Origin of the sequence: Citrobacter sp. Ct235, assembly GCF_030332305.1 — a bacterium.
Taxonomy (GTDB): domain Bacteria; phylum Pseudomonadota; class Gammaproteobacteria; order Enterobacterales; family Enterobacteriaceae; genus Citrobacter_A; species Citrobacter_A telavivensis.
The window spans coordinates 1,312,591-1,427,933 of the sequence record NZ_JAOWIC010000049.1 but is presented as its reverse complement, the minus strand read 5'-3'; the positions used below and the strand labels follow the sequence as shown (position 1 = coordinate 1,427,933).

General features: G+C 46.8%; 110 protein-coding genes, 3 pseudogenes and 1 other annotated feature (1 of these 114 running past the window's edge). Of the genes and pseudogenes, 92 read left to right on the top strand and 21 right to left on the bottom strand.

The annotated features are described in order from the left end of the window. Positions 1 to 602, top strand: partial view of a galactitol-1-phosphate 5-dehydrogenase gene (gene gatD / locus OGY35_RS24040; protein WP_286633672.1) — the 3' portion only. The gene continues 439 nt to the left of window position 1, outside the view; only the last 602 of its 1,041 coding nucleotides appear in the window; its start codon lies off the left edge, out of view; the stop codon is at positions 600 to 602. A gap of 104 nt (positions 603 to 706) precedes the next feature. Beyond that, positions 707 to 1,480: a DeoR/GlpR family DNA-binding transcription regulator gene (locus tag OGY35_RS24035; RefSeq protein WP_286633671.1), complete on the top strand. Its 774-nt coding sequence runs from the start codon at positions 707 to 709 to the stop codon at positions 1,478 to 1,480. 11 nt (positions 1,481 to 1,491) lie between these two features. On the opposite strand, the gene yegS is transcribed toward OGY35_RS24035, so the two are convergent. The 8 genes from yegS to OGY35_RS23995 all read right to left on the bottom strand — a co-directional run bounded on the left by yegS (position 1,492) and on the right by OGY35_RS23995 (position 15,298). Then, the gene (gene yegS / locus OGY35_RS24030) at positions 1,492 to 2,391 is read right to left on the bottom strand and encodes a lipid kinase YegS (protein ID WP_178823627.1); all 900 of its coding nucleotides are present in this window, start codon (positions 2,389 to 2,391) and stop codon (positions 1,492 to 1,494) included. Positions 2,392 to 2,787: 396 nt separating this feature from the next. Next, complete coding sequence (gene trhP / locus OGY35_RS24025; protein ID WP_286633670.1) at positions 2,788 to 4,149, bottom strand: prephenate-dependent tRNA uridine(34) hydroxylase TrhP; 1,362 nt, start codon at positions 4,147 to 4,149, stop codon at positions 2,788 to 2,790. A 167-nt stretch (positions 4,150 to 4,316) separates the two neighbouring features. Continuing rightward, positions 4,317 to 5,039, bottom strand: coding sequence for an envelope stress response regulator BaeR (gene baeR / locus OGY35_RS24020; protein ID WP_152403659.1), 723 nt, complete (start codon positions 5,037 to 5,039; stop codon positions 4,317 to 4,319). Further along, on the bottom strand, positions 5,036 to 6,439 hold the full coding sequence (baeS, locus tag OGY35_RS24015) for an envelope stress sensor histidine kinase BaeS (RefSeq protein WP_286633669.1): 1,404 nt from the start codon (positions 6,437 to 6,439) through the stop codon (positions 5,036 to 5,038). Before baeS ends, baeR begins: the two co-directional genes overlap by 4 nt. Continuing rightward, positions 6,439 to 7,851 carry an MFS transporter gene (locus OGY35_RS24010; protein ID WP_152403663.1) on the bottom strand — a complete coding sequence of 471 codons (1,413 nt, stop codon included), beginning with the start codon at positions 7,849 to 7,851 and terminating at the stop codon, positions 6,439 to 6,441. The genes baeS and OGY35_RS24010 overlap by 1 nt, the downstream gene beginning before the upstream one ends. After that, complete coding sequence (gene mdtC / locus OGY35_RS24005; RefSeq protein WP_286633668.1) at positions 7,848 to 10,928, bottom strand: multidrug efflux RND transporter permease subunit MdtC; 3,081 nt, start codon at positions 10,926 to 10,928, stop codon at positions 7,848 to 7,850. Before mdtC ends, OGY35_RS24010 begins: the two co-directional genes overlap by 4 nt. Further along, positions 10,929 to 14,051: a multidrug efflux RND transporter permease subunit MdtB gene (gene mdtB / locus OGY35_RS24000; RefSeq protein WP_286633667.1), complete on the bottom strand. Its 3,123-nt coding sequence runs from the start codon at positions 14,049 to 14,051 to the stop codon at positions 10,929 to 10,931. Further along, complete coding sequence (locus OGY35_RS23995; RefSeq protein WP_286633666.1) at positions 14,051 to 15,298, bottom strand: MdtA/MuxA family multidrug efflux RND transporter periplasmic adaptor subunit; 1,248 nt, start codon at positions 15,296 to 15,298, stop codon at positions 14,051 to 14,053. Before OGY35_RS23995 ends, mdtB begins: the two co-directional genes overlap by 1 nt. Before the next feature lie 224 nt (positions 15,299 to 15,522). Here OGY35_RS23995 and OGY35_RS24485 point away from each other — a divergent pair, with 224 nt between their 5' ends. Further along, positions 15,523 to 15,636 carry a type I toxin-antitoxin system Ibs family toxin gene (locus OGY35_RS24485; RefSeq protein ID WP_155403992.1) on the top strand — a complete coding sequence of 38 codons (114 nt, stop codon included), beginning with the start codon at positions 15,523 to 15,525 and terminating at the stop codon, positions 15,634 to 15,636. 98 nt (positions 15,637 to 15,734) lie between these two features. Here OGY35_RS24485 and yegD (OGY35_RS23990) read toward each other — a convergent pair. Beyond that, positions 15,735 to 16,424: pseudogene (yegD, locus tag OGY35_RS23990) on the bottom strand (molecular chaperone); the annotation flags it as partial. 67 nt (positions 16,425 to 16,491) lie between these two features. On the opposite strand from yegD (OGY35_RS23990), the gene OGY35_RS23985 reads away from it, so the two are divergent. From OGY35_RS23985 to OGY35_RS23760, 47 genes are all read left to right on the top strand, one after another. Beyond that, on the top strand, positions 16,492 to 17,262 hold the full coding sequence (locus OGY35_RS23985) for a hypothetical protein (protein WP_286633665.1): 771 nt from the start codon (positions 16,492 to 16,494) through the stop codon (positions 17,260 to 17,262). Between the two features lie 480 nt (positions 17,263 to 17,742). After that, positions 17,743 to 18,231: a hypothetical protein gene (locus OGY35_RS23980; protein WP_286633664.1), complete on the top strand. Its 489-nt coding sequence runs from the start codon at positions 17,743 to 17,745 to the stop codon at positions 18,229 to 18,231. Positions 18,232 to 18,233: 2 nt separating this feature from the next. Beyond that, positions 18,234 to 18,422, top strand: a complete 189-nt coding sequence (locus OGY35_RS23975; RefSeq protein ID WP_199997806.1) for a hypothetical protein — start codon at positions 18,234 to 18,236, stop codon at positions 18,420 to 18,422. Further along, positions 18,419 to 18,697 (top strand): hypothetical protein, encoded by a 279-nt coding sequence (locus OGY35_RS23970; protein ID WP_286633663.1) that lies wholly within the window; start codon positions 18,419 to 18,421, stop codon positions 18,695 to 18,697. Before OGY35_RS23975 ends, OGY35_RS23970 begins: the two co-directional genes overlap by 4 nt. A 378-nt stretch (positions 18,698 to 19,075) precedes the next feature. After that, positions 19,076 to 20,653 carry a recombinase family protein gene (locus OGY35_RS23965; RefSeq protein ID WP_286633662.1) on the top strand — a complete coding sequence of 526 codons (1,578 nt, stop codon included), beginning with the start codon at positions 19,076 to 19,078 and terminating at the stop codon, positions 20,651 to 20,653. Positions 20,654 to 21,110: 457 nt separating this feature from the next. Then, on the top strand, positions 21,111 to 21,242 hold the full coding sequence (locus OGY35_RS23960; protein WP_286633661.1) for a hypothetical protein: 132 nt from the start codon (positions 21,111 to 21,113) through the stop codon (positions 21,240 to 21,242). Between the two features lie 74 nt (positions 21,243 to 21,316). Beyond that, positions 21,317 to 21,703 carry an HNH endonuclease family protein gene (locus tag OGY35_RS23955; protein ID WP_199997811.1) on the top strand — a complete coding sequence of 129 codons (387 nt, stop codon included), beginning with the start codon at positions 21,317 to 21,319 and terminating at the stop codon, positions 21,701 to 21,703. A gap of 45 nt (positions 21,704 to 21,748) precedes the next feature. Then, complete coding sequence (locus tag OGY35_RS23950; protein WP_199997812.1) at positions 21,749 to 22,216, top strand: hypothetical protein; 468 nt, start codon at positions 21,749 to 21,751, stop codon at positions 22,214 to 22,216. A 3-nt stretch (positions 22,217 to 22,219) separates the two neighbouring features. Beyond that, positions 22,220 to 22,780 (top strand): hypothetical protein, encoded by a 561-nt coding sequence (locus OGY35_RS23945; RefSeq protein ID WP_199997813.1) that lies wholly within the window; start codon positions 22,220 to 22,222, stop codon positions 22,778 to 22,780. Positions 22,781 to 23,580: 800 nt separating this feature from the next. Next, positions 23,581 to 23,868 (top strand): hypothetical protein, encoded by a 288-nt coding sequence (locus OGY35_RS23940; protein ID WP_199997815.1) that lies wholly within the window; start codon positions 23,581 to 23,583, stop codon positions 23,866 to 23,868. Between the two features lie 620 nt (positions 23,869 to 24,488). Next, positions 24,489 to 24,794 carry a hypothetical protein gene (locus OGY35_RS23935; protein ID WP_199997816.1) on the top strand — a complete coding sequence of 102 codons (306 nt, stop codon included), beginning with the start codon at positions 24,489 to 24,491 and terminating at the stop codon, positions 24,792 to 24,794. A 239-nt stretch (positions 24,795 to 25,033) separates the two neighbouring features. Next, positions 25,034 to 25,384: a class I SAM-dependent methyltransferase gene (locus OGY35_RS24480; protein ID WP_320337778.1), complete on the top strand. Its 351-nt coding sequence runs from the start codon at positions 25,034 to 25,036 to the stop codon at positions 25,382 to 25,384. Then, positions 25,332 to 25,763, top strand: a complete 432-nt coding sequence (locus OGY35_RS24475; protein WP_320337779.1) for a class I SAM-dependent methyltransferase — start codon at positions 25,332 to 25,334, stop codon at positions 25,761 to 25,763. Before OGY35_RS24480 ends, OGY35_RS24475 begins: the two co-directional genes overlap by 53 nt. 120 nt (positions 25,764 to 25,883) lie before the next feature. Then, the gene (locus tag OGY35_RS23925) at positions 25,884 to 26,051 is read left to right on the top strand and encodes a hypothetical protein (protein WP_199997818.1); all 168 of its coding nucleotides are present in this window, start codon (positions 25,884 to 25,886) and stop codon (positions 26,049 to 26,051) included. Between the two features lies 1 nt (position 26,052). Continuing rightward, positions 26,053 to 26,244 (top strand): hypothetical protein, encoded by a 192-nt coding sequence (locus OGY35_RS23920; RefSeq protein WP_286633660.1) that lies wholly within the window; start codon positions 26,053 to 26,055, stop codon positions 26,242 to 26,244. After that, a complete protein-coding gene (locus OGY35_RS23915; protein ID WP_199997821.1) occupies positions 26,241 to 26,585 on the top strand; it encodes a hypothetical protein in 345 nt (114 codons plus the stop codon). The genes OGY35_RS23920 and OGY35_RS23915 overlap by 4 nt, the downstream gene beginning before the upstream one ends. A 91-nt stretch (positions 26,586 to 26,676) precedes the next feature. Beyond that, positions 26,677 to 27,036, top strand: a complete 360-nt coding sequence (locus OGY35_RS23910; RefSeq protein WP_286633659.1) for a hypothetical protein — start codon at positions 26,677 to 26,679, stop codon at positions 27,034 to 27,036. Continuing rightward, positions 27,033 to 27,176, top strand: a complete 144-nt coding sequence (locus OGY35_RS23905) for a hypothetical protein (protein WP_286633658.1) — start codon at positions 27,033 to 27,035, stop codon at positions 27,174 to 27,176. Before OGY35_RS23910 ends, OGY35_RS23905 begins: the two co-directional genes overlap by 4 nt. Next, on the top strand, positions 27,173 to 27,370 hold the full coding sequence (locus OGY35_RS23900; RefSeq protein ID WP_286633656.1) for a hypothetical protein: 198 nt from the start codon (positions 27,173 to 27,175) through the stop codon (positions 27,368 to 27,370). The genes OGY35_RS23905 and OGY35_RS23900 overlap by 4 nt, the downstream gene beginning before the upstream one ends. A gap of 630 nt (positions 27,371 to 28,000) precedes the next feature. Continuing rightward, on the top strand, positions 28,001 to 28,498 hold the full coding sequence (locus tag OGY35_RS23895; protein WP_199997825.1) for a hypothetical protein: 498 nt from the start codon (positions 28,001 to 28,003) through the stop codon (positions 28,496 to 28,498). Positions 28,499 to 28,514: 16 nt separating this feature from the next. Continuing rightward, the gene (locus tag OGY35_RS23890) at positions 28,515 to 28,781 is read left to right on the top strand and encodes a thioredoxin domain-containing protein (protein ID WP_199997826.1); all 267 of its coding nucleotides are present in this window, start codon (positions 28,515 to 28,517) and stop codon (positions 28,779 to 28,781) included. 4 nt (positions 28,782 to 28,785) lie between these two features. Continuing rightward, positions 28,786 to 29,196 carry a hypothetical protein gene (locus OGY35_RS23885; protein ID WP_199997827.1) on the top strand — a complete coding sequence of 137 codons (411 nt, stop codon included), beginning with the start codon at positions 28,786 to 28,788 and terminating at the stop codon, positions 29,194 to 29,196. Next, a complete protein-coding gene (locus tag OGY35_RS23880) occupies positions 29,168 to 30,733 on the top strand; it encodes a terminase large subunit domain-containing protein (protein WP_199997828.1) in 1,566 nt (521 codons plus the stop codon). Before OGY35_RS23885 ends, OGY35_RS23880 begins: the two co-directional genes overlap by 29 nt. A gap of 9 nt (positions 30,734 to 30,742) precedes the next feature. Then, positions 30,743 to 32,941, top strand: coding sequence for a portal protein (locus OGY35_RS23875; RefSeq protein WP_286633655.1), 2,199 nt, complete (start codon positions 30,743 to 30,745; stop codon positions 32,939 to 32,941). 3 nt (positions 32,942 to 32,944) lie between these two features. Next, entirely contained in the window at positions 32,945 to 33,352 is a 408-nt protein-coding gene (locus OGY35_RS23870; RefSeq protein WP_286633654.1) for a hypothetical protein, read from the top strand. Beyond that, on the top strand, positions 33,339 to 34,049 hold the full coding sequence (locus OGY35_RS23865) for a hypothetical protein (RefSeq protein ID WP_286633653.1): 711 nt from the start codon (positions 33,339 to 33,341) through the stop codon (positions 34,047 to 34,049). Before OGY35_RS23870 ends, OGY35_RS23865 begins: the two co-directional genes overlap by 14 nt. 102 nt (positions 34,050 to 34,151) lie before the next feature. Further along, on the top strand, positions 34,152 to 34,379 hold the full coding sequence (locus OGY35_RS23860) for a hypothetical protein (RefSeq protein WP_286633652.1): 228 nt from the start codon (positions 34,152 to 34,154) through the stop codon (positions 34,377 to 34,379). Next, the gene (locus OGY35_RS23855) at positions 34,379 to 34,660 is read left to right on the top strand and encodes a hypothetical protein (RefSeq protein WP_286633651.1); all 282 of its coding nucleotides are present in this window, start codon (positions 34,379 to 34,381) and stop codon (positions 34,658 to 34,660) included. The genes OGY35_RS23860 and OGY35_RS23855 overlap by 1 nt, the downstream gene beginning before the upstream one ends. A gap of 34 nt (positions 34,661 to 34,694) precedes the next feature. Further along, positions 34,695 to 34,931, top strand: coding sequence for a hypothetical protein (locus OGY35_RS23850; RefSeq protein ID WP_286633650.1), 237 nt, complete (start codon positions 34,695 to 34,697; stop codon positions 34,929 to 34,931). A 5-nt stretch (positions 34,932 to 34,936) separates the two neighbouring features. After that, complete coding sequence (locus OGY35_RS23845) at positions 34,937 to 35,968, top strand: hypothetical protein (RefSeq protein WP_286633649.1); 1,032 nt, start codon at positions 34,937 to 34,939, stop codon at positions 35,966 to 35,968. A 115-nt stretch (positions 35,969 to 36,083) separates the two neighbouring features. Then, positions 36,084 to 36,977, top strand: a complete 894-nt coding sequence (locus OGY35_RS23840) for an SU10 major capsid protein (RefSeq protein WP_286633648.1) — start codon at positions 36,084 to 36,086, stop codon at positions 36,975 to 36,977. Between the two features lie 74 nt (positions 36,978 to 37,051). Further along, the gene (locus OGY35_RS23835; protein WP_199997837.1) at positions 37,052 to 37,705 is read left to right on the top strand and encodes a phage adaptor protein; all 654 of its coding nucleotides are present in this window, start codon (positions 37,052 to 37,054) and stop codon (positions 37,703 to 37,705) included. Between the two features lie 12 nt (positions 37,706 to 37,717). Then, entirely contained in the window at positions 37,718 to 40,438 is a 2,721-nt protein-coding gene (locus OGY35_RS23830; protein WP_286633647.1) for a tail fiber domain-containing protein, read from the top strand. Between the two features lie 12 nt (positions 40,439 to 40,450). Continuing rightward, positions 40,451 to 41,257: a phage baseplate protein gene (locus OGY35_RS23825; protein ID WP_286633646.1), complete on the top strand. Its 807-nt coding sequence runs from the start codon at positions 40,451 to 40,453 to the stop codon at positions 41,255 to 41,257. Positions 41,258 to 41,268: 11 nt separating this feature from the next. Then, the gene (locus OGY35_RS23820) at positions 41,269 to 42,819 is read left to right on the top strand and encodes a hypothetical protein (protein WP_286633645.1); all 1,551 of its coding nucleotides are present in this window, start codon (positions 41,269 to 41,271) and stop codon (positions 42,817 to 42,819) included. Positions 42,820 to 42,838: 19 nt separating this feature from the next. Next, positions 42,839 to 43,087 carry a hypothetical protein gene (locus OGY35_RS23815; RefSeq protein ID WP_286633644.1) on the top strand — a complete coding sequence of 83 codons (249 nt, stop codon included), beginning with the start codon at positions 42,839 to 42,841 and terminating at the stop codon, positions 43,085 to 43,087. Positions 43,088 to 43,096: 9 nt separating this feature from the next. After that, on the top strand, positions 43,097 to 43,528 hold the full coding sequence (locus OGY35_RS23810) for a DUF2824 family protein (RefSeq protein WP_286633643.1): 432 nt from the start codon (positions 43,097 to 43,099) through the stop codon (positions 43,526 to 43,528). 3 nt (positions 43,529 to 43,531) lie between these two features. Next, positions 43,532 to 44,704, top strand: coding sequence for a tail fiber domain-containing protein (locus OGY35_RS23805; protein ID WP_199997843.1), 1,173 nt, complete (start codon positions 43,532 to 43,534; stop codon positions 44,702 to 44,704). A 4-nt stretch (positions 44,705 to 44,708) separates the two neighbouring features. Continuing rightward, positions 44,709 to 45,530 (top strand): hypothetical protein, encoded by an 822-nt coding sequence (locus OGY35_RS23800; RefSeq protein ID WP_286633642.1) that lies wholly within the window; start codon positions 44,709 to 44,711, stop codon positions 45,528 to 45,530. 3 nt (positions 45,531 to 45,533) lie between these two features. Beyond that, positions 45,534 to 46,751, top strand: a complete 1,218-nt coding sequence (locus OGY35_RS23795; RefSeq protein WP_286633641.1) for a hypothetical protein — start codon at positions 45,534 to 45,536, stop codon at positions 46,749 to 46,751. 18 nt (positions 46,752 to 46,769) lie between these two features. Then, positions 46,770 to 49,781 (top strand): hypothetical protein, encoded by a 3,012-nt coding sequence (locus OGY35_RS23790; protein ID WP_286633640.1) that lies wholly within the window; start codon positions 46,770 to 46,772, stop codon positions 49,779 to 49,781. Between the two features lie 144 nt (positions 49,782 to 49,925). Further along, the gene (locus tag OGY35_RS23785; RefSeq protein WP_199997847.1) at positions 49,926 to 50,156 is read left to right on the top strand and encodes a hypothetical protein; all 231 of its coding nucleotides are present in this window, start codon (positions 49,926 to 49,928) and stop codon (positions 50,154 to 50,156) included. A gap of 303 nt (positions 50,157 to 50,459) precedes the next feature. Then, complete coding sequence (locus OGY35_RS23780) at positions 50,460 to 51,077, top strand: lysozyme (protein ID WP_199997848.1); 618 nt, start codon at positions 50,460 to 50,462, stop codon at positions 51,075 to 51,077. Continuing rightward, positions 51,074 to 51,553 (top strand): hypothetical protein, encoded by a 480-nt coding sequence (locus OGY35_RS23775; RefSeq protein WP_286633639.1) that lies wholly within the window; start codon positions 51,074 to 51,076, stop codon positions 51,551 to 51,553. Before OGY35_RS23780 ends, OGY35_RS23775 begins: the two co-directional genes overlap by 4 nt. After that, positions 51,537 to 51,824 carry a hypothetical protein gene (locus tag OGY35_RS23770; protein WP_286633638.1) on the top strand — a complete coding sequence of 96 codons (288 nt, stop codon included), beginning with the start codon at positions 51,537 to 51,539 and terminating at the stop codon, positions 51,822 to 51,824. The genes OGY35_RS23775 and OGY35_RS23770 overlap by 17 nt, the downstream gene beginning before the upstream one ends. Beyond that, on the top strand, positions 51,821 to 52,042 hold the full coding sequence (locus OGY35_RS23765) for a hypothetical protein (protein WP_286633637.1): 222 nt from the start codon (positions 51,821 to 51,823) through the stop codon (positions 52,040 to 52,042). Before OGY35_RS23770 ends, OGY35_RS23765 begins: the two co-directional genes overlap by 4 nt. Beyond that, positions 52,039 to 52,458 (top strand): hypothetical protein, encoded by a 420-nt coding sequence (locus OGY35_RS23760; protein WP_199997851.1) that lies wholly within the window; start codon positions 52,039 to 52,041, stop codon positions 52,456 to 52,458. The genes OGY35_RS23765 and OGY35_RS23760 overlap by 4 nt, the downstream gene beginning before the upstream one ends. A gap of 130 nt (positions 52,459 to 52,588) precedes the next feature. Here the strand turns inward: OGY35_RS23760 and yegD (OGY35_RS23755) are convergent. Beyond that, positions 52,589 to 53,260, bottom strand: a pseudogene (yegD, locus tag OGY35_RS23755) (molecular chaperone); the annotation flags it as partial. Between the two features lie 136 nt (positions 53,261 to 53,396). Here yegD (OGY35_RS23755) and alkA point away from each other — a divergent pair. Next, complete coding sequence (alkA, locus tag OGY35_RS23750) at positions 53,397 to 54,266, top strand: DNA-3-methyladenine glycosylase 2 (protein ID WP_286633737.1); 870 nt, start codon at positions 53,397 to 53,399, stop codon at positions 54,264 to 54,266. Here alkA and OGY35_RS23745 read toward each other — a convergent pair. After that, on the bottom strand, positions 54,234 to 57,563 hold the full coding sequence (locus OGY35_RS23745) for a diguanylate cyclase (protein WP_286633636.1): 3,330 nt from the start codon (positions 57,561 to 57,563) through the stop codon (positions 54,234 to 54,236). The two genes, alkA and OGY35_RS23745, sit on opposite strands and share 33 nt — an antisense overlap. Before the next feature lie 326 nt (positions 57,564 to 57,889). On the opposite strand from OGY35_RS23745, the gene udk reads away from it, so the two are divergent. The 3 genes from udk to asmA all read left to right on the top strand — a co-directional run bounded on the left by udk (position 57,890) and on the right by asmA (position 61,079). Then, entirely contained in the window at positions 57,890 to 58,531 is a 642-nt protein-coding gene (gene udk, locus OGY35_RS23740; protein WP_042318055.1) for a uridine kinase, read from the top strand. 91 nt (positions 58,532 to 58,622) lie between these two features. Continuing rightward, the gene (gene dcd, locus OGY35_RS23735; protein WP_043000174.1) at positions 58,623 to 59,204 is read left to right on the top strand and encodes a dCTP deaminase; all 582 of its coding nucleotides are present in this window, start codon (positions 58,623 to 58,625) and stop codon (positions 59,202 to 59,204) included. 21 nt (positions 59,205 to 59,225) lie between these two features. After that, positions 59,226 to 61,079 carry an outer membrane assembly protein AsmA gene (gene asmA / locus OGY35_RS23730; protein ID WP_286633635.1) on the top strand — a complete coding sequence of 618 codons (1,854 nt, stop codon included), beginning with the start codon at positions 59,226 to 59,228 and terminating at the stop codon, positions 61,077 to 61,079. A 111-nt stretch (positions 61,080 to 61,190) separates the two neighbouring features. On the opposite strand, the gene OGY35_RS23725 is transcribed toward asmA, so the two are convergent. Then, positions 61,191 to 62,774 (bottom strand): TerC family protein, encoded by a 1,584-nt coding sequence (locus OGY35_RS23725; protein ID WP_152403680.1) that lies wholly within the window; start codon positions 62,772 to 62,774, stop codon positions 61,191 to 61,193. A 674-nt stretch (positions 62,775 to 63,448) separates the two neighbouring features. Here OGY35_RS23725 and OGY35_RS23720 point away from each other — a divergent pair. The 36 genes and pseudogenes from OGY35_RS23720 to wzzB all read left to right on the top strand — a co-directional run bounded on the left by OGY35_RS23720 (position 63,449) and on the right by wzzB (position 105,933). Then, entirely contained in the window at positions 63,449 to 64,585 is a 1,137-nt protein-coding gene (locus OGY35_RS23720; RefSeq protein WP_152403681.1) for a polysaccharide export protein, read from the top strand. 5 nt (positions 64,586 to 64,590) lie between these two features. Further along, complete coding sequence (gene wzb / locus OGY35_RS23715; protein WP_152403683.1) at positions 64,591 to 65,037, top strand: low molecular weight protein-tyrosine-phosphatase Wzb; 447 nt, start codon at positions 64,591 to 64,593, stop codon at positions 65,035 to 65,037. Next, a complete protein-coding gene (gene wzc, locus OGY35_RS23710; RefSeq protein WP_286633633.1) occupies positions 65,037 to 67,199 on the top strand; it encodes a tyrosine-protein kinase Wzc in 2,163 nt (720 codons plus the stop codon). The genes wzb and wzc overlap by 1 nt, the downstream gene beginning before the upstream one ends. A gap of 308 nt (positions 67,200 to 67,507) precedes the next feature. Further along, positions 67,508 to 68,350: a colanic acid biosynthesis glycosyltransferase WcaA gene (gene wcaA, locus OGY35_RS23705; RefSeq protein WP_152403687.1), complete on the top strand. Its 843-nt coding sequence runs from the start codon at positions 67,508 to 67,510 to the stop codon at positions 68,348 to 68,350. Between the two features lie 2 nt (positions 68,351 to 68,352). Then, complete coding sequence (gene wcaB, locus OGY35_RS23700) at positions 68,353 to 68,841, top strand: colanic acid biosynthesis acetyltransferase WcaB (protein WP_286633632.1); 489 nt, start codon at positions 68,353 to 68,355, stop codon at positions 68,839 to 68,841. Continuing rightward, the gene (gene wcaC, locus OGY35_RS23695; RefSeq protein ID WP_286633631.1) at positions 68,838 to 70,055 is read left to right on the top strand and encodes a colanic acid biosynthesis glycosyltransferase WcaC; all 1,218 of its coding nucleotides are present in this window, start codon (positions 68,838 to 68,840) and stop codon (positions 70,053 to 70,055) included. Before wcaB ends, wcaC begins: the two co-directional genes overlap by 4 nt. Next, on the top strand, positions 70,030 to 71,250 hold the full coding sequence (gene wcaD / locus OGY35_RS23690) for a colanic acid polymerase WcaD (RefSeq protein WP_286633630.1): 1,221 nt from the start codon (positions 70,030 to 70,032) through the stop codon (positions 71,248 to 71,250). The genes wcaC and wcaD overlap by 26 nt, the downstream gene beginning before the upstream one ends. 13 nt (positions 71,251 to 71,263) lie before the next feature. Then, a complete protein-coding gene (gene wcaE, locus OGY35_RS23685; protein WP_152403697.1) occupies positions 71,264 to 72,010 on the top strand; it encodes a colanic acid biosynthesis glycosyltransferase WcaE in 747 nt (248 codons plus the stop codon). Between the two features lie 16 nt (positions 72,011 to 72,026). Next, positions 72,027 to 72,593, top strand: coding sequence for a colanic acid biosynthesis acetyltransferase WcaF (gene wcaF, locus OGY35_RS23680; protein ID WP_152403699.1), 567 nt, complete (start codon positions 72,027 to 72,029; stop codon positions 72,591 to 72,593). 11 nt (positions 72,594 to 72,604) lie between these two features. Next, complete coding sequence (gmd, locus tag OGY35_RS23675) at positions 72,605 to 73,726, top strand: GDP-mannose 4,6-dehydratase (protein ID WP_152403701.1); 1,122 nt, start codon at positions 72,605 to 72,607, stop codon at positions 73,724 to 73,726. Between the two features lie 2 nt (positions 73,727 to 73,728). After that, entirely contained in the window at positions 73,729 to 74,694 is a 966-nt protein-coding gene (fcl, locus tag OGY35_RS23670; RefSeq protein ID WP_152403703.1) for a GDP-L-fucose synthase, read from the top strand. A gap of 2 nt (positions 74,695 to 74,696) precedes the next feature. Beyond that, positions 74,697 to 75,176 carry a GDP-mannose mannosyl hydrolase gene (locus OGY35_RS23665; protein WP_152403705.1) on the top strand — a complete coding sequence of 160 codons (480 nt, stop codon included), beginning with the start codon at positions 74,697 to 74,699 and terminating at the stop codon, positions 75,174 to 75,176. Further along, positions 75,173 to 76,396: a colanic acid biosynthesis fucosyltransferase WcaI gene (wcaI, locus tag OGY35_RS23660; protein WP_286633629.1), complete on the top strand. Its 1,224-nt coding sequence runs from the start codon at positions 75,173 to 75,175 to the stop codon at positions 76,394 to 76,396. Before OGY35_RS23665 ends, wcaI begins: the two co-directional genes overlap by 4 nt. A 3-nt stretch (positions 76,397 to 76,399) precedes the next feature. Continuing rightward, a complete protein-coding gene (gene cpsB, locus OGY35_RS23655; RefSeq protein WP_286633628.1) occupies positions 76,400 to 77,836 on the top strand; it encodes a mannose-1-phosphate guanyltransferase in 1,437 nt (478 codons plus the stop codon). A 208-nt stretch (positions 77,837 to 78,044) separates the two neighbouring features. Then, positions 78,045 to 79,415, top strand: coding sequence for a colanic acid biosynthesis phosphomannomutase CpsG (cpsG, locus tag OGY35_RS23650; RefSeq protein ID WP_286633627.1), 1,371 nt, complete (start codon positions 78,045 to 78,047; stop codon positions 79,413 to 79,415). A gap of 56 nt (positions 79,416 to 79,471) precedes the next feature. After that, positions 79,472 to 80,866 carry an undecaprenyl-phosphate glucose phosphotransferase gene (gene wcaJ / locus OGY35_RS23645; protein WP_152403713.1) on the top strand — a complete coding sequence of 465 codons (1,395 nt, stop codon included), beginning with the start codon at positions 79,472 to 79,474 and terminating at the stop codon, positions 80,864 to 80,866. Between the two features lie 9 nt (positions 80,867 to 80,875). Further along, entirely contained in the window at positions 80,876 to 82,354 is a 1,479-nt protein-coding gene (gene wzxC / locus OGY35_RS23640) for a colanic acid undecaprenyl disphosphate flippase WzxC (protein WP_286633626.1), read from the top strand. A 377-nt stretch (positions 82,355 to 82,731) separates the two neighbouring features. Continuing rightward, the gene (gene wcaK, locus OGY35_RS23635; protein WP_286633625.1) at positions 82,732 to 84,012 is read left to right on the top strand and encodes a colanic acid biosynthesis pyruvyl transferase WcaK; all 1,281 of its coding nucleotides are present in this window, start codon (positions 82,732 to 82,734) and stop codon (positions 84,010 to 84,012) included. Continuing rightward, positions 84,009 to 85,229 (top strand): colanic acid biosynthesis glycosyltransferase WcaL, encoded by a 1,221-nt coding sequence (gene wcaL, locus OGY35_RS23630; RefSeq protein ID WP_286633624.1) that lies wholly within the window; start codon positions 84,009 to 84,011, stop codon positions 85,227 to 85,229. The genes wcaK and wcaL overlap by 4 nt, the downstream gene beginning before the upstream one ends. 11 nt (positions 85,230 to 85,240) lie before the next feature. Continuing rightward, positions 85,241 to 86,644: a colanic acid biosynthesis protein WcaM gene (gene wcaM / locus OGY35_RS23625; RefSeq protein ID WP_286633623.1), complete on the top strand. Its 1,404-nt coding sequence runs from the start codon at positions 85,241 to 85,243 to the stop codon at positions 86,642 to 86,644. Between the two features lie 174 nt (positions 86,645 to 86,818). Beyond that, positions 86,819 to 87,712 carry a UTP--glucose-1-phosphate uridylyltransferase GalF gene (galF, locus tag OGY35_RS23620; protein ID WP_152403723.1) on the top strand — a complete coding sequence of 298 codons (894 nt, stop codon included), beginning with the start codon at positions 86,819 to 86,821 and terminating at the stop codon, positions 87,710 to 87,712. Between the two features lie 328 nt (positions 87,713 to 88,040). Beyond that, a complete protein-coding gene (locus OGY35_RS23615; RefSeq protein WP_286633622.1) occupies positions 88,041 to 89,348 on the top strand; it encodes a flippase in 1,308 nt (435 codons plus the stop codon). Between the two features lie 4 nt (positions 89,349 to 89,352). Beyond that, positions 89,353 to 91,701 carry a polysaccharide pyruvyl transferase family protein gene (locus tag OGY35_RS23610; protein ID WP_286633621.1) on the top strand — a complete coding sequence of 783 codons (2,349 nt, stop codon included), beginning with the start codon at positions 89,353 to 89,355 and terminating at the stop codon, positions 91,699 to 91,701. 3 nt (positions 91,702 to 91,704) lie between these two features. Further along, positions 91,705 to 92,922, top strand: a complete 1,218-nt coding sequence (locus OGY35_RS23605) for a glycosyltransferase (RefSeq protein ID WP_286633620.1) — start codon at positions 91,705 to 91,707, stop codon at positions 92,920 to 92,922. Then, positions 92,915 to 94,105 carry an O-antigen ligase family protein gene (locus OGY35_RS23600; RefSeq protein WP_286633619.1) on the top strand — a complete coding sequence of 397 codons (1,191 nt, stop codon included), beginning with the start codon at positions 92,915 to 92,917 and terminating at the stop codon, positions 94,103 to 94,105. Before OGY35_RS23605 ends, OGY35_RS23600 begins: the two co-directional genes overlap by 8 nt. After that, complete coding sequence (locus OGY35_RS23595; RefSeq protein ID WP_286633618.1) at positions 94,083 to 94,832, top strand: glycosyltransferase family 2 protein; 750 nt, start codon at positions 94,083 to 94,085, stop codon at positions 94,830 to 94,832. Before OGY35_RS23600 ends, OGY35_RS23595 begins: the two co-directional genes overlap by 23 nt. Next, a complete protein-coding gene (locus tag OGY35_RS23590) occupies positions 94,816 to 95,664 on the top strand; it encodes a hypothetical protein (protein ID WP_286633617.1) in 849 nt (282 codons plus the stop codon). Before OGY35_RS23595 ends, OGY35_RS23590 begins: the two co-directional genes overlap by 17 nt. Position 95,665: 1 nt before the next feature. Next, positions 95,666 to 96,784 (top strand): GDP-mannose 4,6-dehydratase, encoded by a 1,119-nt coding sequence (gene gmd, locus OGY35_RS23585; protein WP_286633616.1) that lies wholly within the window; start codon positions 95,666 to 95,668, stop codon positions 96,782 to 96,784. A gap of 4 nt (positions 96,785 to 96,788) precedes the next feature. Then, a complete protein-coding gene (gene fcl, locus OGY35_RS23580; RefSeq protein ID WP_286633615.1) occupies positions 96,789 to 97,754 on the top strand; it encodes a GDP-L-fucose synthase in 966 nt (321 codons plus the stop codon). Between the two features lie 3 nt (positions 97,755 to 97,757). Beyond that, positions 97,758 to 98,219, top strand: coding sequence for a GDP-mannose mannosyl hydrolase (locus OGY35_RS23575; RefSeq protein ID WP_286633614.1), 462 nt, complete (start codon positions 97,758 to 97,760; stop codon positions 98,217 to 98,219). A 5-nt stretch (positions 98,220 to 98,224) separates the two neighbouring features. Continuing rightward, positions 98,225 to 99,631 (top strand): annotated as a pseudogene (locus OGY35_RS23570) (mannose-1-phosphate guanylyltransferase/mannose-6-phosphate isomerase). Further along, positions 99,631 to 100,377 carry a glycosyltransferase family 2 protein gene (locus tag OGY35_RS23565; RefSeq protein ID WP_286633613.1) on the top strand — a complete coding sequence of 249 codons (747 nt, stop codon included), beginning with the start codon at positions 99,631 to 99,633 and terminating at the stop codon, positions 100,375 to 100,377. Before OGY35_RS23570 ends, OGY35_RS23565 begins: the two are co-directional and overlap by 1 nt. A 5-nt stretch (positions 100,378 to 100,382) precedes the next feature. Continuing rightward, positions 100,383 to 101,804: a phosphomannomutase gene (locus OGY35_RS23560; protein WP_286633612.1), complete on the top strand. Its 1,422-nt coding sequence runs from the start codon at positions 100,383 to 100,385 to the stop codon at positions 101,802 to 101,804. 195 nt (positions 101,805 to 101,999) lie between these two features. After that, the gene (gene gnd / locus OGY35_RS23555; RefSeq protein ID WP_286633611.1) at positions 102,000 to 103,406 is read left to right on the top strand and encodes an NADP-dependent phosphogluconate dehydrogenase; all 1,407 of its coding nucleotides are present in this window, start codon (positions 102,000 to 102,002) and stop codon (positions 103,404 to 103,406) included. A 234-nt stretch (positions 103,407 to 103,640) separates the two neighbouring features. Beyond that, positions 103,641 to 104,807 carry a UDP-glucose 6-dehydrogenase gene (ugd, locus tag OGY35_RS23550; RefSeq protein WP_286633610.1) on the top strand — a complete coding sequence of 389 codons (1,167 nt, stop codon included), beginning with the start codon at positions 103,641 to 103,643 and terminating at the stop codon, positions 104,805 to 104,807. 142 nt (positions 104,808 to 104,949) lie between these two features. Next, positions 104,950 to 105,933: an LPS O-antigen chain length determinant protein WzzB gene (gene wzzB / locus OGY35_RS23545; protein ID WP_286633609.1), complete on the top strand. Its 984-nt coding sequence runs from the start codon at positions 104,950 to 104,952 to the stop codon at positions 105,931 to 105,933. 55 nt (positions 105,934 to 105,988) lie between these two features. Here wzzB and hisIE read toward each other — a convergent pair whose 3' ends face one another. From hisIE to hisL, 9 genes are all read right to left on the bottom strand, one after another. Next, entirely contained in the window at positions 105,989 to 106,600 is a 612-nt protein-coding gene (gene hisIE / locus OGY35_RS23540) for a bifunctional phosphoribosyl-AMP cyclohydrolase/phosphoribosyl-ATP diphosphatase HisIE (protein WP_286633608.1), read from the bottom strand. Further along, complete coding sequence (hisF, locus tag OGY35_RS23535; protein ID WP_286633607.1) at positions 106,594 to 107,370, bottom strand: imidazole glycerol phosphate synthase subunit HisF; 777 nt, start codon at positions 107,368 to 107,370, stop codon at positions 106,594 to 106,596. Before hisF ends, hisIE begins: the two co-directional genes overlap by 7 nt. Continuing rightward, a complete protein-coding gene (hisA, locus tag OGY35_RS23530; protein ID WP_286633606.1) occupies positions 107,352 to 108,089 on the bottom strand; it encodes a 1-(5-phosphoribosyl)-5-[(5-phosphoribosylamino)methylideneamino]imidazole-4-carboxamide isomerase in 738 nt (245 codons plus the stop codon). Before hisA ends, hisF begins: the two co-directional genes overlap by 19 nt. Next, entirely contained in the window at positions 108,089 to 108,679 is a 591-nt protein-coding gene (gene hisH, locus OGY35_RS23525) for an imidazole glycerol phosphate synthase subunit HisH (protein ID WP_286633605.1), read from the bottom strand. The genes hisA and hisH overlap by 1 nt, the downstream gene beginning before the upstream one ends. Continuing rightward, positions 108,679 to 109,746: a bifunctional histidinol-phosphatase/imidazoleglycerol-phosphate dehydratase HisB gene (gene hisB, locus OGY35_RS23520; protein ID WP_286633604.1), complete on the bottom strand. Its 1,068-nt coding sequence runs from the start codon at positions 109,744 to 109,746 to the stop codon at positions 108,679 to 108,681. The genes hisH and hisB overlap by 1 nt, the downstream gene beginning before the upstream one ends. Beyond that, positions 109,743 to 110,822, bottom strand: a complete 1,080-nt coding sequence (gene hisC / locus OGY35_RS23515) for a histidinol-phosphate transaminase (protein ID WP_286633603.1) — start codon at positions 110,820 to 110,822, stop codon at positions 109,743 to 109,745. Before hisC ends, hisB begins: the two co-directional genes overlap by 4 nt. Then, positions 110,819 to 112,123 carry a histidinol dehydrogenase gene (hisD, locus tag OGY35_RS23510; protein ID WP_286633602.1) on the bottom strand — a complete coding sequence of 435 codons (1,305 nt, stop codon included), beginning with the start codon at positions 112,121 to 112,123 and terminating at the stop codon, positions 110,819 to 110,821. The genes hisC and hisD overlap by 4 nt, the downstream gene beginning before the upstream one ends. Positions 112,124 to 112,222: 99 nt before the next feature. After that, positions 112,223 to 113,122 (bottom strand): ATP phosphoribosyltransferase, encoded by a 900-nt coding sequence (hisG, locus tag OGY35_RS23505; RefSeq protein ID WP_206164333.1) that lies wholly within the window; start codon positions 113,120 to 113,122, stop codon positions 112,223 to 112,225. 46 nt (positions 113,123 to 113,168) lie between these two features. After that, positions 113,169 to 113,291 (bottom strand) — a sequence feature (His leader region). Continuing rightward, complete coding sequence (gene hisL, locus OGY35_RS23500; protein WP_001364200.1) at positions 113,267 to 113,317, bottom strand: his operon leader peptide; 51 nt, start codon at positions 113,315 to 113,317, stop codon at positions 113,267 to 113,269. (Overlaps the previous feature by 25 nt.) 162 nt (positions 113,318 to 113,479) lie before the next feature. Here hisL and OGY35_RS23495 point away from each other — a divergent pair, with 162 nt between their 5' ends. Then, positions 113,480 to 114,304 carry an SDR family oxidoreductase gene (locus OGY35_RS23495; protein WP_152403768.1) on the top strand — a complete coding sequence of 275 codons (825 nt, stop codon included), beginning with the start codon at positions 113,480 to 113,482 and terminating at the stop codon, positions 114,302 to 114,304. A 46-nt stretch (positions 114,305 to 114,350) separates the two neighbouring features. Then, positions 114,351 to 115,280 (top strand): LysR substrate-binding domain-containing protein, encoded by a 930-nt coding sequence (locus OGY35_RS23490; protein WP_286633601.1) that lies wholly within the window; start codon positions 114,351 to 114,353, stop codon positions 115,278 to 115,280. Positions 115,281 to 115,343: the final 63 nt, after the last annotated feature.

Genomic DNA, 115,343 nt, shown 5'->3' with positions numbered 1-115,343 from the left:
CCGTAGGGCTACATGCATTCCATCTTGCACAGGGGTGTAAAGATAAGAATGTCATTATTGTGGGGGCCGGAACCATCGGCCTGCTGGCGATCCAGTGTGCTGTCGCGTTGGGCGCGCGCAGCGTGACGGCGATTGATATCAATCCCGAAAAGCTGATGCTGGCAAAGTCGCTTGGCGCAACACAGACCTGGAATGCCCAGGAACGGGCGATCAGTGAAATCCAGGCGGCATTGCATGACATTCGTTTCGATCAGTTGATTCTTGAAACAGCAGGCGTGCCGCAAACGGTATCACTGGCTGTTGAACTGGCGGGACCACATGCGCAGCTGGCGCTGGTCGGCACGTTACACCAGGATCTGAATCTCAGTTCGACGACGTTTGGCAAAATTCTGCGTAAAGAGTTAACCATCATCGGGAGCTGGATGAACTATTCCAGACCCTGGCCGGGTGTGGAGTGGGAAACCGCCACTCAACTTCTGGCAGAACGTCGGCTAAGCCTTGAGCCGCTTATTGCTCACCAGGGGGGATTTGAGAGCTTCGTGCAGCAGGTTCAGGAGATCGCACAAAACCCAATGCCAGGCAAAGTATTACTTATCCCGTAAACCGTTGGGCCGGTATTACTCCGGCCCATGAATGCCCAAACAGATCATTCACCATTTGTTCCCCTTCGTTTACACTATGCGCAATTGAATATGGGTAAATCACAATGAATTCATTTGAGCGAAGGAACAAGATTATTCAGCGAGTGAACGAGCAGGGCACGGTGCTGGTTCAGGATCTTTCGAACATTTACTCCGCCTCTGAAGCGACGATCCGCGCCGACTTGCGGTTTCTCGAAAAAAAAGGGGTAGTGACGCGCTTTCACGGCGGGGCCGCGAAATTAACGGTGGGCCATCCTGACACAGAAATGCAGGAGATCGGGTTTAAGGAACGATTTCAGTTAGCCAGCGCGCCTAAAGTCAGAATTGCCCAAGCGGCGATAAAAATGATCAACGAAGGGATGACGATCATTCTCGATAGTGGTAGTACAACGATGCTAATTGCAGAAGCGTTAATGACGGCAAAAAACATCACTGTTATTACCAATAGTCTGCCGGCGGCATTTGCCCTGTCAGAAAATAAAGATATTACCCTGGTTGTTTGTGGCGGTACCGTACGCCATAAAACACGCTCTATGCATGGTGTTATTGCCGAACGCTCTTTGCAGGACATCAATGCCGACATCATGTTTGTGGGAGCGGATGGGATTGATGCTGTTAATGGTATAACCACATTCAACGAGGGATATTCCATCAGCGCCGCCATGGTCTGCGCGGCGAATAAGGTTGTCGCCGTTCTGGATTCAACCAAATTCAATCGTCGCGGATATAATCAGGTTCTGCCAATAGAGAAAATCCATTACGTCATTACGGATGATGCGATTGGCGAGCAGGATAAAACGTCGTTAAAAAATACGCATATCCATTTAATTATCGTCTGAGCCACCGTGAACTAACGCAATAGCGGACAATCCGGCGGCAACCGACACCGCAAGGCGGCGGGCAGGATTTCGATATGAAATTCCTGTCCGCTCAACGGTTCGCCGTCCAGATTAAAGGTGATGTCATGCGGGGCCCGGATAGCAAACCAGGCGGAGGCACCATCGATGATATTGGGATTCTCCTCCTGCGGTTTCAGGGTGGAAAACAGCGCGGGGAGGATCTCTTCACCGGTAAAAATCCGCAGTTGCAGCAGACCGTCGTTGATCAACGCATTCGGGCACAACTGCTGTCCGCCGCCAGCCTGACGTCCATTACCAATTCCAATCACCAGCGCGTCACCCTGCCAGTGGAAGTTTTCGCCACGGATTTCGCAGCGATCTGGCTTAAGCGTATCCATGCGCATCAGGCCGTGAATGATGTATGACACACCGCCCAGCGCGGCTTTCAGTTTTTCCGGTGTCTCAGTGGTGATACGTGTGCCAAAGCCGCCGGTGGCCATATTGATAAAACAGGTTTTATCGTTGACCTGCGCCATATCAATCTCAATGGCGTTGCCGACAATCGCCAGCTTCAGCGCCTTATCCAGCTCAACAGGGATCCCGACGCTGGTGGCAAAATCGTTGGCGGTGCCCAGCGGCAGGATGCCGAGTGCCGGAATATCGGGACCCTCACAGTGAATCAGGGCTGTCGACACCTCGTTAATCGTGCCGTCACCGCCGCCCGCGATCACCGTTTCAACGCCCAGACGACGGGCTTCTTCAACATAACGTTCAGCATCGCCTTTTTCCCAGGTGACGCGAACGTGAATCTCTACTCCTTCGTCGCGGAGCAGCCCAATGGCTTCCCGCAGTACGGGGTTATCTGCACTTTTACCATTCAGAATCAATACGCTGGACGGGAAATGATCCATTCCTTTTTTGCCTGTTTGTTTTTGAAAGACCTGAAGAAAGTGTATAGCAGAAACGAAAGGAGGAGGTCAGAACAGGACTAAAATACGCACACAATATACTATTTTTGCAAACTAAATCGCGGTACAGAAAGGCGGCAAATGAACGAATCCCTGGGAGCATAGAATTACTATGTGACCAGGGTGAGTGAGTGCAGCCAACGCATCAGTACCGCGATTTAAGCCGCAAAAAAATAAGCCTGCGTAAGGGAGATTACGCAGGCTAAGGAGGTGGTTCCTGGTACAGCTAGCATTTATGGGTTATGTTTTTCAGCGAAATGGATAATACCCTTAAAGAACGAAGCGGTATGTGATCGGTTTCTAAGATTCATCCTGGCGTGAAAAAATAACCCTGATTAACTATTTAGCGTGCGGATTACGCGTCGATTCGCCGGAGAAATTGCGCATTAACAGCGCATAATCCAGCATCAGATCCTGCGGAACAGGGATCCATACGGTATAACCGTCACCAGGTGCTACCGGCATCGGCTCGCCCTTGGCGTTTTCCATCTGCGCTAACGTGAAGTTAACGTTGCCCAGCGGGGTCATCAGTTCCAGACTGTCGCCAACGGAGAATTTGTTCTTCACCGCCACGGCGGCGAGGTCGCCTTTCCGCTCACCGGTAAACTCGCCCACGAACTGCTGACGCTCGGAAACCGAGTAACCATATTCGTAGTTTTGATAATCGTCATGGGTGTGGCGACGCAGGAAACCTTCGGTGTAGCCACGATGCGCCAGGCCTTCCAGCGTTTCCAGCAGCTGTGGATCAAACGGTTTGCCGGCAGCGGCGTCGTCAATCGCTTTACGATAAACCTGTGCGGTACGCGCGCAGTAGTAGAAGGATTTGGTACGGCCTTCGATTTTCAGCGAATGCACGCCCATCTGTGTCAGGCGTTCAACGTGGGCGATGGCGCGCAGATCTTTCGAGTTCATGATGTAGGTGCCGTGCTCGTCTTCGAACGCGGTCATGTATTCACCCGGACGCTGGGCCTCTTCAATCATAAACACTTTATCGGTTGGCGCCCCGATACCCAGCGTCGGCTCCACATTTTGTACCGGGATCGGCTCGTATTTGTGAACGATGTTACCGACCACATCTTCTTTGCCTTCCTGCACATTGTATTCCCAACGGCAGGCATTGGTGCAGGTGCCCTGGTTCGGGTCGCGCTTATTGATATAGCCAGAGAGCAGGCAGCGGCCAGAGTAGGCCATGCACAGCGCGCCGTGAACGAAGATCTCAATCTCCATCTCCGGCACCTGATTGCGGATCTCTTCAATCTCTTCCAGCGACAGCTCGCGAGACAGAATCACGCGGGTCAGCCCCATCGAGTGCCAGAATTTTACCGTGGCCCAGTTTACGGCGTTGGCCTGGACGGAGAGGTGAATTGGCATCTCCGGGAAGTTTTCACGCACCAGCATGATAAGCCCCGGGTCAGACATGATCAGGGCATCCGGACCCATTTCCACCACCGGCTTCAAATCGCGGATAAAGGTTTTCAGCTTCGCGTTATGCGGCGCGATATTCACTACCACGTAGAATTTTTTACCCAGCTCATGGGCTTCATTAATGCCGAGCTGCAAATTCTCGTGGTTGAATTCATTATTGCGCACGCGCAGAGAGTAACGCGGCTGACCCGCATAGACGGCATCTGCGCCATAGGCGAAAGCGTAACGCATATTTTTCAGCGTTCCCGCCGGGGAAAGGAGTTCCGGTTTAAACATAATTTTCTCGTTCTGATGACAGGTCAGATCCGCTTCACCTGATGAAGCGGCTAGAGGAGAGTCCTCACTTTAAGGGCGGGCATTGTAGCGCTGCGGGGCAGGGAGGTAAAGGAAAACGCCTGGCCCGATAAGTATTGCGTTATCGGGCCGCAATTTGCGCTACAGCCTCAGGCAATCCGGCATGCGTCCGCTTCCCAGCGATACCCGACGCCATACACCGCGCGGATAAATGACTGCTCTTCGTCGAGCGCTTCCAGCTTGCGACGCAGGTTTTTGATGTGGCTGTCGATGGTGCGATCCGTCACCACGCGGTAATCATCGTAGAGATGATTCAGCAACTGTTCGCGGGAAAACACTTTTCCCGGCTCGTGAGACAGGGTCTTGAGCAAGCGGAATTCCGCAGGCGTCAGGTCAAGCATTTTACCGCGCCAGGAGGCCTGGAAGCGGCTTTCATCGACGACAAGCGGGCTTTCAGCGTCCAGTTGTTGTAGTTCACGCTGTGGCTTGCAGCGGCGCAGAATGGTCTTCACGCGGGCGACCACTTCACGCGGACTGTAAGGCTTGCAGATGTAATCATCCGCGCCGATTTCGAGCCCCAACAGGCGGTCTATCTCCTCAATTTTGGCGGTGACCATCACAATAGGCACTTCGGAGAAGCGGCGGATCTCTCGACACAGGGTCAGGCCGTCGGTACCCGGCAGCATCAGGTCCAGCAGGATCAGATCCGGCGGGGTCTGGCGCACATAGGGCAGAACCCGATCGCCATGGCTAATCAGCGTCGGGGCATAGCTTGCGGCACGCAGATAGTCGATAAGTAACTGTCCCAGCTTGGGTTCATCTTCCACAATCAGGATGCGTGGTGTGTTTTCATCAATGGGTAACTCAGTCATACGTCTCTCTGTAAATCGCGTTCCAGCGGTAACTCTACTGTAATGCTAACCCCGCCAAAAGGCGAATGGGCTGCGTGGATGTGACCATTATGTGCGTCGACGATGTTGACGCAAATTGCCAGCCCCAGACCGGAGCCTCCGCTGGCGCGGTTGCGTGAACCTTCGGTGCGGTAGAATCGCTCAAACAGTCTCTGAAGCTGATCGTCACTGACCCCCGGCGCGGAGTCGGCAAAGGTGATCAGGACGCGTTTGTCTCGCTGTTCTGCGCTGATGCGCAATCCGCCGCCGCTGTCTGTGTAACGAAGGCTGTTTTCCAGCAGGTTGTTGAATAACTGCATCAGGCGATCGCGATCGCCGAACACGGTCACGCTATCGGGCAGGGAAAATTCTAACGTCAGCCCACGACTGACAAAACGTTCACGGAATGCGCCACCTGCCACTTCCAGTAGCGGGATTAAATCGACGGAGGTTTTTTGATAGGCCAGCGCGCCTTCGTCAGACATCGAAAGCTGGTGCAAATCGTCGACCAGTTTGGTCAGCGTACCCACTTCCGCCTGTAACGAGGCTACCGATTCCGGCGTGAATTTTCGCACCCCATCCTGAATCGCCTCCAGTTCACCGCGCAGGACCGCCAGCGGTGTGCGCAGCTCGTGCGAGATATCGGCCATAAAGTCACGACGCATCTGCTGATTCTTTTCCAGCGTACTGGCGAGCTGGTTGAAGTCCTGCGCCAGTTTGCCCAGTTCATCGGCACTGGTGGCGGTAACACGGGTGGTGAAATCCCCCGCAGCCAGTTTGTGCGTGCCTTCAACCAGACGTTTGACCGGGGCCAGCAGTCCGCGCGCAAGTGGAAAGGTCGCCAGCGCCGCCAGCAACGTCGAGAGCGCGACGATAAGCCAACTGGTACGCCGCTGCTGTTTATCGAAATTGATGTCGGTGTTACGCGTCAGGCGTTCGACGGGGGAGGCGATCACCGCGCCGACCTCAAGGCCGTTCACCAGAATGGGACGCCGCGTGCCGTCTTTGGGAACCGGGCCGCGCGGGCCGACCATCACATGGGCATCCTGGTCCACCACCCAGAACTGCGTGCGCCACCCGTGCGGCGGCATACCGGGCCCCTGTTTGTCATCGTCGTTGTCATGTTCAAATGAGCGGAGGATCTGGAACACAAAGCGTTCATTATTGCGCAGAAAGCGCCAGTTGCCGTGCAACTGGTACTGTTCGCCTAACGCGTCGCTGAGCATGGTCAGGCGCTGTTCGTTGCCGTTCTTAATGTAATCAATGAACCCTCGCTCGAAGCTGATGCGCACCGCCCAATGCATACTGATCAACAGTACGATGCAGGTGGCGAAAATCGCCAGAAACAGTTTGCCGGTAATACCGGGTCGCCAGAGCTTCATCAGGTTCTCCTTTTACGTCGCGCAATGACGACATTTTTGTGGGTATCATTCGGGACGCGAGCAAAGATCACGGCGGGCAAGGCGATGATAAAAGCCATACACAGCCAGGTGTACATAAAGACGGTATGGGATGTTCCGCTATCGACCGTCATGTGCTGCTGCCCGAACATCCCCAGCAGCAACCCGGCGACGGTAACGCCGATACTCATCGAGAGCTGCATAATCATCGACAACAGGCTGTTCCCGCTGCTGGCTAACTCATCCGGCAGATCTTTCAGGGTCAGGGTGTTCATGGAGGAGAAACGCGTCGAGTTAACCATGCCCTGAACAAACAGCACCAGCGGCAGCAGGTAATACCAGCCAAGCAGGGCGGTGGACATAAACAGCAAGGTCACCACCGATAGCCCAAGCGTGGTGGTCACCAGCACCCGCCGATAGCCAAAGCGGTTAACCACCTGCACGACAATACGTTTCATGCCCATACTGCCGAGCACCATGGGGATCATCATCAACCCGGCGTGAAACGGGGAGAAGCCAAGACCTATTTGCAAAAAGACCGGCGTCATAAAGGGCAACATGCCGCTGCCGACGCGCCCGGCGAAACTGCCGAACAGCCCCAGCGAGAAGGTCGGCGTGCGAAACAGGTGGAGGCTGAACAGCGCCCGCGGATTACCTTTGGCATGTACCAAATAGAATAAAATGGCCGCCACACCGCACGCCACCAGCGCGCCGAGGGCGAGTGGCGAAATCCCCATTCCCTTGCTGCCGTCCAGCGCGATGGTCAGGACCGCCATCCCTGCCGCCAGCAGCAGAAAACCCGAGAGGTCAAAGCGCCGGGTTTGCATGGTGTAGTTGGGCATCAGCATCAGCGTGGCGATAGCACCAATGATTCCAACCGGGAGATTGATCAGGAAAATCCAGTGCCAGGAGGCGTATTCCACGAGGATCCCGCCCAGTGCCGGGCCGAGCAGCGGACCAATCTGGCCCGGCAGTGTGACAAACGTCATCGCCGCCATGTACTGCTCGCGCGGGACAATTTTCATCACCGTCAGCCTACCGACCGGCACCATCATGGCTCCGCCGATGCCTTGCAACACCCGAGCCATGACCAGTTCATTCAGCGTGCTGGAGCCCGCGCAGAACAGCGAGCCCAGGGTAAACAGCACAATGGCGGTGAAGAAAATGTTCCGCACGCCGATTTTGTCCGCCAGCCAACCGCTGGCAGGCAGCATGACCGCCACGGTCAGCACATACGAAACCACGACCATATGCATATGCAAAGGGCTTTCCCCGAGGCTTTTTGCCATCGAGGGAAGCGCGGTATTGACGATGGTGGTATCCAGCGACTGCATAAAAAAGCCGAATGCCACAATCCACAGTTGCCAGCGGGTGCTGTTGGGAAGTTCTGTCATGTCTCTGTTATCGGTTTACGGTGTTTACGCGAAAAACGCAGCCGCAGACGGTCGAAAAAGAGGTACACCACTGGAGTGGTGTAAAGCGTTAACAACTGGCTCATCACCAGACCGCCGACGATGGTAATCCCCAGCGGCTGGCGTAGTTCAGAACCGTCGCCGCCGGAAAGCACCAGCGGCAGCGCGCCAAACAGCGCGGCCAGCGTGGTCATCATTATCGGACGAAAGCGCAGCAGACAGGCCTGGAAAATCGCCTGCTCCGGGGTGAGGTTGCCATGCCTTTGCGCTTCCAGCGCAAAATCGACCATCATGATGGCGTTTTTCTTCACGATGCCAATTAATAGCATGATCCCTATCAGGGCGATTAGGCTGAACGGGGCATCGAAAATCTCCAGCGCCAGCAGCGCGCCCACCCCAGCCGAGGGAAGGGTGGAGAGGATGGTCAGCGGATGAACGTAACTTTCATACAACATGCCGAGCACAATATAGACCGTGGCGATCGCGGCAATGATCAGGATAACCTGGGAATTCATCGTTTCCTGGAAAACCTGCGCGGTACCGGCAAAACTGCCGCGCACGGTGGATGGTACGCCAAGCTGGGTCATCGCCCGATGAATGGCGTCACTGGCTTCTGACAGCGAGGAGCCCGTTGGCAGGTTGAAGGAGACGGTGGACGCCGCCGACAGGCCCTGATGATTCACCGACAGCGGCGCGTTCGCCGGTTGCCATTTGGCAAACCAGGAGAGCGGAATCGCTTTGCCGTCGCTGTTAATGACGTACATTTTCTCCAGCGCGCTGATGTCCTGGGTGTAGCGCGGATCGACTTCCATCACCACTTTATACTGGTTCATCGGCTGATAGATGGTGGAGATTTGCCGCTGACCAAAGGCGTTGTTCAACAGGCTGTTAGCCGCTTGCACGTCAATGCCCAGTCGCGACATGGTTTCACGATCGTAGATGAGATTCATCTCCGCCCCATTGTCCTGTTGATCGGAATTGACGTCTGCCAGTTGGGGGAGAGCGGCTAAGGCTTTACGAATCTTCGGTTCCCATTCGCGCAGCGCGGCCAGATCGTCTGACAGCAGCGTGTACTGGTAGCTGGCATTGGACTGGCGTCCGCCGACGCGAATATCCTGTACCGCCATCAGGAACAGATTGGCGCCTGGCTCTTTTGCCAGTTTCACCCGCAGGCGGTCAATCACCTGTTGCGCGGTCTCCCGACGTTCGTCGCGGGACTTAAGGGTGATGAACATCATCCCGCTGTTGACCCGTGAGCCGCCGGTAAACCCGGTGACATTATCCACCGCCGGGTCGTCGCGAATGATCTTCATAAAGTCCTGGAGCTTGCCGCGCATCGCCTGGAACGAGATGCTCTGATCGGCCTGAATCCCGCCCATCAGTACGCCGGTGTCTTGCTCCGGGAAGAAAGTTTTCGGGATCGAAATGTAGAGCCAGATATTCAGCGCAATGGTGCTGAGCAGCACCACGCCGACCAGTCGCGTATGGTTGAGCACCCATTTCAACGATTTACCGTAGCCCTGTTGCAGCGCGACCAGCATGCGGCCAAATCCGCGCAGCCGCTTCTGCTCCCGCGGCTGGCTGGATTTCAGCATCCAGCCGCACATCATCGGGGTGAGCGTGAGCGAAACCAGCAGTGAAATACCAATTGCCACCGACAGCGTGACGGCAAATTCACGCAGTAATCGCCCCGGCAGCCCGCCCATCAGCAGTAACGGCAAGAACACGGCGACCAGCGACAGACTCATGGACAGCACGGTAAAGCCGACTTCGCGCGTCCCCTGAAGCGCGGCCTGCAAGGGTTTCATTCCGGCTTCCAGATGGCGCGAGATATTTTCCAGCACCACGATGGCATCATCGACCACAAATCCGGTGGCGATGGTTAGCGCCATCAGCGACAGGTTATTGAGGCTGAACCCACACAGATACATCGCGGCAAAGGTGCCAATTAACGAAACCGGAACCGCCACGGCAGGGATCAGCGTGGCGCGTCCGGAGCGCAGGAATAAAAAGACCACCAGAATGACCAGCGCCACAGAAATGATCAGCGTTTGTTCGACCTCTTCCAGTGAAGCGCGAATGGTTGGCGAGCGGTCCTGGGCGATTTGCATATCAATCGAGGCCGGGATGGTGGACTGCAATTCCGGGAGTCTGGCCCGGATGCTGTCGACCGTCTGGATAATGTTGGCTTCCGGCAGCTTGCGGATCATCAGCAAAATCGCCGGTTTGGCGTTGGTCATCCCGGCGTTGCGTACATCCTGCACCGAATCCGTCACCGTGGCGACATCGCCCAGCCGTACGGCACCGCCATTGTTATAGTGAATAATCAGAGGCTGATATTCCGCCGCCGTTTTGAGTTCATCATTAGTCTGGATCTGCCAGCGATGCGTGCTATCTTCCAGCGCCCCTTGCGGTTTACGCACGTTGGCGTTGCTGATGGCCGTGCGCACGTCATCCAGCGAGACGCCCTGGTTAAACAGCGCCTGCGGATTCAACCCAACGCGCACGGCGGGCAGCGAACTCCCCCCCACATCGACATCGCCGACGCCATCGATTTGCGCGATGGTCTGCGCCAGTTGGGTTGAGGCGAAGTCGTACAGCTCACCCTGTGAATACGTTTCTGATGTCAGCGTCAGAATCATAATCGGCGCGTCGGACGGGTTCGCCTTGCGGTAGGTGGGACGGCTTGGCATCCCGCTTGGCAGCAGACTTTGCGCAGCGTTAATCGCCGCTTGTACATCCCGCGCTGCGCCGTTGATATCGCGATCGAAGTTAAACTGCAGAATGATGCGCGTGCTGCCCAGCGAACTACTTGAGGTCATCTCACTGACCCCGGCAATGCGGCCCAGCGAGCGCTCCAGCGGCGTGGCTACGGATGACGCCATCGTCTCTGGCGAGGCACCCGGCAGCGACGCGCTGACCATTATCACCGGAAAATCGACCTGCGGCAGCGGGGCGACGGGCAACAGTCTAAAGCCCAGCACGCCGCACAGGGTGATGGCGAGGGAGATTAAAATCGTCGCCACCGGACGGTAAATGAAGAGGGCGAAAAACCTCATTTACGCCTCCTCTTTCCGGTGAGAGAAGCGGTTTTTCATATACAGCGACAGGCGGTCAAACAGCAGATAGATAACCGGGGTGGTGAAAAGCGTCAGAACCTGGCTGACCAGTAAGCCGCCTACCATGCCGATCCCCAGCGGACGGCGCAGTTCCGCCCCCACACCCGTACTCAGCATCAGCGGCAGGGCGCCCAGCAGCGCCGCCAGTGTGGTCATCAGGATCGGACGAAAGCGCAGCAGACAGGCCTGGAAAATCGCCTCGCGCGGCGCCATCCCCTGTTCGCGCTCAGCGGCAAGGGCAAAGTCGATCATCATGATGGCGTTCTTCTTCACGATGCCGATCAGCAAAATAATGCCGATGATGGCGATAACGCCCAGTTCGCTACCGGCAATCATCAGCGCCAGCAGCGCCCCGACTCCCGCCGTGGGCAGCGTTGAGAGAATGGTGATCGGATGAATAAAGCTTTCATACAGCACGCCGAGCACGATATACATCGCCACCACCGCCGCAACAATCAGCCAGATAGTGCTGCTTAGCGCTGCCTGGAAGGCGAGGGTGCTGCCCTGGAACTGAGTGGTGATATCTACCGGCAGATTCAGCGTTTTTTCGGCGTCCAGAATCGACTGGACCGCATCACCCAGCGAATAACCGTCCGGAACGTTAAACGAGATGGTGGTGACCGGGAACTGATCCAGATGATTGACTGAGAGCGGCGCAAAGCGCTGCTCCACTTTAGCGATGGCGCTGAGCGGTACCATGCCGCCGTCGCTGCTGGTCAGACGGACTGAATCCAGCGCCGCCAGCCCAGGCGTGTTTTCGGTATCGTGTTCCAGCACCACGCGATACTGATTCGCCTGGGTGTAGATAGTGGAAATCAGGCGCTGACCGAAGGCGTTATACAGCGCGTTATCGACATCCGCCATGCTGATCCCCAGCCGACTGGCGCTGTCGCGATCGACATTCACATACGCCACCAGGCCCTGGTCCTGCCAGTCGCTGCTGACGTCCGAAAGCTGCGGTAACGCCTGCAGTTTTTCCATCAACTGCGGCACCCACGTGCTGAGGGCATCCAGCGAGGTGGCCTGTAGAGTGAACTGATACTGCGTGCGACTCACCTGGGTATCAATCGTCAGATCCTGCGTCGGTTGCAGATACAGAACGACGCCCGGCACTCTTGCCACCGCGTCCTGCAAACGGGCGATCACTTTCTGGACGCGGTCGTCACGCTCGTCGAGCGGCTTCAGGTTGATTTGCAGACGCGCGCTGTTCAGCGACGGGTTGGTACCATCGACGCCGACAAAGGAGGTCAGGCTCTCAACCGCCGGATCTTTCAGAATCACATCCGACACCTGGCGCTGGCGCTGGGCCATACTGGTAAAGGAACTGGACTGCGGTGCCTGTAGCGTGCCCTGAATGATGCCGTTATCCTGGACAGGGAAGAAGCCTTTCGGAATAAACACCCACAGCATGATGCTTAACAGAAGAGTGCCCAGCGCCACGCTCAGCGTCAGCCACGGATGGTTCAGCACTTTCGCCAGCCAGTGTCCGTAGCCCGCAATCACGCGTTCAAACATTTTTTCCGACGCGCGGGAGAAGCGGTTTTGCTTACGCAATGACTCCTGGCTCAGCATTCTGGCGCACATCATCGGCGTCAGGGTTAACGACACCACGGCGGAGATTAAAATCGCCACCGCCAGCGTCACGGCAAATTCGCGGAACAGGCGCCCCACAATATCGCCCATGAACAATAGCGGGATCAGGACCGCAATCAGCGAGAAGGTTAACGAAATAATGGTAAAGCCGATTTCGCCAGCCCCCTTCAGCGCGGCCGTCAGCGGTTTTTCCCCTTTTTCGATGTAACGCGAAATGTTTTCGATAACCACGATCGCATCATCCACCACAAAGCCAGTGGCAATGGTCAGCGCCATTAGCGTCAGATTGTTGATAGAGAAATCGAGAAACACCATCACCGCAAAGGTCCCGATCAGCGACAGCGGGACGGCGACGCCAGGAATAATGGTGGCGGGAATATTGCGCAGGAACAGATAGATGATCATCACGACCAGCGCGATGGCCAGCATTAACTCGAACTGGGTGTCGCTCACCGAGGCGCGGATATTGGTGGTGCGATCGGACAGTACCGTTACGTTCACCGACTTCGGCAGGCTCTCTTTGAGCTGTGGCAGCATCTGATGAATGCTGTCTGCCGTTGAGATGATGTTAGCGCCAGGCTGGCGCTGGACGTTCATCACAATGGCCTGTTCTTTGTTTGCCCATGCGCCAAGCCAGCTGTTTTCCGCCCCTTGTTCAACGGTGGCGACGTCACCAAGACGAACCGGCGCACCGTTTTGATAAGCAATGATAAGCTGGCGGTATTCGTCGGCGGACTGCATCTGATCGTTTGCCGAGAGCGTGACCGCCCGGGTGGGGCCATCGAGGCTGCCTTTGGCGGAGTTGACGTTCGCCCCGGTAATCGCCGTACGGACGGTTTCGCTGGTCAGGCCCAGCGCGGCAATGGCCTGCGCATTGAGCTTCACGCGGACCGCCGGGCGTTGACCGCCGGAGAGCGTCACTAACCCGACGCCGGAGACCTGAGAGATCTTCTGCGCTACGCGGGTTTCTACCATGTCTTCCACCTGAGTCATTGGCATGGCGGTGGACGTCACCGCCAGCGTCATGATCGGCGGATCGGCAGGGTTGACTTTACTGTAGACCGGCGGGTTTGGCAGGTCGCTCGGCAGCAGATTGGTGGCGGCGTTAATGGCCGCCTGAACTTCCTGCTCGGCCACATCCAGCGGCAGAGTCAACTGGAACTGGAGGGTCACCACCGATGCGCCGCCGGAGCTTTGCGACGACATCTGCTTCAGACCAGACATCTGACCAAACTGCCGTTCCAGCGGTGCGGTAACCGCAGAGGTCATCACGTCCGGGCTGGCGCCAGGATACAGCGTTACCACCTGAATGGTGGGGTAGTCCACCTCTGGCAGCGCAGAGACGGGCAGGAAACGATAGCCAATGATCCCGGCGAGAAGAATTGCCACCATCAGCAGCGTGGTGGCGACAGGACGCATAATAAACAGGCGCGACGGGCCGCCTGTGCTGCTCGGAGGTAACACCTGCATCAGGAGCGTGCTCCTTTCTTACCGTAGTCGCGGCTGGTGGCTTTTGCATCGGTTGTGGTGGCGGTCTGTGCTTCCACCACTTCCACTTTCGCCCCTTCCGTCAGGCGGTCAATCCCATCGGTAACGACGCGGTCGCCTGCCGAAATCCCGGCGCTGATCACCACCCTCTGGCTGTCCTGAATGCCCGTTTTAACCAGATGCTTACTGACCTTATTTTCATCGTTCAGCACCCAGACGAAGTGACCCTCGTTGCCCATTTGCAGGGCGGCGGTCGGGATCACCACGGCGTTTTGTTCAGTGTCGACCAGCATCCGGGCATTGACAAACTGGTTCGGGAACAGCGCGTCATCCTGATTATCAAAGCGAGCCTTCACTTTAATCGTTCCTGTGGTGGCATCGATTTGGTTATCCAGACTCAGCAGCACACCCGCGCTGAGCTTTTTCGAGTTGGTCCGATCCCAGGCTTCAACCACCAGCGGCTGTCCGCTTTTTTGTGCCTGTACCACGGTGGCGATATCGCTTTCTGGCAGGGTGAACACCAGATCGATGGGATGCGTCTGGGTGATCACCACAATGCCGGTGGTATCACCGCTGGAAATCTGATTGCCGACATCGACCTGTTTCAGACCGACACGACCATCGACCGGCGCGGTGATGCGACTCCAGTCGAGTTGCAGTTGCGCGCTGGCGACGCTGGCCTCATCGGCCTTAATCGTGCCCTCGGATTCGCTCACCAGCGCCTGCTGGGCATCCAGCTCCTGGCGGGAGACTAAATTGCTTTTGACCAGTTGCTGGTAACGGGCCAGATCGCGCCGCGCGTTGGCGAGGGTGGCTTTGTCTTTCGCCAGGACGCCCTGCGCCTGTGCCAGCGCCACTTTAAACTGGCTGGGATCGATCTCCGCCAGCAGGTCACCGGCTTTAACCTGTTGTCCTTCCTGAAAATGAAGCGCCAGCAGTTGTCCATCCACGCGGCTACGCACGGTGACGGTGTTGGCAGCGGTAATCGTGCCCAGTCCGGTGAGATAGCGTGGAACAGCCTGCTCCGTGGCGGTCGCGGCCTGAACCGGCGCGAGTGGGCCCGAGCGCATGCCGCGACGACCTGCGCCAGCCGTTGGCTTCGCTTGCCCGGTTGCGCCGGGCGCTGTGCTCTGCGGTTCACTACGGTTCTGCCAGAACCAGAATGCGGCGATGGCGGCGATGACCACCACGATGGCGATCGTCCAGCGGGATTTGTTACTGCCTTTCATCGTTATGAGTTTCTCATCCTGAAACGTTTCACGGAATGATACTAGTTTAGTCAGCCATCAAGGGAGAAAAATGGAGGAATTATGAAACCCGGTACGGATTCATCCGAATGGCGGCGCGCTTTGCGAGGCGCTACGCAGCAATCATCGTCGAATAAAACGTATGTAAAATTGTGCGCTACAGTGGCGGCACGGCAAAAAGGAGGTAAGCCACGGATTTCAGCAGGATGCTGGAACGGGAAAGCCCCTCCCGAGGAAGGGGCCAAAATAAGGAAAGGGTTATGATGAGGCTAGTCATCATACTGGTGATACTCTTAGTCATTAGCTTACCGGCTTACTAAGACACCAGGGGGAGGGGTAACCCTCCCTTGCCCTCACTCCTGACGTTAAGCCACACAAACAGGAATGTCAATCCATCCGCATTCAGCATGCGAGGCGTTTAGCGGAATACCACCTCAGCCCAGCGGGCCAGACCGGCGGTGACGGAACCGAAGTCATCGCCTCCGGCAACGGGAATGCCCGGCAGTTTGGCGGTCAGCGCTTTTTTGATCAGCGGCGAGCGGGCGCTACCGCCGGTCAGATAGATGACCTCCGGTTTTTCCTGGGCGTTATCCAGCGCCAGTTGCACCTGTTCCAGAATTCGGGTGAGCGGCTGTTCCAGCGCGCTCTCCAGTCCCTGCTGACTAATAACGGTCGCCAGATCGTCACGGATAAACGGGAGCGTTGCGTTTATCTCGGGCTGGGCGGACAGTGCAATTTTGCCTTCTTCAGCGCGGCGGACCAGACGATAGCCGAGACGCTGACGCCAGACCTTCAGCAGCAGTGCCACCAGTTCCGGTTCGCGGGCATCGCGCACCAGGTCATTCAGCAGGCGGCCCGTGGCACTGCTGTAGAAATCACTTTGCGCCGGGACATCGTTGATTGCCACCGCATTCCACCAGGGCAGTACTGGCAGGGCGATCCCTTTTTCCGTTTCACCTCCCATACCGAGCAGCGGCATCAGGTGTTTAAACGCCAGTGCGATATCCAGATCGTTCCCGCCAACACGACAGCCGCTGTGCCCGAGCAGGCTGGACTCGCGGTCGGCGCGGTGATGCCACTGCGGCCCCATCAGCAATAGCGAACAATCACGATACTATGTTCACCGTAGTATCAAGAACGACACCAAACAACCTAACCAACTGAAAGGAAAGAAAATGGAAATCTTAATCAACACTCTGAAAGCTGATATCACCCGCATCAAAAACGGCACTCTGAACATGACCATGAAACGCTATTGTGAAGAGATTGCCATCTACTATCAGCAGTCAAATGTAACCATCGCCGCCCCAGTTGCCTTTACCCGTTGGAACCAGGTGATCGCCTATCTGGAACGCATCTGTAACGTTCTGGAGAAGTCAGAAGAACTGGAAGTGATTCTGAACAATTCCATCCAGGGTGAAACCACTGGAACAGATTTAACTGAGTCTGTGAACTATACCCGAACCGATGGAACCAAATTCAAGTACTACACCAATTCCGGCAACGTTCAGTGTTCAACAGGTGGTTTGTATAAATTCATCGGTACGATTGTTTCAAAATTGTTTACTCCATCTACTCCAGTAAAAAGCGACTGTGATAAAATCACCAAATCCGGTTTTAATCAGGTCGCCGCTGTTGTCCTTTGTGAAGGTGATAACATTTTAATCAAGGGCAAGCGTGAAGTTGTCCAGGCCGTGGAGAAGTTTCAGAATCTGGTACGGATTCACTTATCCAAGAATAAGAGCATTGAAGCACATCCATCTGAACTGTTTCATGTATGGCTTGAACCAACATTAGATACCTTCAAGATACGTTATGCAGTTGGTAATGATCGTATTCGTGAAAAGTTAGTACAGGCAATCAATGTTGATAGTGCTCATTACACCTTTATCAATACACATGGTCATAACTGTAATGTAATGAACATTGAAAAGGTGAAGTTATGATCCGTTATGAAGTGGAAGGTGTTCAATACATTTATATCATTCGTTCTGGTCGTATCTTTGTATTTCATAGTTTAATGCGGGGTGAATGTATTAAATGAAGTTGGATATGGGACTATCTGTATCAGTTAAAGGTGATGTTGTAGAAGTATTACGTGATGGAGTTCGTATTGGTGCAGTTGCTCTATCACGTAAACCAGAATATAAACATAAGCCCTATTCATGTTCTAAACATTTCCACAAAGATATGGATAGTGCTATCCAATGTATTGTGAAGAGGTCAAAGATAAAGATAAATGACCGATACTAATAAAGACTTGGAAGAATTCATCTGCTAAACCGACTGTATATTGAACATCTGATATACATGCAAATGTTACCAAAACTTAGTGAGAGTCAAATATACACATTATGCACCACAAACCAATTAATAATGCGGTTTGATGGTCAATTACTGGATAGATTTAAACCGGAGAAATAGAAATGAAAGAACTGATTAAACTTGTAGATGTATTAAAGGGACATTCTGAAAGCGAACTGTATGAAGCCGTGAATACAATACAGGATCTGGAAAGTGCTCATGTTGTTTTCAAATCATTAGTAGCAACTTCTGGTATCCTCATTGGTGAACGCCGCGAAGCTGATGAAAAGGCATTGTTTGAACAACGTGTATCATTACTGGTTGGTACAGGTATGACGGATGAAGAAGCCCGTATTATACTAACTCCAAAGATTAGTACAATAACACGTCCCAAGAAGGAAATGAATGCACGTTATAAATCCTATGTATTCAATATTCATGAATCAGGGAAGAAACGCTTTAGTAATGATGCCAACTTTGCCTATGAACAATGGTTATCTGACTATGGAATCAAGAATCACAATCTGAAAGAAGTAAGGGATAAACATAAGCATGATTTCATCAAAGAAGTTCTAAATAACTATAAGGAACAATTTATTGAGGAAAACTAATTATGTTTTTGAGTGTTACTGAACTTATTTCAATTGCTTTACTTCTTCTTTTATTTGTTGGTGGAAAAATCTATCGCCAATCACAATGGATCAATTCACTTGAGCGTCAATCTAAACGTGATAATTTGAAGTATGAAGAAAGAATTAAAAAATTAGTAAATGAACTAAACAAATTAAAGGAAAACAAATGAAAATGATCATCGCCGTATTGGTATTGTCAACAGTATTTTTATCCCAGGCAAAGGCAACAACATTGATCGAAATGGAAGATCAATTTGTATCGGAAAATGGTAGTCACTTTGACATGGGATGTAACTATACAGTTTATCGTAATGGAAAATTCTCAAGCACTGAGTATGCAACGTATTCCTGTAGTAAGGCAATGCAGGTAATCAAAGGACTATATGTACAATACATCAAGGATGAAGAACTTTTATTCAATATCAATGGAAAGGTAATTGAATGAAGAAACTGATAGCTAACATCGTAATCTGTATCATTGTACTAATCGCAATCATCTATAATGTTTATAACTATGGAGTAAATTAAATGAAAAAATTATTCATCGCATTATGCATCACAATGTCAATGGCATCAGTTGTAAAAGCTGGTGTAATGTGTACTCAAGTTGGCAATAGTACTTTCTGTAATGGTACAGATTCCAATGGTGGAACGGTATCCAGCACAACACAACAGATTGGTAACAGCACTTATACCAATACCAATACTTCCAGTGGTTCGCAGACTTGCACCACAACTTATGTTGGTAACACTGCTTACACTAACTGCTATTAATGTTTTACAATGGGGATCATGCGATCCCCTTTTCTATTGGATGTAGATTATGAAAGTACCAGTTTTTTCATATGCCCGTATTAGTACCATTAAACAGGTTGATGGTTTTGGTATTCAACGCCAGCTTAACACCATTGAACAGTTCATTAGTTATCTTACTCTTGATCATCGTCTACAGTTTGAACTGGATGTTGATAACATTACACAAATGGTTGCAGAAGGTAATTCTGCATTCAGGGGAAAGAACTGGAATATAAAAACTAAGTTGGGACAATACCGAAAGAAAGTAATGGATGGTGTTTATCCTGATTCAGTATTGATTGTGGAAAACATAGACCGCCTAACACGCCTGGATCCATTTCAGGCCGTTGAAATAATTTCTGGAATGATTAACAGAGGGACAACAATACTTGAAATTGAAACTGGAATGACCTATTCAAGATTCATTCCAGAAAGTATTACTGTATTAACAATGCAGATTAACAGGGCAAACGGTGAATCCAAGCGTAAATCAATAATGATGCAGAAAAGCCATGCCAATCGATATGGGAAGGTTTCACGTGTTCGTCCAAGATGGTTCGATGTTGTAGAAATTGATCATGTTCTTTCATACAGACCAAATGACACTGCCAAGGCGATTCAGCGTATGTATAACGATTATGTCAATGGTATCAATCCAGCAACGATAGTTAGAAACTATGGCAAAACGGACAATGGTAAACAATGGACGCTTGTAAGCGTTCTCAGAGCGTTATCAGACAAGAGAACTGCCGATGATGCCCGCTATCCTCCAATCATTGATAAAGCTCTCTATGAGCGTGTACAGGCTCTTAAAGCAGTGAATGGTACAAAGGGAAAGACGCATCAGAAGAACATGTTGAATATCTTTGCGGGTATGTCCCGTTGCCCTTTATGTGGACAGGCCATTTTAACGAAGCGTAACAGTCATGGGGGACTTTATACAGTCTGCCTTGGGAAGCGTAATGATAAAGCCTGTAGTGCTCCTGGAATTGCTTACAATGCGTTAGAAAGGCCATTACTTGCAGCAATAAAGAGATTGGATTTTTCAGATATATATAACAAGGTTGATAACAATGTAGAGGTATTACGCAGCCAATGGATCCAGAATGAGAAAGACATTGGAATGTTCAGGGAAAGATTGAGCAAGGCAAGCAGACATGAAAAGTTTGCTATCCTGGATGAACTTGAAGTAATCACAAAGGAACAGGAAGAACTAACAATAAGATTAAAATCCGTTGATGTTCCCAAGGATGTACAGTTTACCTATAACGATGATAAACTAGATTTTGATGTGGATTATCGGATTGAACTGAATAACAGAATGAAGAAGTTAATCAGGGAAATTGAGACAGTTCGCGTAGATACTTCTAAAAGTACATACATAATTTACTGTAGTATCCACTACTGGACTGAAGTAACACGGCATCTTGTACTTATTGATGTTAAACGTGTAAGAACTGGTACAGGTGGAACTAATGAACTTACAACTGAACTAAGATCTGTAAGTAACATGAACTTGGATGGAACTATTTCCGGTAATCCAGATATGGAAGCAATGAACTATTGGAAAAAAGTATCTGAGAAAGTATTCAAAGATATTATCTAAAAAGTATTGACTGATAAAAAATATGTGAAAGCCCATTGAAGAAATAAAAAAATGGGCATATCATAGAGTCCCAAACATAATAAACAAGGGGATTAAGACAATGACTAAAGCACAAGAAGCATATAAAGCACCACCAAATATTATTCGATAGCAAAAAAATTCATATATAATCCGTTTTATATCAAAAAATAATATAACAAAATGGGGGCTTTTGCCCCCTGTTTGCATTTCAAAATGATAAATAAATATGAATAAAACAAAAATCATGTGATATATAGTATACATGAGCGTTTCATTTCAATGTCATTTTCCAAAACTTTAATAAATAATAGTAGTTAGTCATATAAAATCTCCAATAGTAGTTAAGATTAGCGGTAAGCTCCTCCTTCTTACCGCGTCTTTTTTTACTTTGAAGATAAATGTAAGACATATTGATAAATATAATAGAGGAAAAAGAATGAAAAAAGTATCTAAATCAGAAACAATAACTGTACGCATTACTGAACAACAAAAGAAATTTTTAGAAAGTAAGGGTACATATAGTAAAGTTATTCAACAGCTAATTAAAGAAGCAATGGATAAGAAGTAAGAAGTAAACGTTGGTAGATCGTAAAACTACAATTCAAGCCCAGGAAGGGCATATTACTAAATGGAGTATTACAAATGAAAAGAGTAACAGAAATCAACATGCCAAAACTAAACAAAGTAATTCCGGTAACTTACTTTGAATATGATAACTATGTGAGTATTGGGAACTATACCTTAAGTAAGTTCGATGGAACTATTACCAATGATAAAACTGGTAAAGTACTTAAGAAGTATATCAATCCTAAAAATAGTTCAGGGGATGGAAAAGGCTATCAACAATATACACTTCGTTTCAATGGTCAGAAAGTTACTAAACCAATTCATAAATGGATTGCCTTGTTTAAGTTTGGAAAAATGGCAAATGGTTGTGATGCAGACCATAGCGACAATGAGAAGTATAATAACTCATGGGACAATATTGAACTTGATTCACTATCCCAGCGTGGAAAGCATAAGAAGTAATAATAATGGGTAGTATGATTAAGTACTACCCCAACTTTGGAGATAATGGAAATGGAATTAAAAATAGAATATGAAGTAACTGCATTCACTGGAAGTTTTGATTATTGGTATATATATAAAGCAGTTAAAGAAATTAAAGCACTTGGATATCAAGAAGATTATAGTTATTTTGATATGAACAGAAAACGTATTGTAACTACTAAAAAACTTGATCCAAAATATGATAAACATTTAGTTCGTGTTGAATCTGCCAATATATCAATGACAGTAGATTATAACTCTAAAAATTTATATAAGTTTGAATTAACTAATTTTGGAATGGAAGAAGAACTTCCAAATCTATATGAAATGCCAGAAGATGAAAAGTTTCAATTATCATTAGTATGGAACAATACAGAATATGGAGAGGATTATCAATATTTTGATTTTTATGAACTTGAAGAAATTCAAACAAGAATGGTATGGAAGTTCAATGGTATTAAAACAACATCATATTTAAATATAAAGGATTAAGAAATGACAAAACGATTAGATAACAAAGCAGTAAAACAATATATGCAGGATAAAAACATCAATGACTTTCATGATAACGCTGAAATCAAAGATATCATCATGAAACATAAGTACACAGGCTTATCATCTTCATCAAAAGGATTAAACGCCTTATATATGTTTATAGTACTAAAAGAAGCTGATGAACTTACAAACAAAGAAGTACAAAGAATCATTGATAATTTCAAGTCTGAACAATGTTGTGAGAAGTTAATGGAAAAGTACAAAGGTAGAGAGAATAGATTAGTAAGAAAGGTAATCAATACTAATAAAATTACTGATGGTGATTATAATTTAGAGTACCTTCAACTATTCGATAATACATTAGAACCACATGATATACGCTCATATGAACGTTATGGTCATGCTATCAGAGCTGCTTCAGAAGAAATTAATAGTTTGATTAGTGCCGTACCAGTGCAGCAGGTAACAGGTAAAAAGACACATAAACAAGCACTTCAACGCATGAAGGAATTCGGCATTACAGAAGAAGAACTTTTGAGAATGTGGAAGTCATTGAAATAAATGTGTGTCGCTTTTGGCACGTTTTTTACAAAACGAAGATCACTACATTTAGTGGTATATCACAGCAGATACACACTATATAATGTGTTTTCGTGTAAATCGCAAATAAAAAGCGACACTTATATTATAATTAAAGGGGATCTAACAACACATCCAAATCTGTTCACTTCGTTCAAATGTCTGCCGCACAAGGCGACAGCCATTAAAAAGAAATAAACAAATTAAACTGACATCTTGCGATTTCTCGCGGTGAACCGCTCCAAACCGCCCGAAGTGATTTCTTTTTGTTAGTAGTTTCCATTACTACAAAACCAATACTGATTTGGGCGATCCCCTCTTGAAGTAGAACCCCAAAGCCGAAAGGCATTACTGATTGGGGATCTAATTCGTGAGTTATGCCACGCCACGCAGCCCCCGCCCGATGTACCCGTTTAAACGCAACCAGACGCATTCTAAGCCGTTTTCCGTTTGAGTGAGTACAAAGGCATTAGGAACTAAATAAACGTACTACAGGAGATTACAGAATGGATATTGAATTAATAGAAATAGATAATGAACTTAGATGTATACATATACAAAATTACACTATTCATTTGGTTTATGATACGTGTGATTTTAAATTAAAACAGCTTAACAAAAACGAAATATATCAATCATGGATAGAACATTCCAATCCTTGATTACTCCGAAGAAAACATGTTCCAACAATCCACACTAAGGGATCACGTTGAAGAATATGCAGCAATGGAAAGAGTACTATTGAAACTTAAACGATATTATGAAATTGGGATTATAAAATAATGGAAGAATATGTACTTTATAGATATGAAGATATATCAGTAAATGCCATCTTATATATTGATGGATTACATAAGTTTGGAATGAAATACTATTTGAATGATAATAAATGGTTGGTAATAAAATCTCAAGAAAGAGGTCATGCACAACTGGAATTTGAACATACTCCAATGCATATAGATGGAATTGAAGAGGCAATATTTCAAAGAATGCTTGTATGTGATGATTTCACAGAGGAAGAATTAGAATACATAGTAAAATTAGAAAGTATGATACAGGAGGTTTTATAATGAAAGAGGAATTCTATGTAAAATATCGTGCAATGTTTCATTACTGCACAACGGAAAAAATCACCAATGAAAAAAGTATATTCGTAATTTATCCCGATGGATTATATACACTACCTGATGGTTATTAACTTAGAAATCCCCCGGTTGAAGATATTGATGATATTGAACTTGTAAGTTATCAACCCGTAAAAGATAAAGTATCTATTGTATATAAAAATGGAGAATAAACAATGAATGGTTAAAGGGGAAGATGAAGAAATGATATACGAAAACACCTATCAGATACTGATTGATATCCTGAGTGAAATCTATGGAAGTCACAATGGAATCTATAATAAAGTACTACGTAATATAAGAGATGAATTTGGTAACTGACAGTTTTACCGCAGAATTAATAAATAACTATACAGAAACAAGCTACATTGGAGAATAAGCTTATGAACTACACAACACTACATATAATACTAATAATGGCAATTTCACTAATCTATAAAGAACAGGGAGAATAAAAAAATGATCTACACCCTGTTCACATCGGCTCTAATCGCACTCTTTGCCTTTAACAGCATTCCCGTATTCATTGGACTAAGCATTGCTACCCTTGTAATTGGGGGTGTGGTGTGAAGATATTCAGGAAATGGATAGACCATCCAACCCATAATGAATACATCTTTTGGGGATGGGAAGATGGAGAAGAACTTCATCACAATAAGGATGAATGGACATATAGAATATTATTAAATGAAAATGATATAAAACAACTACCTGGTTTTCAAATATGGAATTATTCATATAGAAATATCCCAATCCCACACTTACCATCACTGACAGAAGAAGAATACTTTCAACTTAGCCTAATTGCCGATTATGATATTGATAAGATTCGACAGGTGCAATTACAAATATGGAATGGAGAAGTGGAATGATTGAATATATACATATATCAAAAGTAAAATTGAATAATATTATAAGACTATATCAATTTAAAATTATAAAAGAAGATGAACATGTTGAAACTTTTGGTTATAGTCCAGAATTAAATATGATACAACGTGTTGACCTATATTTGGCACATTCTTCATACAAACTAACCGATATCCCCAAGATGAACCTAAACGATGAAGAGTATTATCAGGTACTCAAGATGATTTGTATGGAGTAACTAATGGCAAGAATAACTAAGGCACAATCAAAATTACATCAACAGGTAATGGATTTAGTTCATTCAGATAAGGCACTAACCTTTGATGAACAACTATTCATACTAGAAAATTATAAGGGTGATGGCATTGGGGCAACGGGGGCATTCTTCACACCCCCAATGTTAGCAAGGGACTTTACCATTGACATTGGAAGGCATAAAACATCAATAGAATTATGTGCAGGTATTGGTACTTTATCCTTCTATAATTGGCACTGGAATGATCCCGAGCACATTACCTGTATTGAACTGAATCCTGAATATGTCAAAATACGGAAAGAGAGTATTACCTCAGGCAGAATGGATCACAACTGATGCCCTTCAATACGTCCCCAATCAATTCTATGACATTAGCTATGGTAATCCCCCATTTGGTAAGATAAACACCTCAGAAGCCCGTACAGGCGATTATACAGGCTCTGAATTTGAATATAAGATAATAACTCATGCAAAGTCATTTGCATCAATGGGCGTTTACATTGTTCCCCAAGGATCAGCAGGTTTCAAATATTCGGGTAACAGGTACTATGACAACTCCATGCCATCTGCCAAATATCACAAGTTCAATATTCAAACGGGCTTAACACTTCATCCAGGTTGTGGCATTGATACATCCATCTATAAGGATGAATGGAATGGGACAAAGATAATTACGGAAAGTGTATGTGTTGATTATGACGGTACTAATTTGTGATAAATAGATATGTAACAACGCATCATCTAAAGGTTAGCCTGATGGATTCCTACCAATAAGTGTGGGGTTCGATTTCCCCAATGATGCTTCACTAAATTAAACTATATGGAGAATAAAGAAATGAAAGAAACAACAAATAATTATTACACAATTACCAACGATGGACTAACAACATTGAAGAAAGTTACATATGAAGATGGAACATCAATTGCCATTGTAGATTACCATACATATAAAAACGCCGAACTAACCAATGAAGAATTCAGTAAATTAGTTAATGGAAACTAATATGAAAACAACTAAATATTACATCCGACATCATGTTCACTTCATTGAAGCCGAAATTAAAGAATGGGATGATAGAGTACTAATGACCATTGACCCAATGAATAAAATCCCCCTGAGTGATTATGATGGTGTTACCCATACATATAAACAAGTGCAACAAATACGCAATGAACTATTGGAGAAAAACAAATGAATATCAAACAATATAACCACCCAAAAAAGAATGCAATTATCTATCGTGGATGGACAGATGAAGATGAATTTATCATCCATTACACGGATACAAATAAGAAAGTTTACTTTAAAGATTTCTATACAAGACCAATGACCGAAAGACAATATGATAGTATGTATACAATAATGTGCTTAACTTATGAACAATTGTTTGGTGAAGCCGCTAAACGTAATAAAGTTGAAGAAATTCCAGATCTAAAATCAATGTCTGAAGAAGAACTATATGAACTAAATTCAACGGCAAAATATGATGTATATAAAATTGTAGAAATTATGAATCAAATAGAACAAGTAAAATAATCCCCAAGAACCCATTACAACTACAGCACTTAGTTCTAATAGGTTTTTCCATATAAATACTCCTATAGATACAACCACACAGGAGTATCCCATGAAATGCTTCCTTCACTTCACCCAAGGCACAACAATCATTACCAATGAAGAAACATCCGGTTATGAATCCTCAAGAAAAGATAAACTTCTTGCCGCAGAAATAATCCTTCCCAATGGCAATAATAATATAAATATATTCATTGATGAACATAATGTAGTACTTAGGTATAAATACATCACACTATCACCAACAATGGGAACACTTCAAATTGGTAAGAAAACAAAGATTAATCTAATTAACTACCAATCAGAACGCAAACATATAAAGTACCTGAATGAACTCTATAAGGAACTGATAGATGGTGCAATGGATTTACCCTACAGAGTACAAGAACTATTAAGGAAGATTGAAGAATGAAACTAAAAGAATATCACTATACAAAACAGAACAAAGAAGCAATGGATAAACATAAGCGTGAAGAAATGAAAAGAGATAATGCACTTGAGAAAGGATATAAATACTATATCAACGAAGATGGTAATAAGGTATATGTATGAAAATAATTAGTACTAAAGATTTAGAATTAGATTCACTATCAGATTATGAATGTCTGAAGTTATTTAAATCACTAACAATACAAAATCTTTTCATTATTGATTTTGCTAAACATGAACGATACAAAGCATGGAAAGAATTACAAACTAATATTATGAATGATGATGATAAAAGGATTGAGTTTCATAAAGATTAATAAATGTATTATAAATGGTGTGCATCCTTGAGAGAGGATGGAAATGTTATGTGTTATATCTTTGAACTATCGTTAGATATATATGATGAATGGTGTGCATCCTTGAGGAAGGATTGAAATGTTAGTAATGAAATATTGTTTCAATTTTTTGTAGTCCTGTACTTGCACCCCGTTACGAGATATAAATTCATCATACAAATCGGGGGCATTAGTACTAAATACTTTTTTCCAACGATAGGGTAGGGGAGAGTACATTTATCATACACATCCACACCATTTAACATAATCTTTGTTATGCGAACCATTGCATTCACCATGATTGATACGCTGATTGAAATGATTTAGTACTAATAGAAATATTTTATTACATCCAATATGGAATTCAGGATTGAGTACTAACCATACCCCCACTCCGCAGATTTGCCAGGTTGCTATATATCTATAGTACATAGCCCCATTTTTATTTTTATTTTTATATACAACATTTCCATCCTCTCTCAAGGATGAAAACCACTCACAATACATTTCCATCTTGCTCGCTTACTCGCGAAAGATGAATCTAACGATAGAACCACCATACAACATTTAAATCTTTTCACACATCAACCATTCACCAGGATAAACATCACCATGAAATCAACAAAAACAAATGAATATTATTTGTCAAAATTGATTAGAGATGGATTAGATCCCAAATATGAACCCTACATTAGGGATGGAACAATAAACCTACATAAAGCACATAAATTCTTCTACTCAAATAAATGTGCCCATAGATACGCCCTTGATTATATCAATAACAGGGGAGTTATTTGTTTGATGGACATAATCATACTTGCCAATGCCATTGCCAATATCTACTTGAAAGAAGAATTCAACAATGATCCCTATGCAATGAAGGAATCCAGGACATGGAACAGAAGAATACGAATTACGGGTAATGATGTTTATTGTGTTCTCTTCTATCCAAATCTACATCAAATAGTTCAGGATGAAGTACAACTTCAGATAGATTATACAAAGCCAGGATTTCGAACATACAAATTAAAACATCCATCTCCATTGGGAATGTACATAAACACCCTTCACGAAATTCCCGATAGTTACAGATGGAATCTCTACTTATAACTCACAAGGAACTTATATGGTACGCAAAACAAAACTCGCAAAATCACTCACAGAAACAATTGAGAAGACTGTAGTCGAAATTGAATCCCAATTAATTCATGAACCTGTTGCCGATACTCCATCATACATTGTATTCAAAGATGGAAAGGAAGTAGCAGTTGTGGAGAAGGTGAAAATCGTTAAGTACTTTCAGCAACATGCAGGTATTTCATCCCATGATTTAAATCGAATAATTGATCGTCCTTGTCATATCAATGGCTGGACTGTACGAACTAAGGAATAACATAATGGCAAGTAATAAAAAAAATATACTAACATCCGAACATCGCGAAAAACAACGTTCAGACCGTGTAAAAGCATCCAAACGAATTATCTCACCTGAAGCTGATATTATTCAGAATGAACTATGTCGTGAAGGTTTTCTATCCGTAGTTGAAATACTATTTCGTGCAACTAATGACGTCTATGAAGATTATCTTAAAGTTGCAGAGAAATTTGGTGTTAATTCGCCTGAATATGAAAGGGCAGTAAAACATCTAAATGATTTGGCACGAACTACTTCACCATTCTTTGTAAAAGAGAAGGATCGCAAAGTTGAACTTGATCTGAACGTTGAAGAAGAAATTAAGGCCGTATTAGCAAAACGAGCATTGGCTAAGAAGAAAGGGGATGATCCAGATGAATCTAAACCTGCTTGATGATATTGAAGATATTGATTCCTTTCTTGCTGAACTTGATGATGAAGAAAAGAAATCACTTCTGAAATATCTACAGGTAAGGGATCAATACATTGAAGAAAACAAGATTTTATTCTTTGTACCGGATAAATGGCAAGCCAGAGCAATTACTTTAGGCAAGACTGAACCATATAGAATGGTATGTGCGGCAAACCGTCTTGGAAAGAGTTACTTTGCATCCTATGAAGCATCTGTACATGCAACGGGAAGATATCCCCATGATTGGGCTGGAATGCGTTATGACAAGCCCATTCACGTAATGGTACTTGGATATGACTGGAGTCAGTTAGCTCGTCCTGAAGCGATACAGGAACTTGTATGTGGTTCAGCAGATAGACGTGGTACAGGTTGGATCCCCAAGAAGGATATTGTAACTTCAGTATTGAAATCTGGTATGCGTAATACTTTGGAATACATGACAGTAAGGCATTATGATTCCACTGGTAAATATGATGGAGATTCCAAGATATCATTTGCCGCATATTCAGGTGATGATAAAACCATCATGGGTACTACCATTGATTTTGCCTTACTTGATGAACAATGTCCCGAAAATATATTCCAGCAGATTGTAACACGTGGTTGGACTTCCAAAGATAGAAATGGAAATAACACGGCACGTGTTTTATATGTGGCAACGCCCGAAATGGGAATGGATCCAACTATTTCCCAATTCTGGAATGAAACAGAATATGATGAAGATGGGAATATTACTGCTGGTCGTTATCATTCTGGATTAATCCATGTAACCCTATGGGATTCGGGACAATTCACAGAAGAAGAAAAGAAAAGAATGGTTTCCAGTATTGATCCGTGGCAAGCAAAATTCCGTATTGAGGGAATTCCAAGTGCTGGTGCAGGAATGGTATTTGCTGGAATACTTAAAGAATCCATCATTGAAGTTACTCCAGAAATTAAAATGAACTGGAAACGCCTGATTGGTGTTGACTTAGGTTATAGAGATTCAACTACATTTCTTTTCATGGCAAAGGATCCAGAAACTGGAATCTACTATCTTTATCATGAAGAAGGTTTTGAAGAAACTGAAGCCATTATTTGTGCATCCAAGATCCGTCCATTACAGAAGAAATTCATTCCCGCAATACTACCCAAAGATGGTAAAGCTGATCGCGGTTTGGGTGTTACCTATCGTTCCATATATGAAGGTGCTGGTATGAAGGTATTAAAAGAAGATGCCGCAAACTGGTACTTTGATAAGGAAGGGAAGAACAGAACAATTAAAGCGGGAATAACATATATGCGTGAACTTATGTTATCTGGACGCTTTAAAGTTCATCCTAACTGTTTAGGATTCCTTCGTGAATTTGATCAATATGCCTATGATGAAAAGAATAAATTCACAGGTTCAGATCACTATATTGATGCTGCTCGTTATGCATTAATGGCAATTGATAAATTTGGTGAAACGGAAAGAGACAAAGAAAGATACAACCAGAATATTTGGAATGACTTTGATACAAGGAAGTCAAATTATTAAGGATAATAAATGAAAAAGAATAAAGATGATATTGAACAGGCGTTACTACATCAGGTTCAGTATGAAGTCTCACAATGTGAATCATTTCTTGATGCTTCCGTTCGTCCACGTGTTGCGGAAAATTGGGAATACTACCATCGCAATATGCCAGCTCCAAGGGATAATGAACCATCATTTGTTGATAATACATGTCAGGCAACCACAGACGCATATGTTGCCTCATGTATGGATGCATTTACTGCCAATGATACACTTGAAATTATTCCACATGGTGTAAGTAATCCATTGGTGTTGAAATGTATTAACCAGGTAATGAACTCCATATTTGATAAAGATAATAATCGTCATGATATCTATCGTGATTTCTTCATGGATGTTTTTGTATCGGGTAATAGTATTCTACGTCCACGTATTCAGGAAGTTGTGGAACTGAATAAACACTATTTCAAAGATGCCGATCCAATGTCAATTACTCTAATGGAAGAACAGTTACATGCAGAAGCTGAACGCCTGAATAAAAAGATTCGTACTGAAATTGAAATCACTGATAAGAAGAAAATCATCAATGGTGGTGTTGTACTCAATCCTGAACTTGATGATGTAGAAATTATGGCTGAACAGGTTGAATTATACAGTGGTTATATTGAAGAGAAAGTACTACGCAAGACCATTAAGATTGATAATGTTAAACCAGATAACTTCATCATTAATAAAGACGCTCGCAGCATTGAAGAATCCCGTATTGTTGGACATAAATCAATGTTAACTTTCTCTGAACTTCTGGAAATGGGATTGGATCCAGAAAAGGTACAGGAAGTATATGATCAACAGGATGGTAGTTATGATCCCCTGATTAACATTGCATCCCTAACACGTGTTGATGAATTCATGAACTCTACATTTGATACAACTGGTGTTGATAATTCACAGCGTCTTGTTGAAGTGTATGAACTTTATATGAGAAGTTCAGTTGAAACTACATCTGAAGGAACTGAATTTGAATCAGATAGTATTGGTATTTCCAAGCTATACCGTATCTTCTATTCCAGTATGATTATCATGGATGTTGAAGAAGTTGATTACATCCCCTACATTGGTACATCAGCATATACAACACCTTATATCTTTTGGGGTGATGGAATGGTTGACCGAACCAAAGATATTCAACGTGCCAAAACTGGCTTATTCCGTCAAAGTTTCATCTATAACCAAATGGCAAGCTCTCCAGCATTTATCTATGTGCGTGATGCCATTGATAATGAACGTGACGTACTTCAATTCCGTCCAGGTCGTGGTATTGCCGCAGAAAGTACAGAGGCCATTAAGCCAATTCAAATGGCGGCAAATACGGGTAATACACCTGAAATGCTAAACTTCCTTGAAACTATGCGTGAAAATGGAACGGGCATGAGCTACACAGGGCAAGGTGTATTGGCAGATGCCTTAAGTGCTGGTGCAAGTACTATTTCCGCTGGAATGATAATGAGTAAGGAACAACAGGTACAAAAAGATATAATTACCAATCTATTACAATCAGCAATTATTCCATTAATTCGTAAAGTCTATACAATGCTACGTCTTGAAATTGATTCATGGCATTTGTATGATGATAAAGTACCCGATCCAATTTTTATTAATCCGACAACCTGGCCTAGAGAACTTGATATTAAGATTAAAACACCACTAGGTAGAAATGCTAAAATTGAAGAGGCCAATCAATATCTAAGTTTGTTTAATATTCTTGCCAATGCTCAACCGGGAAGTGAAGTTTCCAAACTTGCCAAGGCTGATAAAATGGCAGGACTTCTAACAACTGCCTATGAACTAATGGACATTGTTGATATCCCAGCTTATCTACCCGATCCACAGCAAATTGCGATACAGGATCAAATGATGCAACAGATGCAAGCAATGAATGCTCAAATGCAGCAGATGACCGCCCAACTTCAGCAATTAACAACGGAAAACAAATCTCTACAGGTTATTGCCAGTCAGATCCAAGTTCAGGACATTCAGAATAAGACTGCTAAAACACAATCTGATGTTGAATATCAAAATGCGAAAATGGCACAAATGGCAGATGAACAACTTCGTAAAGAAGAAGAGACAATCGCCAAAATGCAAAATATGGCACATGAACAAATGCGTAAAGATACACAGACTGAATACGAAATCTCAACAGGACAAAACCTGTTTAATGGAGTCTAATAAATGAAATATGAAATTCAGCCACAATCAAATACTTCAATAGCCGTTCCAGCAAAGTCTATTGTTCAGACGGCAAGTGAATATATCTATCTGAATGATACGGGAAGTATGGAAGGATTCAAGTTAACTGAATTTCAGACTTCAGATGATATGACCATTCAGTTCTTTAACAATGATTATAAATCGGTATATATAACAGTTGAACCATTTGCACACATTGAAGATGGTTCACCTGTACCACCTGCACATATTAACGTTCAATCATTTACTGTTGATACATATGAACCATATCGTAATCTAGGAACTATATTCAACTGGAAACCATTCACCGTTAATGTTTCTCCAGCCAATGCTGAATATGCCAAGCTTGAATATTTTGCCGTTAATGAGTCGGGTTATGCTCCAATATAGATATAGTGGTTGGATGTGTATAGATTCTTATAATTCCCGTGCAACTGGCGATGATGAAGATGGTAATTATGTTGGTTTGAATAATCAAAATTATGAACTGCCAGATGGACATATCCGTATTGTTATCACTAATTGGGATGGTTCCACAGTTGAAAAAAAAGTTGGTGATTATATTGGTACAGTATGTTTTGTTCAGGATTCTGTACTAGATTATTCCGTTCATGTTGGGGATCCTGTACAAGTTACTTCCGGTTTAGTTGTATTGCCCCAAGGTCATAAACCTAAACAAGCAATCTATAATAAACAACTACTAACACTTACTCCACGTGATGATAGTATTGTTCAATTCGATTCAATGTCTAAAGGAACTGGTATTGAAAATGGTGTAGCAACTGGTGAAGGTAAAACTACATTCCACACCATTAATCAGGGTGGTTTTCCAAATGCGGTTTATAGCTATCTAGATCCAGATAATCCAAGACCATCAACCAAAAACAATTTTTGGAAATCTGCAACTAATAGTTCTCCTAATTCAGATGATTATACTATTACCGTTGAACATGTTTATTCTGCTCCAAATATCACTACAACAAACTATTATGATACCACAGATCAAAGTACCATTCATATTACACAGACATATACACCTGATGGAATTGTTGATCAAAGCGATTATGCATATAACAATTCATCCTGAATCATTAGGTGGAACTATCACATATAGAATAGTTCCCCAAGATACAGATAAGAGTGAAGGAATATTTACACAAGTACTACTTACAATTGAGGATAAATAATTATGCCATACAAAAAAATTACATCTGGTAAAAATACCGGTAAATATAAAGTTGAATCAAGTGCTTGGAAGGGTAAGGTAATCCCCAAAGCCCAAATGCAAGCAATTGAAATTTCCAAACATGCTGGACAACCTGGGACAACTAAACCCAAAGCAAAAGCAACTCCTAAAAAGACAATGCCAGCAAAAACAATGAAAACTGGAATGAAGAAATCTGGAAGGGGTAAATAATGTTAACAATTGATTCAGCAATTGAAGTTCAGAATGATATTGTTTTGAATTCTCAAGAGGAACAACAAATTATTGTCCCAGCAGGAATTAAGACAATCTATCTTCAGAATAAATCAAATGCAGATGTATTTTTCCGATCTGAATCAAGTACTACCAATGATGGTATTAAACTAAATCAATGGGAATATAATACATTTGATATAAATAATAATACTATGTTCATTAAAAATGGTGCATATAATCAGGTAAAAATTGCCTTTGGTTATGATAATACACCATAAATAAATGATAAATAAATAATATAAAGGGCATGATATGTTTGATATTGATCAAGACAAAATACGAAAGTTTAAGCAGTTAGAAGTAAATATAAATATATTAAATGATCTATTCGATGAAATAGAGAAAGACATTAGTAAAGCATCCTTTAAATCTGAAGAACAAGCTATACAATCCTATCATGATTATCATGCCCTTCAACGAATTAAAGCTAAAGTAAAAGCTTTAGTATCAGAAAATGAAAAACGAAAAATTAATGAAGAAAAGGAATAACCTAAATGGACTCCATGAACGACGAACAAAAAGATTATCAATCGGCTGATCAAGCCGTAGCAGATATTACAGCTATCCTTAGTGGTAATGATGTACAAAAAAGCACTCCTAACAAGGAAAAAGCAAAAGTAGCTCAAACCGAGGAAGCACCAGAGGAATCTGATGAAGTGGAAGATACTGAATCTGAACATGACGATGTTGAAGAAGAAGTAGAAGAAACTGAAGAAGAGGAATCAACCGCAGATGATGAAGAAACTGATGATGAACCTGAAGTTCAAGACGTTGAAGATGATGATGAATCTGAAGTATCAGTAATTATCGACGGTGAGAAAACCAAAGTTAAATTAGGCGATCTCAAAAGTGGCTTTATGCGTCAACAAGATTATACCCGTAAGACTCAGGAACTATCCAAAACACGTAAAGAACTGGAATCTGAACTTCGTACATCTATTGAACGTAGTGAAGCAGTTCAATTTAATGCCATTAACAAGATGCAGCAATTCCAAGATGTTGTAGAACAATTTGGTGGTTGGAATAACCTAAAGGCAAATGTATCTCCAGCAGAAGCTGAACAATTCGAAGCTCAATATAAAGCAGTTCAGCAAGAATATCATATGGCTAATAGTATTATTGAACAATCTCGTGAAGCATTCCGTAAAAACTCAATTGAAGCAATTAATGGAATCTTTAAAGAATTAGGTAATACACGCAGTGATTTTAAAGGTGATAGTACTATTCAAGAAATGGATTCATATCTAAAGTCTAAAGGTTTTACCCAAGATATGGTAATGTCCATGACTGATATCGGTGCTTGGGAAATTATTATGGATGCAGTGGCTTATAATAAAGTTAAAACTAAAGCTAAAACTGCTGAAACTACAATTACCAAGAAAGCTAAATCCCTTCCTAAAAATCAGAAAGTTTCATCTGAATCCAAGAAAGATAAAGATTACAAAACTAATCTGAAACGTATGCAATCTGAAAATCCCGATGAAGCTCGTGCTGCTGGTGCTGCCTTAATTCGTAATCTACTTTAATTTTCATAAATAATATAAACTCTCCATCCCCTACATTTCTAAAAGTACTCATTCAAACAAGGTAATTCTACCTAAGTACTTTATAGGGGATATATCTCACTAAGGATTATTCGCAATGAATAAATATTCTCTACAAACTGGTCAATATAAAGACCTATCTGACGTTGTTTCTAACATCTCTCCAAAGAAAACTCCATTCCTAACAATGATTGGTTCCCGCAAGGTTAATAACCCTCACTTCTTCTGGACTGAAGAACAATTAGATCCAGTTGATATCAATAACGCCGCTGCTGAAGGTGCCGACTTTGTTGATGGAATTTCCAACTACCTTACCGAAAGAGACGGGTACACCCAAATATTAACCAAAAATGTAAGTCTAAGTGGTACTTCTCAGTTTGATTATCTTGCTGGTCATACTGAACGCATGGCACATCAAGTATATCTAAAAGCTGAATCCATGAAGCGTGATTTGGAATCCATTCTACTTGGCGGTCAAGCAACAAGCCGTGTTGGTGATACTGGTAAATTAGGTTCTCTACAATCTCAAATTGATGCAAGTCTTGTAATGGATAAAGCATCTGCTTCTATTGTTAAAGCAGACCTTGATCAACTATCCCTTCAACTATTGGAAGCTGGTGCACAACCAACTGTTGTACTATGCCATCCAGCACTTGCGAAAGTGATTAGTAATCTATATCAAGCTGAACGTGTATATCGTGATATTGGTAACGGTACTAAAGTTGAAGATTACGTTGAAGTATTCCACAACGGTTATTTCACCTTGAAAATCGTTCAGGATCTATTCATGAAATATGATCCAACTACTCAAGTTGGTGATATCGCAATTATTGATCCTTCAATGTGGCAACTTGCACAATATCGCCCTTGGCAGACCATTGAAATTGCAAAAACTGGTGATGCTGATCGTCGTGAAATTCTTGTTGAATGTGGTCTTGTTAACAAGAACTTCTTTGGTAGTGGCATTATCACTAATGTGAAAGTTGGTTAATAACAATTAATAAAATATCAATCCACATGGGGGAAGGGGGTTTACCCTTTCCCCTTTTTCATAAGGTATAAACAATGGCTTTTTCAACTGTAAATGATTTATATACATCCATTAAGGATTATATGAACCGCGATGAAGAGACATTAAATAGAAATATTCCATATTGGGTTAGTAATGCTGAAGATGAACTTGATAAATTACTACGCCATCCGGCAGCATTGGTAGTTGAAAACTACGTGGTAAAGGCAGGATTAAACCGTATTCCAGCACCATTAGAAATGACTGAGATTTACAGCATCAGAAACTTGGCATTGGGTGTAATGCTCTACCGCAAACCATATGAAATTCTCTATGAGTCTTATAATAATACAAACTATCCACAATATTTTGGGGCATTGGGTCCAGATTTTTATCTTGATAAATCAGTTCCAGAAGATACCAACTTTGAATTTGTTTTCTATTCTTCTCCACCAAAGTTAGGTAGTACAGATAAAGATGGAAATATAGTTAACAATAACTTCTATCTACAAGTAATGAGTGATTATCTATTATGTTCTTCACTCGCAAAATCATTCCTATTCGATGGTCAACCTGATAAATCCGCTGCATGGTCACAAAACGCATCAACTATTTTAGCAAATCTAAATGAACAGATTAAGCGTGAAGAATTCCAGGGAAGTACAACAATAGCAATGTGTGATGTTCCAAGATTACAACATTATTTTTAAAAGGAAATTTAAATGCCAGGATTATTCAATGATCGCGTAAATGATGATGCCACTAATATTATTAGTTCTTCTGAAAGTGCTGATCGTGCTGAAGCTGCTGCTAAACGTTCTGAAAAAGCCGCTGATGATTCCATCTATGCGGCAAGTGAAGCACAAGATGCCGCTGCATTAGCCCAACAATCAGAAGCACATGTAGTACTATTAGAAGGTCAGGCCGCACAAGAAGCTGCTGATGCTGCTGTAAGTGCTCAAACTGCCATTAATTACGCAAATGATGCCAATGATTATATGGTTGCCGCTTCTGCTGCTGCTGATCGTGCTGAAGCTGCTGATCATGATATGCAGGTTCAAATAGATGAAGCACATGGTTATGCTGCGGCAGCAGCAATATCAGCAAGTGATGCTAAGACATTCCGTGATGCTGCTGGTACATACGCAACTAATAGTGCTAATAGTTCAACATTGGCTCAACAATGGGCTATTAGTCCAACGCTGGTTGCCAGTCAGGATCAATCAAGTAAAACATATGCTGGTCAATCCAAGACTTCAGCAACTAATGCCGCTACAAGTGCTTCTAATGCTCAAAAGTCTGAAAGTAACGCATCTATATATGCTGCTAATGCTTCCACTAGTGCTACAAAGGCTGGACAATCAGAAGCCAATGCTGCTTTAAATGCTACCAATGCCAAAACATCAGAAACTAATTCTAAAACAAATAGTGATGCTGCTGCTCAATCACAATTTCTTGCTAAACAATCAGAAACTAATTCCAAAGCAAGTGAACTAAAGGCTAAAGATTGGGCTGAAAAGATGGATGGTGCAGTAGAGACAGGATTATACAGTTCTCACCATTGGGCTAAAGTTGCTCAAGATGCTGCTGTTCAAAAAGATGTTCTTTTAAAGTCTGAAAACTTAGCAGATTTACCAGATGTTACGATAGCAAAGACTAATTTAGGTATTGAAAATGTTATCAACGCACCAGCATTGTCTATTGATAATAATTTAAGTGATGTAGCAGATATTAATGTAGCAAGAACTAATATTGGTGCTGCTGAAAGTGGTATTAACAGTTCTATTACTAACTTAACTGGTTTATCTGGTGGTGCTCTACGTTTGGGTTCTGATGGTGTTGGTGATTTTGATGCTGTAACTATGCGTCAATGGAAAGCAGGTGGTGGTGGTGGTTCTAACATGACTGGTGTTGCTAACTTTGCTATTGGTTCACTACAACAATATCTAAGTCGTGCTTACCTACCTAGTGATCAAGTATTTGCTGATGGTCAATTACTAAAACGTGATGAATGGCCTGATTTGTGGACTTATGCTCAAGCAACAACTCCAATTGCTGATTCTGAATGGATAGCAAGTACCAATAAACGTGCGATGTACTCAACTGGTGATGGTTCAACTACATTCCGTGTACCAGATATGAACGGTGTTCAAAAGAATGGTGTTGATGGATTTACTGGACCAAGTTCTATTGTTGGATTGTTCTTCCGTGGTGATGGTGGTGGTTACTACGTACCTGGATACACATTCCTAAACGGTGCTCCAAACATTACTGGTAAATCTGGTGCGGTTGATGCTAATGGTAGAGCCGTATTTTCTAGTGGGGTAGGTTCACTGTTTATTAACAGTAGTGAAATAATGAATGGATTTGTTACATCGAGTGCTACAAGTACCGCTAACCGATACTCATATATTAATTTCGATGCTTCTCGTTCTCATCCTGCTTATGGTCGTTCTGCTGATGAAGTACGTCCTAATAACGCTGCTGGTGTATGGGCTATTCGTGCTAGTGGTAACTTTACTGCTGCTAAGACTGAATTTAGTGTTATTAACACTGATGATGTAGTTCCACCTGTAGGAACTTCTACTTATGGTGGTTCACTTAAGTCTGTATACAATATCGGTACTGAAAAGTATGCTGAAGCAAGTTTTAGTGCTCGTAATTTTACTTCTACATCAAATGTTCAATATGCTCATGCTCGTGTAGCAGCAAGTAACAAAGAAGGTGAATCTAGTGAATGGTTATTTGGTAATGATGGTGTATTAACTCTACCAAGTACCGATGGATACAAAATACGAACTAATGATAGTTTGTTAACCACTGATTCTAATTTTTATTCTAAATCACTATCAGCACAAAATGGTGGTATAGTTCAATCAATGGGTCCAGAACAAAACGCTGCTCTAATTCAAGCAATGCCAAGTGGACAAAGTTCTGGTAGTTACGTTAACGTTGTACAAGGTAACTGGTACGGTGGTGCGTGGATATTAGGTGGTGTTCGTAGTGCTAACCAATCTCTAGCACGTGCTCAATTAAACGTTCGTAGTACAACTGGTGCTACTATGGGAAGTTTCTTGTTTAACCCTGATAGTACAGCATCATGTAAAACATGGATTAACTCATCTGATATTCGCATCAAAGATAACATTGAACCAATTCAAAATGCCTTAACACTAATGAAAGCATTTGATGGTGTTACATGGGATTATAAAGTTGATGGTTCTAAAGGTTATGGCTTTGTTGCTCAAGATGTTCAAACCATCTTCCCTGAAGCAGTATCTGAAAGTAACTACAACCAAGATTTACCAGATGGAACAACAGTAGAGAACGTATTAAACGTAAATACTATTGGTGTTTCTGCTGCTCTACATCATCAAGCAATTAAAGAACTAATGGCTGTAGTTGAAGATCTACAACAACAAATAAATGAATTAAAAAAATAAGGAAAATAAAATATGGCATCAGTGGATAATGGTAACTATATTTCAGATATGGTTGTTACTATCCCTGATGGAACAGACTTTGTAAGCACATTGGATGATTCTATCAGGGAAGTAAAAAAAGAAGTTAAACAAACTTTTCCAAACTTAAACAAACAAACACTAATCAGTAGTGATGAATTAAACAATCTTAAAGATAAATGGGCATATTCTACAAACCAATGGAGTGCTGTAAACTGTTCAATTGTGAACGTATCATCAGTTGATAATGCTTCTGCTGTTCAACCACGTTCTTATAATGATACTCGTTATGCGATGTTATCAAAAAACCTTTCTGATATTCCTGATAAAAGTGCCGCTGTTAATAATTTATTTGGTGCTCTAACTCCAGGTAGTGCTGGTGCCAATGCCATTGTTAACTTAGTTGGTGGTATTTTATATCCAAGAGGGACTTTATATAGTAATGGTTCAGTTAGTACTAATCCGCGTACTTTATTTGGATTTGGAACATGGGCTGTATATGCTCCAGGACGTGTTGTAGTAAGTGCTGGTACAGGTACAGATACAAGAGGTGAATCACGTGCTTTTGCGGGTGGTGCAACTGGTGGTGAATATAATCATGCTCTAACAATTGCTGAACTTGCACCACATAGCCATCCATCAGGATCCATTGTTACTACAACTGCTGGTGTAGGTCGTTCAGTAAACCCTGGACCGAGTGGGGAATATGGACCATATGCAACAGGTACAGCAGGTTCAGGTGTAGCACATAATAATATTCAACCATATCAAGTTGCCTGGATCTGGATCCGCACTGCATAAGAGGTATAACTATGATCGTAACAGTAAAAAATTTAAATCAATTTGGTATGATCTCTGATATTCCATCTTTTGAAACTCCAATTAATGCATGGACTACAATTAAAAACTGTAGTCTACGCCGTGGTTCCATTGGAAAATCGGGTAATATCATTGAAGTAATGGTTCCATCACAAGATACAGTTAATAAGATGTATCCCAAGAATGGTTTAATATATTTTGGTACTAAGGATAAATTATATGTAGATGATGGATTCAGTAATCGCGATGTAAGCCGTACAACTGCTTATACAACAACCAATGAATGGTTTTTTACTGAACTATCAGATATTTTAATTGCCGTGAATAATACCAATACACCCCAAATGTTAAAAGGTAATGCTTCAAACTTTGAAGATCTAACAAAATGGGGTTATGAATTGGGTGCTCAACACGATTGGAAAGCTAATAAGATGATTGGCTTTAAAAACTTCCTTATTGCGTGGGGAATGGTTGAAGATGGTGTTGAATTTAAACAACGTGTTCGATGGTCAAATATTGCATTACCAAATGAAGTACCTAATTCATGGGATGCATCAGATCAAAGTACTTCAGCAGGTTTTAACGATTTATCAGAAATGAAGGGTGAAAGTCAGATTATTGATATGGTTCCATATAATGATTTCCTGATTATCTATACTACTCGTGAAGCCTATCTAATGACATATACAGGTGGTGATTCCATTTTCAGTTTCAGAAAGATATTTGATAACATTTCATTGATTTCTCCTGAATGTGCAGTTGCCACTCCAAAAGGTCATATCGTAGTAACTAACGATGATATCATTCTTCATAATACCCAAGAGATTACATCTTTAATTGAAAACAAGATTAAATTGGAACTTTTCAATGTAATTAATCAGGGAAATACCAAAGATGTACTTATGCAATATTATCCAGCGAAAAATGAAGTATGGGTATTATATCCAAGTACTATCAATCAACCATTGAACAGGGCAGTAATATTAAGTCTTGATAGTCTCTCATGGGTATATCGTGATGTGAATGGTGTAACATCCATTACATATGGTGTAATTCCATCGGAAAAGAATAAAGTAATTAATGCTCAAGATTATGTAATCAATACTGATCCACGTTCTCAAGTTCCAATTAATGGTATTGGTCAGGACTTCATTAAACAATCATTGGTAGTTAGTTCAGCAAATCTAAGTTTCTATGCAGTTGATGAAGGTCTTGTAACTGCTAATACACTTCCAGCAATGGCAGAAAAGCGTTATATGGACTTTGATGATTATGGTTTTGAATCAACTTCTCATAAACAGATTAAATCCATTTATCCTCATGTAAGAGGGGAAGGAATCATTAATATTACAATTGGTGTTTCTGAATCACCTTATATTGAACCAACATGGACTAAGACCAAACAATTCAATATCAAAACTGATCGTAAAATTGATTTCCGTGTAACTGGTCGTTATATAAGTATTCGTTTTGAATCCTTTGATGGTCTTGATTGGGATATGCCTTCCTTTGAAATTGAACTTGAACCAAATGGAATTCGATAAATAATAAAGGAATATACTTATGAAAAAAAGAACATATGTACCAATTCAAGCCGCCAATATTACCGATGTTAATAATGAACTTCAAAGAATAAGTAATGCCTTGGATGAACTTTCAAGGCATGTACCATCTGAAATTACATTCAATGAACCAAATAAACTAACTAACTTTGATGTTTATTATGCCGATGGTATTAAATGGAATCCAGGTAAAGGTGCTGGATTATATATTCTTATTAATGAGGTATGGATGAAAATAACACTAACTTAAGGAAGAAATATGGAAATAACAACATTTGATCCAAATATGCTTGATAGTGTATTTGCTGGAACAGGAACATTTGATAATTTAAATGAAGGTGAAGAATTCTGGTTGGATCATCTATTCTATACAAAATACTTGTTTCAAATAGGTCACAATGGGGAATTTATTGGAGTATTTGAAGTAAGAGACATATATGAATGTGATAATGGATTACTACCCGAAATTCACTGTTATTTCCTTCCTTCAATGCGAAAGTATAGTATTCATGCACTCAAGGCAATTAAAGAATTTATAACGGAAGAAACTACATTTTGTGGAATTCTAACAATGGTATTACCCAATACTGAATATGTTATTAGAGTACTAAAAATGATTGGTTTCTTTGAAATGGAATCAGACAACGAACAAGGGCTTCATCTAATGGCCTTAACAATTAAAAGGAATTAAGAAATGGGTGGAATTTTCGGTGGTTCAAAAACACAAAAATCTACATCTTCAAGTACAACTTCACCTTGGGGTCCATCACAAGATTATCTCAAGCAAATAATGGAAGATGCCACAAAGTACTACAATCAACAAAAAGAAGCAGGATATATATCTCCAACTGGTGATTTAGGTTCAATCTATCAACAGTATCAGAATCAGCTTAATAAGCTATCTCCAAATATCGCCAATCAAACAAACAATCTATTGGATCAGGGTACATCTGGTTTAACTAATGTCATGAATCAATATGGTAATGTTGCCAATGGTGGAATGAATATTTCAACTGGTGATATTGCCAATGCTGCCAAAGATATCTATAACAGTGATTTAGTCAATCAACAAATCAAGCAAGCCAATCAGGGTGTATTGGATACCCTTAATAATGTAACTCTAACTGGTATTGATAGAGGTGCACTAACATCGGGTAATATGGGTTCTTCACGTGCTGGTATTGCACAGGCAAACGCCCTTAATTCTGCCAATTCCCAAATGGCAAATAATGCAACTAACATCATGGGTAATGCCTATAATCAAGCATTGGGTATTGCTGGTAATACACTCCAAAATAATGTTGCAAATCAAATGGCAGGTATTGGTGGAATGGGTAACACTGCAAACAGTCTATTCCAACAAGGTGCTAACTATGGTAATGCGGCAATGGGTGGATTAGGTGGTTATCTACAGGGTGCAAATATTAATCAGATGATAACTGGTGCTAATCAGGCCGATCTAATTGGTCAACGTGATTACCTTGCCAATCTCATTAACCAATCTTATCTACCAACTATTGGTGCAATTGGTGGAATGGGTGGGCAATCAACTGGAACACAGAAAACACCTGGTTCAAGTGGTTTAGGTCAAATGGGTCAAATGGTTGGTATTGGTCAAGGTATTGGTGGAATGATGAACCAATTCAGTGATAAACGATTGAAGCACAATATCAAACTTGTATGTAATAAAAATGGTATTAATTACTATACATGGGAATGGAAAGATTCAGCACCTGAAGAAGCCAAACTCCAAAATACATATGGTGTAATTGCTCAAGAAGTAATGTTAACACATCCAGACGCCGTACATATTGATCCTGTAACTGGTTATTATAAGGTTAATTACCTAAAGTTTAATAAGGAATAATATTATGGGATTCTTTAAGGAATTAGGTCATGGAGTATGGGAAACCGTAGAACATCCTTTTCGAGTTGGTAAAAGACTTGGAAAGGGTGATCTAAGTGGTGCATGGAATGAGGCCAAAGGTCAATTTGGCGAAAACCAACGAAATCTTCAGGATGAAGCACAAAAATTAGGTATTGGTGGTTGGGTTGGTAAACATCCTCAAGAATCAATTGGTGCTCTTATTGCTTCAATATTTGGTGGTATATATGCCGCTGGTGCATATGGGGCGGGGGCTGCTGCCGGATCCGGTGCAGCCGCCGGAGGTTCAGCAGGGGCTGGTGCAGGTGGTTTAAGTGCTGGAACTGGATTAGGTAGTGGATTAACTTCAATGGGTGCTGGTACAGGTTATGGGGCTGGATCATTGGGTTCAGGTCTTGGAATGACATATACCGCCCCAACCGCCCTTACAGCAGGTTCAGGTGGTGCTGGTGCTTCAGCAATGTCTTATGCTCCATTATCAAGTTCAGTATTGAGTGGAACAGGGGTAACTGGTATTGGACAGGGGGCATCTCTATCAGCAATGGGATATAACCCAACACAGAGTACTTTGTTAGGTGGTCAGGGAAGCGGTTTAGCACCTGATTATAGTGCCGGATTAAATATACAAAATGCACCAAGTACTTTTGATACAAGTAACTTCAAACAATTGAGTACAGAAGATGAACGTAAAGCACAGCCAGCAGAAGTAAATTATTACCGCTCAAACTTTAATTACACTCCACCAAAATCAACTGAGTATTCAAGAGCACTTGAAAACTTAGATAAACTTATGAAAAGGAAATATTAAGAAATGGCAAATCTATTTGATTATTGGAAGCAAAATCCAGATAAAATCCCATTAGAAGTAATGGGTGATATATATCAGCAGGCATCAAATGAAGTTCAACAACAAGAAGCACCAGTTGATACTACTCCAGTTATTCCCCAACAAGTAACACAACAACCACAAGAAGTTACTCCAGCACAAGAAGAACCAGGTTTCTTATCTAAACTTGGGGATATGTTTTCCAATCCAGATAAATCCCCTGCTACATGGGCAAGTCTAATGCAAATTGCAAGTGCCATTGATAATAATGCTCCTGCATTCTATCAAGCCACAAATGCCTATTCCGATATTATGAATAAACGCAAGGCAGAAGCGGCAATGAAGGATAAAATGGCCTATGAAGCACAACAGGCAGAATTAGCACGTGCTGATGCTCTTGCCAAAGAACAACGTGGTTATCAACATGCATTGGATCTTGCTAATATCAAAGCACAACAAGCACAATATTTAAATCCACTTCAACAGGCACAACTACAGAAAACACAAGCTGAAACATCTAAACTTAATCAAGCTAATATTGATCAACAACTTGCCTCTTTAAGCGGTGAACCACAAATTGAAAAGAATAAAAGTAATGTTGATATTGTTGCTGGTTATGATGCCAATGGTAATACACTTTATCAGTCAACTGATCCTAAATACTATATTGATCAAAATGGTACTCCAATTCTAAAAAATGATGTAGCAGGTAATGTATATAAGAATCAGAAAGAAGTTCAAGCAAATACCGATGCTATTAATGCGGCAAAAGCTGGTATATCTAACATTGATTCATCTTTGAGTATAGCTAATGATATTTTGGATAAAGAAAATGTTGATGCATTTAAATCCGTCAGTGGTAATTATAATGCAAGAACACCAACTATTCTTCAAAGTAGTAAAGATATGGAAAATAAGATTAATATTCTAAAAGATCAATTATCTCTTAATGCCCGTGAAAAATTAGCAGGTCAAGGTGCAATATCTAACTTTGAAGGTGAAATGTTGGCAAAAGCAGAAGCAACATTTGCCGATCCAACTTCATCTTATGAAATGCGTCGTCAAGCATTAGAAAATTCAGTTAAAATATTAAAAGACTCAAAAGAAAGATTACAGTCTAAATTGGGTATTAAACAACCATCACAAAGTACTAATACACAATCAAGTTCAAATCGTGATTATGGTAATGAGTACGGATTTTAATAATAAGGAATAATAATAATGGCTAAATCATGGCTTGATGTTCAATCATCAGAAAAGTTTAAAAATGCACCGCTTGAGGAACAGCAAGCGGTTGCTGATGCTTATTTCAATAAAGTAATCGTTCCCCAAGTTGAAGCTAAAGGTGATGATGTTAATGCGGTTCGTCAGGCATTCATGGACAAAGTTCAATATAATAATCCAAAACCACAACAGACTGTATTAACACCTGAACAAAAAGCTGCCATTGCCAATGGAACATATACTGAACCATTACCCGCCGCCGCTGGTTACATGCCTGAAGTACCACAGAATGAAAAAAGAGGTACTCAACAAACATTATCCCCTTCTGAAATGACACCTGAAGAAAAAGCCGCTCGTGCTAATGGTGTTCCATTTACACCTGATCTTGAAACTCCAGAATTTAAACAACAACGCGAAAGAGCTAACAGGGCAGTTAATGTAACTGAAGCTGATGTAGCTAAAGAATCTGCTGCACGTAAAGAAAATCCAGAAGCCTATAAAGATGTTCCAGAAGGTAAGATTGCCTTTGATACTGCCAAACGTCGCAAGATTGGACAAGAAGCCGAAATGATGGGAACTGCCTTTACCGCTCCATTGAATCCATATGGTGCTGTTGGTGGTGGTTTGGGTCTTGCTGGTCGTTTAGGTGCTCAAGGTGCTATTGCCGCTGGTAATAATGCAATTGGTCAGTTAATTGGAACTGGTACAATTAATCCTTCTGAAGCTGGAACAAACTTTGCTTTAGGTTCATTAGGTCAAGGTGTTGGTGAAGCATTGGTTCCAGCAATTAGAGGAACAGCACAGGCAGTTCCAAAGGGATTGGATCTATTGGCTAATATGGCTGGTGTTTCCAATATGAAAAAAGCAGTCGGTGAAGGTATTTCCAATGTTGCAAATAAAGTTGCTGATACTGTTTTACCTGAAGAAGTTAGAACTGCTCAAAAGGTAAAATCATTAGCCAAAACTGCCAATAAAGATACTCTTGAAACTATTGTTGGTGCTGGTGATAAAGCACGTCAGGATGTTGTACAGAAGCTTATTCGTGATGAAGAAGGTAATTCCCTTCTAACACCAATGCAGATGTATAAAAATACTGGTAAAGGTAAAGATATCATTCAGGCCGAAAAAACTAATTATGGTCAAGGTGGATCACAGGATTATCAAAACATTTATGAAACACAACAAAGTGGTAGTTTATTTGATAATTTAATTGGTAATACTAATACTGCACGTGCTGGTGTTAAGAATCCATTGGATGAAGCACTTGCTGCTGATAAAGCAGGGGCTGCCATTAAATATGATGAAGTAATGAATAAACTTAATGATCAATTTAGTAAGTTCAATAACATCAAAGTTAAAACACCTGAAACTAATAAAGTAATTGATAATATCATTGATGAAGAAACACGTCTAAGTAGTGGTGTAAGTGCAAGTACTAAACGATTCCTTGATAAACAAGTTAAACAATTCAATCCAACTTCACCTGAAGAAATCAACCAACTTAAAACAACAATCAATCAGCGTATTGGTGATAACATGGTTGATGGTAAACCAAATGCCAATGCAAAAGCACTCATGAAAGTTCGTGATGCTTATAAAACTGATACCGATAATTTCATGCAAGGTATCGGAAACGGTAACTTGTGGCGTGAAGCAGATCAATATTATAAGGCAATGATGGGTGATTACTCAGGTAAAGGTAATCCAATTGCAAGAGCACTAAAACAAGATGCTGAACAAGGTACATTTGGTAACAGTTTCTTAAGTGGTCAGAATGCCGCATATAATACAGCTAAGGCAGTTCAGGCACTTCAAGGAACAGCAGGAAGAACTTCACATGATTTATCCAAAGAACTTAGTTCAGGATTAGGTGAACTATCAAGAGCTAATGCACTTGAAAAAGCCGCTTTAAATCAGGATTTTAATTTATCTAAATTATCTGGTGAATTAAACAAGCAAAGTAAAGCTGTTAAAGCTGCTGATACATTGGCAGGTACTAATGAACTATCTAAGAATCAGGCCATAAGTGATGTTGCCAATATATACAAGAAATATAAAACAAGTGGTGAATATAATCCAAATGTTGGAAGTGCAAGAGCAAACTTGGAAGGGTTAGCACGTGGGACTGCTGGTTTTGCAGGTGCTGGTCCAATGGGTATATTAGCCGCTGGGGTTGGTGCTGTAGATCGTCTATTGGGTGAAAATGCCTTATTCAATGCCAAAGTTTATGGAAATCGTATTACCCGTGATAGAGAATTCCTAATGAATCCTGATAATGCACAGCGTGTATTGAATATCATCAATGGTGAAATTACCCCAAGTAAACTAAAGAAAGCAATTGATGCTGTTCAGTCATTCAATACAACAGTTACACCACGTGTAATAAGAGCAGGTACATTAGGTGAAGAACCACAACCAATTCCAAACACTCCAAGTACTCCACAACCAACAGAAGAACATAAAGTTCCTGATGTATACAATGTTCCCAATCCAAACATAAATGTATCAGCTAAAACTGAAGAAGTTCCTGAAACCAATTTCAGTAAACGTACTCAGATATTAGCCGATGCAATAATGGATGCTGAAACTGGTAATGAAAGGGATCCTTGGATTAGAACTAAAGTACTTGGATCTGGTTCATCTGCTGCTGGTCCACTTCAAATTACAGGAACATTGATGGAGGATATGTTAGAGCGTCATCCTGATTTATTCACCAAAGAAGAAAAGGATTACGCAGAAAAATACGTTAAACAATCCAAGTTAATGTTACAGAATCCAGACCATCCTGTAGTTGGTTATGGTGGTAAGGGTGTTCTATTCAATACTGATAAACAGAAAAAGTTATATATGAATATAGGTAAAAAATTACTTGAGCAAACATATAAAGATAGTGGCAATAATTTGAATAACTTTATTACACGCTGGCGTGGTGTCAATGCTTCACAGGATCCACGTTATCACAATTTAGTTAATAATAATGTAATAGCTGGAATTAATAGATATTCATAATTCAAGCCCCTATAACTCAATTACTAAGGGGTTGATAATGATTATCGGTTTTATTGCGGTAGTAACACCTTATCTAACTTATATTGGAATTGGTTGTACTATCGCACTCTACATACTTCAATACATTAAAAAGAGAAGATCAAAATGAAAGAAATAGCAAAGCAAACAATTGTCTATGGTGCAGCCTTAACAGATGTTAAAACAGGTGGCATTGTTGCACTCACATCAAAGGATATAGCAAGTTATGTATTTTTAGATATTACATTAGGTGGATGGGTAACAATTGCACTGTTCACATCTGCCTTTATTGTAATGGGAATGAATATATACAAGCTTATCAAATTCATTAAGGATGAAAGACGTGAAAGAGCTTAAATGGTTTATCATAACTGGAATAGTAATTGGTCTAATTTGTACATATATAATTTTTGGAACATTAAAGATTGGAATACTATCATTGGCTTTTTATGTCTGGTTATGGGTAATGCCATTTATTTTCATTCCAGTAATAATTAAAGAACTCATATCAATACTAAAGGATAAATGAATATGGATTTAAGAATACCCCAAGAATTAATTAAGTACCTTGATTCAGTAAGAGATTCACAATCAAGACAAGCATATATTATTGGAATGATTGCAAAGGAAGCAAGTAAAACTAAAAAGTAAGGAATACTAATGAAAAGGGATTTACTGAAAACAATATGCTTAATATTCGGTATATCAGTTTCAATAAATGAGGGTCTACCATTGGCAGATGCTAATGGTAACTTTCCCCCATATCTGGATCCAGTTGGAATTGTCACAATATGCTATGGCGTAGTTCCTGAACCAACGGATCATATTAAGGCATCATATACAAAGAAAGATTGTGATGAATTACTTGATAAAACTGTTATGGAATATAGTGTAGTAGTAAAGGATTTACCACCATTAGTACTATCATCATATATTGGATTACTGGATTTTGGTTACAATGCTGGTATCTATGCAGCAAATAATTCCAATGTTAAGAAGTGTCTCATGAAGTCAGATTATAATTGTGCTTCCAAGGCAATATTACAATGGAAATATGTATCCAAGAAAAAGATAACGGATAAAGATAGAAGATATGGTAAATGGTCATTCAATGGAACCAAATATAATTTTGATTGCTCTCAATATGTAAATGGTAAACCAAACAAACTTTGTTATGGAATATGGAAACGCCGTTTATATGAATCTGATTTACTCAAAGGAACAATGAATGATAAAGAAGCAATTATAAAATATATGGAATTAAGGAAATGGGAATGATCGCACTAACATATGATAGCAATACTAAGATACTTGATCTAATAACTGATCATTACTCAGTTCTTGCCAATACTGAAACTTATGATATTAGTATCAAGATTGATGAACAAATTATACCAATTGATCAAACATCAATTACTGAAACTATATTTCAAATCTCAACATTGGTTGATACTGAACTACTTGATTATCACATTGATCTTATCAAGGCTTATCGTAATAAATTTAAGTACGATATGATTTTTGTCAATCAACACGATTTGGAATCCAAACTATGTATGAGACGTGGAAGGAACAGTATTGAACGTGTCTATATTGAAGATGGTAAACTTCTAAAGTACATTCATTTCAATGTTGGAACAATGCAATACTTTGTTGATGATTCATTTAGTACATATCTAACAGATAATATTGATGATAATGATTTAATTGATGTATGTATGTTGGCAAGGATTAAATATGCTCTCTATTCTTAATATTAAAAGTTTGATTGTTTCCCTTGTCATTGGTTTTGTCTTGGGTGTAATTGCAGGTGCAAAAGTATTTGCTGATGATCCAAAATCAGAAATCAAACAAGAAGCACAACAGGCAAGAGAAACAATTAAAGAACTGGATGAATCAGAAACTAAGACAAAAGTAATTATCAAAGAAGTTCCAAAGATAGTTGAAAGACCAATATATACCAATATATGCATTGATGAAGATGGTCTTGATGTACTACGCAAACTAAAGGAATCACATAAATGATTAGAGTACTAATATTGATTCTTTTACTTTGTGGATGTGCTGACAAACCGATAATTGTTCAGGAAACATTACTTCAAGAATGTACTAAGAATACGCCATTACCAGAAGATGGATCAGGTAAATCTTCCCTAAATACTCTTATAGAGTGGGATAAGTTATATGAACGTTGTCGTATCCTGCATCACAATCTTATTGAGGCTGTTAGAAACAAACAATGAAGGAATGGTTAAACACGGATGTTATAAAACCTGAAGATACATATATAGTTTATCTTATGATGTTCCAGGATGGTTCATACTATGTAGGTCAGAAATCACTGTTTAAAGGCCGTGTAAAGAATCCTAAGAAGAGTAAAGAAAGCGACTGGCGAACATATCAAAGTTCATCAACAACCGTTCATAACCTGATTGATAAAGGATATGAATGTGAACGCATTGTACTATGTGGAACTAACAAGAAATCATATGTGAATCTCATAGAAACGTTACTCATATTACAACATGGTTTAGATACAAGATGCCTAAACTTAGCTTTCCAAAGTAGAGGTAAGTTACCATCTGAAGCCAATAAACATATGTGTAAGGAACTTCTAAACATTGCACAAACAACATTACAAACATACGTCAAATCGTGAACTACATCACAAATTCTACCAAAAGCTGAAGAATTTTCTTTAGCTTTTTTTATTCCTAAAAATCAGTAAGTTAGATGATGTTTATGGTGCTGTATATCTCTATACTTGGGTGAACATACCTTTACTACTGAGAACAGTCGGTGGTACCACCGCCGATGTCTACCACCAGGACGCGTTTTTCCTCCTGCAATGTCGCTTCGTAGTCCAGCCCCGCCGCGACGGGCTCATACTGGAAAACGACATCCTGGAATCCGGCTCGTTTTGCCGCACGCTCCAGAATGCCCTGCGCCTGGCGGTTTGCTTCATCGCCGCCTAATCCCTGGAAGTTAATAGGACGTCCAATGACCGCCTGGGTGATGGTTTCAGGGAGCTGGTTTTGCGCCTGTTGACGGATATGCAGCATCATTGCGCAGACTAAATCTTCAAACAACGCGACCTGCTGCGGCTTCAGCCCGCTGGCGCCGAGGAAGGATTTCGGCGATTTAACAAAGTACACCTCTTCCGGGTCGTCAATATAGTGCCCAAGCGATGACAGGCCAAACTGTACGCTGCTGGCGTGAACGTCAATGTCCTCGTCGCGATTAAAACGAATGGCCCGGCGCAGCAGCGCCTGCGTTTCATTGTCCGGTGTCGGCACATCATGATGGCGGTAGAGCCATTCGCTCACCGATTCACGCGTCGGCGCGCAAAGCATGGAGGGCAGCAGCGTGCTGCCGTTTTCCATTTTCAGCAGTTGCGGCTTGCCGTCGCGCATGACGGCGACAGAGCAGTTAGCGGTACCGTAATCAAATCCAATAAACACCTTAGAAATCCCCATGCCAGTGAAGAAGGGGCGTGACTTTAGCGAAATGTCGTCGTCGCGACAACTGGAATATGAAAGCAAAGCACAACGCCTGAATAGCGTTTATGCTGAAGGTTTGCAGAAAAAGGAGAAGATGATGTTTACCCTGAGCTGGCAGCCGCCGTATGACTGGTCATGGATTTTAGGTTTTCTTGCCGCTCGTGCGGTCAGCGGTGTGGAAACGGTAGAGGCGTTACGCTACACGCGGAGTCTGGCAATAGGTCAGCACACGGGAATCATCACCGTCGTCCCCGACACGGTAACTCACACGCTTCAGGTCACGCTCAGCGAAGGGCTGCTGCCGGTCGCGGATATCTGTCTTGAAAAAATGGAACGACTCTTCGACCTGCGCTGTAAACCGCAGCAGATAGGCCATGTTTTAGGTGAACTGGGCGCGGCGCGTCCGGGGCTGCGCCTGCCGGGTTCGGTGGACGCCTTTGAGCAGGGTGTTCGTGCGATTCTGGGCCAACTGGTGAGTGTGACGATGGCGGCAAAGCTGACGTCGAAAGTCGCACGTTTATATGGCGACGTGTTAGCGGACGCACCGCAGTACGTCTGCTTTCCGACCCCTGAACGGTTAGCCGCAGCCGATCCGCTGGAGTTGAAAACGTTGGGTATGCCGCTGATGCGCGCCAACGCGCTCATCCATCTGGCGCAGGTCGCGCGGGATGGAACACTGATAACCCAGCCGCCGGAAGATATCGAACAGGGGATTAAAACGCTACAGGAATTTCCGGGAATAGGCCGCTGGACAGCAAGCTATTTTGCCCTGCGCGGCTGGCAGGCGAAGGATGTGTTTTTGCCTGACGACTATCTGATCAAGCAGCGTTTTCCGGGGATGACCCCCGCGCAAATCCGTCGCTATGCGGAGCGCTGGAAACCCTGGCGCTCCTACGCGTTATTACATATCTGGTATACCGAGGGATGGCAGCCGTCAGTTGATCGCGAAATAACTGGTATTGAGTAGCAGATCCAGCGGCTGCGCTTCGGCGATGATGTCGCCATAAATCTGATCGACACCAATGCCCGATAGCGTATCCATGACGATCGGCGTTTGCACCGGCCCGGCGATGGTTTTAATGCCCAGACGCTGGGCGTGACCCTGAATAATCGACACCAGCATTTCATCCATCATATTGCCGTGAATGCTGGTGCTCAGCTCACTGTCGAGCAGCAGGTAATCCGCCATGCTTTTGGTCATCAGATTGAAGATCTGCAGATCGCGGCCAATCTGACTCACAATAATGTGACAACCTGCCTGACGTAATTTCTGGAGTGCCGAGGCGCTCTCCTGCGGATGCAGCAACAGCGCTTCTGCAGGCACCATCAGATGCAGCAGGCGTCCCGGCAGGGTGCTCTGCTCCAGTTGATCCAGGATCTCATCGATAAGCGTTGCGCTGGTCAACCCGGCAGCGGAAAGGGGCAGGGCGACGCTGAATCCTTTACTGGCAACCGCCGGAGCCGCATGATGAAAAAACTCATGGAGTACGCGGCGATCTAACGCATGGTTGAGCGCCGGATCGGCTAAGCTGGCCCGGAAGGCCTGTTCTTCCATGACTTCCCCTTCGCTGGTCCACAGGCGCAGCGAGATCAGCCAGAAATTGCTCGCTTCGGGAATGCGCGGGGACGCCACGCCGCGGGCGACCATCAGCAAATGGTTATCTTTAATCATCCGCCACTGCTCATCCAGCGACATCATCGCGCGCTCGTGATGCGCCAGTTCCTGCTGTGGTTCATACACGGTCACCTGACCACGTCCGCCATTTTTAGAGGCATAACAGGCGATATCCGCCTGTGACATCACCTCAACCGCCTGACAGTTGTTTTCGTCGATAAGCGTAATCCCGGCGCTGGCGCCAATGCGGTGCAGGCGGCCCTCCCACATAAAGTGGTAATCGTTGACGGCGTTAATGATCCGCGTGGCGATAAAGCGCGCGCTTTCAATATTACACTCCGGCAGCAGCAGTCCGAACTCATCGCCACCCAACCGCGCCAGCACGTCGCTGGAGCGCAACATGCTAAGCATCAGTTGCGCCAGTTCGCGCAGCAGCGCATCGCCCGCCGCGTGACCTGCGCTGTCGTTCACCGCTTTAAAGCGATCAAGATCGATAAAGACCAGCGCGTGACGCTGATGCGAATTGCGCTCGGTTTGCAGCAGTTGCTTCAGTTTGTTTTCAAAACTGGCCCGGTTGGTCAGGTGGGTGAGGGCGTCGTGGGTGGCGCTGTAGCTCAGTTGGCGCAGCATTTTGCGCGACTCGGTGACGTCCTGAATCACCAGCACCGAACCGATATTGCCGCCGTCCAGCGTGCTGAGTGGGGTAATGCTGTAGTGAATATCGTAACTGCCGCCGTTGCGACAATGGAGAACCACATCCTGTTCGATGGCGGAACGGGACATATCGGCGCTGTAGATGTTCTCCATCAACGGGCCGTTATCACCAAAGGTGATCCGCAACACCGTCAACAGCGGGATGCCAATGGCATTCTCCTGCTGCCAGCCGCTCATCTTCTCAGCGACCGGGTTCATAAAGGTGACCTTCATGTCGACATCAATACACACCACCGCTTCCCCGATGGAGTCCAGCGTGATGTGCAGACGCTCTTTTTCCTGAAACAGCGCTTCATTCAACTGCTTCACTTCCGTCATGTCCATATTGATGCCGAGTAGTCGTTCGACTTCGCCATCTTTATTTAACACCCGATTCGCCAGCGAGCGGATATGGCGGATGCCATCGTTGACCGCAATCCGGAATTCCAGCTTGAAGGGCTGGCGCGCGGCTAATGAGTCGCGAATCACCTTTTCCGTATACTCGCGATCTTCCGGGAGCACACAATCGTACCAGAGCGACCAGGTAGGCTTAACGTGGGCGGGGACATCGTACAGTTCGAACATGCGCTTATCCCAACTGATGACGTCGGGTTGCAGTTCCCACTCCCAGATCCCGATGCCGCCGGCTTCATTGGCCAGCGTGATGCGTTCCATCAGCCGTTTGTTGACCCATTCGGTATGTTTGAGATCGTTGATATCTTCGATTTGGGCAATAAAGTAAAGCGGCGTGCCATCAGGATGGCGGACCAGCGAAACGGCCAGCAGCGCCCAGACGACCTCGCCTGCGCGGGTGTAATAGCGTTTCTCCATTGAATAGCTATTAATGTCGCCGCACACCAGCATCGTGAGTTGTTCCAGATCGTTATCCAGATCTTCCGGCCAGGTGAGTTGCTGAAAGGTCAGTGAGCGTAATTCATCCTGGCTATAGCCAAGAAACTGACATAACGCTTTGTTGGCCTGCAGCCATTGCCCTTCCGTACCAACCAGCGCCATGCCGATCGCCGAGTACTCCATCGCGTTGCGAAAACGCTCTTCGCTTTCCGTAATGTGCTTACGTTCGGCGCGAAAAGCATACATCACCATGGTCATGATGTTCGCCGGTAAGAGAATCATTAAGAACGGCAGCCACGGCAGGTTGTTCATCACATGCACTTTGGGGGTGGTCAGCAGCGACGGATCGGATGCCATCATCATTGACACCATCATGACGGTGGCGAGAAAAATGAGAAAGGCCTCCATCCGCGGTAAGCGCACGGCGCTCCACATCAGTAATACGATCACTAATGTGAAGGGCCATGGAACATACTTCATGGCGAACCAGCTCAGGACTAAGGTCACCGTCAGCGTCAGCAGCGTCTCAAGGAGCAGGCGCGGATCGCGGTGGCGCAGCAGGTAGTGCGGTTTGAACAATAAGCCCAACGGCACCAGCGCCAGGGCACCAATGGATTCCGACAGGACCCAAATCAGAAACGCTTTCAGCGGCGTTTCGTGCGCAGACAACATCCAGACCAGAATTCCGCCCAACAACGGCGGGATAACCGCACTGCCGAAGGCGAGACGCAGCCAGTCATTGAGATTCTGTAATGGGTTGTACCAGGGGAGCAGCTTACGCAATAGCATTGCGCCGACGGCGGCTTCAATGATGTTGATCGCCGTGTAGGTAAAATTCAGCGCGCTGGGGGGAAACAGGACCAGCGATGCGCCAATACTCCCCAGCGAGCAGGCAAGCGCAATGCCCGGCCACATGCGCCCGGCATGACGGTAAAAGGCCACCATCATGATAGACGTCGGGAACCAGAGCGGGGCGAGTTGGGTACCAAACTGTGATAATTCCAGCGAGAAAAGGGTAAAAATAAAAGCCGTCAGCCCTAAACTGACGACGCGCAGCAGAGGATGCGGCAAGGTAACTAAAACATGTTGGAATTGTTTACTCATTACCCTGTATCCGAGTGTCCGGAACGTCGCGGAACGCCCGGACGCATCGTAGTAATCTCTGTTTATGCTAGTACAAACAATTTACAATTTATATCCCGGTTGCTCATAATTTGACATTATATGGCGATTAATTACTGCGAAATCGGGTTAATTCCGCGAGTTGCTCCAAATCTGAACAAATAAATTTGCGACAGGGAATCATTGGGGGCTAAATACACTCCCTGCTATCTCGACTGGTATCGTCCGGCTGAAATCCCTATAATTGCCGCGTTTGACGCCCGTGCGGCGTCGTCCTTCCTAACCAGGTTATTCAGGTCGCTAAATTTATGACTGATCAGTCTCATCAGTGCGTCATTATCGGTATCGCTGGCGCATCGGCTTCCGGCAAGAGTCTTATTGCCAGTACCCTTTATCGCGAGTTGCGTGAACAAGTCGGTGACGAACATATCGGCGTTATTCCCGAAGACAGCTATTACAAAGATCAAAGCCATCTGTCGATGGAAGAACGCGTCAAAACCAACTACGACCATCCGAACGCGATGGATCACAGTCTGCTGTTTCAGCACCTGCAGGCCCTTAAACGGGGTTCGGCGATCGAGTTGCCGGTTTACAGCTATGTTGAACATACCCGCATGAAAGAGACGGTTCGCGTTGAACCCAAGAAAGTCATCATTCTTGAAGGGATTTTGCTACTGACCGACGCGCGCCTGCGCGAAGAGATGAACTTCTCCATTTTTGTCGATACCCCGCTGGATATCTGTCTGATGCGCCGTATCAAACGTGATGTTAATGAACGCGGTCGTTCGATGGATTCCGTGATGGCGCAGTATCAGAAGACCGTGCGTCCGATGTTCCTGCAATTTATTGAACCGTCTAAACAGTACGCTGATATTATCGTGCCGCGTGGTGGGAAAAATCGCATCGCTATCGATATTCTGAAAGCGAAAATCAGTCAGTTCTTTGAATAAGCCCGGCGAATTGTGTACCGTTCAGTGATAACCTGGTTTGCCCTTAATGCACAATGCGTTAAGTGCCCGATGCACGAAAGGAGAAAGTGCCATGCGTCTGTGTGACCGAGATATTGAAGCCTGGCTTGATGAAGGCCGTTTGTCGATCAACCCGCGTCCGCCCGTTGAGCGCATTAATGGTGCGACGGTGGATGTGCGCCTGGGCAATAAATTTCGTACATTTAGTGGACATACCGCTGCTTTTATCGATCTCAGCGGGCCAAAAGCGGAAGTGAGCGCCGCGCTGGATCGCGTGATGAGCGACGAGATCGTACTGGCCGAAGGTGACGCATTTTACCTGCATCCGGGTGAACTGGCGCTGGCGGTGACCTATGAGTCGGTGACTTTGCCGGCGGATCTGGTGGGTTGGCTGGATGGCCGCTCTTCACTGGCGCGCCTCGGTTTGATGGTCCATGTGACCGCGCACCGTATCGATCCGGGCTGGTCCGGCTGTATTGTGCTGGAATTCTATAATTCCGGTAAATTACCGTTGGCGCTGCGCCCGGGAATGCTGATCGGCGCGTTGAGCTTCGAGCCGCTTTCTGGGCCTGCGCTTCGACCGTACAACCGTCGTGAAGATGCGAAGTATCGCGATCAGCAGGGTGCTGTCGCCAGCCGGATTGATAAAGACTGAGTCTAATCCATTGAGGATAGCATGAGACGATTTCTGACGACGCTGATGATTTTGCTGGTCGTGCTGGTGGCCGGCTTCTCTGCGTTAGTATTGCTAGTCAATCCGAATGATTTTCGTGCCTATATGGTGCAACAGGTGGCCGCGCGCAGCGGTTATCAACTGCAACTGGACGGCCCACTGCGCTGGCACGTCTGGCCGCAGCTCAGCATCCTCTCTGGGCGCATGGTATTAACGGCGCAAGGGGCCAGTGAGCCTCTGATTCGCGCGGATAACATGCGTCTGGACGTCGCACTGTGGCCGCTGCTGAGCCATCAGCTCAGTGTCAAACAGGTGATGCTCAAAGGCGCAGTGATTCAGCTGACGCCGCAAACGGAAGCGGTACGCCGCGCAAACGCGCCGGTGGCACCGAGAGACAACACCTTGCCCGACGTCGCCGAAGATCGCGGCTGGTCGTTTGATGTTGCCAGTCTGCGCGTGGCGGACAGCGTGCTGGTCTTTCAGCATGAAAATGATGAGCAGGTCACCGTTCGCGATATTCGTCTGGAGATGGAGCAGGACGCGCAGCATCGCGGTTCTTTCGAATTTTCCGGACGTGTGAATCGCGACCAGCGCGACCTTACCCTTGCCCTCAACGGAACCGTTGACGCCTCCGATTATCCACATAATTTAACCGCCGGTATTCAGCAGTTAAGCTGGCAATTGCAGGGCGCCGATCTGCCGAAGCAGGGCATCCAGGGGCAGGGACAACTGCAGGCGCAGTGGCAGGAAGAGAAAAAAACGCTCACCTTCAGCCAGCTCAATGTGACGGCGAACGACAGCGCGCTAACCGGAAACGTGCAGGTGACGCTGAGTGAACAACCGGCGTGGCTCGTCAATCTGCAATTTGCCCGATTGAATCTGGATAACCTGTTAGCCCCACCTGAGAACGCCAGCAGTACTAACGGTTCGGCGGAGCAAGGGGGCAGTCAGCCGCCGCTGGCGCGTCCGGTGATTTCAAGTCGTGTGGATGAACCTGCTTATCAGGGGCTGAAAGGCTTTAGTGCGGATATCGCGCTGAAAGCGGATACCGTTATCTGGCGTGGGATGAATTTTACCGACGTCAGTAGCCGCATGACAAATCAGTCTGACGTGCTGACGATTGCCGAACTGCAAGGCAAGCTCGACGGCGGAACGATATCGCTGCCGGGGACGCTGGATACGCGTGCGCAAACCCCGCAAGTGGTGTTCCAGCCGCGTCTGGACGAGGTCGAAATCGGCACGATCCTTAAGGCATTCAATTACCCGATAGCCCTGACCGGCAAGATGTCGCTGGCGGGTGATTTCTCTGGTGCGGATATCGATGCGCAGTCATTCCGCCATAGCTGGCAGGGGAAAGCCCATGTTGACATGCGCGACACGCGGATGGACGGCATGAACTTCCAGCAGTTGATTCAGCAGGCCGTAGAACGCAGCGGCGGCGATGTACAGTCGATGCAAAACTTCGATAACGCAACTCGTCTGGCGCGCTTTGTCACGGACCTGACGCTGGATAGCGGTAAGCTGATGCTGGATAACATGGAAGGGGAATCCACGATGCTGAGCCTGACGGGCCAGGGGACGCTCGACCTGGTCGGACAAACCTGTGATACGCAGTTTAACGTGCGGGTTCTGGACGGCTGGAAGGGCGAGGGCAAGCTGATCGATTTCCTGAAGGCAACCCCGGTTCCGCTGCGGGTCTACGGTAACTGGCAGGCGCTGAATTACAATCTGCAGGTTGATCAGCTACTGCGTAAGCATATGCAGGATGAAGCGAAGCGTCGCCTGAACGACTGGGCGGATCGCAATAAAGATTCCCGCAACGGCAAAGACGTGAAGAAGCTGCTGGATAAACTCTGATTCGGCAGGGCGTGTGTGCCGGATGGCGTCGCTGTGCGTCTTATCCGGCCTACAAACTGATTCGGCGGGAAATGCCGGATAGGGCTAACGCTCATCCGGCATCCTTTAACGTTAAACCTCGTAATCCATCTCATCATTGTTGCGCAATGGAATTAACTGCACTTTCTGCACGCGATGGCTTTCTACCTGTAGCGTCTTGAGCAGATAATCGCCCACCTGAACCTCTTCCCCCGGCTTCGGCACGCGCTGCAATTCTTCCATCAGCAGGCCCGCAATAGTGTGGTATTCCCGTTTGTCATCGAGCGGCAGCGGGACATATTGCACCAGGTCCTCCAGCGGCATATGGCCGTTTGCGGTCCACGAGCCGTCCGGGTTTTTCTGGATATCATGGCGGGCATCGATCTCTTGTGCCTCGTTCGGCAGATTACCGGCGATGGTTTCCGTGACGTCACTCAGCGTTACGATCCCTTCTACCGAACCAAATTCATCCACAACAAAGGCAAAGTGCGTCCGCGCGTTGCGGAACTGCTCCAGCGCCGGAAGCAGCGGCAGCGTCTCCGGGAACACCAGCGGCTGGCGAATCAATACCCGCAGGTTGAGCGGCTCACCGCGCAGCGACTGTTGCAGCAGATCAATAACGTGCACCACGCCGAGCAGATCTTCTTCATCATGACCGCCGGTCACCACCAGACGCGTGTGCTGGTTTTTTTCCAGCAGGGCGCGAATCTCCTCTTCCGGTGCGGTGAGGTCGATATGCTCGATGTCGTGACGCGAGGTCATAATACTGCTGACGGTACGCTGATTGAGGTTGAGTACGCGCTCAATCATCCGACGTTCCTGCGGGTTGAAAATCTGGCTGTCGTCATGGTCAACCAGCATCGAGGCGGTTTCCGCATCCAGTTCGGCTTCTTCTTTCTGCCCACTCAGCAGGCGCATTACCGCCTCGGTCGTACGCTGGCGCAGCGTGTGATTGGCCGACAGGAAACGACGGCGGTTGAAGATAGCCAACTGGTTAAGCGCTTCGATCATCACCGAGAAGCCAATTGCGGCGTACAGATACCCTTTCGGGATCCGGAAGCCGAAGCCTTCCGCTACCAGGCTGAAGCCGATCATCAGCAGGAAACTGAGACAGAGGATGACAATGGTCGGGTGGCTGTTCACAAAGCGGGTGAGTGACTTACTTGCCAGCAGCATCAGGCTGATGGCAATAATCACCGCCGCCATCATCACCGCCAGGTGATCCACCATACCGACAGCCGTGATCACTGAGTCGAGCGAGAAGATGGCGTCCAGCACCACAATTTGCGCCACCACGCCCCAGAATTTCGCCCCTTTGCGCTGGGTGGGGTTGTCGCTGTCCTTCCCTTCGAGTCGTTCGTTCAGCTCCATCGTGGCTTTAAACAGCAAAAAGAAGCCACCAAACAGCATAATCAAATCGCGGGCGCTGAAGCTCAACCCCTGCACGCTAAACAGCGGTTTTGTCAGCGTGACCAGCCACGAGATCGATGCCAGCAGCAACAGGCGCATCAGCATTGCCAGGATAAGCCCGGTGACGCGCGCACGGTCACGCTGCGCAGGTGGCAGTTTTTCTGCGAGGATGGCAATAAAGACTAAGTTATCAATGCCGAGGACTAATTCGATCACGACCAGCGTGACCAGTCCCGCCCAGATTGACGGATCGGCGATCCATTCCATAGTAAACGTAAAACCTTTCGTTATATGACAATTGTCACAATTCGATCATGGATAAAGCGGACGGAAAATGCAATGGCGAGAAGGGATTTCTCGCGTATTCATCTTACTGACTGTACTGAAAATAACCCTAAAGTTTCTGTCGGGAATAATTAAAAAAGCTAAGAACTATTTAGGAAATATCGCAGGGTTAATTGAGAAAATAGATTCTGTCAACCTCAAGTAATTCCTAAAAACAGGTCAATATATCGCTTAATATTAATCTTAAAAACAAAGAATAGCAGGCTTGTTACCTTGCCTGCAATTACGTTAGCTGTAACAATTCTTCCAGCGTTAATGATGGAAGAGTAAATATATTAAGTTGGATCCCGTTTCATTAATGGCTGACATTCAGAATGCCTTACGTATTTCTCTGTTGCGGCAAATCACGAAATGACGAGGCTTGAAAAACATAACCTAATCAGTGTATTGGTAGCTAAAAAGCCAGGGGCGGTAGCGTGCCTGAACGCCTGATGACGAGTCTGCATTATTCTGTCAATAGCTTACGGATGAATTCAATTTTTTTAGGACTGATGCCAGTTAAATTTCTTTTCAATTAACTGCAATGTAAATGTGTACGGCGAAGTCGCTATTTAAATTGCACAGGATAATTACTCTGCCAAAGTGATAAATAATCAATGATGAAATCCAAAATGAAATTGATGCCATTATTGGTGTCGGTAACCTTGATAAGCGGTTGCACAGTACTTCCGGGCAGCAATATGTCTACGATGGGTAAAGACGTGATTAAACAGCAAGACGCTGATTTTGATCTCGATCGGATGGTGAACGTGTATCCACTCACTCCGCGACTGGTTGAACAATTACGTCCTCGCCCTAACGTCGCCCAACCGAATATGTCGCTGGACCAGGAACTCGCCAGCTATCAGTACCGCGTTGGCGCGGGGGATGTGCTGAGTGTGACCGTCTGGGATCACCCGGAACTCACCACGCCTGCTGGGCAATACCGTAGCTCCAGCGATACTGGCAACTGGGTTCAGCCCGATGGCACCATGTTTTATCCCTACATCGGCAAGGTTAGCGTGGTCGGAAAAACGTTGGCAGAAATCCGCAGTGATATTACCGGGCGCTTAGCGAAGTACATTGCTGACCCGCAGGTGGACGTTAATATCGCCGCTTTCCGTTCGCAAAAAGCTTACATCTCCGGGCAAGTGAACAAATCCGGACAGCAGGCGATCACCAACGTGCCGCTGACCGTGCTGGACGCGATTAACGCCGCCGGTGGCCTGACGGAAGTGGCCGACTGGCGCAACGTGGTGCTAACGCACGAGGGTAAAGAACAACGCATTTCACTGCAGGCGCTGATGCAAAACGGCGATCTCAGCCAGAACCGTCTGCTCTATCCGGGGGACATCCTCTATGTGCCGCGTAATGACGATCTGAAAGTGTTCGTGATGGGTGAAGTGAAAAAACAGAGCACTCTCAAGATGGACTTCAGCGGCATGACGCTGACCGAAGCACTGGGTAATGCCGAAGGTATCGATATGACCACCTCCAACGCCAGCGGCATCTTCGTGATCCGTCCGCTGAAAGGCAAAGGCCCGGGCGGCAAGATTGCCAACATTTATCAGCTCGATATGTCTGATGCGACCTCTCTGGTCATGGCGACGGAATTCCGTCTACAACCGTATGACGTGGTGTATGTCACGACCGCACCGGTTGCGCGCTGGAACCGTCTGATCAATCAGTTGCTGCCGACCATCAGCGGTGTCCGTTACATGACGGATACGGCCAGCGACCTTCATAACTGGTAATCGTCATGTTTAACAAAATATTAGTGGTTTGCGTGGGGAACATTTGCCGTTCCCCAACGGCAGAGCGCCTGCTCAGACAGTATCACCCGCAGATTACAGTGGAATCCGCCGGTCTGGGGGCGCTGGTGGGAAAAGGCGCTGATGCCTCGGCGGTGAACGTCGCAGCCAGCCATGCACTTTCTCTCGAAGGGCACTGCGCGCGGCAGGTTACCGGACGACTGTGCCGGGACTATGACCTGATCCTGGCGATGGAAAAAAGGCATATCGCCTCTCTGCACGAAATGGCGCCCGAGATGCGTGGCAAGGTCATGCTTTTCGGTCACTGGGATAACGAGCGCGACATTCCCGACCCCTATCGCAAAAGCCGCGAGGCGTTTGAAGCGGTGTACGCATTACTTGAACGGTCTGCTCGCCAGTGGGCGCAGGCATTGAACGCAGAGCAGGTAAAATAATGACAGAAACAGTAAAACAGTCTGCCGCTCCGGTAACGGGCAACGATGAGATTGATATCGGTCGCCTGGTGGGAACCGTCATTGAAGCACGCTGGTGGGTGCTGGGCATTACGGCGGTCTTTGCGCTATGCGCGGTGATTTACACGCTTTTCGCTACGCCTATCTACAGTGCAGATGCGCTGGTACAGATTGAACAAAACACCGGCAACTCACTGGTGCAAGATATTGGCTCTGCGTTATCCAATAAACCGCCGGCCTCCGAAGCGGAAATTCAATTGATCCAGTCGCGTCTGGTATTAGGCAAAACGGTAGACGATCTGGATCTGGATATTTCGGTTACTAAGAACACTTTCCCGCTGTTTGGTGCGGGCTGGGAACGGCTGATGGGGCGCCAGAATGAATCGGCGAAAGTCACCACCTTTACCCTGCCGAAAGGGATGAACGAACAGACCTTCACCCTGAAAGTACTGAACGATAAACGTTATGAGCTGTACAGCGACGGTGGTTTCAGCGCGCACGGACAGACTGGTCAGACGCTTAGTAAAGACGGAGTCACGATGGTGGTCAGTGAAATTCACGCCCGCCCGGATACCGAATTTACCGTCACCAAATTCTCCACTCTGGGGATGATCAATAATCTGCAAAATAACCTGACGGTGACGGAAAACGGCAAGGATACTGGGGTGCTTAGCCTGAGCTTTACCGGTGAGGATCGCGAACAGATCCGTGACATCCTCAACAGCATTACTCGCAACTATCTGGAACAGAACGTTGAGCGCAAATCGGAAGAGGCGGCGAAAAGCCTGGCCTTCCTGGCGAAACAGTTGCCGGAGGTGCGAAACCATCTGGACGTGGCGGAAAATAAACTCAATGCCTTCCGTCAGGATAAAGACTCCGTCGACTTACCGCTGGAGGCCAAAGCGGTGCTGGACTCGATGGTTAACATCGACGCGCAGCTCAACGAACTGACCTTTAAAGAGGCGGAAATTTCCAAGCTCTTCACCAAAGCACACCCGGCGTACCGCACGCTGCTGGAAAAACGTCAGGCGCTGGAAGATGAAAAAGCCAAACTGAACGGACGTGTGACGGCGATGCCGAAAACGCAGCAGGAGATTGTGCGTCTGACGCGTGATGTAGAGTCCGGCCAGCAGGTTTACATGCAGTTGCTGAACAAACAGCAGGAGCTGAAGATAACCGAGGCCAGCACCGTGGGGGACGTGCGGATCGTTGACCCGGCCATTGCTCAGCCCGGCGTGTTGAAACCAAAGAAAGCGCTGATCGTTCTCGGTAGCATCATCCTGGGCCTGATGCTTTCCATTGTGGGCGTGCTGTTGCGTTCACTGCTCAACCGCGGTATCGAAAGCCCGCAGGTGCTGGAAGAGAATGGCATCAGCGTGTACGCCAGCATTCCGCTGTCGGAATGGCAGAAAGCGCGGGATAACGTCAAGACCGTGAAGGGCGTCAAGCGTTACAAACAGAGTCAACTGCTGGCGGTGGGTAATCCGACCGATCTGGCGATCGAAGCGGTGCGCAGCCTGCGTACCAGCCTCCATTTCGCCATGATGCAGGCGCAAAACAATGTGCTGATGCTCACCGGGGTGAGTCCGTCCATCGGGAAAACCTTTGTCTGCGCCAACCTGGCGGCGGTGATCAGCCAGACCAACAAGCGTGTGCTGCTGATCGACTGCGATATGCGCAAGGGCTATACCCACGAACTGCTCGGTACCAACAACGTCAACGGCCTGTCTGAGATTCTGGTCGGCAAAGGGGATATTGCCTCCTGTGCGAAACCCACGTCCATTGCCAACTTTGACCTCGTACCGCGTGGTCAGGTGCCGCCAAATCCGTCTGAACTGCTCATGAGCGATCGCTTAGGCGAGCTGTTGCGCTGGGCGAGCAGCCACTACGATCTGGTGCTTATAGATACCCCGCCCATCCTGGCCGTCACCGACGCCGCGATTGTCGGACGCCATGCCGGTACGACGCTGATGGTCGCCCGCTATGCCGTCAACACCCTGAAAGAGGTGGAAACCAGTCTGGGCCGCTTTGAGCAAAACGGCATTCAGGTGAAAGGGGTGATCCTCAACTCTATCTTCCGTCGCGCCACCGGGTACCAGGACTACGGGTACTACGAGTACGAATATAAATCAGACACAAAATAATAAATCGTGAGTGGCCTGCTCATTGAGTAGGCCTGATAAGCAAAGCGTCATCAGCATCGCTGCCGGATGACGGCGTAAACGCCTTATCCGGCCTACACGCTGCGTCATCAGGCATCGCTGCCGGATGACGGCGTAAACGCCTTATCCGGCCTACACGCTGCGCCGTCAGGCATCGCTGCCGGATGACGGCGTAAACGCCTTATCCGGCCTACACGTTGTGTCATCGGGCATCGCTGCCGGATGGCGGTGTAAACGCCTTATCCGGCCTACACGTTCGGCCCTCCGGCAATATTTCCTGGGAAATGAAGATGAAAACAGACAAGCCATTGATTTCCATTTATATGCCAACCTGGAACCGGCAACAGCTTGCCATTCGGGCGATTAAATCGGTACTGCGCCAGGATTATCCCCACTGGGAGATGATCATTGTTGATGATTGCTCCTCCTCCTATGAGCAGCTACAACAGTTTGTTGAGGGATTAAACGACCCCCGCGTGCGTTACACCCATAATGAGATCAACTCTGGCGCCTGCGCGGTGCGTAATCAGGCCATCGTCCAGGCGCAGGGGCATTACATCACCGGAATTGATGATGATGACGAGTGGACGCCAAACCGCCTGAGCGTGTTCCTTGCGCACAAGCATCAGCTGGTGACCCACGCATTTTTATACGCCAACGATTATGTCTGCGAAGGCGAGGTTTATTCTCAGCCGGCGAGCCTACCGCTGTATCCGAAATCCCCTTACTCGCGTCACTTGTTCTACAAGCGCAACATCATTGGTAATCAGGTCTTTACGTGGGCGTGGCGTTTCAAAGAGTGCCTGTTCGATACCGAACTGAAGGCCGCGCAGGATTACGACATTTTTCTGCGAATGGTGGTGGAGTACGGCGAGCCGTGGAAGGTGGAGGAGGCGACGCAAATCCTGCACATCAATCATGGCGAAATGCAGATCACTTCGTCGCCGAAGAAGTTCTCCGGCTACTTCCATTTTTACCGCAAGCACAAAGACAAATTCGACCGCGCCAGCAAGAAATATCAGCTGTTTACGCTCTACCAGATCCGCAACAAGCGCATGACCTGGCGCACGCTGCTGACGCTGTTCTCACTGCGCAACGGCAAGCGTCTGGCGGACGGACTGCGAGGACGATAAACATGCTGGAGGATATCCGCGCGAACAGCTGGAGTCTGCGTCCGTGCTGCATGGTGCTGGCCTACCGGGTGGCCCATTTCTGCTCCGTCTGGCGCAAAAAAAACGGGCTGAACAATCTGTGGGCAGCGCCGGTGCTGGTGCTGTATCGGCTGATGACCGAATGCCTGTTCGGTTATGAAATTCAGGCGGCGGCCACCATCGGACGGCGCTTCACCATTCATCACGGTTACGCCGTGGTGATCAACAAAAACGTGGTGGCCGGTGATGATTTCACGGTTCGTCATGGCGTCACTATCGGCAATCGTGGAGCAGACAGCCTGGCCTGTCCGGTGATTGGCAACGGCGTGGAGCTGGGGGCCAACGTTATCCTGCTGGGTGACATTCGCATCGGTAATAACGTGACCATTGGCGCAGGCAGCGTGGTGCTCGACAGCATCCCGGACAATGCGCTGGTGGTGGGTGAGAAGGCCCGGGTTAAGGTAATTAAATGAACATTCTGCAATTTAATGTGCGACTGGCGGAAGGCGGTGCGGCTGGAGTGGCATTAGATCTGCATCAGCGTGCGCTGCAAAAAGGGTTGGCTTCGCAATTTATCTACGGCTACGGCAAGGGTGGGAAGAAGAGCGTCAGCCATAGTCACTATTCCCATGTCATCAAACAGACGCCACGTTTAACGTCGGTAGCCAATATCGCCCTGTTTCGTCTGTTCAATCGCGATCTGTTTGGCAATCTGAACAATCTCTACCGTACCGTGACCCGCACACCGGGTCCGCTGGTGCTGCACTTTCACGTTCTGCACAGCTACTGGCTGAATCTGGCTGACGTGGTGGCGTTCTGCGAAAAGGTGAAAAACCACAAGCCGGACGTGACGCTGGTCTGGACGCTGCACGACCACTGGAGTGTGACCGGGCGTTGCGCCTTTACCGACGGCTGCGAGGGGTGGAAATCCGGCTGTCAGAAATGCCCGACGCTGAATAATTACCCGCCGGTGAAGGTTGACCGTGCTCATGCGCTGGTCGACGGAAAACGTCAATTGTTCCGCCAGATGCTGGCGCTGGGCTGTCAGTTTATCTCTCCGAGCCAACACGTTGCCGACGCGTTTAACGGTCTGTACGGCGCGGGGCGTTGCCGCATTATTAATAACGGTATCGATGTGGCGACCGAAGCGATTCTGGCGGAGTTGTCCCCGGTCAATGAGACCCGGGGAAAACCGAAAATTGCGATTGTTGCTCATGACCTGCGCTACGACGGTAAAACCAATCAGCGTCTGGTGCGCGACATGATGGCACTGGGCGATAAGGTTGAGCTGCATACCTTTGGCAAATTCTCGCCGTTTGACGGGGCGAACGTGGTGAATCATGGCTTCGAAACCGACAAGCGCAAGCTGATGAGCGCGCTCAATCAGATGGACGCGCTGGTGTTCAGTTCCCGCGTGGACAATTACCCGCTGATTTTATGCGAGGCGTTGTCGATAGGCGTGCCGGTGGTCGCTACCCACAGCGACGCGGCGCAAGAAGTGCTGCATAAGTCGGGCGGAAAAACGTTTGCGGCTGAAGAGGTGCTACAACTGGTGCAGATGGATAAGGCCGGGATCGCGCAGACCGTTTTTGGCACCACGCTCAGCGCATTTCGCGAGCGCAGTCGTGCTGCATACAGTGGTCAACAGATGCTGGAGGAATATGTCTCGTTCTATCAGAATCTGTAGCTATCTGCTGCTGCCGCTGATCTACCTGCTGGTCAACGTCAAAATTGCCCAACTGGGCGAAAGCTTCCCCATCACCATTGTCACTTTTTTACCCGTTTTATTGCTGCTGTTCGTTGAGCGCATCAGCATTAAAAAGCTGATGATTGCGTTAGGGATTGGGGCAGGGCTTACGGCGTTTAACTATCTGTTCGGTCAGTCGCTGGACGCCAGCAAGTACGTCACGTCGACGATGCTGTTTGTCTATATCGTGATCATTATCGGCATGGTCTGGAGCATTCGTTTCAAAACCATTTCCCCGCATAACTACCGTAAGATCCTGCGTTTTTTCTATCTGGTGGTGGCGCTGGTGGTGATGTTGGCCGCGGCGGAAATGGCGCAAATTATCCTGACCGGCGGCAGCAGCCTGATGGAAGGCATTTCGAAGTATCTAATTTACAGTAATAGCTATGTACTGAATTTTATTAAATTTGGCGGCAAGCGAACCACCGCGCTCTATTTCGAACCGGCATTTTTTGCTCTGGCGTTAATCTCAATTTGGCTCAGTATCAAACAGTTTGGTATCAAAACGCCTAAAACCGATGCTATGATTCTGGCAGGGATAATATTATCAGGATCGTTTTCAGGGGTAATGACATTTATCCTGTTTTACCTGCTGGAATGGGCGTTTCAGTATCTGAATAAGGATGCGATAAAGAAAAAATTACCGCTGGCGATAATCTCATTAACCGTATTTTTGGTAGGGGTGATATTTGCATTCCCTTATATCTCTACGCGTCTGGGAGATTTAGGCACGGAAGGGTCGTCCTCTTATTATCGCATTGTGGGCCCGTTAGTCATGGTCGGTTATTCTTTAACCCATATTGATGGCGTAGTCAGATTTGGCTCACTTTATGAATATGTCGCATCATTCGGAATCTTTAACGGTGCAGATGTTGGGAAAACAATAGACAATGGTTTGTATCTGCTGATTATTTATTTTTCCTGGTTCGCGGTGTTAATGACGCTGTGGTACATGTGGAAAATCTTTAAAATGACGTTAAACGCATTTGGCGATAATCAGAATTTTCGGGTGCAACTTTATCTTTTTACGCCGGTGTCGCTGTTTTTTACCGGTTCAATATTTAGCCCGGAATATGCATTTTTAATTGTTTGTCCGTTTATTTTGCGCAAAGCGCTGAATATTACAAAAGTATGATGAGGTTAATCCTATGCTGCTCAGTGTTATCACCGTCGCGTTTCGCAATCTGGACGGCATCGCCAAAACCCATGCGTCTCTGGCGCATCTGGCGAAGGCGAGTGACATCAGCTTTGAGTGGATCGTGGTGGATGGCGGCTCAAATGATGGTACAGAGGAATTTCTGCAAAACCTCTGTGGTCACTATCACTTACGCTTTGTCAGCGAACCGGATAACGGCATCTATGATGCGATGAACAAGGGCATTGAAATGGCGCGTGGAAAGTTCGCGCTGTTCCTCAACTCCGGCGATATTTTCCATCCGGATGTTACCCACGTTGTCCGTCAGCTCAAGACACAAAAAGATGACGTGATGATTACCGGCGACGCGCTGCTTGATTTTGGCGATGGTCATAAAACGAAACGTAGCGCGAAACCCGGTTGGTATATTTATCACAGCCTGCCGGCAAGTCATCAGGCCATCTTTTTTCCGCTGGCAGGACTGAAAGTCTGGCGCTATGACCTGCAATATAAAGTGTCATCCGATTATGCGTTGGCCGCCAGATTGTATAAAGAAGGCTATGACTTTAAAAAACTGGACGGGCTGGTGTCCGAATTTTCAATGGGCGGCGTGTCAACGACGAATAATCTGGAATTATGCGAAGACGCGAAAAAAGTTCAGCGTCAGATATTACGCGTGCCGGGTTTTTGGGCTGAATTATCGAAACTATTACGTTTACGTACAACGGGTAAAACGAAAGCCTTATATAACAAAGTGTAAAATATAAGGATGCAATATGCAGGATCTGAGTGGTTTCACCGTACCCAAAGGATTCCGGGGCGGTAATGCAATCAAAGTCCAGTTGTGGTGGGCGGTACAGGCGACATTATTTGCCTGGTCGCCACAAGTGTTGTATCGCTGGCGCGCTTTTTTGCTCCGACTGTTTGGCGCAAAAATAGGAAAAAACGTAGTCATTCGACCGTCAGTGAAAATTACCTATCCGTGGAAATTAACCATTGGTGATTATGCCTGGGTGGGGGATGACGTTAATTTATATACGCTTGGCGATATTACAATTGGCGCCCATGCGGTGGTTTCGCAGAAAAGTTATTTGTGTACCGGCAGTCACGATCACGCAAGTGCGCATTTTGATATTAATGCCACCCCGATTGTGATTGGCGAGAAATGCTGGCTGGCAACGGATGTGTTCGTGGCACCAGGCGTCACGATAGGCGATGGCACCGTCGTCGGTGCGCGCAGCAGTGTTTTTAAATCGCTACCGGCAAATACGATTTGCCGTGGCAATCCCGCAGTGGCAACGCGTGAACGCGTTACAACGTTACACCCTAATGGGATCAATTAAGAGGTAATAAAATGTCAAAAGTCGCTCTCATCACCGGTGTAACCGGGCAGGACGGTTCTTACCTGGCAGAACTTCTGCTGGAAAAAGGTTATGAGGTTCACGGTATTAAGCGTCGGGCTTCTTCATTTAACACCGAGCGCGTCGATCACATCTATCAGGATCCGCATGCGGGCAACCCGAAATTCCATCTGCACTACGGTGACCTGACGGATTCCTCTAACCTGACGCGCATCTTGCAAGAAGTGCAGCCGGATGAGGTCTACAACCTGGGGGCCATGAGCCACGTGGCGGTCTCCTTCGAATCACCGGAATACACGGCCGATGTCGATGCGATGGGCACGCTGCGCCTGCTGGAAGCCATCCGCTTCCTCGGCCTTGAGAAGAAAACCCGTTTCTATCAGGCATCGACCTCCGAACTGTACGGCCTGGTGCAGGAAATCCCGCAGAAAGAGACCACGCCGTTCTATCCGCGCTCGCCGTACGCGGTTGCCAAACTTTACGCCTACTGGATAACCGTCAACTACCGTGAATCCTATGGTATCTACGCCTGTAACGGCATTCTGTTTAACCACGAATCGCCGCGTCGTGGCGAAACCTTCGTCACCCGTAAAATCACTCGCGCGATTGCCAACATCGCTCAGGGTCTGGAGTCCTGCCTGTACCTCGGCAACATGGATTCCCTGCGTGACTGGGGCCATGCGAAAGACTACGTCAAAATGCAATGGATGATGCTGCAACAGGAACAGCCGGAAGATTTCGTGATCGCCACCGGCGTGCAGTACTCCGTACGTCAGTTCGTCGAAATGGCGGCGGCTCAACTGGGGATCAAACTGCGCTTTGAAGGTGAAGGCGTGGAAGAGAAAGGGATTGTGGTTTCGGTCACCGGTCATGACGCGCCGGGCGTGAAACCGGGTGACATCATGGTCGCCGTCGATCCGCGCTATTTCCGTCCGGCGGAAGTGGAAACCCTGCTGGGCGACCCAACCAAAGCGCACGAGAAGCTGGGCTGGAAACCGGAAATTACGTTGCAGGAGATGGTTTCCGAAATGGTCGCCAACGATCTGGAAGCGGCGAAGAAACACTCCCTTCTGAAGTCTCACGGCTACGAGGTTGCCATCGCGCTGGAGTCCTGAGAATGAGCAAACAACGTATCTTTATTGCCGGTCATCGCGGAATGGTGGGTTCCGCGATTGCCCGCCAGCTTGAACAACGCGGCGATGTGGAGCTGGTGCTGCGCACGCGTGATGAGCTGAACCTGCTGGACAGCCGCGCGGTGCAGGACTTCTTTGCCACTGAGCGGATCGATCAGGTTTATCTGGCGGCGGCGAAGGTAGGCGGCATTGTTGCTAATAACACGTATCCGGCCGATTTCATCTTTGAGAACATGATGATGGAAAGCAACATTATTCACGCCGCGCATCTGCACAACGTGAATAAGCTGCTGTTCCTCGGTTCATCCTGTATCTATCCCAAACTGGCGAAACAGCCGATGGCGGAAAGTGAACTGTTACAGGGCACGCTGGAACCGACCAATGAGCCCTATGCCATTGCCAAGATTGCCGGTATCAAGCTGTGCGAATCTTATAACCGCCAGTACGGGCGCGACTATCGTTCCGTGATGCCGACCAACCTGTACGGCCCGCATGACAATTTCCATCCGAGCAACTCGCATGTGATCCCGGCGCTGCTGCGTCGTTTCCATGAAGCGACCGTGCAGAGTGCGCCGGACGTGGTGGTGTGGGGAAGCGGGACGCCGATGCGTGAGTTCCTGCACGTCGATGATATGGCTGCTGCCAGCATCCACGTGATGGAGCTGGACAGCGAAGTCTGGCAGGAGAACACCCAGCCGATGCTGTCGCACATTAACGTCGGCACGGGCGTGGACTGCACCATTCGCGAACTGGCGCAGACCATCGCGCAGGTAGTGGGCTACAAAGGCCGCGTGGTGTTTGACGCCACGAAGCCGGACGGTACGCCGCGAAAACTGCTGGATGTGACGCGTCTGCATCAACTGGGCTGGTATCACGAGATCTCACTGGAAGCCGGCCTTGCCAGCACGTATCAGTGGTTTCTTGAGAATCAGCATCGGTTCCGGGGGTAAACATGTTTTTACGTCAGGAAGATTTTGCCACCGTCGTGCGTTCCACGCCGCTTATCTCCATCGATTTGATCGTGGAAAACGCGCAGGGGGAATTTCTGCTGGGTAAACGGCTGAACCGACCGGCGCAGGGCTACTGGTTTGTGCCCGGTGGGCGGGTGCAAAAAGATGAGCCGCTGAGTGCGGCCTTCGAACGCCTGACCGAAGCCGAACTGGGGCAACGTTTACCGCTGTCCGCCGGGGAATTTTATGGCGTCTGGCAGCATTTCTATGACGATAACTTTTCCGGCGAAGACTTCTCGACGCATTACATCGTGCTCGGTTTCCGTCTGCGGCTGCAGGAGCGTGATTTGCCTCTGCCTGACGCGCAGCACAACGCTTACCGCTGGCTGACGCCTGCGGCGCTGCTGGCGAGCGACAATGTCCATGACAACAGCCGGGCGTATTTTTTGCCGGAATGTCAGGCTAAGGCGCTGGGATTATGAGAATCCTCGTTTATGGCATCAACTACTCACCAGAACTGACCGGCATCGGCAAATACACCGGTGAAATGGTGGAGTGGATGGCGCGTGAAGGCCATGAAGTACGGGTTATTACCGCGCCGCCGTACTACCCACAATGGAAAGTGGGTGCGCGTTACTCTGCCTGGCGCTATCGCCGGGAAGAGGGCGACGCCACCGTCTGGCGCTGCCCGTTGTATGTGCCAAAGCAGCCGTCAACACTGAAACGATTACTGCATCTGGGCAGCTTTGCCCTCAGCAGCTTTTTCCCGCTGATGGCGCAGCGTCGCTGGAAGCCGGATCGCATTATTGGCGTAGTGCCCACACTGTTTTGTACGCCGGGGATGCGTCTGCTGGCAAAACTCTCCGGTGCCCGCACCGTGCTGCACATTCAGGATTACGAAGTCGATGCGATGCTGGGCCTCGGTCTGGCGGGCAAGGGTAAAAGCGGCAAAGTGGCGCAACTGGCGACCGCTTTCGAACGTAGCGGCCTGCATAACGTCGACAATGTCTCCACCATCTCCCGCTCAATGATGAATAAAGCCCAGGAGAAAGGGGTGGCGGCAGAGAAGGTGATCTTCTTCCCTAACTGGTCAGAAGTCGCTCGTTTTCAAAACGTTAGTGATGACGAGGTCATTGCCTTCCGCCAACGGCTTGGCCTGCCGGATGACAAAAAAATCATTCTTTACTCCGGCAACATCGGCGAGAAGCAGGGGCTGGAAAACGTGATTATGGCGGCGGAACAACTGCGTGAGCAGCCGCTCATTTTCGCCATCGTCGGTCAGGGGGGCGGCAAAGCGCGGCTGGAAAAAATGGCTCGCGATCGCGGTCTGCACAACGTGCTTTTTTTCCCGTTGCAGCCGTACGAGGCACTGCCTGCGCTATTGAAGATGGGCGATTGCCATCTGGTCGTGCAAAAACGCGGGGCGGCGGATGCCGTTCTCCCCTCCAAACTGACCAATATTCTGGCGGTGGGCGGCAATGCGGTGATTACCGCAGAACCGGAGACGGAACTCGGCCAGCTTTGCGACAACGTTACAGGCATCGCGGTGTGCGTTGAGCCGGAATCGGTCGACGCACTGGTGACTGGGATTGCTCAGGCGCTCGCTATGCCAAAAAACAACACGGTGGCACGTGAATATGCCGAACGCACGCTCGATAAAGAGAACGTGTTACGTCAATTTATTACTGATATTCGGGATTAAATTATGGGTCAGACAACACTCTATCCGGTCGTGATGGCCGGTGGCTCCGGTAGCCGCTTATGGCCGCTTTCCCGCGTACTTTATCCCAAGCAGTTCCTGTGCCTGAAAGGCGATCTCACCATGCTGCAAACGACCATTTGTCGTCTGAACGGCGTGGAGTGCGAAAGCCCGGTCGTGATCTGCAACGAGCAGCACCGTTTTATCGTCGCTGAGCAGTTGCGCCAGCTCAACAAACTGACTGAGAACATTATTCTCGAACCGGCAGGCCGCAATACCGCGCCGGCCATTGCCTTAGCGGCGCTGGCGACAAGACGCCACAGTCCGGACAGCGACCCGCTGATGCTGGTGCTGGCGGCAGATCACGTGATTGCCAATGAAGACGCTTTCCGTGATGCGGTGCGAAACGCAATGCCGTACGCCGAAGCCGGAAAGCTGGTCACATTTGGTATCGTTCCGGATCTGCCGGAAACCGGCTACGGCTATATCCGTCGCGGCAATGTTACGCCTGGTGAGGAAGATGCCGTGGCGTTTGACGTTGCGCAGTTTGTAGAAAAACCGAATCTGGAAACGGCTCAGGCTTATGTTGCCAGCGGCGATTACTACTGGAACAGTGGGATGTTTCTGTTCCGCGCCGGGCGCTATCTGGAAGAGCTGAAAAAATACCGTCCCGATATTCTGGAAGCCTGCGAAAACGCGATGAGCGCAGCCGATCCGGATCTCGATTTCATCCGCGTGGATGAAGCCGCATTCCTCGCCTGCCCGGAAGAATCCGTCGATTACGCGGTGATGGAACGTACGGCGGATGCGGTGGTGATGCCCATGGACGCGGGCTGGAGCGATGTTGGCTCGTGGTCTTCGCTGTGGGAAATCAGCGCCCATACCGCCGAGGGAAACGTCCACCACGGCGACGTTATCAGCCATAAAACCCAGAACAGTTACGTCTATGCCGAATCGGGTCTGGTGACCACCGTCGGCGTTAAAGATCTGGTGGTGGTGCAGACCAAAGATGCGGTACTGATCGCCGACCGTAATGCGGTACAGGACGTGAAAAAAGTGGTTGAACAAATCAAAGCCGATGGCCGCCATGAGCACCATATTCACCGCGAAGTGTACCGCCCGTGGGGGAAATACGACTCCATCGACGCCGGTGATCGCTATCAGGTCAAACGCATTACCGTGAAACCGGGGGAGGGGCTGTCGGTGCAGATGCACCATCACCGCGCTGAACACTGGGTGGTAGTGGCCGGTACTGCCAAAGTCACCATTGACGGTGATATCAAACTGCTCGGTGAAAACGAGTCTGTCTACATTCCGCTGGGAGCCACCCACTGTCTGGAAAACCCAGGGAAAATTCCGCTCGATCTGATTGAAGTGCGCTCGGGTTCTTACCTCGAAGAGGATGACGTGGTGCGGTTTCAGGATCGCTACGGCCGGGTGTAACGCCTTTATTGCGCCCGGTGGCGCTGCGATTCTGTAGCGTGTAGGCCTGATAAGACGCGAAGCGTCGCCATCAGGCAATGACCGCTGGATGGCGCGTTGCTTATCCGGCCTACGACGCGCGCCGGGCCACTACCCGGCAAAAACAACAAAACACTTTTTTGGCCAACTACGGGTCAGGGCTAACTGTTGCCTGAATAAGGGTAAAAACATGACGAATTTAACCTGTTTCAAAGCCTACGATATTCGCGGCAGGCTCGGCGAAGAACTGAATGAAGAGATTGCGTGGCGGATTGGTCGCGCGTACGGCGAGTTTCTCAAGCCGAAAACCATTGTGCTGGGCGGCGACGTGCGCCTGACCAGCGAGGCGCTGAAGCTGGCGCTGGCGAAAGGGTTACAGGACGCGGGCGTTGACGTGCTGGACATCGGCCTGTCGGGGACCGAAGAGATCTATTTCGCCACCTTCCACCTCGGCGTGGATGGCGGGATTGAAGTGACCGCCAGCCATAACCCGATGGACTACAACGGGATGAAACTGGTGCGCGAAGGCGCACGTCCCATCAGCGGCGATACCGGTCTGCGCGACGTGCAGCGCCTGGCGGAAGCCAACGACTTTCCGCCGGTGAACGATGCGACGCGCGGAAGCTATAAGCAAATCACGCTGCGTGACGCCTATATCGACCACCTGTTTGGCTACATCAACGTCAAAAACCTCACGCCGCTGAAGCTGGTCATTAACTCCGGTAACGGCGCGGCAGGCCCGGTGGTGGATGCCATCGAAGCGCGCTTTAAGGCGCAGGGCGTGCCGGTGGAATTGATCAAAGTGCACAACATTCCTGACGGCAATTTCCCGAACGGTATTCCTAACCCGTTGCTGCCGGAGTGTCGCGCCGACACCCGTAATGCGGTGGTTGAACATGGTGCCGATATGGGCATCGCGTTTGACGGCGATTTCGACCGCTGCTTCCTGTTCGACGAGAAAGGGCAGTTTATCGAGGGCTACTACATTGTCGGCCTGCTGGCGGAAGCGTTCCTCGAAAAACAGCCGGGCGCCAGAATTATCCACGACCCGCGTCTGTCCTGGAACACGGTGGATGTGGTAACGGCAGCGGGCGGCACGCCGGTGATGTCGAAAACCGGCCATGCCTTCATCAAGGAACGGATGCGCCGCGAAGACGCCATCTACGGTGGAGAAATGAGCGCCCACCACTATTTCCGTGATTTTGCCTACTGCGACAGCGGGATGATCCCGTGGCTGCTGGTGGCGGAACTGGTGTGTCTGAAGGGGCAGTCGCTGGGTGAACTGGTACGAGACCGGATGGCGGCGTTCCCGGCGAGTGGTGAAATCAACAGCACGCTGGATGAACCGGCGGCAGCGATTTCGCGGGTGGAACAGCACTTCGCCGGTGAGGCGCTGGCGGTGGACAGAACGGACGGCATCAGCATGTCGTTCGTCGACTGGCGCTTCAACCTGCGCTCCTCCAACACCGAACCGGTGGTGCGCCTGAACGTGGAGTCTCGCGGGGATATCCCGCTGATGGAAGCGCGAACGCGCACTCTGCTTACGTTACTGAATCAGTAAGGTCAGATCTCCCCTTACTCGTTAACGGGTAAGGGGGGCTAATAACAGGAACAACGATGACAAATCTAAAAAAGCGCGAACGGGCCAAAACCAATGCATCGTTAATCTCTATGGTGCAACGCTTTTCAGATATCACCATCATGTTTGGCGGGCTGTGGGTCGTCTGCAAAGTCAGTGGATTGCCTTTCCTGTATATGCACCTGTTGGTGGCGCTGATCACGTTGGTTGTTTTTCAGATGCTGGGCGGCATAACCGATTTCTACCGCTCATGGCGCGGCGTCAAAATTTTCACAGAACTAACCCTTCTGCTGCAAAACTGGACGCTTAGCCTTGTCTTTACTGCCGGTCTGGTCGCGTTTAACGCCGATTTCGATAACCGTCTCGCCATCTGGCTGGCGTGGTATCTGCTGACCAGCGTCGGGCTGGTCTTCTGTCGGTCGTTTATCCGCTACGGTGCGGGCTGGCTGCGTCATCGTGGCTATAACACGCGCCGGGTGGCGGTCGCGGGCGATCTGCCTGCCGGACAGTCGCTGCTCGACAGCTTTCGCAATGAACCGTGGCTGGGCTTTGAAGTGGTCGGCGTCTATCACGACCCGAAACCGGGTGGCGTAACGTCCGACTGGGCAGGGAACCTGGAACAGCTGGTTGAAGATGCCAAAGCGTCGCGGATTCATAACGTCTATATCGCCATGTCGATGTGCGACGGCGCGCGGGTGAAAAAACTGGTGCGCGAGCTGGCGGATACCACCTGTTCGGTGATCCTCATTCCGGACGTGTTTACCTTTAACATTCTGCATTCCCGTATCGAAGAGGTGAGCGGCGTGCCGGTGGTGCCACTGTATGACACGCCGCTGTCGGGTATTAACCGTCTGCTTAAGCGTGCGGAAGATATTGTGCTGGCATCGCTGATTCTGTTGCTGATCTCCCCGGTGCTGTGCTGCATTGCGCTGGCGGTGAAGCTGAGTTCGCCGGGGCCGATTATCTTTCGTCAGACCCGCTATGGCATGGACGGTAAACCAATCAAGGTGTGGAAGTTTCGCTCGATGAAGGTGATGGAAAACGACAAGGTCGTTACGCAGGCGACGCAGAACGATCCGCGCGTCACCCGCGTGGGGAACTTCCTGCGTCGTACCTCGCTGGATGAACTGCCGCAGTTTATCAATGTGCTGACCGGCGGGATGTCCATCGTCGGGCCGCGCCCGCACGCGGTGGCGCATAACGAACAGTATCGTCAGCTGATTGAAGGCTACATGCTGCGCCATAAGGTCAAGCCGGGGATCACCGGCTGGGCGCAAATCAACGGCTGGCGCGGTGAGACCGACACGCTGGAGAAAATGGAAAAACGCGTGGAGTACGATCTGGAGTACATCCGCGAGTGGAGCGTGTGGTTCGACATCAAGATCGTTTTTCTGACGGTGTTCAAGGGTTTTGTCAACAAAGCGGCGTACTGAGGAACGGTTATGAGCTTACGTGAAAAAACCATCAGCGGTGCGAAGTGGTCGGCTATCGCCACGGTGATTATCATCAGCCTGGGGCTTATCCAGATGACGGTGCTGGCGCGGATCGTCGATAACCACCAGTTCGGCCTGCTGACCGTATCGCTGGTGATCATTGCGCTGGCCGATACGCTGTCTGACTTCGGTATTGCCAACTCCATTATTCAGCGCAAGGAGATAAGCCATCTTGAACTGACCACGCTGTACTGGCTGAACGTTGGGCTGGGGATTGTTGTCTGTGTGGCGGTCTTCCTGCTTAGTGATGTGATTGGCAATGTGCTGCATAACCCGGATCTGGCGCCGTTGATTAAAACGTTGTCGCTGGCGTTCGTGGCGATCCCGCACGGACAGCAGTTTCGTGCACTGATGCAGAAGGAACTGGAGTTCAACAAGATTGGGATGATTGAAACCAGCTCCGTGCTGGCGGGCTTTACGTTTACCGTCATCAGCGCCCATTTCTGGCCGCTGGCGATGACCGCCATTCTTGGCTACCTGGTCAACAGCGCGGTACGCACGCTGCTGTTTGGCTACTTTGGTCGCAAGATCTACCGTCCGGGCCTGCACTTTTCGCTGGCGTCCGTTTCGTCGAATTTGCGCTTTGGCGCGTGGCTGACGGCGGACAGCATTATCAACTACGTCAATACCAACCTTTCCACGCTGGTACTGGCGCGCATTCTCGGGGCCGGTGTCGCGGGGGGCTATAACCTGGCGTACAACGTAGCGGTGGTGCCGCCGATGAAGCTCAACCCGATCATCACCCGCGTGCTGTTTCCTGCATTTGCCAAAATTCAGGACGACACACAGAAGCTGCGCGTGAACTTTTACAAGCTGCTTTCCGTGGTGGGGATCATTAACTTCCCGGCGCTGCTCGGCCTGATGGTGGTTGCCAATAACGTCGTGCCGCTGGTCTTTGGTGAAAAGTGGAACAGCATCATTCCCGTGCTGCAACTGCTGTGCGTGGTGGGGCTGCTGCGCTCGATCGGCAATCCGATTGGTTCGCTGTTGATGGCGAAAGCGCGTGTGGACATCAGCTTTAAATTCAATGTTTTTAAAACGTTCCTGTTCATCCCGGCGATTATTGTTGGCGGGCATATGGCGGGCGCCATCGGCGTGACGCTGGGCTTCCTGCTGGTGCAAATCATCAACACCATTCTGAGCTACTTCGTGATGATCAAACCGGTGCTGGGTTCCAGCTATCGTCAGTACATCCTGAGCCTGTGGCTGCCGTTGTATCTCTCACTGCCAACGCTGGCGGTGAGTTATGGGCTGGGCATTGCGCTACAGGGGCATCTGTCACTGGGCGTGCTGTTGGCGACACAGATTACCGCCGGTGTCCTGGCGTTCGCGGTGATGATCGTGCTCTCGCGCCACCCGCTGGTGGTGGAGATGAAGCGCCAGTTTTGCCGCAGCGAAAAAATGAAAGCCCTGCTTCGCGCAGGTTGAACCTTACCGCCGCCATCCGGCAAAACCATGCCTGATGACGCTGCGCTTATCAGGCCTACAGGCGCATGGCGCTTCGGTTATCGGACCGGCAAATAACGTTGTAGGCCGGATAAGGCGATAGCCGCCATCCGGCAAACCATGCCTGATGACGCTGCGCTTATCAGGCCTACGGGACGCATGGCGCTTCGGTTCTCGGACCGGCAAATAACGCTGTAGGCCGGATAAGGCGATAGCCGCCATCCGGCAAACCATGCCTGATGACGCTGCGCTTATCAGGCCTACGGGGCGCATGGCGCTTCGGTTATCGGACCGGGAAATAACGCTGTAGGCCGGATAAGGCGATAGCCGCCATCCGGCAACGATTTTACGAGGGTGAAATGAAATTACTGATTCTGGGCAACCATACCTGCGGCAACCGTGGCGATAGCGCGATTCTGCGCGGCCTGCTGGACGCCATTAACCGCCTCGAACCTGACGCGGAAGTGGACGTCATGAGCCGCTACCCGGTGAGTTCGTCCTGGCTTTTGAATCGTCCGGTGATGGGCGATCCGCTTTTTTTACAGATGAAACAGCACAACAGCGCGGCTGGCGTGGTGGGGCGGGTGAAAAAAGTCCTCCGCCGTCGCTACCAGCACCAGGTGCTGCTTTCCCGCGTTACCGATACCGGCAAGCTGCGAAATATCGCGATTGCTCAGGGCTTTACCGACTTCGTGCGTCTGCTCTCGGGCTATGATGCCATCATTCAGGTGGGCGGTTCGTTCTTCGTCGATCTGTACGGCGTCCCACAGTTTGAACACGCGCTGTGTACCTTTATGGCGAAAAAACCGCTGTACATGGTAGGCCACAGCGTGGGGCCGTTCCAGGATCCTCAGTTCAACCAGTTGGCTAACTACGTTTTCGGTCACTGTGACGCGCTGATCCTGCGCGAATCCGTCAGTCTGGAACTGATGAAACGCAGTGAAATCACCACGGACAACGTTGAACACGGCGTGGATACCGCGTGGCTGGTGGATCATCACGAGGCGGACTTTGAACCGGGGTATGCCGTTCAGCACTGGCTGACGGTGGCAGCGCAGCAGAAGACGGTGGCGATCACCCTGCGTGAACTGGCTCCGTTTGATAAACGTCTGGGCACCACTCAGCAGGCTTATGAGAAGGCCTTCGCCGGTGTGGTAAACCGCATTCTGGACGAGGGGTATCAGGTTATCGCGCTGTCCACCTGTACCGGCATCGACAGCTATAACAAAGACGATCGCATGGTGGCGTTGAATCTGCGCCAGCACGTCAGCGATCCGGCGCGCTACCACGTGGTGATGGATGAACTGAACGACCTTGAGATGGGCAAGATCCTTGGCGCATGCGACCTGACGGTCGGTACGCGCCTGCACTCCGCGATTATCTCGATGAACTTCGCAACGCCTGCGATTGCCATTAACTACGAACACAAATCGGCAGGCATCATGCAGCAGTTGGGGATGCCGGAGATGGCGATAGATATTCGTCACCTGCTGGATGGCAGTCTGCAAGCGATGGTGGCGGATACGCTGGGACAATTACCGCAGATCAATGAGCGTCTTGCACAGGCGGTGCGTCGCGAACGCGAGCAGGGATACCGCATGGTGGAATCGGTGTTAACACGCATCGGGGAGGGGAAATGAAGGTCAGCTTCTTTTTACTGAAATTTCCGCTGTCGTCGGAAACCTTCGTCCTCAATCAAATTACCGCGTTTATCGATATGGGCTTTGACGTTGAGATTGTCGCCCTACAGAAAGGCGATACGCAAAATACGCATGCCGCCTGGGAAAAATATGGTCTGGCGGCCAGAACACGCTGGTTGCAGGATGAACCGCAGGGACGCCTGGCAAAACTGCGCTCTCGGGCAATAAAAACGCTGCCGGGGTTGCACCGGGCGGCAACGTGGAAATCACTTAACTTCACCCGCTATGGTGATGAGTCGCGTAATCTGATCCTCTCGTCGATCTGTGCGCAGGTGAGTAAACCGCTGCGTGCGGATGTCTTTATCGCTCACTTCGGTCCGGCAGGCGTGACGGCGGCGAAGCTGCGCGAGCTGGGGGTCATTCAGGGCAAGATTGCAACGATTTTCCACGGCATCGATATTTCCAGTCGGGACGTCCTTAATCATTACACACCGGAATACCAGCAACTGTTCCGCCGTGGCGACCTGATGCTGCCGATTAGCGATCTCTGGGCTGGACGGCTGAGAAGCATGGGCTGTCCTCCCGAGAAGATCGCCGTTTCGCGAATGGGCGTGGATATGACGCGCTTTACGCACCGGCCGGTGAAAGCACCCGGCACGCCGCTGGAGATTATCTCTGTTGCACGACTGACCGAGAAAAAAGGGCTGCATGTGGCGATAGAGGCCTGTCGCCAGTTGAAGGAGCAGGGCGTGGCGTTTCGCTATCGCATTCTGGGCATGGGCCCCTGGGAGCGACGGTTGCGTACGCTGATTGAGCAGTATCAGCTTGACGATGTGATTGATATGCCGGGCTTTAAGCCCAGCCATGAAGTGAAAACGATGCTGGATAACGCGGATGTCTTTCTTCTGCCGTCGATCACCGGTGCGGATGGCGACATGGAAGGGATCCCGGTGGCGCTGATGGAAGCGATGGCGGTGGGGATCCCGGTGGTCTCTACCGTTCACAGCGGGATCCCGGAACTGGTGGATGCCGGAAAGTCCGGTTGGCTGGTGCCGGAAAACGATGCCCGGGCGCTGGCGCAACAGCTCGCCTCGTTCAGCCAATTTGACCGCCGTACGCTGGAACCCATTATTCAGCGCGCGCGTGAAAAAGTTGAACATGATTTTAATCAGCAGGTGATCAATCGTCAGTTGGCCTGCCTGCTGCAAACGATGTAAACCGAGGTTGTATGCCAGAGAAAACACTCTCCCGACGTACCTTCCTGACGGCAAGCTCCGCGCTTGCCGTACTTCCTGTCCTCCATTCTCCCTTTGCCCGCGCTATTGCGTCCCGTAAAACCGTCAACATTCAGGATTACGATGCGAAAGACTGGATTGCCTCGTTTAAACAGGCCTTTAACGACGCCGGGACCGTCGTGGTGCCGGCGGGACTGGTGTGTGAGAACATCAATACCGGTATTTTTATCCCGCCGGGTAAAACGCTGCATGTGCTGGGCCGTCTGAGCGGCAACGGGCGCGGTCGCTTTGTGCTCCAGGATGCCTGCCAGGTGACTGGAGAGAAGGGCGGCAGCCTGCACAATATCACGCTGGATGTCCGCGGTTCCGACTGCGCAATTACCGGTCTTACGATGAGCGGTTTCGGGCCGGTGACACAAATTTATATCGGCGGGAAAAAGCCGCGCGTGATGCGCAATCTGGTCATTGATAATCTCACTGTGACCCAGGCCAATTACGCGATACTGCGCCAGGGGTTCCACAATCAGGTTGACGGTGCGCGTATTACTCACTGTCGCTTCAGTGATTTGCAGGGGGACGCCATCGAATGGAACGTCGCGATTAACGACAGCAATATCCTGATTTCCGACCACGTGATTGAACGGATCAACTGTACCAACGGTAAGATTAACTGGGGGATAGGCATTGGGCTCGCGGGGAGCACTTATGACAACACCTATCCCGAACAGCAGACGGTCAAAAACTTTGTGGTTGCCAACATTACCGGATCAGATTGTCGGCAACTGGTGCATGTCGAAAACGGCAAACATTTTGTTATTCGCAATGTTAAGGCGAAGAACATCACCCCGGATTTCAGCAAGAAGGCGGGCATCGACAATGCGACAGTTGCCATTTACGGCTGCGATAATTTTGTGATTGATAATATCGACATGGTCAACAGTGCCGGGATGCTCATTGGCTATGGCGTGGTCAAAGGGAAATATCTCTCCATCCCACAAAATTTCAAACTCAATAATATCTCCCTCGATAACACGCAGCTTGAATACACATTGCGCGGCATTCAAATTTCGTCGGGTAATGCGACCTCTTTCGTTGCACTGACCAACATCGAGATGAAGCGGGCGACGCTGGAGTTGCACAATCAGCCCCAGCATCTCTTTCTGCGCAATATCAAGGTGATGCAGGAATCAGCAACCGGTCCGGCGCTGAAAATGCACTTTGACCTGCGTAAAGACGTACGCGGCAAGTTCATGGCAAAAGACGACACGTTGCTGTCGCTGGCGAACGTGCACGCGGTGAATGAGAAAGGGCAAAGCTCAGTGGATATCGACCGGATAAACCATCATGTAGTGAATGTTGATGCGATCAACTTCCGGCTACCGGAGGGGAGGGGGTGATTTGCGACCATTCCTGGCAAAACCGGTCCATACTTAAGATTATGGCTACTGCAATTTAACACCGAGCGGCGTAGCATCAGTCACAAAGCAGCAATGATTTCCTCAACTAATTCATGCTGGCTAAAACGAGTCAAAAGGCTATAATTCAGCAACCATTTACAGGTGGATGAAATAATGAGTAATTTGAAAGCAGTTATACCGGTAGCGGGTCTGGGTATGCACATGTTGCCAGCCACCAAGGCAATTCCCAAAGAGATGCTGCCGATCGTCGACAAGCCAATGATTCAATACATTGTTGACGAAATTGTGGCTGCAGGGATCAAAGAAATCCTCCTGGTGACCCACGCGTCTAAAAACGCCGTTGAGAACCATTTCGACACCTCTTATGAACTAGAGTCACTCCTTGAGCAGCGCGTGAAGCGCCAACTGCTGGCGGAAGTGCAATCCATTTGTCCTCCGGGCGTCACCATTATGAACGTGCGCCAGGCGCAGCCGTTGGGGTTGGGTCACTCTATTCTTTGCGCGCGCCCGGCAATTGGTGATAACCCTTTTGTAGTCGTACTGCCTGATATCGTCATTGATAGCGCCAGTGCCGACCCACTGCGTTATAACCTTGCTGCGATGGTTGCGCGCTTTGAAGAAACAGGGCGTAGCCAGGTGCTGGCGAAACGTATGGCGGGCGATCTTTCAGAGTACTCTGTTATCCAGACGAAAGAGCCGCTGGATAATGAAGGCAAGGTGAGCCGCATCGTCGAGTTTATCGAGAAACCGGATCAGCCGCAGACGCTGGATTCCGATCTCATGGCGGTAGGGCGTTATGTCCTCTCTGCGGATATCTGGGCCGAACTGGAAAGAACCGAGCCAGGAGCCTGGGGCCGTATCCAGTTGACTGATGCGATTGCAGAACTGGCGAAAAAACAGTCTGTTGACGCCATGCTGATGACCGGCGACAGCTACGACTGCGGCAAGAAATTGGGCTACATGCAGGCGTTTGTGAAATACGGACTGCGTAACCTGAAAGAAGGGCCGAAGTTCCGCAAAGGTATTGAGAAGTTGCTTAGCGAGTAATTATTCAGTCCTGCTAAGCGTGCGGATCCCCAGTAGCGGCAACAGATCATCCCGAGTGAAATGAAATTCATCAGGGATGAGAGTTGCCGTTTTTGCTTTTAAAAAGCATCCAAATTACAATGAGTTATATGTTGTGCTTTTGGACAGGCTGAGAAGGATTTCTGCTTGTTTCTGAGGACGATTAAGACGACAATTAACGATGCTTCATATGTTTTGAAATCACATCGTTTGTTTAAAATCTAACCACGCAGGCATTCACAATTTGATGCGCTCAGTGCACAGGTAGCTGTTAAGCCTGGGGCGGTAGCATTCCAAACAGTAAGATACTATGGTCCTTAAAAATATAGTGTGGCAGTTATTTGAGAAGATCGTGAGGTTGACGTTGACGGTCTTTGTTAGTGCTCTTTTAGCCAGATACCTTGGACCAAATGGCTTTGGCCAATATAATTTTTTAAATGCTCTTATTTCAATTGCGTTAGTTGTAACATCTCTTGGTTTTAACCGTATTCTGGTTAGAGAATCTACAGGATGCAAAGAGGAAAATGAACATATTGAATTAATTTCAACAGCATTTTACTTGAGATTATTGGCTTCATTGGTCGTTTTCGTTGTAATGTCATGGTTCTTTATTAATACCGATGGCCAAAATGCCTTTATATATTCAGTAGCGTTGACATCCATTATTTTTGTTTCCTTTGATGTAATAGATTATCACTTACAAGGGCAATCGATATTTAAAATTGCTACCAGTTGCAGGATTATCAGCTTTCTTATAGCTTCGTTATTAAGATTGTATCTGGTAGTAATTGAAAGTAACATAGCTTATTTCTATGCGACAATCTTACTTGAATATGCAATTGCAGGCATACTGCTGTATTTTATTGCCAGGTTCAGGTATTCGGATATCGCAAAGATCAGTATTAGAAAGATAAGCTTGGTCAAAGCTAAAACTTTATTAAATGAGTCCTGGCCTGAAATATTTGCCGGCTTCGGCGCGATAGTGTTTATGAAAATGGACCAAATAATGCTTCAGTATATGCTGGGTCCAGCAAGTGTAGGTATTTACTCAGCAGCTACAAGAATTAGTGAAGCATGGTACTTCTTACCAACGGCAATCGTCGCAGCAACCTTTCCTGTTTTCATGAAAAAATATAATGAAAGAGAACATGATCAAATTGTCCTTATACATGATCTTGGCTATGTAATGTCTCTGTTGGTATGGCTGTCAATTTTTGCAGGCATTGGTATTTCACTTTTGGGTGATCGTGTAATTGATCTACTATTTGGCCATGAATACAGTCAAAGTGGAGATATTCTTAAGCTACATGTATGGGGCGGGATATTCTTATGCATGGGGATAACGTCAGGTTCATGGTTAGTTGCTCAGAAGAGATTGAAACTTAATCTCTATCGGAATCTTTCAGGCCTGGTGCTAAATTTCTTTCTAAATATAATTCTTATACCTGTTTATGGTGTGACCGGAGCTGCAATCGCAACAGTTTCTGGTCTTGCTCTGGCTTTCCTCTTTTTTGATTTGCTAAATAAAGAACTACGAAAAATGTTCATTATAAAAATACAAGCTTTTTCTCCATTTCAGTTAATTAAATCTATTAAATTCTTTTTAAATATGAAGTGATGCCATGAAAATTACAAATATTATCGAGCGAATTAAACCTCTATTTATTGATGGGACAAAAGATCTCGTCAAACCCGTCGTAATACAATTCCCTGTAATTGATATTTGCAATTCTCGTTGCCAAATGTGCCGTATCTGGGAGAATAAAAAAAGCAATGATATCACAGTAGAACAATTAAAGCAGGGATTGAAAAATGAACTATTTAGCGAAGTAGCTTCGATAGGATTTAACGGTGGCGAACCTACACTGCGAGACGATCTCAGTGAAATAGTAGAAACTTGTATCGAATCACTTCCAAAATTAAAACAAATTTCTTTGATTACAAATGGATATAAATATCTCCAAGTCATTGAGCAGATAAAAAAAATTGGAGCTTTAATAGCATCAAAAGAAATCTATTTTGATGTCATGGTTTCACTTGATGGATTTGAATCGGTTCATGACAGAGTGAGAGGAAGGACAGGTAACTTCAAAAACTCCCAACATGTATTAGAATTCTTAAAAACAGCCGACTATGTGAGCAATATAAGAATTGGTTGTACCGTAATCAAGGAAAATGCATTTCATTTGCATGATCTTTTTGAATACTGTGTCAAAAATGATTTATATATTAAATATAGGCAAGGTGTTCCGCACAAACGTCTATATACTGAAAATCTCATCGAACCCTATGCATTAACTTTTGAAGAAAAATACGAATTTGTCGAGTTCCTTGAAGGATTAATTGAGCATTACGAAACTAGTTTGATGCAAAAATACTTCTATCGCTCGCTGATTGGACAGATAATTTATAACAAACCAAGAACTGCAGGATGTGACTGGCGACATCGTGGTGCTACTATCACTGCAAAAGGTGAGTTGGCATTTTGTGCTGTTGAAAGTAAAACACTGATGGAAGATATCTCTCAGGGGGATGCTAATAAAATTTATTTCCAGCATGAGCCACATTTAAAAGATATTATTGCTAATAAATGTGACAATTGTCATCATGACTATGTAGGGATGCCAAAGCCGGAAGAATATCGAAAGATATTTATGGAAAATATTAATGAAAGATTCAAAATAAAAACGACTCTTAAACGATTGCCTGGTTTTTCTGCTGTAAATAATTTTAGGAATATGCGTAATTATTCCAAAATGTTAGATAACTACCGCAACACGAAAGCAGTCGCTAATATTAAGCTTAAAGGCAATAACAAAGTATTAATCTGTGGTTGGTATGGAACCGAAACACTAGGAGACAAAGGCATTATTGCGGGTGTGATTAACTCGATGAGAAAAATCTATAATAATGACGTCACTTTCTATGTTGCTTCGTTATTCCCGTATGTCACCGAGATGACTCGGCGCCAAATGGTAGAGTTCAAAAATTGTCATATATTAACAATAGAACAATCTATTGCCGTTGCACCAGATATGGATTGCGTGGTATTCGGCGGCGGACCGCTTATGGCAATAGATGCAATCGGCCCTATGCAGGTAATATTTGAAAGAGCAAAACAAGCTGGTGTGAGAACTGGCGTTACTGGCTGTGGCGTAGGTCCACTAGGCGACAAAAGATATAACGACAGTATCAAGCATATTTTGGACCTTTCTGATTTTAGAATTTATCGTGATGAAAAATCCAAGTTAAATGCGATATCACTTGGTGTCGATGCACATGAGGATCTGGTTGCGGAAGATCCTGCATTCACCTGGTTGAAGTCTTTCCATGACAACTATATTTCAGTGCAGGATGAGCAGATCAATCAAGACAGTTCTGAAAATAAAACATTGCTTTTAGGGTTACGCGATTTTCCATGGAAAGAATACGCGAAACATCTCTCAGAGGATGAATGTATAACTATCAAGGATAATTACGAGAGAGCAGTGGTAGCTGCACTTCAAATGCTAATATCTAATAATAAAAATATTATTATTAAACCTTTACCGATGTGTACTAACCACTTTGGATCTGATGACAGATGGTTCTATCGTAAATTATTTAGACATACGACCATTCCAGCAGAGAATATAGATTTCTCTCTATGTGGCAGAGAGATGGCACCTGTCGAATATTGCAATGAGTTTATGAAAGCTGATGGTCTGCTCGCAATGCGTTTCCATTCTCTGGTCTTTGGACTTTCGTTAGGTACCCCTTCACTGGCACTTGATTATACTCTTGGCAAAGGAAAGGTTAAGTCGCTGGCAGAACGGTATGGGGTTGATGTAGTCTCTTTATCGGATATTACCGCAGATAAAATTGTTGCTGGAATTAATGAAATTTTCAACAAGCCCCGTCAACAAAACAATAAGCAAATTCTTGATAATCTTACTTTCTTTAAATCATTGAACTCAGTTATAGGGAAGTAAAAATTGAAAGTTTTACACGTATGCTACAGTGACTTTGACGGTGGAGCTGCTAAGGCAGCGAATCGGTTGCATCAGGCCCAATTGAAGGAAGGTATTAATAGCTCTATGCTAGTTGTTAACAAAGTTACTGCAGATAAAACAGTAATATCAGTTAACAAAATGAGTATGATTAGAGTTAAAGTAATTTCTTTAGTCTCAAGGTTTTTACTTTCAAAATTTAAAGATAGCAATCCGGTAAAGCATTCATTAAATATTATCCCAACCGGTGTTGGAAAAATAATCAATAATCTGAATCCAGATGTTGTGAACTTGCATTGGATCGGTGATGGTATGATTTCAATCGGTGAAGTGGCAAAAATAAAAGCCCCGATTGTTTGGACAATGCATGACATGTGGGCCTTCTCAGGTTGCGAGCACTATGATAGCTATCCAGAATTATTACGCTACCAAGACAATTACACATCCAGAAAAAGTGTCAAGGGTTTCGATTTAAACCGCTATGTTTATCGGTTAAAACTAAGAAAATGGAAAAGCAAAAAAATTCAATTTGTTTCTCCAAGTAAATGGCTTGGAGACTGCGCGGCTAAAACTGAAATAGCAAAAGGGAAAAAAATTCATATCATTCAGAATACAATAGATCATTCTGTCTATATGCCCGTTAAAAAAGAGATAGCCAGAGAGCTTCTTGAACTTCCTGCGGATAAGAAAATAATTCTCTTTGGTGCTATGGCAAGCACTACAGATACCCGGAAAGGTTTCTCACTATTAGATGGGGCTATAAAGTTTCTTAGTGAAAATTATAGTTCAGATTATGCGCTCGTTGTTTTTGGCGCTGATAAGCAACCACCGGCACATAAGTATGGATTCGATATATACAATCTTGGTGTGTTTAGAGATGAGCTATCGTTGCGGTTATTATATTCAGCAACAGATGTATATGTTGCTCCATCATTACAGGATAATTTGCCCAATACAATTGTCGAGTCCTTGGCAGTTGGTACGCCGTGTATAGCCTTCAATATAGGTGGAATGCCTGATTTATTGAATGATGCAAAAATGGGGGAGTTAGTTGAAGAGATTAATTCTGAAAGTTTAGGGGAAGCGATAAATAGGGTCTTAGAGGCTGAGGCCGAACATGAATATATCAGGAATAAATCATTAGATATGCGGGCAGAGGAATATATTGTCAGTCAATATAAGATGGTGTATTCCAATGTCTGATAGAACACTGTTATTTTTATTGATACTGTCACCTTTGATCTATCTGACAGGAGGTGTGGAGCATGTCACACCTTTGTCGATAGCAAATTTTTTGAATCTTCCATCACTTTCAGCAATTAATTATCTTTCCTATTTGCTTATTATTTTTTGTTTAATTGTAGTTGCCGCAAAAGATCCTGGTAAAATAATACCACTGCTCATGCTATTTGTTATTATGGTTTCAATCCTTTTTCGTGAAAGTTCGGTCAAGGATGCAATGGTTTCATTCGTCTCTCAGTTGTTAATTATTTCACCATTGTTGCTTATGATTGGTTGTTCATTGAAAATTAAACATGAATCTCTGATTAAAATAATTAATATTTACGTACTATACGTCGCCCTGTGTATTATCTTGCATTATGTTTTCGTCTCTTATTATCTTTTAGTCGGAGTATCATTACCGAATGAAAGAGCCGTCGGAATATTTAAGAATCCCAATCATCTGGCAGTGTTTGCAATCGCTACATTGATTATCTTTTATCAGTTGGCACTGCAAGGGGTCTATACAAAGAAGAAAGTCATATCTGTAGAGTTGTTAGTCGCATTTGTTATCTATATTTCAGGTAGCCGTTCTGCGCAACTGTTTTTTGTCATGTTAATAATGTTCCATTCCTTCTTTTTTAATCGTCGACTCTTTATGTTATATGTCATGCTGTCTATATTTGGAATGATACTAATCATTTCATCAGATGTAGGAGTTGAAAAGATTGAGACTCTATTAACGAAACGTGAAGTTCATGATATTGCCGAGGCTGGCAACATGCGTATGACCATCCTCTATGAAATGCTGCATAATTTTTCTCTATCTGAAATGATTTTTGGCAAAGGAAGTGGTGAAGGTAGTGCGTTATTTATTAGCAACCAAGTTTCAAATAATGAGAAGGTTGTTTGGCTGGACAGTAATATTAATACATTAACATATACGTTTGGACCACTATTCACAAGCTTGGTAGTCGTAATATTGAGTTGCCAGATAATGTACAAAGCAGGTTTCAATATCATAAATATGTATCGCTATCTTTTTGTTGCTTATTTCATGTGGTTTATCAACATTGGCGAGTTTTTCCCAATAATATTTATGCTTTTACTGAGCACATACAAGTCACAGAGAATAAAAAATTATGATTTCAATAGTCACTGTTAATTATAACTCTAAGTCAGAACTGGAAAAAACTTTAAATACTATTGGTAATCAAAATGGCAATAATGTTATAGAAGTTATTGTTGTAGATGGTGGCTCTTCTGATGGATCACAACTTGTTGTGAAAGAACAGTTTAGCGATCTTGTTGATGTTCTAATTTCAGAGAGAGATGCTGGTATTTATGATGCAATGAATAAGGGGATAAAATGTGCAAAATTTGATTGGATTTACTTTTTGAATGCTGGAGATTGTTTTGCCTCCGATGATGTACTCTCTAAAGTAATCGAGCTTATAAAAAATAATGTTGAATACAACTTTATCTATGCACCTTATATTAGTGATGGTAAAATTGATGATTCGCAACAGTTGACTATAGATTATCTCACATCGCACATGATTAATCATCAAAGCATCTTATTCAATAAAGAACTTTTTGATGAGTATCTCTACGATACTAGTTATCGCTACTGTGCAGATTATGCTCATCTATTGAAGGCCTTTAAGCGTTTAAAAAGCTTAAAGGCCGATTTCGTAATAGCAAACTATGATTCTAATGGAATTAGTTCGTCAGAAGAAAATAAATCGAAAATGTGGAAGGAAAGATTAAGAGCAATAATTGAATCACAACTTCCGGTTGTGGAAAAATTATTACTTTCCAGGAGGGGGGTCATAGCATACCCATATCATCTAATGAAAGGATTTATTTCTCCCAATGAAAGAAAAAAATAACAAAGAGAGCATTGCTATCGCATTTTGCTCCTTATATAAAGATTGGGTGTTGCATAAAGAAAATATTATCAAATCATTTCATAACCTGAATGACGCTTTCCGTGGGAAATGTTTTTTTATTCTTTGTATTCAAGACTTCGGCGATAACACTATCGACTTAAACCTCGGATTGCAGAATTACAATGTAATTTATTTGGCTGAAGTCGGTATTTCTCTTGCAAGGAATAGATGTGTTGATGAAGCTCAGTCAATAAATTGCAAATGGATAATGTTTCATGATGCCTCTATCTATTGGACAGCTAATGCTGCAAAATTTATTTATGAACAAAGATTTTCAGAAATACCTCCGAAATTGAAATTAAGATTCGGTGAGATAAGTGACTGTGAAATTGGTAATTACGAATTTTCTATTAAAAATATCAATCCTATCTATGATACTTATGTAGGTTCAATGCTTTTAAATTTAAATGTCATCGATTCTTTACGTTTCAATGAACTACATGGACCAGGTGATAAAACGATTTATAAAAGTGGTGAGGATGTATTGTTTTCTTTTGATTACTTTTTCCAAAAAGGCAATTTTAAAGTTTGTGAAGCAAATGAATTAGAAATCTATCACCCTCCCAGATCAAGTGATTTTGAAAAACATAAGGTTTATGCCAGAGGCCAAGGGCGTGTGTTTAGGGTTTTGCTCGCCAAATATTTTTCTCTTCAGCTGGTTTTCGATAGTATTCTTTTTTTTGGGAATGCTGTTTTCAGGTGTGTTTTATTTAAAAAGAACTCTTTTACTATTCTACGTGAAAGGATAGTTGGATTTTTTGATGAGGTATAGAATGAAAAAGGCTTTAATTACTGGTGTTACTGGTCAAGATGGTTCCTATTTGGCTGAGTTTCTTCTTGAGAAAGGCTATGAGGTTCATGGTATTAAACGTCGTGCTTCATCTTTTAATACTGAGCGTGTAGACCATATCTATCAAGATCGACATAATGAAAAACCGAACTTTTTCCTACATTATGGCGACTTGACTGATACATCGAATCTTATCCGTTTGATTAAAGAGATTCAGCCGGATGAAGTTTATAACCTGGGTGCACAATCTCATGTAGCCGTATCTTTTGAATCACCGGAATATACTGCAGATGTAGATGCTATGGGTACTCTGCGTTTGCTTGAAGCTATCCGAATTTGCGGCTTAGAAAAGAAAACTCGTTTCTACCAGGCGTCAACTTCAGAGCTGTATGGTCTGGTACAAGAAATACCACAGAAAGAAACAACGCCATTCTATCCTCGCTCCCCATACGCTGTTGCAAAACTCTACGCCTACTGGATTACAGTCAATTACCGTGAGTCTTATGGCATGTATGCCTGTAATGGTGTTCTTTTTAACCATGAATCACCACGCCGCGGTGAAACATTTGTCACTCGCAAAATTACTCGTGCGATAGCCAATATTTCTCAAGGAATCGAAAAGTGCCTGTATCTTGGCAATATGGATTCCCTGCGCGACTGGGGCCATGCGAAAGATTATGTCCGCATGCAATGGATGATGCTCCAACAAGATCAGCCTGAAGATTTTGTCATCGCTACAGGCAAACAAATTTCTGTTCGTGAATTTGTTCGCATGTCTGCTAAAGAAGTTGGGCTTGAACTTGAATTTAGGGGCGAAGGTGTAGATGAAATTGCAACTGTTATCAGCAAAACTTCAGATTGCGCCATTGGTGTGAATATTGGCGATATTATTGTCCGCGTTGATCCTCGTTACTTCCGCCCTGCAGAAGTTGAAACTTTGCTTGGTGACCCAACGAAGGCTAAAAATGTACTGGGTTGGGTGCCTGAAATTACCGTGGAAGAAATGTGTGCAGAGATGGTTGCTAACGATTTAGCGAAAGCCAAGCAGCATGCATTGCTAAAAAGCCATGGTTATGATGTCGCAGTTTCACTGGAGCGCTAATCTGATGTCTAACAAACGTGTTTACGTTGCTGGCCATCGAGGCATGGTGGGTTCGGCAATTTGTCGTGAGCTTGGCTCTCGCAGTGATATCGAACTGGTGCTGAGAACGCACGAAGAATTAGATTTAACTTCACAACCAGACGTTCAGGAATTTTTTGCTACTACAAAAATTGATGAAGTGTATCTTGCAGCAGCAAAAGTCGGGGGGATTCATGCTAATAATACCTATCCTGCTGAATTCATTTATGAGAATCTAATGATCGAAAGTAATATCATTCACTCCGCGCATTTAGCGGGTGTGCAAAAATTACTCTTCTTAGGTTCAAGCTGTATTTATCCTAAACTCGCAAAACAGCCTATGCAAGAATCGGCACTGTTGACAGGGATTCTTGAAGCAACAAATGAACCTTATGCTATTGCTAAAATAGCCGGCATTAAATTGTGTGAATCCTATAATCGACAATATGGTCGTGATTACCGTAGCGTAATGCCGACGAACCTTTATGGGATGAATGATAACTTCCACCCGCAAAATTCTCATGTTATTCCAGCTCTGATGCGTCGCTTCCATGAAGCCAAAGAGCAAAATGCCCCAGAAGTGGTTGTTTGGGGGACGGGTACACCTATGAGAGAGTTTCTGTACGTTGATGATATGGCCGCTGCGTCAATCTATGTGATGGAACTCGATGAATCAGTGTACCAGGAGCATACCGATCCGATGCTATCGCACATCAACGTTGGTACGGGTGTTGATTGTACTATTCGCGAAATGGCGGAAACAATAGCAACGGTTGTTGGCTACAACGGCAATATTGTTTTTGACGCTTCAAAACCTGATGGTACACCACGTAAGCTAATGGATGTTTCGCGTCTGGAAAAATTGGGTTGGAAATTCCACTATAATTTAAAAGATGGCCTGGAGTTAACTTACAAGTGGTATTTGGCAAACCTCTACTCATTCCGGGGATAGTGCATGAGCAAGAGATTGGATCAAAATTTATTCTCAACTATCGTTGAGAATACGCCGCTAATCTCGATAGATCTCATCGTAGTGAATAATGAAGGAAACGCGCTGCTTGGGCAGCGCCAAAACCGACCAGCACAAAATTATTGGTTTGTGCCTGGTGGGCGAATCTTCAAGGATGAATCTTTCGAAACGGCATTTAAACGAATCACGAAGGAAGAGCTTGGGAAAGAAGTATGCCTGAATGAGTCGACATTCCTGGGGGTATATGAGCACTTTTACAGTGATAATTTTACCGGGGCTGATTTTACAACCCACTATGTCGTCCATGGCTACAGATTAGAACTTGAACTTTTGGCTCCTGAGTTGCCGCGTACTCAACACACCGCGTATCAGTGGTTTGATATCCAGACTCTTCTCAGTAGTAATATAGTGCATCAGTACACCAAAAATTATTTCTTATCAAGGTAATAGATATGCTTCTTCCTGTCATAATGGCCGGTGGCTCGGGGACCAGACTTTGGCCTCTTTCTCGCACACTTTATCCAAAACAGTTTCTCTCGCTTAATACTCGTTTCACAATGCTACAGGAGACCTTACGTCGCCTTGAGAACGTTGAGCATAGCCCGGCGCTGGTCATTTGTAATGAGTCTCATCGCTTTATTGTGGCAGAACAGTTGCGTAAAGAAGGGCTCAAGCATAGCGGGATCTTACTTGAACCTGCCGGACGTAACACCGCGCCAGCGGTTGCATTAGCCGCTTTGCAGGCCGTTTCATTGGGTGAAGATCCTATTTTGCTGGTGCTTGCCGCCGATCATGAAATCCAGGATGAAGATAGTTTCAGACAGGCTGTGTCGCATGCCAAGAAATTTGCAGAAGAAGGTAAATTGGTGACATTTGGAATTGTCCCTACTGCGCCGGAAACGGGATACGGCTATATCAAAACCGGAGAAAAGCTCGATGGTGAAGGGTATAGAGTCGCTGCATTTGTTGAGAAACCTGAGCTTGAACTGGCGAATCAATACGTTAACCATGGAGGGTATTTGTGGAATAGCGGTATGTTTATGTTTAAAGCCTCGGCTTTTATCAATGAACTCCGCCAGTTCCGCCCCGATATCCTTCAGGCGTGTGAGATGTCTTTGACGTCATCCAGCCAGGATCTCGATTTTATTAGAGTGGACAAAGAAGCTTTTGATTGCTGTCCTGAAGAGTCAATTGACTACGCGGTGATGGAGAAAACAACGGATGCTGTTGTGGTGCCTTTGGATGCGCGATGGAGCGATGTAGGTTCCTGGTCTGCGTTGTGGGAAATTAGCCAAAAAGACACTAACGGGAATGCAATACGAGGGGACGTACTTTTAGAGGATGCTTCTGATAGCTACCTTTATTCACAACATCGTCTAATAGGTGTTGTTGGTGTGAAAGATCTGGTCGTCGTGGAGACGAAAGATGCGGTTCTTGTCGCGCATTAAGATAAGGTTCAGCAAGTTAAAGGTATTGTCGCTCAACTCAAGAAGCTGAATCGTTCTGAATACTTACAGCATCGTGAAATTTTCCGCCCTTGGGGAAGTCATGACACTATTGCTGAAGGACAACGCTATCAGGTAAAACATGTTATTGTTCTTCCTGGTCAGATTACGGCAAAACAAATTCATTTTCATCGTACAGAGCATTGGGTTGTCGTGTCTGGAACAGCGAAAGTTCATCTTGAAGACAAAACATATCTGGTCTCTGAAAATGAATCGACCTATATTCCTGTCGGTGTACCTCATGCAATTGAAAACCCTGGCAAGATACCTCTTGAAATTATTGAGGTCAGATCGGGTGTATATCTTGAAGAGGATGATGTGGTCAGAGTGTCATCTTCTGGAGTGGGTTATTAATGCGGATTTCCATAATTACAGCAACGTATAATAGCGAAAAAACGCTGATCGATACTCTTCGTTCTCTGGAGAATCAGACTTATACCGATATTGAGTACATTATCGTTGACGGAGCTTCGAAAGATAATACTATTCAGCTAATCAAAGATAACTGTACGAAAGTCTCTAAAATAATTTGTGAGTCTGACCAGGGAATATATGATGCACTTAATAAAGGTATCAATGCTGCCACGGGTGATGTTATTGGATTTTTGCATTCGGATGACCTGCTAGCCTATAACGAGGCATTGGCTGATATAGCCAATACCTTCGAAACAACAGGTAGTGATGCTGTATATGGCGATCTGGAGTATGTTTCGCAGGAGGATACGGGTAAACGCATCAGAATGTGGAAAAGCGGTCCTTTCAGCCGCACCAAAATGCGGTTAGGCTGGATGCCACCACATCCCTCTTTTTACATGAAACGTTCATGCTACATTGAATATGGTGGTTTTAGCCTCGACTACCGTATTTCAGCTGATTACGACTCTCTTTTGCGATATATATTGAAAAGTGGCATTGGAATGGCTTATCTCCCTAAAGTTCTCGTGAAAATGAGGGTCGGGGGGATTAGTAATCGCTCATTATCTTCAATGATGAGTAAGTCGATGGAAGATGTCAGGGTTATGAAGAAAAATGGGATTATATGGCCGCTGGCGTTGGCCTATAAAAATCTTTCCAAAATTCCTCAATTCATAAAGAAATAACAAATATGTTAACTGCTAGTAAAGTAATTAATGAAAGTGGAATCGCTTTCGGTACCAGTGGCGCTCGTGGTCTGGTAGTTGATTTCACGCATAATGTTTGTGCCGCTTTCGCGCATGCTTTTCTTCAGGTTACCAGTGACAAATTTGAGTTCAAAACAGTCGCTCTGGCAATTGATAATCGACCAAGCAGCTATGAAATAGCTCAAGCCTGCGCAGCTGCAATTAAACAGCATGGGTTTCAGATTGAATATCATGGTGTTATTCCGACCCCTGCATTAGCGTATTATGCCATGCAGAATGATATGCCCTGCATCATGGTGACAGGGAGTCACATTCCGTTCGACCGTAATGGCCTGAAATTTTATCGTCCAGATGGAGAAATTTCCAAAGAAGATGAGCTGGCTATTATCGGCAGCACTTTCGAGTTTTCCCCAGTGGAACAACTTCCTGAATTGCAAATCAGCTCTCTGGGAGCTGAAGCTTATGTTTCCCGGTACACATCACTCTATGCTGATAAGATTTTAGCCGGAAAGCGCATTGGCATTTACGAACATTCAAGTGCTGGCAGGGATCTTTACGCGCCATTATTCCAGGAACTTGGCGCTGAAGTGATTTCTTTAGGAAGAAGCGATGAGTTTGTTCCTATCGATACTGAAGCAGTCAGTGAAGAAGATCGGTTGCTTGCAAAAGGTTGGGCGGAACAGTTTAAACTTGACGCGATTTTTTCAACAGATGGTGATGGTGACAGACCTTTAGTCTCTGATGAAACCGGTAATTGGCTGCGTGGCGATATACTGGGTTTGCTGACGGCAAACGCGCTGGGCATTGAGGCTCTTGCCATCCCAGTTAGTTGTAACACAGCGATCGAATTATCTAATAAATTCAAAACGGTGACGCGTACAAAAATTGGTTCCCCGTACGTTATCGCTGCGTTTAATTCTCTGGTAAATCGTTATTCAAACGTTGCGGGATTCGAAGCTAATGGTGGTTTCCTGCTGGCATCGGACTTAACAATCAACGGTAAACGTCTTAGGTCTTTACCTACGCGAGATGCGGTATTGCCTGCGTTGATGTTATTGGCTGCTTCCAGGAACAAGAAAATTTCACAACTTGTCGACCAACTGCCTCAACGATTCACCTGGTCCGACAGAGTGAAAGATTTCCCTTCAGAAAAAAGCCAACAAATTATTACTGAAGCACTGATTTCGCCAGAGCAACTCTTAACTAAGCTCGGATTAGCTTCTGTTAAATGTGTCAGCATTGATCAAACTGATGGTGTGAGAATAACGCTTGATTGCTCGGATATTTTCCATCTCCGTCCATCAGGTAATGCCCCTGAATTGCGCTGTTATGCAGAAGCGAGTACAGAGATAAAAGCTAAAGAGTATGTGGAACAAATTCTGCACAAAGTTATTACGCTGAACTAAGATTTCTTTTTCTGATAAGAACATATAAATCCACGTAAATGCTTCATTCCTGTGTGACATACACTGATAAGAGGCGATTATCATAAGATAAGGGCATCTTACACTACACAGTCTCCTGCAACCTGAGTTAACATCTAAGCCACATTTCAAGCCGCGCATGAGTCGCGCGGTGACCACACCTGACAGGAGTATGTAATGTCTAAGCAACAGATCGGCGTCGTCGGCATGGCAGTGATGGGGCGCAACCTGGCGCTCAACATCGAAAGCCGTGGTTATACCGTCTCCGTGTTTAACCGCTCCCGTGAAAAGACCGAAGAAGTGATTGCCGAGAACCCGGGCAAGAAACTGGTGCCTTACTACACGGTGAAAGAGTTTGTTGAATCCCTCGAAACGCCTCGTCGTATCCTGTTAATGGTGAAAGCGGGTGCGGGTACCGATGCTGCCATTGATTCTCTGAAACCGTATCTGGATAAAGGCGACATCATCATTGATGGTGGCAATACTTTCTTCCAGGACACCATTCGTCGTAACCGCGAACTTTCTGCTGAAGGTTTCAACTTTATCGGTACGGGTGTTTCCGGTGGTGAAGAGGGCGCGCTGAAAGGGCCGTCTATCATGCCTGGCGGCCAGAAAGAAGCGTACGAACTGGTAGCACCGATTCTGACTAAGATCGCGGCTGTCGCTGAAGATGGCGAGCCTTGCGTGACTTACATCGGTGCAGATGGCGCAGGCCATTATGTGAAAATGGTTCACAACGGTATCGAATATGGCGACATGCAACTTATTGCTGAGGCCTATTCCTTGTTGAAAGGTGGTCTGAATCTCCCTAATGAAGAGCTGGCCAGCACCTTTACTGAGTGGAACAATGGTGAGCTGAGCAGCTACCTCATTGACATCACTAAAGACATCTTCACCAAAAAAGATGAAGAGGGTAAATACCTCGTTGATGTCATTCTGGACGAAGCGGCTAACAAAGGGACCGGTAAATGGACCAGCCAGAGCTCTCTGGATCTCGGTGAACCGCTGTCTTTGATTACCGAATCGGTCTTTGCGCGATACATCTCCTCACTGAAAGATCAGCGCGTTGCGGCCTCTAAGGTCCTGACAGGTCCGAAAGCGCAACCTGCGGGGGATAAAGTTGAGTTTATTGAGAAAGTGCGCCGTGCGCTGTACCTCGGTAAAATCGTTTCCTATGCGCAGGGCTTCTCTCAGCTGCGTGCAGCGTCTGATGAGTACAACTGGGATCTGAACTATGGAGAAATCGCGAAGATTTTCCGTGCAGGCTGCATCATTCGTGCGCAGTTCCTGCAGAAGATCACGGATGCCTACGCGAAAAATGCAGGTATTGCCAATCTGCTGCTGGATCCGTACTTCAAGAATATTGCTGATGAGTATCAGCAGGCGCTGCGTGATGTCGTCGCCTACGCCGTACAGAATGGCATTCCGGTACCCACTTTCTCCGCCGCCGTGGCCTACTACGACAGCTACCGTGCAGAGGTATTGCCGGCCAACCTGATCCAGGCGCAACGTGACTACTTTGGTGCGCATACCTATAAGCGTACTGATAAAGAAGGTGTTTTCCATACCGAATGGATGGATTAATCACTTTGTTTGTCAAAAAGCCCGGTTTTGACCGGGCTTTTTTTTATCCTGATTCTTATTGCATAATCTCATTGCTTAATATTAACTTAATATTATCCATTTAGGATGATAAAGAAAATCCTAATTGTATTAGGCTTCGTTGACACATTATTCGCTCAGACGCTAAAACAATAATAACGTGTCAGGATGCGAATACATCATGATGTCTAATTAAGTTAATTCTGAGAGTATGCAATGAAAATTACCATCTCCGGTACCGGGTATGTTGGCCTATCCAATGGTCTGTTAATCGCACAGCATCATGATGTTGTTGCGCTAGACATCATCCCTTCTCGTGTCGAAATGTTGAATGATCGGATATCTCCGATTGTCGATAAAGAAATTCAACAGTTCTTAAAGTCGGAGAAAATTAGGTTTAAGGCTACATTAGATAAACAGGATGCCTATCGAAACGCGGATTACGTTATTATTGCAACACCGACCGATTATGATCCGAAGACCAATTATTTCAATACTTCAAGCGTAGAGTCAGTCATTCAGGATGTAATCGAGATTAATCCAGATGCCGTGATGATTATTAAATCCACCGTTCCGGTTGGATTTACCGCAGCGATGGGGGAGAAGTTTAAAACGAAGAATATTATTTTTTCCCCCGAGTTTCTGCGTGAAGGTAAGGCACTTTATGACAACCTGCATCCGTCTCGTATTGTCATCGGCGAGCGCTCTGAAAGAGCTGAGCGTTTTGCTGCATTGCTTCAGGAAGGGGCGGTGAAGCGGGATATCCCAACGTTGTTTACGGATTCTACCGAAGCGGAAGCGATCAAGCTTTTTGCCAACACCTATCTGGCGATGCGTGTTGCCTATTTTAACGAACTCGATAGCTATGCTGAAAGTTTAGGTTTAAATACCCGTCAGATCATCGAAGGCGTTTGTCTGGATCCACGTATTGGCAACCACTATAACAATCCCTCATTTGGTTACGGCGGTTATTGCCTGCCAAAAGACACCAAACAGCTTCTGGCTAATTATCACTCAGTACCGAACAATATTATTTCCGCTATCGTTGATGCCAACCGCACCCGCAAAGACTTTATCGCCGATGCCGTTCTTGCCAGAAAGCCAAAAGTCGTGGGGATTTATCGTCTGATTATGAAGAGTGGCTCGGATAACTTCCGCGCATCTTCCATTCAGGGGATCATGAAACGTATTAAAGCTAAAGGTGTTGAAGTGGTGATTTATGAGCCGGTGATGCAGGAAGAGGCGTTTTTTAACTCTCGTATCGAGCGTGATTTAACGCAGTTTAAGCAACAGGCGGACGTAATCATCTCGAACCGTATGGCAGAGGAACTCAAAGATGTGTCCGAAAAAGTCTATACCCGGGACCTCTTTGGGAGTGATTGACCTGTAAGCCAGAGGGAACGGATTCCCTGACAATGGGGTAAAACCTACCAGAATTTTCACTATCATATAAAATTTCCTATAGCATAAATTACGTTTCCCGATAAACTGTGGCGGGATTAGAGCTTTCTTATTTAGGGCAGTGATGACAGTGGAAAATAACAACATGTCCGGACGTAGCAACGAACCGGAACAGATTGATTTGATTGATTTAGTTGTGCAATTGTGGCGAGGCAAAGTGACAATAATCATCTGTATTATTGTAGCTATTGTTCTGGCTGCGGGTTACCTGGTGGTAGCGAAAGAGAAATGGACTTCGACGGCGATAATCACTCAGCCTGATGCGGGTCAGTTAGCGACCTATACCAATGCCATGAGTATCCTTTACGGTCAGGATGCGCCGAAAGTGAATGATGTTCAGTCCGGTGTTATTGGGCGTTTTAACTCGGCATTTGCCGCGCTTTCTGAAACGCTTGATAATCAACAACAACCAGAGAACCTGACTATTGCCGCGTCTGTTAAAGGTCAGTCTCTACCACTAAAGATCACCTACCAGGCAACAACTGCTGAATCCGCACAAAAAACGTTGGCCCAGTATATTCAACAGGTCGATGAAGCGGTCTCTAAAGAAATCAATACTGACCTCGCGATGAGTATTAAAACGCGTACTTCTGATTTAGAGCATTCACTTGAAGCGCAGGAAAAGGTCGCAAGGGAACAAAAAGCACTCAATATTGCGCAGATCAACCAGGCACTGTCCGTTGCAAAGCAGGCAAATATTAAACTTCCTAAGATTCAACTGACCGATCAAGTTTCCCCTGACACCATGTTTATGTTGGGTAGCGATGCGCTTTCATCGATGGTAAATAATGAAGCGACTCGGCCATTAACGTTCTCTGATGACTATTACCTGACCCGTCAGAACCTGTTGTCGGTTAAGGCGCTGAAGGTCGATACGGACAGCATTCATGCCTATCGTTACGTGATGAAACCAACGTTACCGATTCGTCGCGACAGTCCGAAAAGGGCAATTACTCTGGTACTGGCGGTACTGCTCGGTGGAATGGTTGGCGCCGGTGTCGTACTGGGACGCAATGCACTGCGTAACTACAAGCCAAAAGCGCAGTAATCTGATTTATATAATAAAAAAACCGGGCCTCGCCCGGTTTTTTTACGCCTTAAGATCATTGATGCCGCTTGCGCAGATTCTCAATGACCGTTGTCAGGTCGAGATCCTGATCCTGCAGCAGAACCAGCAGGTGATACATCAAATCCGACGCTTCATTGGTCAGTTCAAATCGGTCATGCACCGTGGCGGCCAGTGCGGTTTCGACACCTTCTTCACCCACTTTTTGGGCGATACGCTTGGTGCCGCTGGCATAGAGTTTCGCGGTATAGGAACTCGCCGGGTCGGCCGTTTTTCGCTCGGCTAACAGTTGTTCAAGCTGATACAGGAACAGCCACTGATGACTGGTCTCGCCGAAGCAGCTGCTGGTGCCTTTATGGCAGGTGGGTCCGATCGGATTCACCAGCGCCAGCAGGGTATCGTTATCACAATCTGGCGCAATGCTGACGACGTTCAGAAAGTTTCCTGACGTCTCGCCTTTGGTCCACAGGCGCTGTTTGGTGCGTGAGAAGAAGGTGACTTTGCCGGTTGCAAGGGTTTTATCCAGCGCGTCTGGGTTCATATATCCCAGCATCAACACTTCACCGGACACCGCGTGCTGCACGACGACAGGCATCAGTCCGTCGGTTTTTTCCCAGTCCAGTTGGCTGCGTTGTTGCTCTGTTAACATATCCTGATCTCCACGCCCTGTGTTGCCAGGTACGTTTTTAATTCACCAATATTAATGATTTGCTTGTGGAAGACGGAGGCGGCAAGCGCACCGTCGACATCGGCATCGCGGAAGGCCTCAAGGAAATGTTCCATGGTGCCTGCGCCACCGGAGGCGATCAGCGGCACGCGGCATACTGCGCGCACTTTTTTCAACTGCTCCAGGTCGTAGCCGTTACGCACGCCGTCCTGGTTCATCATGTTAAGGACGATTTCGCCGGCACCGCGCTTTTGCACTTCCTGCACCCAGTCGAGGGTTTCCCAGGTGGTGACGCGGGTGCGGCTTTCATCGCCGGTATACTGGTTGACATGGTACTTGCCGGTTTGCGCGTCAAACCAGGTATCAATACCGACCACGATACACTGCACGCCAAAACGATCCGCCAGACGGCTAATCAGCGTCGGGTCAGCCAGCGCTGGCGAGTTGATGGAGATTTTATCTGCGCCAAACGAGAGAATTTTGGCCGCATCGTCGACCGACTTAATCCCACCCGCCACGCAGAAAGGGATGTCGATCACTTCCGCGACGCGCGAAACCCAGCTTTTATCGACCACACGGCCGTCGCTGGACGCGGTGATATCGTAGAACACCAACTCATCGGCACCTTCATCGGCATAGCGTTTTGCCAGCGGGACGATGTCTCCGATGATTTCGTGATTGCGGAACTGCACGCCTTTCACGACCTGACCGTCGCGAACGTCGAGGCATGGGATTATACGTTTTGCCAGCATTGGATCGCCTCCTTAACGGTGAATTTACCCTCCAGCAGCGCACGTCCGACGATCACGCCGCGCACGCCAGTTCCGCGCAATGCGGCGACGTCGTTGATATCACCGATCCCGCCAGAAGACTGAAAGGCCACATGTGGATATTTTTTGCACACCTCTTCATACAAAGAGACGTTTGAGCCCGCCAGCGTGCCGTCGCGAGAAATATCCGTACAGAGCACATGTTTCAGGCCCACCGGTAGATAGGTTTCTACCAGTTCTTCGAGCGAAACGCCGGAGTTCTCCTGCCAGCCACTTACGGCGACCTGCTTGTTTCCCTGCTCATCAATACGGACATCCAGTGCGAGGACCAGCGCATCGGCACCAAAACGCTCGAACCAGCCTTTCACCATTTCCGGCGATTTTACCGCCGTGGAGCCGACCACCACGCGAGCGACACCCGCTGCCAGCAGCGCGGCGACGTCGTCTTCGGTGCGTACGCCACCGCCCACCTGAACCGGTACGTTCACGCCCGTGATCAGGGTTTTAATCAGTGGGATCTGCCGTTTCGCCGGATCTTTCGCACCCGTTAAATCAACCAGATGTAACACTTCGGCACCCTGTGCTGCGTAATCCTGCAAACGCGGTAGCGGGTCACTGCCGTAATCACGCTGTTGCGCATAATCGCCCTGATGGAGACGCACGACGGTACCGTCGATCAAATCTAAAGCCGGAATAATCATCACATCTCCAGAAAGTTTTTCAGCAACTGCGCGCCAGCGGCACCGGAGCGCTCCGGGTGGAACTGCACGCCGAAGAAGTTATCTTTTTGCACGGCAGCAGTGAACGGTTCGCCGTAGTGGCACTGGGCGATGGTCCACGGATTGACCGGCATGGCGTAGCTGTGCACAAAGTAGAAATACGCCCCATCCTCGATGCCCTGAAAAAGACGATTCCCGGCCTGCGGATAAACGCGGTTCCAGCCCATATGCGGCAATGGCAGACCAAAGTCGGTCATCTTAGGTACATCCTGCTCGATGATGCCGAGCATATCGACGCCCCGTGTCTCTTCACTACGCCGTCCGAGGATCTGCATGCCGAGACAGATGCCCAGCACCGGCTGGGTACAGGCTTTAATCAGATCGATCAGTTCGCGCTCGCGTAACTGATCCATTGCCGCCTGCGCCGTGCCGACGCCGGGCAGAAACAGTTTATCTGCGCGCAAAACCACATCCGGGTCGCGGCTGACCACCGGAGCATAACCATGGCGCGCGACGGCGGATTTCACCGAGTTCAGGTTGGCGCAGCCGGTGTCGAGGATCACCACGTTCATCACAGCACTCCTTTGGAGGAGGGAAGGGTATCACCTTCAACACGGATGGCCTGGCGCAGAGTACGACCGAAGGCTTTGAACAGGCTTTCCACACGGTGATGGTCGTTTTTGCCTTTGGTCTTCAGATGCAGCGTCACACCCATGGTGTAGGAGAGAGAGCGGAAGAAGTGTTCAATCATCTCGGTACTCAGATCGCCGACGCGCTGATAGGCGAACTCGGCACGGTATTCGAGGTGCGGACGTCCGGAGATATCCAGCGCGCAGCGCGCCAGGCATTCGTCCATTGGCAGCACAAAGCCAAAACGGTTGATGCCACGCTTATCGCCGAGCGCCAGTTTTAACGCTTCACCCAGCGCCAGACCGGTGTCTTCCACGGTGTGGTGATCGTCGATATAGAGATCGCCTTTGACGGTAATCTCCATGCGGAACCCGCCGTGTGTCGCAATTTGATCGAGCATATGGTCAAAGAAGCCGACGCCGGTGTTAATTTTACTGCCGCCTTCACGGTCCAGCCACACTTTGACATCAATCTGCGTCTCTTTGGTTACGCGCTCAACGTGGGCGTAGCGGTCGCGTTTCGTCAGTTGCTCGCCAATTGCCGTCCAGTTCAGCGTCTCGCGATGGTAACGGAGCCCGCTAATACCCATGTTTTCAGCCAGTTGGATATCGGTAGCGCGATCGCCAATGACGTAGCTGTTGGCGCTGTCCATCGCCTGCTCAGCGAGGTAACGTTCGACCAGCTTCACTTTTGGCTTACGGCAGTTGCACTCGTCTGCGGGCAGATGCGGGCAGATCAGCACTTCATCAAACAGCACGCCCTGAGAGGTCAGGATTTGCATCATCAGATTGTGCGGGCCGTCGAAATCCGCCTGTGGAAAACTCGGCGTTCCCAGACCGTCCTGATTGGTGATCATCACCAGCTTAAAGCCCGCTTTTTGCAGCTTCAGCAGCACCGGCACAACGTCTGGCTCGAAGGCGAGCTTGTCAAAGCGATCCACCTGGAAATCGCTCGGCGGTTCGGAAATCAGGGTTCCATCACGATCGATAAAGAGATACTTCTGGCTCATACTTGCTCCGCACGTAAAGCGTCAATGACGCGCTGGCTTTCTTCACGGGTACCAACAGTAATACGCAGACAGCCGCTTAAAGAAGGTTGTTTGTTCTGGTCTCGTAAGATAATGCCCTGATCCCACAAAGATTTAAATACGCTGCTGGAGGCGGTGAAGCGCGCCAGAATGTAGTTGGTCTCGGAGTCGAAAACCTGTTCAACGCAGGCAATCTCTTTAAGCGCATTCACCAGGCACTGGCGCTCAAGCAGGATCTGCGCCACGCGTTCGCGCATGGCGTTGATGCCCTGTGGGCTGAGCGCCTGTTCGGCGATGTCAGCAACGGGCGTGGAAAGCGGGTAAGGGGCGATCACCTTCAGCAGCAGGTTAATCACCTCTTCGTTGGCCAGCGTAAAGCCACAGCGAAGACCGGCGAGGGCAAACGCTTTGGACAACGTGCGCAGAATGACCAGGTTAGGGTACTCGGAAAGCCAACCCGCCAGCGTTGCCTGCGGGCAGAACTCGATATAGGCCTCGTCGGCGACCACAATGGCTTTGCCGCGCGTCAGTTCCAGCAGCGTGCGCAGATCCTGCGGATGAATCAGCTGTCCGGTGGGGTTATTGGGGCTGCACACATAAACAACCTTCACGCCATCCAGATTGTCAGAAATGCCCTGCATATCCAACTGCCAGTCGGCGAGCGTGGGGACGGTGCGGCACTCGACGCTGATAGTTTCGGCGCTGACGCTATACATCCCATAGGTGGGCGGACAGAAGAGAATGGCGTCTTTCCCCGGTTCGCAGAAAGCGCGGATAAGCAGCTCAATACCTTCATCTGCGCCACGACTGACCAACACCTGCTCCGGTTTGACCCCGGCGTACTGCGCATAATTTTCAATCACCGCTTTCGGCTGGCATTCCGGGTAACGGTTCAGCGTTTGCCGAGTGAGTTGATAGTCAACCGCCGTCGGGAATTCGTTGGCATTGAGCCAGACGTCGCCGTTGCCGCCCAGACGACGAGCAGATTGATACGGCGTCAGATTGCGGACGTTTTCACGGGCTAAGTCGGTGACGCTGAACGTGTTTTCAGTGCTCATGCTTGCTCCTTCAGGGCGTTGACGCGCAGGGTGACGGCGTTTTTGTGAGCGGTCAGGCGCTCAGCCGCCGCCAGTGTCTCAATGGTTGAAGCCAGCGCGGAGAATCCCGCTTTAGACAGTTCCTGAACCGTCATGCGCTTCTGGAAATCCGCCAGTCCGAGGCTGGAACAGGTGGACGTATAGCCGTAGGTCGGCAGCACGTGGTTCGTTCCGGAGGCATAATCGCCCGCCGATTCCGGCGACCAGTCGCCAAGGAACACTGAACCGGCGCTGGTAACCTCATCAACCAGTTCGCGGGCATTGCGGGTCTGGATAATTAAGTGCTCAGGGCCATACAAATTAGAGATGGCAATACATTGCGCCAAATCTTTCGTCACTATCAGTCGACTGGCGCTGAGCGCCTGACGCGCCGTTTCTGCACGCGGGAGTTCAGCCAGTTGACGTTCAACGGCTTCGGCAACGCGACGGGCGATATCGGCATCCGGGGTCAGCAGAATCACCTGTGAGTCCGGGCCGTGCTCTGCCTGTGAAAGCAGATCGGAGGCGACGAAATCTGGCGTTGCACCACTGTCAGCAATCACCAGCACTTCGGAAGGACCGGCTGGCATATCAATCGCTGCACCGTCGAGACGCTGGCTGACCTGGCGCTTCGCTTCGGTCACAAACGCGTTTCCTGGGCCAAAAATTTTGTCCACCTTCGGCACGGATTCGCTGCCAAATGCCAGAGCGGCAATGGCCTGCGCGCCGCCGACGTTAAAGACGTCCTGCACGCCGCACAGTTGTGCCGCGTAGAGAATTTCATCGGCAATCGGCGGAGGGGAACACAACACCACCTTTTTACAGCCCGCAATGCGTGCCGGTGTGGCAAGCATCAGTACGGTAGAAAAGAGCGGGGCGGAGCCTCCTGGAATATATAAACCGACGGACGCCACCGGGCGCGTCACCTGCTGGCAGCGTACTCCTGGCAGGGTTTCCACATCGACGGGCGGTAATTTTTGCGCGTTGTGGAAGGTCTCAATGTTTTGCACCGCGACGGCCATGGCGTGCTTGAGATCGTCGCTCAATCGTGCGCTGGCGGCGGTTATCTCTTCTGCGGTCACCTTCAGCGCCGCAACCTCAGTTTTATCAAACTTTGCGCTGTATTCGCGCAGGGCGTCATCGCAACGGGTTTTGACGTTATCCAGAATCTCGCTCACGGTACGAGTGATGCTGTCAGACGCGGAAATCGCCGGGCGCATCAGTAATTCACGCTGCTGCTCTGGGGAAGAGGTGTTCCAGTTAATGATTGTGCTAAAGCTCATGTCACTTTCCTTTTTATGCCGGATGACGCCTTGCTTATCCGGCCTACTGAACCCGTAGGCCCGGTAAGCGAATGCGCCACCGGGCGCCGTCGCGTGCAATTATTCCATCATCTTCTCAATCGGCAGCACCAGAATCGAGCTGGCGCCGAGCGCTTTCAGTTTCTCCATGGTCTCCCAGAACAGGGTTTCGCTGCTGACCATGTGCATTGCCACACGCTGCTGATCGCCGGCCAGCGGCAGAATGGTTGGGCGTTCCGCGCCCGGCAGCAGGGCGATCACCTCTTCCAGACGCTCGCTTGGCGCGTGCATCATGATGTACTTCGATTCGCGCGCCTGGATAACGCCCTGAATTCGGGTCAGCAGCTTATCGACCAGTTGCTGCTTGGCGTCGGTCATCTCGCCGTCACGCTGGATCAGGCAGGCTTTAGAGCGATAAATCACTTCCACTTCGCGAAGACCGTTGGCTTCCAGCGTTGCGCCGGTCGAGACCAGATCGCAGATGGCATCGGCCAGTCCAGCGCGTGGGGCCACTTCCACAGAACCGTTCAGGAGACAGGATTTAAAGGAGACACCTTTCTGGTCGAGATAACGTTTGAGCAGGTGGGGATAAGAGGTGGCGATGCGTTTGCCATCAAGTGCGGCGGGACCATCCCAGGCTTCATCAACGGGCGTGGCCAGAGAAAGACGACAACCGCCGAAGTCGAGACGACGCAGGGTAAAGTAACGCGGATCTTCGCCCTGGGCGCGGCGGTTCAGCAATTCCTCTTCCAGAACGTTCTCACCGATGATGCCCAGGTCAACGACGCCGTCCATCACCAGACCGGGGATATCGTCGTCACGCACACGCAGAATATCAATCGGCATATTCTCTGCCATCGCAATCAGGCGCTGGGTGTGTAAGTTAATTTTAATCCCGCAGCGAGCGAGTAATTCGCGTGAGTCATCGCTCAAACGACCTGATTTCTGAATAGCTATGCGTAAACGGGTGTTATCTAACATTCTCTTTTCCTCTTTATCCTGTCTGAACCTGTCTGAATTGCGCACCAAAAAAAAGCCCCCGGAAGAAATCTTCCGGGGGCTTTCTCATACGTTCATGCACCACTGGAAGATCTGAATGTCTCCCAGCACACATCGCCTGAAAGACTAGTCAGGATGATGGTGATGATGGTGGTGTTTAAATTGAACGCGTGTCATAAAATTCTCGATGAATGCTTATTCATTTGATGCCTTTTAACCTAAACCACTTTAACGCTTTAAAGCAAGCGCTTTTTTTAATTCCTATTTATAGTATGAATTGTCAGTCTTAAAACGCTGGCGTAGCCTTATAGACATAGTGCTGGAGTCAGGAGAAAACGGATGAAAAAGGTCGCAGTTGTCGGTTTAGGATGGTTAGGCATGCCGCTGGCGATGTCGCTCACTGCCAGAGGCTGGCGGGTGACGGGGAGCAAAACCACCCAGGATGGCGTGGAAGCGGCCAGAATGAGCGGGATCGAAGGGTATCCGCTACGGCTCGAACCTGAACTGGTGTGCGAAACAGATGACCTGGATGCGCTGATGGATGTTGATGCGCTGGTGATTACTTTACCAGCCCGTCGCAGTGGTCCTGGCGAAGAGTTCTATCTGCAGGCCATGCAGGAGCTGGTGGACAGCGCGCTGGCTTACCGTATTCCGCGCATTATCTTTACCAGTTCGACCTCCGTCTATGGTGACGTGCAGGGGACAGTGAAAGAGGGAACGGTGCGTAATCCAGTCACCGCCAGCGGTCGCGTGTTAAAAGAACTGGAAGACTGGTTGCATAATTTACCGGGTACGTCGGTCGATATTCTGCGTCTGGCCGGACTGGTAGGGCCTGGACGTCATCCGGGTCGCTTTTTCGCCGGTAAAACAGCCCCTGACGGCGAGCACGGCGTCAATCTGGTTCATCTGGAAGATGTCATTGCCGCCATTACCCTGTTGTTACAGGCACCAAAAGGGGGACACATCTATAATATATGTGCGCCTTCGCATCCTGCCCGCAATGTATTCTATCCGCAGATGGCGCGTCTGCTGGGAATGGAACCGCCGCAGTTCCGTGATTCCATGGATAACGGTAAAGGTAAAATTATAGATGGCAGCCGGATCTGTAATGAGCTTGGGTTTGAATACCAGTATCCCGATCCGCTGGTGATGCCGTTGGAGTAATGCTTACCTCCAGCAGTTAGTCGCCATACACCGCAAGGGGGCGTGTATGAAACCACTGCTGGATGTGCTCATCATTCTCGATGCCCTTGAAAAAGAGGGCAGCTTTGCGGCCGCGTCGGCCAAACTGTATAAGACGCCGTCTGCACTCAGCTATACCGTCCACCGCCTGGAAAGCGACCTCAGCATTCAGATCCTCGATCGCAGCGGCCATCGCGCCCGGTTCACGCGTACCGGGCAAATGCTGCTGGAAAAAGGGCGCGAAGTCCTGCATACCGTGCGGGAACTGGAAAAGCAGGCAATTAAACTCCACGAAGGTTGGGAAAATGAGCTGGTGATTGGCGTAGACGATACGTTCCCCTTTTCTCTGCTTGCCCCACTGATTGAATCTTTTTATCAACATCACAGCGTCACGCGTCTGAAGTTCATTAACGGCGTGCTGGGAGGATCGTGGGATGCGCTGACCCAGGGCAGGGCGGACATTATTGTCGGTGCGATGCATGAACCGCCCTCATCCAGCGACTTTAGCGTTGCGCGTCTGGGCGAACTGGAACAGGTCTTCGCTGTCGCGCCGCACCATCCTTTGGCTCAGGAGGCAGAGCCGTTGAGCCGCAGTACCATCAAACGCTATCGCGCAATTGTGGTCGGTGACAGTTCGTCTCTCTCTTCTGCATCCGCGACGCAACTGCTTGATGACCAGGAGGCGATCACCGTCTTCGATTTTAAAACCAAACTGGAACTGCAAATCAGCGGTCTGGGTTGCGGTTATCTTCCACGCTATCTGGCACAGCGCTTCCTGGAAAGTGGGGCGCTGATCGAGAAAAAAGTGGTAGCACAAATGCTCTTTGAACCGGTGTGGATGGGATGGAATGAGCAGACGGCGGGGCTTGCCAGCGCCTGGTGGCGGGATGCAATTTTAGCAAATAGTGCTATTGCCGGCGTCTACACAAAAGACGAGACAAACAAATCAAACATTTAAGAAAAAATAGTTCACGACAAGCCTCTCATTCTCTTGTCTTTTCGCCTCATTTTAGTGCACAAT

Bases quoted from the DNA above. Each gene is read 5' to 3' on its own strand.
- OGY35_RS24035 (WP_286633671.1), top strand. From the start codon at position 707: ATGAATTCATTTGAGCGAAGGAACAAGATTATTCAGCGAGTGAACGAG.
- yegS (WP_178823627.1), bottom strand. From the start codon at position 2,391: ATGGATCATTTCCCGTCCAGCGTATTGATTCTGAATGGTAAAAGTGCA.
- trhP (WP_286633670.1), bottom strand. From the start codon at position 4,149: ATGTTTAAACCGGAACTCCTTTCCCCGGCGGGAACGCTGAAAAATATG.
- baeR (WP_152403659.1), bottom strand. From the start codon at position 5,039: ATGACTGAGTTACCCATTGATGAAAACACACCACGCATCCTGATTGTG.
- baeS (WP_286633669.1), bottom strand. From the start codon at position 6,439: ATGAAGCTCTGGCGACCCGGTATTACCGGCAAACTGTTTCTGGCGATT.
- OGY35_RS24010 (WP_152403663.1), bottom strand. From the start codon at position 7,851: ATGACAGAACTTCCCAACAGCACCCGCTGGCAACTGTGGATTGTGGCA.
- mdtC (WP_286633668.1), bottom strand. From the start codon at position 10,928: ATGAGGTTTTTCGCCCTCTTCATTTACCGTCCGGTGGCGACGATTTTA.
- mdtB (WP_286633667.1), bottom strand. From the start codon at position 14,051: ATGCAGGTGTTACCTCCGAGCAGCACAGGCGGCCCGTCGCGCCTGTTT.
- OGY35_RS23995 (WP_286633666.1), bottom strand. From the start codon at position 15,298: ATGAAAGGCAGTAACAAATCCCGCTGGACGATCGCCATCGTGGTGGTC.
- OGY35_RS24485 (WP_155403992.1), top strand. From the start codon at position 15,523: ATGCTGGAACGGGAAAGCCCCTCCCGAGGAAGGGGCCAAAATAAGGAA.
- OGY35_RS23985 (WP_286633665.1), top strand. From the start codon at position 16,492: ATGGAAATCTTAATCAACACTCTGAAAGCTGATATCACCCGCATCAAA.
- OGY35_RS23980 (WP_286633664.1), top strand. From the start codon at position 17,743: ATGAAAGAACTGATTAAACTTGTAGATGTATTAAAGGGACATTCTGAA.
- OGY35_RS23975 (WP_199997806.1), top strand. From the start codon at position 18,234: ATGTTTTTGAGTGTTACTGAACTTATTTCAATTGCTTTACTTCTTCTT.
- OGY35_RS23970 (WP_286633663.1), top strand. From the start codon at position 18,419: ATGAAAATGATCATCGCCGTATTGGTATTGTCAACAGTATTTTTATCC.
- OGY35_RS23965 (WP_286633662.1), top strand. From the start codon at position 19,076: ATGAAAGTACCAGTTTTTTCATATGCCCGTATTAGTACCATTAAACAG.
- OGY35_RS23960 (WP_286633661.1), top strand. From the start codon at position 21,111: ATGAAAAAAGTATCTAAATCAGAAACAATAACTGTACGCATTACTGAA.
- OGY35_RS23955 (WP_199997811.1), top strand. From the start codon at position 21,317: ATGAAAAGAGTAACAGAAATCAACATGCCAAAACTAAACAAAGTAATT.
- OGY35_RS23950 (WP_199997812.1), top strand. From the start codon at position 21,749: ATGGAAATGGAATTAAAAATAGAATATGAAGTAACTGCATTCACTGGA.
- OGY35_RS23945 (WP_199997813.1), top strand. From the start codon at position 22,220: ATGACAAAACGATTAGATAACAAAGCAGTAAAACAATATATGCAGGAT.
- OGY35_RS23940 (WP_199997815.1), top strand. From the start codon at position 23,581: ATGGAAGAATATGTACTTTATAGATATGAAGATATATCAGTAAATGCC.
- OGY35_RS24480 (WP_320337778.1), top strand. From the start codon at position 25,034: ATGGCAAGAATAACTAAGGCACAATCAAAATTACATCAACAGGTAATG.
- OGY35_RS24475 (WP_320337779.1), top strand. From the start codon at position 25,332: ATGTCAAAATACGGAAAGAGAGTATTACCTCAGGCAGAATGGATCACA.
- OGY35_RS23925 (WP_199997818.1), top strand. From the start codon at position 25,884: ATGAAAGAAACAACAAATAATTATTACACAATTACCAACGATGGACTA.
- OGY35_RS23920 (WP_286633660.1), top strand. From the start codon at position 26,053: ATGAAAACAACTAAATATTACATCCGACATCATGTTCACTTCATTGAA.
- OGY35_RS23915 (WP_199997821.1), top strand. From the start codon at position 26,241: ATGAATATCAAACAATATAACCACCCAAAAAAGAATGCAATTATCTAT.
- OGY35_RS23910 (WP_286633659.1), top strand. From the start codon at position 26,677: ATGAAATGCTTCCTTCACTTCACCCAAGGCACAACAATCATTACCAAT.
- OGY35_RS23905 (WP_286633658.1), top strand. From the start codon at position 27,033: ATGAAACTAAAAGAATATCACTATACAAAACAGAACAAAGAAGCAATG.
- OGY35_RS23900 (WP_286633656.1), top strand. From the start codon at position 27,173: ATGAAAATAATTAGTACTAAAGATTTAGAATTAGATTCACTATCAGAT.
- OGY35_RS23895 (WP_199997825.1), top strand. From the start codon at position 28,001: ATGAAATCAACAAAAACAAATGAATATTATTTGTCAAAATTGATTAGA.
- OGY35_RS23890 (WP_199997826.1), top strand. From the start codon at position 28,515: ATGGTACGCAAAACAAAACTCGCAAAATCACTCACAGAAACAATTGAG.
- OGY35_RS23885 (WP_199997827.1), top strand. From the start codon at position 28,786: ATGGCAAGTAATAAAAAAAATATACTAACATCCGAACATCGCGAAAAA.
- OGY35_RS23880 (WP_199997828.1), top strand. From the start codon at position 29,168: ATGATCCAGATGAATCTAAACCTGCTTGATGATATTGAAGATATTGAT.
- OGY35_RS23875 (WP_286633655.1), top strand. From the start codon at position 30,743: ATGAAAAAGAATAAAGATGATATTGAACAGGCGTTACTACATCAGGTT.
- OGY35_RS23870 (WP_286633654.1), top strand. From the start codon at position 32,945: ATGAAATATGAAATTCAGCCACAATCAAATACTTCAATAGCCGTTCCA.
- OGY35_RS23865 (WP_286633653.1), top strand. From the start codon at position 33,339: ATGCTCCAATATAGATATAGTGGTTGGATGTGTATAGATTCTTATAAT.
- OGY35_RS23860 (WP_286633652.1), top strand. From the start codon at position 34,152: ATGCCATACAAAAAAATTACATCTGGTAAAAATACCGGTAAATATAAA.
- OGY35_RS23855 (WP_286633651.1), top strand. From the start codon at position 34,379: ATGTTAACAATTGATTCAGCAATTGAAGTTCAGAATGATATTGTTTTG.
- OGY35_RS23850 (WP_286633650.1), top strand. From the start codon at position 34,695: ATGTTTGATATTGATCAAGACAAAATACGAAAGTTTAAGCAGTTAGAA.
- OGY35_RS23845 (WP_286633649.1), top strand. From the start codon at position 34,937: ATGGACTCCATGAACGACGAACAAAAAGATTATCAATCGGCTGATCAA.
- OGY35_RS23840 (WP_286633648.1), top strand. From the start codon at position 36,084: ATGAATAAATATTCTCTACAAACTGGTCAATATAAAGACCTATCTGAC.
- OGY35_RS23835 (WP_199997837.1), top strand. From the start codon at position 37,052: ATGGCTTTTTCAACTGTAAATGATTTATATACATCCATTAAGGATTAT.
- OGY35_RS23830 (WP_286633647.1), top strand. From the start codon at position 37,718: ATGCCAGGATTATTCAATGATCGCGTAAATGATGATGCCACTAATATT.
- OGY35_RS23825 (WP_286633646.1), top strand. From the start codon at position 40,451: ATGGCATCAGTGGATAATGGTAACTATATTTCAGATATGGTTGTTACT.
- OGY35_RS23820 (WP_286633645.1), top strand. From the start codon at position 41,269: ATGATCGTAACAGTAAAAAATTTAAATCAATTTGGTATGATCTCTGAT.
- OGY35_RS23815 (WP_286633644.1), top strand. From the start codon at position 42,839: ATGAAAAAAAGAACATATGTACCAATTCAAGCCGCCAATATTACCGAT.
- OGY35_RS23810 (WP_286633643.1), top strand. From the start codon at position 43,097: ATGGAAATAACAACATTTGATCCAAATATGCTTGATAGTGTATTTGCT.
- OGY35_RS23805 (WP_199997843.1), top strand. From the start codon at position 43,532: ATGGGTGGAATTTTCGGTGGTTCAAAAACACAAAAATCTACATCTTCA.
- OGY35_RS23800 (WP_286633642.1), top strand. From the start codon at position 44,709: ATGGGATTCTTTAAGGAATTAGGTCATGGAGTATGGGAAACCGTAGAA.
- OGY35_RS23795 (WP_286633641.1), top strand. From the start codon at position 45,534: ATGGCAAATCTATTTGATTATTGGAAGCAAAATCCAGATAAAATCCCA.
- OGY35_RS23790 (WP_286633640.1), top strand. From the start codon at position 46,770: ATGGCTAAATCATGGCTTGATGTTCAATCATCAGAAAAGTTTAAAAAT.
- OGY35_RS23785 (WP_199997847.1), top strand. From the start codon at position 49,926: ATGAAAGAAATAGCAAAGCAAACAATTGTCTATGGTGCAGCCTTAACA.
- OGY35_RS23780 (WP_199997848.1), top strand. From the start codon at position 50,460: ATGAAAAGGGATTTACTGAAAACAATATGCTTAATATTCGGTATATCA.
- OGY35_RS23775 (WP_286633639.1), top strand. From the start codon at position 51,074: ATGATCGCACTAACATATGATAGCAATACTAAGATACTTGATCTAATA.
- OGY35_RS23770 (WP_286633638.1), top strand. From the start codon at position 51,537: ATGCTCTCTATTCTTAATATTAAAAGTTTGATTGTTTCCCTTGTCATT.
- OGY35_RS23765 (WP_286633637.1), top strand. From the start codon at position 51,821: ATGATTAGAGTACTAATATTGATTCTTTTACTTTGTGGATGTGCTGAC.
- OGY35_RS23760 (WP_199997851.1), top strand. From the start codon at position 52,039: ATGAAGGAATGGTTAAACACGGATGTTATAAAACCTGAAGATACATAT.
- alkA (WP_286633737.1), top strand. From the start codon at position 53,397: ATGTTTACCCTGAGCTGGCAGCCGCCGTATGACTGGTCATGGATTTTA.
- OGY35_RS23745 (WP_286633636.1), bottom strand. From the start codon at position 57,563: ATGAGTAAACAATTCCAACATGTTTTAGTTACCTTGCCGCATCCTCTG.
- udk (WP_042318055.1), top strand. From the start codon at position 57,890: ATGACTGATCAGTCTCATCAGTGCGTCATTATCGGTATCGCTGGCGCA.
- dcd (WP_043000174.1), top strand. From the start codon at position 58,623: ATGCGTCTGTGTGACCGAGATATTGAAGCCTGGCTTGATGAAGGCCGT.
- asmA (WP_286633635.1), top strand. From the start codon at position 59,226: ATGAGACGATTTCTGACGACGCTGATGATTTTGCTGGTCGTGCTGGTG.
- OGY35_RS23725 (WP_152403680.1), bottom strand. From the start codon at position 62,774: ATGGAATGGATCGCCGATCCGTCAATCTGGGCGGGACTGGTCACGCTG.
- OGY35_RS23720 (WP_152403681.1), top strand. From the start codon at position 63,449: ATGATGAAATCCAAAATGAAATTGATGCCATTATTGGTGTCGGTAACC.
- wzb (WP_152403683.1), top strand. From the start codon at position 64,591: ATGTTTAACAAAATATTAGTGGTTTGCGTGGGGAACATTTGCCGTTCC.
- wzc (WP_286633633.1), top strand. From the start codon at position 65,037: ATGACAGAAACAGTAAAACAGTCTGCCGCTCCGGTAACGGGCAACGAT.
- wcaA (WP_152403687.1), top strand. From the start codon at position 67,508: ATGAAAACAGACAAGCCATTGATTTCCATTTATATGCCAACCTGGAAC.
- wcaB (WP_286633632.1), top strand. From the start codon at position 68,353: ATGCTGGAGGATATCCGCGCGAACAGCTGGAGTCTGCGTCCGTGCTGC.
- wcaC (WP_286633631.1), top strand. From the start codon at position 68,838: ATGAACATTCTGCAATTTAATGTGCGACTGGCGGAAGGCGGTGCGGCT.
- wcaD (WP_286633630.1), top strand. From the start codon at position 70,030: ATGTCTCGTTCTATCAGAATCTGTAGCTATCTGCTGCTGCCGCTGATC.
- wcaE (WP_152403697.1), top strand. From the start codon at position 71,264: ATGCTGCTCAGTGTTATCACCGTCGCGTTTCGCAATCTGGACGGCATC.
- wcaF (WP_152403699.1), top strand. From the start codon at position 72,027: ATGCAGGATCTGAGTGGTTTCACCGTACCCAAAGGATTCCGGGGCGGT.
- gmd (WP_152403701.1), top strand. From the start codon at position 72,605: ATGTCAAAAGTCGCTCTCATCACCGGTGTAACCGGGCAGGACGGTTCT.
- fcl (WP_152403703.1), top strand. From the start codon at position 73,729: ATGAGCAAACAACGTATCTTTATTGCCGGTCATCGCGGAATGGTGGGT.
- OGY35_RS23665 (WP_152403705.1), top strand. From the start codon at position 74,697: ATGTTTTTACGTCAGGAAGATTTTGCCACCGTCGTGCGTTCCACGCCG.
- wcaI (WP_286633629.1), top strand. From the start codon at position 75,173: ATGAGAATCCTCGTTTATGGCATCAACTACTCACCAGAACTGACCGGC.
- cpsB (WP_286633628.1), top strand. From the start codon at position 76,400: ATGGGTCAGACAACACTCTATCCGGTCGTGATGGCCGGTGGCTCCGGT.
- cpsG (WP_286633627.1), top strand. From the start codon at position 78,045: ATGACGAATTTAACCTGTTTCAAAGCCTACGATATTCGCGGCAGGCTC.
- wcaJ (WP_152403713.1), top strand. From the start codon at position 79,472: ATGACAAATCTAAAAAAGCGCGAACGGGCCAAAACCAATGCATCGTTA.
- wzxC (WP_286633626.1), top strand. From the start codon at position 80,876: ATGAGCTTACGTGAAAAAACCATCAGCGGTGCGAAGTGGTCGGCTATC.
- wcaK (WP_286633625.1), top strand. From the start codon at position 82,732: ATGAAATTACTGATTCTGGGCAACCATACCTGCGGCAACCGTGGCGAT.
- wcaL (WP_286633624.1), top strand. From the start codon at position 84,009: ATGAAGGTCAGCTTCTTTTTACTGAAATTTCCGCTGTCGTCGGAAACC.
- wcaM (WP_286633623.1), top strand. From the start codon at position 85,241: ATGCCAGAGAAAACACTCTCCCGACGTACCTTCCTGACGGCAAGCTCC.
- galF (WP_152403723.1), top strand. From the start codon at position 86,819: ATGAGTAATTTGAAAGCAGTTATACCGGTAGCGGGTCTGGGTATGCAC.
- OGY35_RS23615 (WP_286633622.1), top strand. From the start codon at position 88,041: ATGGTCCTTAAAAATATAGTGTGGCAGTTATTTGAGAAGATCGTGAGG.
- OGY35_RS23610 (WP_286633621.1), top strand. From the start codon at position 89,353: ATGAAAATTACAAATATTATCGAGCGAATTAAACCTCTATTTATTGAT.
- OGY35_RS23600 (WP_286633619.1), top strand. From the start codon at position 92,915: ATGTCTGATAGAACACTGTTATTTTTATTGATACTGTCACCTTTGATC.
- OGY35_RS23595 (WP_286633618.1), top strand. From the start codon at position 94,083: ATGATTTCAATAGTCACTGTTAATTATAACTCTAAGTCAGAACTGGAA.
- OGY35_RS23590 (WP_286633617.1), top strand. From the start codon at position 94,816: ATGAAAGAAAAAAATAACAAAGAGAGCATTGCTATCGCATTTTGCTCC.
- gmd (WP_286633616.1), top strand. From the start codon at position 95,666: ATGAAAAAGGCTTTAATTACTGGTGTTACTGGTCAAGATGGTTCCTAT.
- fcl (WP_286633615.1), top strand. From the start codon at position 96,789: ATGTCTAACAAACGTGTTTACGTTGCTGGCCATCGAGGCATGGTGGGT.
- OGY35_RS23575 (WP_286633614.1), top strand. From the start codon at position 97,758: ATGAGCAAGAGATTGGATCAAAATTTATTCTCAACTATCGTTGAGAAT.
- OGY35_RS23565 (WP_286633613.1), top strand. From the start codon at position 99,631: ATGCGGATTTCCATAATTACAGCAACGTATAATAGCGAAAAAACGCTG.
- OGY35_RS23560 (WP_286633612.1), top strand. From the start codon at position 100,383: ATGTTAACTGCTAGTAAAGTAATTAATGAAAGTGGAATCGCTTTCGGT.
- gnd (WP_286633611.1), top strand. From the start codon at position 102,000: ATGTCTAAGCAACAGATCGGCGTCGTCGGCATGGCAGTGATGGGGCGC.
- ugd (WP_286633610.1), top strand. From the start codon at position 103,641: ATGAAAATTACCATCTCCGGTACCGGGTATGTTGGCCTATCCAATGGT.
- wzzB (WP_286633609.1), top strand. From the start codon at position 104,950: ATGACAGTGGAAAATAACAACATGTCCGGACGTAGCAACGAACCGGAA.
- hisIE (WP_286633608.1), bottom strand. From the start codon at position 106,600: ATGTTAACAGAGCAACAACGCAGCCAACTGGACTGGGAAAAAACCGAC.
- hisF (WP_286633607.1), bottom strand. From the start codon at position 107,370: ATGCTGGCAAAACGTATAATCCCATGCCTCGACGTTCGCGACGGTCAG.
- hisA (WP_286633606.1), bottom strand. From the start codon at position 108,089: ATGATTATTCCGGCTTTAGATTTGATCGACGGTACCGTCGTGCGTCTC.
- hisH (WP_286633605.1), bottom strand. From the start codon at position 108,679: ATGAACGTGGTGATCCTCGACACCGGCTGCGCCAACCTGAACTCGGTG.
- hisB (WP_286633604.1), bottom strand. From the start codon at position 109,746: ATGAGCCAGAAGTATCTCTTTATCGATCGTGATGGAACCCTGATTTCC.
- hisC (WP_286633603.1), bottom strand. From the start codon at position 110,822: ATGAGCACTGAAAACACGTTCAGCGTCACCGACTTAGCCCGTGAAAAC.
- hisD (WP_286633602.1), bottom strand. From the start codon at position 112,123: ATGAGCTTTAGCACAATCATTAACTGGAACACCTCTTCCCCAGAGCAG.
- hisG (WP_206164333.1), bottom strand. From the start codon at position 113,122: ATGTTAGATAACACCCGTTTACGCATAGCTATTCAGAAATCAGGTCGT.
- OGY35_RS23495 (WP_152403768.1), top strand. From the start codon at position 113,480: ATGAAAAAGGTCGCAGTTGTCGGTTTAGGATGGTTAGGCATGCCGCTG.
- OGY35_RS23490 (WP_286633601.1), top strand. From the start codon at position 114,351: ATGAAACCACTGCTGGATGTGCTCATCATTCTCGATGCCCTTGAAAAA.